Raw genomic sequence first — 115,343 nt, forward strand, 5'->3', positions numbered from 1 at the left:
GGCACGCTTATAACCCGCGATTTTCTACAGCTTTAGATTTTGGCTTTAGAGAGAAAGGTAATAAGGTGCGTGCGCTTGTAGCTGACAAAGACAGCGTAATGCGCAGGCGAACGGTAGAACTGTTGCGCGCAATTTCTGCAGAGCAGATGCTAGGTGCGCGTGTTTTCGTGGTGAGCGGTTCTGAGGCTCTATATCAATCGGTATTTAAACGAGGACCAGCAGACATTCTCTTTTTGGATACCAATTTGCCGTTAGGTGGAGGCATTAAGATAAGCCAAGATCTGCGCCGTTTAGGTTATCAAGGGTTTATTGTTGTCAGTTCATGCGACGCTGAGGAAGAGTATCCAGCTTATTTGGCTGGTGCATCTGCTTTTCTGTACAAGCTTGATCCAAAATATCCCGTACGCTTGGGGATGTGTTTACGCGCTGCGGCGCAGGTAAAATTGCAGCTTCAGCGTGAATTCCTACATATGCGCTCGGGCGCAGAGAGCTTTATTCTTGCTATTCAGGAGATTCGCTACTTCTCGGTCGAAAGTCATCATGTGACCTGCCATTGGGGACCTGAACTGCACGCAACTAGGTATGCCAGTTCGCTCAGACAAATTCAGTGTGATCTGGCTGAATATAACTTTGTGCGCTGTCATCGAAACTATCTCATCAACTGCGATTTTGTAGAAAAGATTGACAAGCAAAGCGTGACTTTAGAAGGTGGGATTTGCTTGCCTGTGAGTCGTAGATACGTAAAAGAACTGCGCTTTGCTTGTCAAGAACTGGCTGGGTTAAACAGTGCATCTTCCATAGAAGATGATTCGACAGGCGACGATCTTTCTGAGTTGCTCTCTTAGCTAGATGGTGTGCGTGCGTTATGACAGAATTCTCGCTTTCTTTGCAAAAAAGATAAAAAAACTTACGTCTGCCGCGTTGCTGCAGCACTTGCCCGAGGAGTTGTTTATACAACTCCGCGAGTAGGCTATTGTGTGCCCAATGGCGCTTTTGCGCCCTTTCTTCGCCACCACTTCAATAGAAGGAGGAACCATGGGCACAGATTCAGGAAAGGTCAGGAATGTGGTCCTTGTGGGCCAAGGCGGCGTGGGAAAGACCATGCTGGCCGAGGCCATGCTTCACTTGACGGGCAAGACGAGCCGTCTAGGCGGACATGCTGGTACCAAACCCACGCTAGATTACGACACCGAAGAAGGTTCGCGTGGTTTTTCGATTTCCACGACGATTGCCCCGGTCGAGTGGAATGGCATGCGGATCAATGTCCTCGATGCCCCTTGCTATCCCGACTTTGTTGGTGATGCATATACGGCGATGAGTGCTTGCGAAACCGCTGCGTTTGTAGTGGACGCAGCCTCTGGTGCTGGTGCAATTACTACTCGTCTATGGTTTGCTGCTGAAGAGTTGAGTCTTGCCCGCGCGTTATTTGTTAATCGATTGGATCGAGCAGAAACCGATTTTGACACCGCTCTTGAAGAGCTCCGTGAGCATTTTGGCAATAACCTCGCTGCGGTAACCATTCCCATGGGTACTGGCAACGATTTTGCGGGCATTATTGACGTTATTCGCATGGAAGCGCGTCATCTTGAGAATGGCAAGCCTGTTACAAGCGAGATTCCAGCCGAGTACCTCGAAGAGGCCCAGAAGGCTCATGAAACCTTGGCAGAGCTGGTTGTCGAGGCTGATGACGAACTTATGATGAAGTACCTCGAGGGTGAACCCATCACCATTGAGGAAATTGAGGGTTTGCTTGATAAAGCATTGCGTGAGCGTGTATTTGTTCCCGTATTTGCGGGCTCTTGTGTCCGCGAAGAGGGTGTCATTTCCTTTATGAATGCTGCCACCAGCTGGTTCCCTGCAATGGCTGACTTTGGTCGTGTGCCTCTCGTTAATGGTGAGGAACTTGACATTTCACCTGATGACGACCGCCCTGTTGCTTTTGTGTTTAAGAGTCTCAACGATCCACAAAATGGTCGTCTTTCTTTCCTCAAAGTGTTGGCCGGCACACTTACGCCAGGTCTCGAGCTTAACAACGCTCGTACGCGCAAGAGTGAGCGCCTAGGCCACCTTTATCTCATGACCGGCAAGGAGACGACCGACGTCAAGTCTGTGGCTGCGGGCGACATCTGTGTTGTTCCCAAGCTAGACGCCATGACCGGCGATACTCTTTCTGCAACAGGCAAAGTTGAAGCTGCATCGTTCCGCTTCCCCAACTCGCTGTATCGCATTGCTATTGAGCCTGATGCCCGCGGCAACGAGGGTAAGCTCTTTGCCTTCCTTGAAAAGAGCGCTGATGCGGATCCCACATTGCGCGTTGACCGTGATGAGGAGACCGGTCAAACCGTTATCTCTGCTATAGGTGAGGCGCAGGTCAGCGTGCTGCTTGATCGTCTTGAAGACCGTGCAGGTGTTACGGCTCATACAGTCAAACTGCGCATTCCATATCGCGAGACTATTCGTCGTGTTGCTTCTGCTCAGGGTCGTCATAAGAAGCAGACCGGTGGTGCAGGTCAGTTTGGCGACTGCTGGTTGCGCGTTGAGCCCAATCCTGGTGCCGGCTATGAGTTTGTTGATGAGGTTGTTGGCGGGCATATTCCGCGTGGCTTTATTCCTGCCATCGACAAGGGTGTTCAGGAGACCATGCGCGACGGTGTTCTTGCAGGTTATCCGATGATTGATGTTAAGGTCGCCGTGTACGATGGTTCATATCACCCCGTCGACTCTAATGAGATGGCCTTCAAGACCGCTGCACGAATTGGTTTCCAAAAGGCTATTGAGCAGGCTGAACCTGTCATTCTCGAACCTATGGCGCATCTGACAATTACAGTACCCGAGAGTTACGCCGGCTCTATCATGGGCGATGTATCGGCTAGTCGTGGCCGCGTTGAAGGCATGGAGGCGGGCTCTGGCAATCAGTTGGGTTCCACCATCGTGGAGGCTACGGTGCCATATGCCGAGGTTACTGACTATGCGACGCGTCTGCGTTCACTGTCTCGCGGTACTGGTGAGTTTGAGATGGAAATTACCAGTTATGAGCAGGTGCCCCATGATGTCCAAGAGCGTTTGGCTCAAGAATATCGTGATCGTCGCGCTGAAGGTCGCTAGTTTGTAGCAGAGATATCTACCTAAGCATGTGAAACAAGGAGGGGTTGCGTTGGCAGCCCCTCTTTTGTCGTTCGCAAAAAAGTAGTTGAAATACAGAACATATGTACTATTTATTAGTGCTATATGGTACAGTTGTTCTATATTTCAATTAAGGAGGGCGCCATGTTAAGGGAAAAGAGTCAATGTATTCATAAGACCGATATGGGTGGTGATGAGTATCGCGAGCTTGGCTATACGCAAACCGAAGACTGGCTAGAAATATATGAAACTTCCTGGGGTCCGGATACGCAGGCGCTTTTTGGCGATCCTTCTCATACACAAAAACTTATTTTGAAAAGCTCCCATCAGGAAGTGTGTACAGAATTTGAAGAGCAGAATTTTTTAACCAGCCTCTTTTTTGCTTGCGAGTCAGGGGCTATTGAGTGGCTCTCCGAAGTGCAGGATCGTCTCGACGTGGCGGAGATCCCCTATGTTTATGTGGCATTTGCTCACGATGGCCATCTTTATCGGCCTTTTTGTGAGGCGTAATTTATGGCGTGAGTTTTTCTAGGCTGGGCTTTGAGGATTGAGTGGCAATCTTTTCCAATATGTTACGAGCGGGATTGATTTCAAGTTTTTCTTGACATCATTTGGATGGGATGTCATAGTACTTCTTGCACGCGGCGTTACCTCAGCTGGATAGAGGGTCTGACTACGAATCAGAACGTCACAGGTTCGAATCCTGTACGCCGCACCAGTGAATGTTACAGGCACCTTCGGGTGCCTGTTTTGTTATGTGGACAACATGCATCGTGCTCGCGTAGCAAAATGGGCACGTTTTGAAAGATGGTTCATCTTTCGAGTTTTTGGAAAATCTGACCTGGCCTTTTGTGCTTACTCACTCCGAAACATGAACCATTTGCGGTTTGTATTTGCGGTTGGTATCCCACCTGTGTTCCAAATAGCGCAGCTTACATGTGCTGGAAGGCGTCTTTTTCATCTGACATTTATCTGCCAAACGTATGCGGATTGTACACAATTCCTACACATATGAATTACATAAAACAAGGCTCCTACCAGCGGAAACACTGATAGGAGCCTGTAATGTTCTGGCGGAGAGCTGGGGATTTGAACCCCAGATAGGGTTAAGCCCTATACACGCTTAGCAGGCGTGCGCCTTCAGCCACTCGGCCAGCTCTCCATGTGCTAGAGCATGTTACCGCATTTTTGGCTTTTGCATAGTGTGACAATACGCAAATTATCGATAAATGCCCAAGCTCTGCAGGACTTCATCATTTATAACGATATCTTTACGGTGTTCTCGAAGCGTATGCCAATCAAAATATTGACATAGATCCGCAGGTAGAGCCTCAGTTCCCGGTGATACAAGGCCAACGAGCGCCGCCAACCCGCCTATCAGGCGAGCAGGGCTCACTCCTTTTGCCCGCAAAACACCCAAATCCAAATCTCGTTCACGTTTTGAAAGGCGCCGTCCATCGGGGGCAATTAACAAGGGAACATGTGCATAACGAGGGATCGATAGCTCCAAAAGCTCCGCAAGATACGTTTGCCGCGCCACCGAGCCAAGCAAATCTCGACCACGTACAACCAAATTCACTCCTGCAGCCCCATCATCTACAACAACTGCCAGCTGGTAGGCAAAAACTCCATCACTGCGCCGGATAAGAAAATCGCCACAGTCTTGGGCAAGATGTTCCTCTTGATGGCCCCAAATTAGATCATCAAAGCCGACTAGTTCTTTTGGCTCACCTAACTCAGGTACGCGTAGGCGATACGCAGGACTCCTGAAGCGAGATTTTTCTGCAATTTCAGCAGGGGAAAGATTGCGGCAGGTTCCCCGATAGATATAGCTGCCATCAGAAGCATGAGGCGCTTTTGCAGCATGTAGTTCTGCTCGACTGCAAAAGCAGGGATAGACTATCTTGCGATTTTTGAGTAACTCAAGGGCGTTTTCATAAATCTGCTTGCGTTCACTTTGATAAACAGGACCTTCATCCCAGTCTAGACCTAGCCATTGCAAATCATCCATTAACAGCCTTGCGAGCCCAGGATGTTGTGCACGAGGATCGAGATCCTCAATGCGCAATACCATTTTGCCGCCAGCGCTACGCACGGCAAGCCATCCAAGTAAGGCAGAAAACACATTGCCTAAATGCATGCGTCCTGAAGGCGTTGGCGCAAACCTTCCGACGAGTTTGGGTGTCATAGTCGCTGTTGCGCCAACGGCATGTGCATTTCCCGCTGTGGGGGCAAATTTGAGGTTTTGAAGAGAAGAAAAACAAGTCATTTTTGCACCTTAATTTTATTGAACAAAACATTTTTGCATAGACTCGTGTATAGGTGCACGAAATATTTCTGTAACATTTATTAAAATGTATGATTATCCATATATATCCATTCAATAATTCAGTCATATACCCAACTACCATTAAGATTGCAAAATATACCGTTTAGGGAATGCGATATTATCGCCACATATCTTTATGGATTGCGCGCTACGATTGCGCAGTCTGTTAAGGTCTGCAGCAATTATTGCTGTTGTCTACACGCGCTAGAAGGAGAGAACATGAGCGAGAAGTACGGCAAGCCCAACCGCGTTGTTATCGCCCTTGGTGGCAACGCTCTTGGCGATACCCCCGAAGAGCAGATTCGTCGCGTCCGCGAGGCAGCTCCCACCTTGCTCAAGGTTATTGAGCAAGGCAATGAGATCATCATTACTCATGGCAATGGTCCTCAGGTTGGCATGATTCAGAAGGCATTCACCTTTGCAAATCAGACTGACCCCAAGATCCCAACCATGGACCTTCCTGAGTGCGGTGCTATGTCTCAGGGCTACATCGGATACCACCTGCAGCAGGCCATTGGTGCTTCCATGCACAAGGCTTACAAGCGTTGGCACGTCGCTTCTGTTGTGACCCAGATCGAGGTTGATCCCGACGACCCCGCATTCCAGAACCCCACCAAGCCCATTGGCGCTTTCCTTACCAAAGAGCAGGCAGAGGCCGAGAAGGCAGCTCACCCCGAGATGGTTTTTGTTGAGGACTCTGGTCGCGGTTATCGCCGTGTTGTCGCATCTCCTGAGCCCAAGAAGATTGTTGAGTACGAGAGCATCTTGAACCTGCTTGACAACGGCTTCATTGTCATCGCCTGCGGTGGCGGTGGCATCCCTGTTGTCCGCGACTACAGCGACAAGGGTGCCTACAAGGGTCAGGCTGCTGTTATTGACAAGGATATGGGCGGCGAGCTCCTCGGTGAGGACTGCTCTGCTGATGTCCTCGTGTTGTTGACCGCCGTTGATCATGTTGCCATTAACTTTGGCAAGCCTGATCAGAAGGATCTTACCGATATTACGGTTGAAGAGGCCAAGAAGTACGTCGAGGAGGGTCAGTTTGGTAAGGGCTCCATGGAGCCCAAGGTCAAGGCTGGCATTAAGTTTGCAGAGAGCCGTCCTGGTCGCGTCTGCATCATCGGCTCCCTCGAGAAGGCAGCTGAGGCCATGGCTGGTCTTTCCGGTACTCGCATTCACGCATAAGCTCGCGGTCTAGTACCTCTCCACGCCCCGTCGCCTCCCCCGCGGCGGGGCCTTTTTTGTTCCGTGCGGGTTTTATAGCTACAGCGAATGTAGATACAGCGAAAGCGACGGGGATGGCAGAGATGCGCACTACTCAAAACTAGCGACCGTCATCTTCAAAGTTGTAGCCATACAAGAAATACCCGTCTGATTGCAAGGCTGTAGGTGAGTCATTATGTCGCTCAGCCAAGCGCGTAAGTCCTAAATGGTCGTAGAAGCTCCAGTCGCAATCGGTGTCTGTGACAAGATGAGCACTCTTTGCCCCCGCCGCGCGTAAGTAGTCAAGCGCTCCAGTAAAGAGCTTCTTTCCAAGACCAAGTCCACGTGCCGCAGGATTGACTGCAAGCAAGAGCACGCTGTCGTCCTCTTTGAGTTGCGTTTGAGTGAGCATCTGACGATAGGCATCAATCTCACTTTGGTAGCCTTCATCTGCGGGAATGCTTGCTAACACTTCACCGTATTGCTGATTTACAAGCGTTCGTGCCCTATTCCAATTTGCCTGTTGGGCAGCGCTTGGCAGGCCATGGCGGGCAAAAGTAAAGCCGAGCAGATCTTCATCACGCCACGCGCTCACCGCGAATGTTGCTCTCACGAGATAAAAACAGATTTCATTGCCCGAGAGGGCTGCGGCAATTTTTGGATCTACGTCACGGTACCAGGTAGATTTCATAAGATTCCAAGCCGCATCAAAGTCATGCTCTACATCAAAGGTGCGAATTACAACGTCCTGTTGCGTGTTCATGAATAATCCTCTTGAGAAACTCGCTCTTGTCACATAATGCTCTCATCTTAGCTGAGAGCAAGAAAATATTGGCATTGGTCTCTGGTGGCGGTCAGCAGATGACAGTGTTTAGTGTGCTGAGGGAGGACTGCACCGTCTTGGACTATTCCCCTAAGTAGATTGCAAGTGAGCAGGAGGTTGCACAGAGGGAAGGGTATTCCATCACCGTTGTGCGAGCAGATATGACACAGCCGCTGCCTTTTGAAGACGCTAGCTTTGATATGGTGTTTCATCCTGTCTCAAATTGTTATGTAGAAGAGGTCAAGCCAATCTGGAAAGAGTGCCATCGCGTGCTCATACCCTAGAAGTCGTTACTTCAAATCCGGTCCCCGCGACCAAAAACATATTCTTGACCTGCAAAAACAGGCCGGGAATTTTTATATATCCCTGCAGTTTCAGTAGATGGTTCGTTTTTCGAATTTTCGAAAAATATGACCTGCAATTTTACGCGCGCTTACCTCGAAACTTGAACCATCTGTGGTTTGTGTTCCTAAAGGCGGCAATCTTGTGACTTGCTTTGGATATCAAGGCAGCGTTTTCAGACCCCTCTTCGCTCTAAGAGCCGATGTGCGCCATTGCCCCGTTTTTAAGTTTCAGTGTTTTCGCTGGTAGAAAGCCTATTTTGAAAGGCAGCTGTTTTCTCGAGTTTTGCCGCATCTAGTGAGATTAATAAACTCGCAGGTATACTGCGTATGTCTATATTCCAAATATAAATATCTTATTCAATAACAGCACCAAATGGCGCACATCGGTTCTTAGAGCGAAGAGGGGTCTGCGAATAGCGTGGAACACAGACTGATCTGTATTGGAGCTTTTCCGACTCACTGGGCAGATCTCTTTCAATAGGTGGGGATTTTTAATAATGCCAACAAAAAATACTAGAAGGTCTGCGAAAAGTGTGATTACGTGGCTGGTTTGCTAGTTGGGAAGGTAAGATACTAAGCCATTCTCTTTTCGAAGCGGAACATGCCGCCTAGGAATTGGCCGTCGATTTTTTCGGAGTCAAAGTCGGGGTTGTTGGGGTCTGGATGGTGGCTGTTGTAGAACTCCACGATGTGGAAGCCGCACCTGTTTACGTAGAAATGGATGTTGCGTGTCTCGAAGTAGGGCGTGACCAGTCCCCATACCGTCACCTTAGGGTAAGTCTTCTCTATTTCATGCCACGCGGCATAGCCGACACCCTTGCTATGCGCACGGGGGCTGGTAAACAAGATTTCGAGCTCGCCTTTCTCGCTCTCGACCTTCACGATTGCGCCACCAACGTTTTCTCCGTCGCAGACGATTCGCCAGGCCTCGCCCTCGTCGAGGCTCTGCTCGATTGTATCGCGTGAGATTACCTGACCTTCTTCCTCGAAGCTTTCGCCCCTTCTTCCGAACTCCTCGAGTGCTCCGTAGTTGAATGCCTCCTGGTTATCGAGGATGAACTGCTCGCGGTCGCCTTCTTCCAGTCGTTTTAGCCAGACATTCTTCTTATCCATCTCCGGGGCCCTTCTCTGCTCAACTTTTAAAGCCCTGTGCGCAATTCTAAGACACAGGCAGGACTGTGACATGTATGGATACTTCTTCCTGTAGATAGGTACGGTTGGCGGAGATATGCTGGTGGGCGGGTTTGATAAGCATGACTACTGGGTACCGGAGCACGTGCGGGAGCATCTGCGGATGCCAGGGTATCAGCTACCGCTGGAGGACATGGAGGGGCATATCCAGGAATGGGTACTTCACACTCTCGTGGACCCTTCTTGACCCAGGCCTCGCGTTGCTTGCCTCGGCGAACATGAACCACTGGTTCTACAGTTGCACCCAGATCACGCTCAAGAGTCTGCCGAACATATCGGAGACGAACTACACCTACATGGTTATCGACACAGCGAACGCGCTGGGGTACCTGACGAGATGATAGGACATCTAATGGACGATGATGGGACATGTCCCATCCATGGCCCAATGAACGACCCATCAAAGAAGGCTCCATGATGTACAGGCGTTATTTCTGCTCTTAGGAAGCCAATCAGCCTTATTCGATGTATCTTTATTTTGTCGCTGTAAGCACCAAAACTGGGGAGGGTCTATGTCAGAACGTCCCATCAAAAGGGCGCTTGTATCGGTAACCGACAAGACGGGTGTGGTTGAGTTTGTCAAAACGCTCGCCGACGAGTTTGGCGTTGAGGTAATCTCCACGGGAGGTACCGCAAAAGCTCTGGTGGATGGTGGTGTAAAGGTTACTGCCATCGATGACTACACGGGCTTTCCCGAGATGATGGGAGGCCGTGTCAAGACACTGCATCCACGTGTCCATGGTGGCCTGCTCTGCCGCCGAGACGATGAGCAGCACATGGCAGATGCCAAAGCCAATGGCATCGAAATGATTGATATGGCCGTCGTTAACCTCTATGAATTCGAAAAGACGGTAGCTAAACCCGATGTTACCTTTGCAGACGCTATCGAGCACATTGATATCGGTGGTCCCTCCATGCTGCGTTCCGCAGCAAAGAATAACGACTTCGTGACGGTGGTATCCGACCCTGCCGATTACGATCGAATTCTTGCTGAGATGCGTGCAAATGATGGCGCTACCACACTTGAGACCCGCCGTCAGTTGGCTCTCAAGGTCTTTCAGACGACCTCGCGTTACGACAACGCTATCTCAGAATATCTAGCAAGCCAAGTATCTAACGACAATAAAGTTGCAAGTTTTGACAGCTCAATTGAGTTTGATTTCCCCCAGATGTTGACTGTGACTGCCACCAAGCAGCAAAGCCTGCGCTATGGCGAGAATCCCCAGCAGTCTGCGGCGGTTTATCATCTGTCTGACGCTCCAGCCCACTCCCTAGGTATGGCTCGTCAGATTCAGGGCAAGGAGTTGAGCTACAACAACTTCTTGGATACTGATGCTGCCTGGGCTGCTGTGCGTGAGTTTGAGGAGCCTGCCGTCATCATTCTCAAGCACCAAAATCCCTGCGGCTCTGCTGTGGCAGCTGACGTAACTACGGCTTACGATCGTGCCTTTGCCTGTGATCCCAAGAGCGCCTTTGGTGGCATTATTGCGGTCAATCGCGAGGTGCCTCTGTCATTAGTTGAGCATTTTGCCGATGTGAACAAGCAGTTCGTTGAGGTGTTGATTGCTCCTAGTTATAGTCCCGAAGCCCTTGAGCGTCTGTCCAAGCGTAAGAACCTTCGCGTGCTTGAGACAGGTGGCGTTGATGCGGGCGTCTCTCTGGAGATGCGTACGATTGACGGTGCTTTGCTTGTCCAAGAGACTGACCGTGTTGATGAGGATCCTGCGACCTTCGAAGTACCTACCAAGCGCAAGCCGACTGACGCCGAGTGGGAAGATTTGCTCTTTGCTTGGAAGGTTTGCAAGACCGTTAAGTCCAACGCGATTTTAGTTGCCAAAGATCACGCTGGTATTGGTATGGGGCCAGGTCAGCCCAACCGCTCTGATTCGGCGCTGATGGCTTGTGAGCGCGCTGAGGCGGCTTGTGAGCGCATGGGTGTTGCCCCCGAAAATCTCGTAGCTGCTTCCGATGCTTTCTTCCCCTTTAGGGATAGTGTCGATTTGCTTGCTAAGCATGGGGTTACGGCGATTATTCAGCCAGGCGGCTCCATTCGTGACGATGAATCCATCGCTGCTTGTGATGAATATGGCATCACAATGGTTTTTACGGGCAGGCGTCACTTTAGGCACTAAGCTTTACCAAGAAATGCAGGGCGGAGCTGTGACGTGTGGCTCCGCCCTTTTGCATGGCGAGAAGTACGTTGCAAGAACACTGTCGTAGATGCGAGAAATATGCTGCAAGAGGCACTGCCTTAGATGTGAAAATGCATTGCAAGGGTCACTGCTTTAGATGGAGGAGCTGGATATGGCGTTTGAGCTGGGAATACCTTCACTGATTTGCCGTTGGCGTTTGGCAAATGGAGGTCTGCCGCTCGAAAACCGTCATCTGCGCGCCTTTTCCCAGCGCGGAGTTGATCCCGCCTTGGTTTCTTGGGCAAAGCAACACATTGAATGGACCTTGGCTGATGGGGCCGCCGCCAATCCTGACGGCGTGCTCATGTTAGTAGTTGACGAAGAAGGTCAGGCTGCGATGAGCGTGGGTCCCTACAAAGCCCTTGGCGATACCAGTACCAATGCCTTGCTTCAGCGTGCGATGCAGGCCCAGACAGAGGCCGCACATACAGGCGTTGCGCCCGAGACCCTCTGGGCGGTAGCAGCAGGACAAATTACCGCGTATCTTGATCCAACTGAGAAGCTTTCGGGTGCTACCTCTTTGGTAAGCGATCTTACTGCGGCCCACCACATGCAGTTTACGTATGAAGCACAAATTTCTGATGCCCAAACCCTTGCCGCAGCTGACGAAGTATTTTTGGTGTCCGATGAGCACGGCGTCATCGCTGCTGCGGGAAAGCTCGGAACATATGCCAAGCAAATGGCGGCTGACTATCAAAAACTGCTCGCAAGCTTTAGTTAACTTTTTTCGCGGTTCAGATTTCCTTCGCAAAGGCTGCATATTGTTTGAGGTGATTTTATCTGGGCGCAAGCAGACACGCTGGGAACTCTTTAATTCCTACTAAATTCAGGGCATTTAACAGGCGAAATATTCTCATTTAAAGCGCAGTTTAGGCTTTAGCTGAGGTGCAAAATGGTTTATTACATTACTATGTATATGTGCAGCGCACATGTATGGCGCAGGTAACTCAGGCAAGTAAGAGTAGAAGCGTTTCTTGTATGCGTCTTGCATATACAGGCGCCACGACGGATGCCGTAGCGTATGGGGGATTAGGCCGGGCGGATAAATTTCGTCCGGATAGTACTAGGAGAGGAGTACCATGGCTCGATCTTTTAAGTCTATGGACGGCAATGAGGCGGCGGCGTGGGCGTCGTATGCCTTTACGGAGGTAGCGGGCATCTACCCGATTACCCCGTCCAGCCCCATGGCCGACCATGTTGACCAGTGGGCAGCACAGGGTCTCAAAAACATCTTTGGCTCCCCAGTCAAGGTCATCGAGATGGAATCCGAGTCCGGCGCTTCCGGCACCGTTCACGGTTCTTTGGGCACCGGCGCACTGACGACTACTTATACGGCGTCGCAGGGTCTGTTGCTGATGCTTCCCAACATGTACAAGATCGCTGCCGAGCGTCTGCCGGGCGTTTTCCATGTTTCTGCTCGTCAGGTTGCAACGCATGCCTTGAACATCTTTGGCGATCACTCTGATGTTATGTCTGCGCGTCAGACCGGCTTTGCTATGCTCGCCGAGAGCAATGTCCAGCAGGTCATGGACCTCGCTCCCGTAGCTCACCTTGCGGCCATCAAGGGCAGCCTGCCTTTCTTGAATTTCTTCGACGGCTTCCGTACCAGCCACGAGATTCAGAAGGTTGCAACTTGGGACTTTGCTGAGCTTGCGGATATGGTAGATATGGACGCCGTTCAGGCCTTCCGCGATCATGCTCTGAATCCCGAGCATCCTACCGCCCGTGGTAGTCACGAGAATGGCGATATCTACTTCCAGCATCGCGAGGCAATCAATGGTGCATATGATGCACTGCCCGCCATCGTCGAAGACTATATGAAGCAGATCAACGCCAAGCTAGGCACTGACTATGGTCTGTTTAACTACTACGGCGCCGAGGATGCTGACCGTGTTGTCGTCTGCATGGCCTCTTTCTGCGATACGCTCAAGGAAGTCATCGATTATCTCAATGCGCACGGTGAGAAAGTCGGCTTGGTTGAGGTTCACCTCTTCCGTCCCTTCTCCATCAGCCACTTTACCAGTGTTCTTCCCAAGACAGTCAAGAAGATTGCTGTTCTTGACCGTACTAAGGAGCCTGGCTCCATTGGCGAGCCCCTTTATGAGGATGTTGTTGCCGCTCTGTATGAGGCTGGTATGGCTAACCTCACTGTTGTTGGTGGTCGCTATGGTCTTGGCTCCAAGGACGAGCCTCCTGCGGCAGCCTTCTCTGTCTTTGAAGAGCTCAAGAAGGATCAACCTGCTCGTGAGTTCACCATTGGCATTGTTGATGATGTTACTAACCTGTCTCTTCCCATGGATCCCCATGCTCCCAATACCGCAGCAGAGGGCACTATCGAGTGCAAGTTCTGGGGTCTTGGCGGCGACGGTACCGTTGGTGCAAACAAGAACTCCATCAAGATTATTGGTGACCACACCGATAAGTATGTTCAGGCCTACTTCCAGTATGACTCCAAGAAGACCGGCGGCGTTACCCTCAGCCACCTGCGCTTTGGTGACAACCCCATTCGTTCGCCCTACTACGTTACCAAGGCGGACTTTGTTGCTTGCCACAACCCCAGCTATATCGACAAGGGCTTCAAGATGGTCCAAGACGTCAAGCCTGGCGGTACCTTCTTGATCAACTCTCAGTGGGCCCCCGAAGATCTTGGCAAGCACCTTGATGCAGCAGCAAAGCGCTACATTGCTGAGAACAACATTCAGGTTTATCTGATTGACGCTATCGACCTTGCCGAGAAGGTCGGCATGGGCAAGCGCACCAACACCACTCTACAGTCTGCCTTCTTTGCACTGGCCAAGGTCCTTCCCGCTGAGGAGGCCCTCCAGTATATGAAGGACGCTGCTACCAAGTCTTACTCCAAGAAGGGTCAGGCTATCGTCGATTCCAACCGTAAGGCAATCGATGCTGGTGCTACCGCGTTTGTGAAGTTTGATGTTCCTGCAGATTGGGCTAACGTTACCGATGACGCACCCGAGGCTCAGCTGACTGGTCGCGACGCAATCGTTGCTCAGGTCAAAGCAATCACCACCCCTGTCAACCTCATGGATGGTGACAGCCTGCCTGTCTCTGCATTTATGCCCTACGCAGATGGTACTTGGCAGACTGGTGCTTCTCAGTACGAGAAGCGTGGCACCGCAGTTATCGTTCCTCACTGGGATGAGACCAAGTGCATCCAGTGCAACCAGTGCGGCTTTGTATGCCCCCATGCAACCATTCGTCCGTTTGCACTCAATGCCGAAGAAGTTGCAGCTGCACCCGAGACCATGCGTATGGTTGATGCCAAGGGCAAGGGTATGGATGGCTTGAAGTTTGCCATCACCGTATCCCCGCTTGACTGCATGGGCTGCACCAACTGCGCCAAGGTTTGCCCGGTTGACGCTCTCACTATGGTGCCCCAGGCTGACGAGGCTGTTGAGCAGGCAAGCTTTGACTACGGCGTGGCACATGTTGCCGAGAAGCCCGAGCTCTTTGCAGACAATGTAAAGGGTAGCCAGTTCCACAGACCTCTCCTTGAGTTCTCTGGTTCTTGCGCAGGCTGCGCCGAGACTGCTTATGCACGTCTTGTTACCCAGCTCTACGGCGATCACATGTTTATCTCTAACGCTACTGGCTGCTCTTCCATTTGGGGCAACCCTGGTGGTGTGTCTCCGTTTACCGTTAACGGTCAGGGTTATGGTCCCGCTTGGAACAACTCCTTGTTTGAGGACAACGCAGAGCACGGTCTAGGCATGTATCTCGGTTATCAGGCAATCCAGAAGGAGCTCGTAAGCGATGCTGAAGCAATTATTGCTTCTGATGTTTCCGAGGGCCTCAAGGCGGCTGCTCAGCTCTGGTTGGATAGCCGTGGCGAGTATGAGACCAGCAGGTCTGCTGCTCGCGAGTTGCTTACCCTGCTTGAGGGTGTGGATACCCCCGAGGCAAAGCGCATTATTGCCAACAAGCAGTACCTCACCAAGAAGAGCTTCTGGATCTTTGGTGGCGACGGCTGGGCATATGACATTGGCTTTGGTGGCCTAGATCACGTTCTTGCTTCTGGCAACAACGTTAACGTCTTTGTCTTTGACACCGAGATTTACTCCAACACTGGCGGTCAGGTTTCCAAGGCTTCTAACTTGGGTCAGCTTGGTCAGTTTGCCGCAGCAGGCAAAGAGCTCAAGAAGAAGAGCTTGGCTGAGATTGAGATGACCTATGGCTATGTCTATGTTGCACAGGTTGCTATGAGCGCCAACCCCATGCAGCTTCTCAAGGCCCTCAAAGAGGCTGAGGCTTATGACGGCCCGTCCCTTATCATCGGTTACTGCCCGTGCGAGCTCCACTCCATCAAGAAGGGTGGTATGCAGCACTGCCAAGAGGAGATGAAGCGCGCGGTTGAGTGTGGTTACTGGAACCTCTTCCGTTACAACCCCGCAGCTCCTGAGGGCAAGAAGTTCTCTCTTGACTCCAAGGCTCCTAAGGGTGGTTATCAGGAGTTCCTGCAGAACGAGGCCCGCTATGCAGGCCTGATGCGTTCGTTCCCCGAGCGTGCCCAAGAGCTCTTTGAGGCCAACGAGAAGGCGGCTATGGCTCGCTATGATCACCTGCTCAAGCTCAAGGAGGTCTACTCCGAGGTGTAAGGCTTCTCTGTAGTATCGAGTAGGTTTTAGAGCCCCTCCCACTTGGAGGGGCTCTTTTTCGGTGCGCTAGTATGCGTTGGTGCGTCGCGTTTTGTTCCATCTCGCATGGCGGAAGCAATACTTTTCCTACCTACCACATGACACAAGCCACACTTCATTTCACACGAGATGCCAAACGCCACATCCTATTTCATGCTAGACACCAAACGCCACATCTTGTTTCATGCCAAATGCCAGAAGCCACACATCATTTCAAATGATGCAGCTCTGCTTGTCAAAAGCCACACATTCTTTCAGGCTGTTTCATGCTAGGTGCCAAAAGCCACGTTCTACTTCACTTTTTTAGCCAAAAGCCACACTTCGTTTCACGCCCAAAAAATTTACCTGCGCAAACGTCAGGCCCTTTGAAACAGAACGTGGCTTTTGACATTTTTTCTGAAACAGAACGTGGCTTTTGGCATGTAGGGCTGCTTCGATTGAAAGAATCCGTGGCGTTTGACAAGCAAAGAGATGCTGATTGAAACAGTCTGTGGCTTTTGGCAGGCGGGGATGCGACAGTTGAAAGAATGTGTGGCGTTTGGCAAGCGGAATATCCTCGGTTTGTTGCAGCATATAGGGCGGTAGGTGTTGACCAGCGCCGGGAGGATGCAGTGGGGCAGCATGTGTTGACCAGCGCCGGGAGGATGCAGTGGGGCAGCACTGTTGACCAGCGTCGGGAGATGCAGTGGGACGGCAGAAGACTTCAGTAGCCTGTACAGAATTGCTCGTTTATACTCCACCTACCGATTAACGGGCTCTGTGGATATATAAAATGCAAACACCCCGTACCATGAGAATAGTGTCGGTGGTCGGAGAGGGGAACCATGGCAGGTTTTTTGAGCTTTAAATTTACGCGTGAAGAGCGCAATTGGGTTGGTTATGACGTGGGAAACTCAGCGCTAGTCATGCTTAATACCTCCGTTGTGCCCATCTATTTCAACAGCCTTCTAAAGGGCGGTGACTCCGATCGCCTCGTAGTGCTTTGGGGTTTGGCCCAAACCATTGCCTCGCTGGTGGTGGCTATTCTGATGCCTTTGCTTGGATCGCTCGCCGATCGCCGTGATATGAAAATCAAGTTTTTCTTGGGTTTCTTTCTCACAGGTTTGGTGGGCTGTGTCGCCCTTGCATTGCCAATGGGAGCAACACCTTTCCTTGTGGTGTTTGTCATTTGTACCATTGGATTGAATTCGTCAATGACTTTTTATGATGCAATGCTTACGGACGTTACAACTGACGAACGCATGGATAACGTCAGTTCTGCGGGGTTTGCTTGGGGCTATATCGGTTCCTGCGTGCCTTTTATCCTGTCACTGGTTTTGATTTTTGCTGGCCCAAGCACCGGTTTGGTTGATCCGGCGACCGATACTCGCCTGAGCTTTGTTATTACAGCTGCTTGGTGGTTGGCCTTTACTATTCCTTTGATTAAGAGTTACAAGCAGACCCACTGGCGTGAGGCGCGCGAGACGGGTGTGGCAGCAACTTTCCATGAGCTTGGTGTCACCATGCGTGAGATTGGTCAAAACAAAATTATCCTCACCTACATGCTGGCCTTTTTCTTTTATATTGACGGCGTACATACGGTTATAGCCATGGCTACTAGCTATGGCACAGCGCTTGGTATCGACTCAACGCAGTTGGTACTCGCGCTGCTTATTACTCAATTTGTTGCTTTTCCCTCGGCAATTGCCTATGGCATGCTAGCGGGTAAGTATGGCACACTCAAAATGATTCGCATTGCCGTCTTGGCGTACTGCGGCATTGTGCTGTTTGCGGCGTTTTTCCTCAAGACTGCCTTTGAGTTCTGGATTCTTGCAATTACGGTTGGCCTTTTTCAGGGTGGCGTGCAAGCCTTGTCGCGCAGCTACTTTGGCAAGATTATCCCCAAGGAAAAGTCCAACGAGTATTATGGCTTTTTCGATATCTTTGGCCGTTACGCGAGCGTTATGGGTACCGCTATTGTTGCTGGTGTGACTGCTGCAACAGGTAGTTCATCCATTGGCGTACTCTCGGTGGGCTTGTTGCTGGTGGTGGGATGGCTCATGCTAAGAAAGCTTCCCAACGAGTAAGAGCTCATAAACAGTAAGAACTCATAAACCCATCAGAACCGCAACCTTATCTTTGTGTCGTGCGCGAGAGCTGATTCATACTCTAGAATAGGAGTAGTGATGAATCATGCGGCTGAACAGAGGTTGTAGTCCTTGAATCCGGTCATTGTCATTCCCTCATATTGGACAGATGCCGATTGGCTGCCCGCAATGGGCGAAATCGGTAGCTATGATCATGCGACGCATGTTACTAAACCCATGCCCGAACTTGAGCTTTGTCTTTCCAGTCTCGAGCAAGTGCGTGGTGTGTTGCGTGTGGTGGTTTTGCTTGTGGCTGATAGGCGTTGCGAGGAAGCAGCGCGCGCACGTGTAGAGAGCATTTGCCGTGCACACACCCGCTTGAACCTGCTGATTGTGGGCGACGCAGAGGCATGCAGCATTCGCAAGGCGGTAGAACATATCGCACCGCGTATGCGTTCGGATTGCCTGTCGTTGCGCGGCTACGGTGCTATTCGCAATATGGGATTGGCTGTAGCTGCAGTTTTGGGGCATGACACGGTTGTCTTTTTGGACGACGACGAAGTTGTTCTTGACGAGAATTTCTTGTTGGATGCGGTTTATGGGCTTGGCAATGCTAATAGGCAAGGTCTGCCAATTTTGGCGAAGACGGGCTATTACCTCACCAAAGATGGCTCCCCTTATGCAGATGAGGGCCGTACGCGTTGGTGTGATAGATACTGGGGCCTGCATCGCGAGTTCAACCAGTGGATGCGTAGTGCGCTCTCGGGTACACGCATTTCTCGTTCAAACACCATTTACGGTGGCTGTTTCTCTGTTGCTGCAGAAGCTTTTACCAAGGTTGCTTTTGACCCCATGATTACCCGCGGGGAAGACCTTGATTACCTCCTGAACCTTAGAATGTATGGGATGGACGTGTGGTTTGACTCGCAATGGTGTGTGCGTCATCTGCCACCCCCCATTCCTTCTCACGCATCCCTCTTTTTGCAGGATGTCTATCGTTGGTGCTATGAGATTGCCAAACTCAAGCGCACAAATGCAACGATAGGCATGCGACAAATTCGTCCTGCTTCACTCATGCCGTATCCAGCGCCGTGGCTTAACGAAGACGAGCTTTATAGCCGTATCGCTCATACGTCATTGCGCCGTGCAATTAGTTGTCGGGAACATCTGTCGTATTTCTTTGTGTGGCGTCGCGGCCGAAAACAAGCACAGGAGTGGGCAAAAAAAATATCAGGACGTTATTTGGAGTTTCAAACTTATTGGCCGCGAGTAATGTCCATGCTTTGGGACGATCATCTCATCGCTCGAAAAATTCTGCAGTCAGGTACAGTACAGTCATTACATCAGGGAATCTCAGACGATACGATGGCAAGCGCTCCGTTGACCTCTCGGGATTTGCTTCCCAAGATTGAAGAGGAGCAGAGATGAGCGAAGCTCAAAATAACAAAGTTGGCTCGTCGCGCAGCTCTGAATGGTCAGATATGCCCAGCTGGTTTAGACACAATCAGGATACATTGGTGCATGGTACGTTTATCGTGGCGGCTGTGTTTTTGGTTATCTTGCTTGCGTGGGGTATCACCGCTGCAAATTTTGCTGCAACGATGATTGCAGGCGGCGGCTTGGCTGTGGCAATTGTGTTGGTGGGTACCTCGACGGCGATGCCAGATAATCTACGCTCCGAAGCCACCGAGCGTACCTTGCGTTTGGCGTCCAAGACGCTCAACTATATGAGTGGTGGCCTGACAGCTGAAAATTGCGAGCAAGTCTGTCGCATCTTGCTGCCCGAGACACAGGCAAATGCGATTTCTATGACCGATACACGTACAACTTTGGCATATATCGGGGAGGAACGCGTAGAGTTTCCCGTTGATTTTCCCGTCTCTCAGCCCACACAAGAAGTACTGGCGAGTGGGCATATGCAGACCTATGCTGACATTGATAAAGCCGAATGGGATGCTTCGGATTCCCCCAAAAAGCCCCAGGGTATACTGCCGCACCCCATTGGGGTTATTGTGCCTTTAATTGTGGCAAATCGTACAGTAGGCACTCTCAAGTTCTACTTCCGTCATGGTCGCGATGTTGATCGCACGCAGCTTGCCATTGCGCGCGGTTTTTCGGAATTGCTCTCGACTCAGCTCTACAGCTATGAGGTAGATCGCCAAGCAGAACTTACCGCCCGTGCAGAGATTAAGGCCTTGCAGGCGCAGATTAATCCGCATTTCCTCTTTAATACGCTCAATACCATTGCGTCATTTACGCGTGTAGATCCTACTAAGGCACGTAATCTATTGCGTGAGTTCTCATCTTTTTATCGGTATACGCTCGATAGTTCTCGCTCTCTGATACCGCTTTCGCTGGAGTTGGAACAAACACGGCGCTATCTCAAGATTGAAAAAGCGCGTTTTGGTGCAGATCGTATTATCGAGACAGAGCATATAGAAGCGGGTTGCGAAGCGATTCGTATCCCCGGTTTTCTCATTCAGCCTATTGTGGAAAATTCTGTCCGTCACGCTATGCGTGATGAAGGCCCACTGCATATTGATGTGCAGGTGGTGCACGATGGTGATGATGTGATGATTGCTGTTGCAGACGATGGCTTGGGCATGGGCTCAGAGGTGGCCGAGCGCCTGTTAGATAACTCCGCCAAGACGGTCACCATTGCCCCTGGTGCTCATGGCCGAGGTGCTGGCGTTGCTCTTTCCAATGTTGCTGAGCGCATAGAGCGCTTCTTTGGCGTGGGTTCTGGAGTTGAGGTTATGAGTCGTGAAGGTGAAGGTACGGTTGTTACTTTGAGATTGGTTAACGCTGCGCCTCATGATGATGAGGATGTGAGTGACGAGAGTAATACCTTTACTGAGCTGATCTAGTGTGAGCAATTCTATAGTAATTCGAACAGAAAAATGTTCAAAAGTGACGCTTTGACGTCGTTGGCGTACTATATAAAGACTCATGCACGGCTATGACGCACAAGTTCGCACTGTTTTTAGCATCGGGTTTTTATGCTGCGTCCAGCTATGTCAGATATAGAGAGGATGATTGCATGCTGCGCGCTTTGATTGTGGACGACGAGGCTCCTGCTCGTTTCGAGCTGCGTTCCTTGCTAGAAGAGACAGGCAAGATGGATGCCATCTCTGAGGTGTCGAGCGCACGCGAAGCTGTGGCAAGTCTGGTCAAGAGTCGCGAGCATGGTGGAGAGAATATCGACGTACTTTTTCTAGATGTCTCGATGCCCAAGACTACGGGTATGCAGCTTGCTGATGCATTGCATAAGCTCAAAAATCCTCCCGCAATTGTCTTTGTAACGGCATACAGCGAGTATGCCGTTGAGGCGTTTGGCGTCGATGCGGTTGATTACCTCATGAAGCCTGTTGAGATGGACCGTCTGCAGCAAGCTATTGCCAAGGTCGAGGCTCGTCTCAAGACTGCGGTGATACAACCTGCAAATAGCATCAATACCGAGCGCATTCCTGTGGAAAAGGGCGGTCATAAGGTCTTGGTGCCTGTCAATCAGATTCGTTACGTTGAGGCCAAAGACGACTACTCCTGCATTTATACCGATACCGATCGCTATCTGTCGACAATCTCGCTGGCAAAGCTCGAACAGCGCCTGACTCCTCACGGCTTTTATCGGGTGCATCGTGGCTACATCGTTAACCTTGATTTTGTACAAGATTTTGTCACTATATCGGGTGGCGTTGTTCAGCTGGGTCTCAAGGACGTTGAAGACAAGAAGATTCCGGTGTCTCGCCGTCGTGTAGTTGCTGTCAAAAGGATGCTCGGCCTCTAAGCCGAGGTGGGGGGCGCGTAATGCGATATGACATCATCTCCGATACCCACGGATGGCTTTCAGAGGAACTGCTAAAGCAGCTCCAAGGAGCTGATGTTATTGTCCATGCGGGAGATATCTGCTCTCCTTCTGACTATCGCACGCTATCAAATATTGCACCGGTGCATTTGTGTTTGGGCAACAACGATTGGGACAATATACCCTATGGCCCGCGCGTGCAGAAGCAAGTGCATTTTGAGTCCGAGGGTTTCCGCTGGCAGATTTGCCATTATGAATATCGCTTGAACTTAGATAGTTGCGATATTGCTGTGTGTGGACACACTCATCGCCCCTTCATAGAGCGCGATCAGACAACCGGCACGCTTCTTATCAATCCAGGCAGTCCCACTTGGCCACGCAACGGTTTTCCTTCTATGGTGCGCTTGATAATCACCAATGGCAAAATCACTGAGGCCCGCATTATTAAACTCAGCAAGGAAGATTCATGATTAAGCTTGCACTCTCAGATATTGATGACACGCTTGTCCACTATGGCAGCGGAGCTACTGTAGAGGCAGTTGAAGCGATTCATGCTATGCAAGATGCAGGTTTGCATTTTGCTACTGCAACAGGTCGTGTGGCCTCGTCAATTCCTCATCTGCTGCGTGGAGATCAGAGGGCAAGCGCAACGACAGTTTGTTGCAATGGTCAGATTGTTTTGCTTGAAGGCAAAGTCATTGCTCGCGAGGTTTTGCCGCATGACGCGTTGGTGCGTGTGACCGAGATCTTAAGTGACGAGTTTGGCGCCGTGTTGACTTTGTATGAAGAGCATGACGTGAGCTATGGCGTTGGTATCTCTGATGAGGAGCGCGCTGCTTGTAGCGATATTTTTTGGCCAGAGACAGGCGTGCGCCCCGTGGTGCCTGACTATGAAATTGTTAAGGCCAATGTACATGTAAAGGGTACACGTGAGCGCATGGCGCGCATTAAGGAAGTATTGGTTTCTGAGGTTCCCGAGCTGGATTTTGTTTATCCCAATCCCACAGCTCCCCTGATTGATATCTTGCCTCACGGTAAAAACAAGGCAACAGGAGCTGACGTTTTACGCAAAGCCTTGGGCTTAGATTGGGATGAGGTCTGCGTCTTTGGTGATGCAGAAAATGACCTCATGCTGCTTAATGCTGTGCCGAATTCGGTCGCCATGGCAAATGCCATGCCCGAAGTTGCTCGAATGGCTCGTTGGCACATTGGTTCGTCTGCCGAAGATGCGGTGGCTGGTGCCTTGCGCGATATTGTGCAAGCATCCAAAACGGGATCCATGCCCAGCTTTATGAGCGAGGAGTAGGTCATGCTAAAGCCGGAGCGCCAAAATGCAATTGTCACCCTTGTGACCAAGTTGGACTTTGCTTCGGTAAAGCAAATTTCGGAACAACTTGATGTGTCCGAGATGACCATCCGTCGCGATCTTGAGGAACTTGCTGAGGTTGGGCGCTTAACGCGCGTGCATGGTGGCGCGCGTAGTATTGCAGGTCTTCATGGCACTGTAGCTCGTCGCGAATACACCACCAGCGAAAAGCATCAGCAGCACGCTATCGAAAAAGAACAAATTGCCCAAACAGCTGCCCGTCTTGTCCAAGATGGGGACACAGTTTTTCTGGGCGCCGGTACCACCTGTGAGGCACTTGCGCGTGCTATTGGCAATGTCCATCTGCGTGCCATTACAAATAGTATTCAGGTTTTTAGTGCGCTTAACGAATGCGATACGCTAGATGTCATTCTTATCGGGGGAGAGTATCGTCCCAATACGGGTGCCTTTGTTGGGGGTATTTCTGAACGTTCTATTGAAGCCATTGGCATTAGTAAGGCGTTTGTGGGGACCAATGGTGTGCATGATGGACTGATTTTTGGTTCAAATTCTCTTGAGGGCAGCCTCTTTCGCATGGCGCTTAATCGTGCTGATGCTCGTTATGTGGTGACCGATTCAAGCAAGATTGGCAAGCGAGATTTTTACGGTTTCTACGATGTGGTGAACCTTGATGGCATTGTGACCGATGCTGCCATCAGTGAAAAACAAGCGAAAGCCCTTTCAGAACTCACCGAAGTCATCTTCTAAAAATTAATCGGGGAGAAAGCGTTTTGATCGGTCTTACCAGGTTTAAAAGCAATGCTTTGCTACCAGCCATCGATCTCATGAAAGCCCGCTATTTTGTCTGAAAAATTTTTTGTTTGATTGTGTGAATGGATTTTTGTTTAGAAAAGATTAACCTGCACGTCAACATAACCGTTAGCTTTTCTAGAGCTGATTTTGCAAGTTTGCAATTCGCACAAGTATGTTTATCTGATGCAGAACAAACAAAAATTAACAATACAAACAAAACCGCTCACCGTTATAATACTACCGCTGGCGGTAATTCACAAAATATAATGGCAGTTGAACGTACATTTATACCAGCTGCTTGCCAGTGATAAAAAATGTGCGTGAGAGGAGAATTTCATGCTGGGCAAGGAAGTCATTATGAAAGAGCTTGCCGAAGTGGATCTTGAAGCATCCACCCCTTTTGAAGTTTTTGAGATTATGGGTAAGCGTTTCCTCGAAAAGAGCTATGTCAACGAAACATATCTTCCATCCATTACTGAGCGTGAAAACAACTATTCTACCGCACTTCCTGTAGAGCCCTATCCCATTGCAATTCCTCATACCGAGGGCGAGGCTATTGTCAAGCCTTTCATTGCCCCTGTTCGTCTAAAAACCCCAATCCCTTGGGGTGATATGTCTGATCCCGACAACAAATTAGATGTGAAGCTCGCTTTTATGCTTGGTTTTAATGAGCCCGGTGCTCACATTATTTTGCTGCAGATTTTGATGCACAATTTCCAGCGTCAAGATTGGGTTGATGCTCTGCTCAAGACTCCTACGGCCGATGCTTTCTATGACACGGTCATGGATATGGAATGGGTCTACGACGAGTAAGAGCCGCAAAAAGCAAGGAAAGTCCTGATTGAAAGGGGATTAGTTATGCCAGTACCTATTATCGTCGCCTGCGGCAGCGGAGTTGCCACTTCTCAGACCGTTGCCTCCAAGGTGAACCGCATGCTTAAAAAAGACAACATTGATGCCGAGGTCACTGCTGTTGACCTTAAGTCCGTTGAGCGTCATCTCAAGGGCGCGGCGGCCTATATCACCATTGTCCGTGAGAAGAACAAGAGCTACGGCGTACCCGTTGTCGATGGCATCGCTTTTCTTACTGGCATGAACCAGCAGAAGGAGTACCAGAAGCTGCTGGGCTACATCAAGGATTTCCAGAACGCTGCTAAGTAGCGTTCTCTGGTGATTTGGCGTTACGCCAGCTTTCCACTCTTCCCTATCTGGGGGGAAGCTTGGTAGGGAAGAGCGTGGAGTTGGTGGCGGGTTTAGCAAGTGTAGTTTCACGCGAACGAAGAGAGGGTGCCTAATGGACATTAGTGCTGCTTCGACATGGATTCAAGGCTTCTTGAGTTCTGTCCCGTCGTACGTATTTGTACCTGCACTCATGATTATCATGGGTCTTATCGTCAAGATGAAGCCGTCTGAGGCTGTAAGTTCTGGTTTGCTGTTGGGTGTTGCCTTTACTGGCATGTCCATGCTGATTTCTTACATGACCAGCATCATGGGCCCCATCGGTGAGGCCATGTTGGGTCGCTTAGGCATCAACTTGCCCATCGTTGACGGTGGCTGGACAACCATGTCCGCTATCTCTTGGACCTGGCCGTATGCCGTTTTGATGTTCCCCCTGATGATTGTCATCAACATCATCATGCTGACCATCAACCAGACCGATACGTTTAACGCTGACCTCTGGAATGTCTGGGGCAAGATCTTTACCGCCGTCGGCGTTGTTGCCATTACTGGATCTGTGCCCATCGCTTTTGTTATTGCTGCTGTCCAAATCGTCTTTGAGCTCAAGATTGCTGACGTGTTCAAGGATCAGATTTATGAGATGAGTGGCATTCCTGGTGTTACCACTACTCACAGGATGGTATTTACCGCTGCATGGCTGTATCCCATCGACAAACTGCTCCGCAAGATTCCTGCGCTGAACACCAAGATGGATGCTGCAGCACTGCGTGAAAAGATTGGTATCTTTGCAGAGAATCATGTCCTTGGTTTTATCCTTGGCTGCTTCTTTGGTCTGCTTGCTGGCTATGATCCGGGCAAGCTTCTCGGCACTGGCATTGAGTGCGCCATGTGCTTGACACTCTTCCCTGTTATCTCCAAGTACTTCATGGAGGCTCTGTCCCCCATCTCCGAGGCTGTCTCCGACTACATGAACGCTCGTTTCGAGGGCCGCACCCTGGTCGTCGGTCTCGACTGGCCGTTCCTTGGCGGCGCCAACGAGATTTGGCTTGCTGCTATGTGGGGCATTCCTGTAACCACCATCTGGGCATTTCTGCTTGCTGGTCACGGCAATGAAATTCTGCCCTTTGCAGGTATTGTCAACGTATCTCTTGCAGTTCCCGCATGGCTTGTTACACGTGGCAACGTGCCTCGTATGTGCATCCTCTTTGTCATCGCTGTTCCTGTGTATCTGCTCGTTGGTACTGCATTCGCTCCCTTCATGACTGACCTTGCAAACAGCACGGGCCTCAAGCTGGGTCTTGCTGCTGGTCAGATGATTTCGAACTCTGGTATGGACGCTCCTCTGCAGACCTATGCTTTTGCAGAGTTCCTTGACTGTCTCAAGGGTAACTTCCTGCCTTTGATTTGCTTGGTTATCTGGATTCTGGGCTTTATGTACACAGTCCACGACATCAAGAAGGGTGGCAACGCTGCTCCCGAGACCACCTCTGAAGAGTAGTTTGTCTGGGCGGTAACGCCAGCCACTCATCTGGCATCGCCGCCGCCCGTGTTCTTCCCAGCACGGACGGCGGCTTTTTAGGTTCTGTCTAGTTTTGGTTCCACCAAATAGAAAGGATCCAACAATGCTTGAGGATCTTAAGCTCCGTGTTATGAATGTTGCAAAGCAGGCTCAGCGCGATGGTCTGTGCAAGCACAAGTCCGGTAACTTCTCTGCACGTGACAAAGAAACTGGTCTCGTTGTTATTACCCCAACCAGTGTTGACCGTGAGGACCTTGTTGTTCCTGATATGGTTGTTATGGACCTTGACGCTAATGTCGTCGAAAACCAGACCGGTTTGCGTCCTACCTCAGAGTCTTTGATGCATCTCAAGATTTATCAGGAGCGCGAAGACGTTGTCGCTTTGGCGCATACTCATTCGATGTATGCCACAACCTTTGCGGTGCTAAACAAGCCCATCCCTGCAGTTGTCTATGAGATTGCCAATCTCAACTGCTCTCAGGCTCGTATTCCTGTGGCTCCTTATGGTCGCCCCGGCACCCCCGCCCTTGCCGATAATGTGGTTGAGGCCATTCATGAGGCTGACGTTTTCCTGATGCAAGGTCATGGTTGCGTTGCTGTTGATGAGACCAGTGTGGAGGAGGCCTACCTCAAGGTTTGCTACATCGAAGAGCTGGCTGAGCTCTACTATCACTCTCTCGTTGCTGGTCAGGGTGTCGAGCCTTACAGCTTCCCTGTGGACGAGCTTCAGAAGTGGGAGTACCCCAAGGAGATTAAGTTTCCCAACGCTAAGTAGGTAAAGCTTCGGACACGGCAGACGTTGCGTGCATCTGCCGTGTCTTGGTATTGCCATTACATGTGGTTGTACCGACGGGAATGTGATTTTGCTAACAGCGGTATATCGCCATCGCAACAAGGGTTTGGAATAACTATATGAGCAAGGGCAAGCAGACACATAAGAGCAAAAAAATTCCTCAGGCGGAGGATGGTTCGGTGAACTCTGTCGAGCAGGATATCACTGCTGCTATTGACGCTGCTACCCCTGCGGCGCGCCGTGAGTCAAAGAAGGCAGATGCTCAGACTGAGGCACCCGAAGAACAACCTACTCACAAGAGCGTTTGGAAAAAGACCGAAGACGGCGATTTGATTGTCTCGGAAAATCCTCTCACAAATGCCAATAAAACCAATGAGCGCGATGAGCGTCGTCGCCAGAAAAAACGCATTGAGCACCTGCGCAAAAAATATGGTCTTGAGCGTATGACTGAGCGCAAAGAGCCCTTGCCTATTTCGGTGGGCATGCGTATTTGGACTATCGTTGAGGTGCTTGCGCTCAGCGCAGTGTGGATTTTTGCTTTTAATCTGCTCTATGATCGTCTAAGTGACATCATGGCAGGCGTTGGTCTTGCGGTGCTTTTCTTTGGCATATTGTTTGCCATGCACGTGACTCGCGGTCTGTTGGAGTCGCGTCGTCGCTACGACGTAAAACCTTCGGCCTCGACAATTCACTATTACATGCAAATGCTGCATTACGACGTCAGATGGTGGGGCCTTATCACTTTTGGAGTGTATGCGGCTATGTGGTTTGTCGAGCGTTTACTGCCTATTAGTGGCACTGCAATGGATGTGGTCTATATCGCTTGTGCTGCTTATCTGGGTTATGTCTGGACTATCAAGTACAAAGGTATTGAGTTTGTGCCCTTTACCTATATGGAGACTATTTTTTGCCTGATTGCGATGTTCTCCAATTACATCGTGTTTTTTGTCGTTCGCTAAGTTGCCACCGCGCAAAAGAAGGGATGAGCTATGAAAAAGATCATCAACGCACCCGAGAACTATACCGACGATATGCTGCGTGGCATCTACGCAGCTCATCCCGAGGTTACTTACGCCGAGGATGACCTGCGCTGCTACTGCATTGCCAAGCCCAAGCCCAACAAAGTTGCCATTATCACTGGTGGCGGTACGGGACATTTGCCCCTCTTTCTGGGTTATGTAGGCGAAGGTCTTATCGACGGCTGCGGTGTTGGCGGCGTATTCCAGTCCCCTTCGGGTGAGCAGATTTACAACATTGCCAAGCAGGTTGAAACAGGTGCTGGCGTGTTGTTCCTTTATGGCAACTACACGGGCGATATCATGAACTTTGACATGGCGGCCGAAATGCTTGATATGGACGACATTGAGACTCGCTCTATTGTCGGCGCTGATGATGTCAATTCCAACGCAAATCCTGAGGCGCGTCGTGGTGTTGCTGGCATCTACTTTATGTACAAAGCTGCTGGTGCCAAGGCAGACCAGGGTGGCACTTTGGATGAGGTTCTTGCAGCTGCAAAGAAGGCCGGTGATAATGTCAGGACTGTTGGCTTTGCTCTGACTCCCTGTGTTGTGCCTGAAGTTGGTAAATCTAACTTCACTCTTGGCGACGAGGAGATGGCCTTTGGCATGGGCATCCACGGCGAGCCCGGCGTTTGGAATGGTCCCATCAAGATTGCTGATGAGCTAGCAGAAGAGTCTCTCGACATTATTCTCAAGGATATGCCCGTGGCAGAGGGTGAAGAAGTTGCCGTACTTATCAACGGCCTCGGTGCCACCTCTGGTGAGGAACTCTACATTCTCTTTGATTCGGTCCGTCGCTATCTTGATGCCAAGGGTATTAAGGTCTACAAGGCTATCGTCGGCGAATATGCTACCTCAATGGAAATGATGGGTGCCTCTATCTCAATCTGCAAGATGGATGACGAGCTCAAGGGCTATGTTGACTACCCCGTGAATACCCCCTTCATCTGCCAGAAGTAAGAAATGTCTGGGACAAGTAGGTTCTGCTTGTCCCAAGTTACACGCAAGGAAGGAATCCTTATGGACAAGATGGGCGTAGAAGACGTTATTGAGATGTTTGAGAGCGTAGCTGCTATTTTCGCTGAGAAGAAAGAAGAACTCTGCGAGATGGATGCCGCTATGGGCGATGGTGACCTAGGCCTGACGATGAATAAGGGTTATGCCGCACTGCCTGGCTTGCTTCGCGATAACTCTGCCGAGGGTGATATTGGCAAGATGCTTGCAAAAGGTGGCATGAAGATGTCCTCGGTTGTTCCGTCAACAATGGGCACCTTGATGAGCTCGGGCATCATGGGCGCAGGTAAGGCTCTCAAGGGCAAGACCGAGCTTGAACCTGCTGACCTTATCACCTTCTATCGTGCTTTTGCTGATGGCTTGGCAAAACGTGGCAAGACTCAGCTGGGCGACCGCACCATTCTTGATGCGCTGGACGCAGGTGCAGTGAAAGCTGCAGAGGTAGATCCCGCAGAAGGCTTCTTGGCTGTTGCCACTGCTGCGGTTGAGGGTGCCAAAGCAGGCGTTGAGGCTACCAAGGATATGATTCCTAAGTATGGTAAGGCGGCAGTTTTTTCTGCTAAGGCCAAGGGCGTTGCGGACCAGGGTGCTGTGGCTGGTTGCTATCTTGATACAGCCATCTTGAACTACTTCCAGGCCAAAAACGCTTAGTTTATCCCTTTCCGGCGGGCGCGATGGGCCTTTGGCTGTCGCGCCCGTTTTTTCTAGCTTTTAAAGGAGATCCAATGCTATATAACGATCCTAAAACCTTTCGTGAGGAAATGCTCAAAGGCTATGCAGCTGCCTATCCTGAATATGTTGTTCAGGTGCCAGGTGGTGTAGCTCGTGCTACTGAAATGCCTGAGGATAAAGTTGCCGTTATCAATGGTGGTGGCTCAGGTCACTATCCTGCATTTTGCGGTATTGTTGGCGACGGATTCATGGATGCAACAGTGGTCGGTAATGTCTTTACTTCACCTTCCACCGATGATGTTTTGCATGTAGCAAAGTCTGTCGAGCACGGTACCGGTGTTTTTATCGTTGGTGGTAACTACGCAGGCGACAAGATGAATTTCAACCTCGCGCGTGACGCTATGCGCAAGGAAGGAATCGATGCGCGTACCTTCTACATTACCGATGATGTAGCTGCAGCAAAGCCCGAAGAATGGGAAAAGAGACGCGGCAACGTTGGCACTTTTACCGTATTCAAGTCGGTGGGCGCCGCTGCGGCTGAGGGCAAAAGCCTTGATGAGCTTGAGCGTGTGGCAAAGCTTTCCAATGATCGCGTGCGTACGATGAGCATGGGTTTTCGTGGCTGCACATTGCCAGGTGAGAGCGCGCCCTTATTCCATGTACCCGCAGGCAAAATGGAGGTAGGTCAGGGCATTCATGGCGAGCCTGGTGTTGGTGAAGCAGATCTTGCGTCTGCAGCAGAGGTGGCAAAACTGCTAGTAGACCGCGTATTGGCAGAGGCTCCAGCAGACGACAACAAGCGTATCGCTGTTATTCTTGATGGCTTAGGTTCCACTAAGTATGAAGAGCTTTTTGTGGTATGGGGCACCGTGCGCGACTTGCTTGAAGAACGCGGATATACCTTGGTTGAACCCTTGGTGGGCGAGTTTGTCACCAGTCTTGATATGGAAGGCATCGCACTTTCTGTTGAATTCTTAACCGATGAGTTGGAGCGCTACTGGAAAGCTCCTGCATCCACTCCTGCATTCCGCAAGGGTGCAAGCGAAGGGCTGTCTGGTGCTCGTCGTGAGTATGCTGCAGTAGCCGACGCAAGCAAGAGCTACGTTGCGGGTTCCGAGGCTTCTCGCGTAGCTGCCTCCTATATCGTTGATGCGTTTGACCGCGTGAAAGCAGCGATTGCTGAGGCCGAGCCTGAACTTGCAAAGATTGACGGTGTAGCAGGCGATGGCGATCACGGTCGCGGCATGGTAAAAGGAACGACTTTTGCTGCTGAGGCAGCGGCCGAGGCATATGCCGCAGGCGCCGCCGCGGGTTCTGTGCTCATCGAAGCAGGTAAGGCTTGGGCATCTAAGGCCGGGGGTACCTCTGGAGTGCTGTGGGGAGAAGCCCTCGAAGCTGCTGGCAAAGTTGTAGGCGACAATGCAGATAACTACGATGCAACGATTGCGGCGGCTGCAGTTAAAGCTGCTTATGAGCGTATGCTTGGGCTTGGTGGCGCACATCGTGGTGACAAAACCATGCTAGATACACTCATTCCTTTTGCCGAAGCACTTGAGGCTGCAGCACAAGATGGATCTTCTCTTGCTGATGCGTGGGCAAGGGCATCTGAGGTTGCCGATCAGGCTGCCAAGGATACCGCACAGCTTGTCCCCAAGGTTGGTCGCGCGCGTCCTGCAGCGGAGCGTAGTCTAGGCACCCCTGATGCGGGAGCTGTGTCGATGGCTTTAGTTATCCGCACGGTGATGTAGTGAGGAGTTAGCGTACGAGTAGGCTCTACATAATCTAGAATGCTGTGCAACATGAGCGTCTTTCCTGCTTGTGCTCTCTAGCAAACGAGGATGATACAAAAAAATAAGAGGGATGCTTTGGGTTGACTCTAAAATTTCTAGAGTCAGCCCATCGATATATGAGCCATCAAGTAAGAGTAGGGGGTCTATACTTTGGTCCATAGCAAGCAGTAATTCTAAAGAGATGATGAGAGGCGAGAGTACCCGCATGCGAAAACGACAGGCTGACATAGTTTGGGGAGCTCTCATAGCGCTTGCTTTGATAGTTATACGACCCTGGCAGAGAGGGGATGCGCTAAGTCCGGGCATATTTATGTATTTTGCGGGCGGAATAATTATTGGAACTATTTTATGTCGCAAGTTTTTACAGTCTCATCATTCAATTTCAGCGAGAAGAGCTCGCTGGATTTTTGTTGCTGGATTTCTTACTTGCTTCGTTTCGATATTTCTTTTCATTGATGATTTGTTTAATGTGATGCATATTCAGGGACTCATTTTAAGGGTCTGGATTATAGAAGTATTGCTTCCGATATGTCTCGTTGCCCTTGGTATTCTTTGCGTAGCATCATATATGGCGAGAGCATTGAGACGCACTCAAGAAGGACAACAAGAAGCTCATAGTGCAGTTATTCCTTATGAGTTTCCCCTTCTGATGCTTGCAGGATTTTGCCAGTCTATCCCGCAGGTTTTTCCCGAACAACTGTCGGTTGGTTATTATGTGCTATCTGCCATTGCAACGTTTTTTGCAGTATGCGTTTTGTTGCATTGCCTGACCCCATTTAAGCAATCACCTGAAAACACAGCGATGGGTAAGAATGCTGAAGTAGAATACGCGCTTAGCCAAGCAGTTCAGGAGTTTAGATTATTTGCCTGCGGTCTTCTTATGTGGGATGTGGTAACTCGCGTAGTTAATATGACAGTTGTTGGCATGGGCGCATGCGTACTTCTTATTCTCGCGTTCATATTACTTGTGAAATCAATGCATGAGTTGCAGAGGCAAAAGGGCTCCCCCGTTGTTGTATCGATGCCAAAAGAAAAATCTGATATTGTACGCGTAGCGTGTATAGAGGCTGGTCTTAGCGAGCGTGAAATTTCAGCAATTGAACTGATGCTGGCAGGAAAAACTTCCTCTGAGTCCGCCGAAGTGCTTGGTATTAGTGCACCTACGGTGCGCACATATCTCAGACGATCCTATAAAAAGCTTCATGTTGCCGATGCCCAAGAATTGGAATCACGTTTTCAGGACAACAAAGAGAACAATCTTGACTCGGTATCAGAAACAATAGCGAAGACCTGCATAGAGCAAAGCGAAAAAATTATAGATAGTGTACAAGCAAACAAAATTCAACAATTATTGTGTTTGCCGATTTATGTTTGGTTGTGCGGCCCGTTATCGTTAGCTTATTTGCTGCTCTTCCCAATCGGAGCTGCTATGCATCCGTGGGGTTTAGGGCGTCATATAACGCTGGGCGTTGCCTGTGCCTGTATTTTATTTGGTGCCTATAAACGATATCTTTTTACTCGTCGTTTTGATGAAGCATCAGAAGTTCTTAACGAGACGAGTACAAAGCGATATTGGATACTCTTTAGCTTGTGTCTTCTATGGGCAGTGGGTATCTGTGCGGTATATCACCTGAATTATGTCCAGACAGAAGACTGGCCTAGGGACTCAATAACATCCTTATGGTATCTACTTGCGTTTGCAATCCTTATGGTTTGCTTACTGATGTGTGCACGTATTGCCATTCGAACGATATGTATTTCTGATCTTGTATACGCCATTTCAAGCGCGTCATGTTTCGTAGCATTTTCTTCGTTTGGTACTATTTGCTGGGTAATTGCAGTTGGTATTGCCGCAGTCCTCTCGATAGCCTTTATCCGATTGTCTGGGAAGATGACAGAAAATGTGGGAGCTCTTCAAGCGGCGAGTGACCAGCCATCATTTTTTAGCGAAGCTTCTCCTGCGAACTTTGCAATGTTTGTTGTTGCGTTTGGGATTGGCGTCACATTTGAGGAAACGTGGCGTATCTCTACCTGGCTTTGTATGTTGCCCATGCTTGTTCCGTTTATTACGACTTTAACTTTATTTTCAGGAATGATGTCCGTAAAACACAGAGGTGATAAGCAACGTATACCTTTAATTATTGTCTCCATAGCTAGTTTGATGTTGGTATTGCAACAGGGAATCTGGAGCATATGTCCACTCGCTCTTTTTATCTGGTGTGCGTTGATGCTTGCACAGTTTTTGGCAGCGTATAGCGAAGGTAATCGCTCGGGAACTAGACTAACGTCGTTGCCAAGATACCTTATCTGCTTTGGTTTGGGTATCGTTGTAATGTTGGTTGCAGTTGATAAATACGCACAGCTGCTCTCAGCGCATCCAAGCTATCTTTTGTGGTTGGGTGGACCAGCTGTGTTACAACAGGTCTTTTTGTTTTTCGCCGGTATAGCATCAGTGTCTTTGAGTGCTTCTACAGTTGTTTGCGGTATGCATCTCTATAACAGAATTGCGAGTAACGAGCTTTTGGAGAAACTGCCTCTTTCTACCGATGAGCGGATACTTCACTATCTGGAATCCCGCGGTTTGGACGAGATTCAGTCTCGCGTATCGTTGGGCATCGTGCGCGGTTTTAGTATAAAAGAAATTGCTACCCGTATGGGCTACTCTCCTTCCGCAATAGGTGCCGCTCGAACCAGTGCCTATAAGGTACTTGATGTTCATGAGCGCAAGGGTCTAGTGAACTGTATATTGCGAGGTATAGGCATGTAATCAGCCATCCTTCCTAACTCTAGTGCCCTGATGACTAGTAAAGAGTGAGCAGCTAACCAATCATTGACCTCACTAAGGGCGCCCGAGAAATTACAAAAGGAAGGATGAGATTATGTTGCACAAAAAGCCCTTCGCTTTAACGATTGCTGCAGCGCTGGCAATGCTTCTCTCATGCATGCCTAGTTTTTCATGTTAGAAGGAGCTGCTGGTGAATATTAAAAAAAGCGAAATGCGAACCATCAGATTGCTTGCGGTACTTATTGGCATAGCTGCCATAGCTTATGGTGGGTGGCTTTCCTACCAATATGTTCTAGCCAGGCAGTCTGATCAGATAGTAAAAGAATTTAAGAGGGATAAAAGATTTAAGGGGTCCATGCATCAGACTCTGACTTTAGATTCTAAAAAAGACGTGGTGGATATCCCAGACGGAGATCCAATGGGTGTGTATTACGACTGGTCTGGCGTAATGCAGGCGACTGTAGATTCATACAAGGTATTTGATAGTCCTAAAGAGGCTGGACTCAAGGTTGGTGAATATGGGGTTACACCAACAAATGACAAAAAAAGTAAATTTGCACTTGTAACGTTTACCCTCAAGAACGTGAGCGCTACTCCTAGTGGAATCTTGGGCAATCACGATGGGTATAGTGTATCTGTATTTCACCATAACGCGACTAGTGAAATAGATTACTTTAACCTTGCGACACACGCACATTCTGAGCATGAATATTTAAATTATGAGCTGGGAATTGGTGAAGAAAAACAGATAGAGTTGGGATTTTATCTTGATCCAGACTCTGATGAGAATTCTTCAGAGTTTGTGATTGGTATTGATGGCTCTGCAGTGCAGTATCACATTCCGCTTGTTGAAGAGGCGGAAGGTGATAAGAAATGAGTCAGCTTCTCAAGATTGAGTTCTCCCGTGCATTTTGCAATAGAAAGTATTACGTAGCTCTCTTTATCGTTGTTGCTCTGGCATTAATAAGTGCCCTGTATGGAATTCAGCGTCACGAAATGTTACTTATGAAAGAGGCTTCCCCTACGGAGTGGGGAGCAACATCCATGGATGGCTGCTACGTTTATTGGATGTCTCTTGATGATGTGGTGCCCTTTGAGGGGCTGCTCTATCAGCTTGCTCCACTGCTCGCTACTATTCCTTATGCATGCTCCATGCGCCAAGAGCTTGACTTTGGCTATGCAAACCACATATTTTCCCGTACTCCACGCAGCAAGTATTTCATAGCAAAATATCTTGCAACTTTTGTTTCGGGGGGATGTGTCACCCTTATTCCCTCTACAGTGAATTTTGTAACGCTTGCGTGCTTTGTTCCCGCATATGTACCCTCGGTTGAGCAGCTTTTGTATACTGGCGTCTATCCTGAAATGCCTTGGTCACATCTTTTTTATACCAATCCATTGCTCTATGTTGTTCTATATTCGCTTGTGGCTTTTTGCCTTTGTGGGCTATGGGCTGTGGCAGTACTTGGGTTGTCTTTTGTTGTACATAATCGTGTCGCGCTAGTTTCTGGTTCCTATCTTGTTGCGCTTTTATCGGGCTTTGTATCCACGCGTATATATGTAATGCTGGGCTATGTTGTATTTCCAGAATTTAGCTTAATAGAACTGATGAGGGCATGCGAGGTAAACCTCTCTCACACGTTCTTTGTTATGGGCGTTTGGGCATTTACTTTGCTTGTAGTATCTCTTGCCCTCCCCATGTTCAGACTTGGGGATGATGTATTGTGAGCAGGTTTGCAAAATTTTTCTTGCTTGATGTCAGGGAAGGTCTACGACGTACGTGGCTCTGGTGGCTACTATCTGCAATAGCAGTTTTCTTTTTGGCATTTTCTTTCTTTTGGAATGCTGCAACAGCTGGTGATGAAAATCTTGCTTCGCAGCTTACTATGGGGGACTATTTTTTTAATCTTGTTGCAGGGGGGAATGCCTTTAATTCTCTCAGTTCTACTCCGTTTAAGCTTCCTATCAGTTGGTTTGTACCTTTATTGTTGTTGGCTTATATCACCTTATGGTATCCCTACCGTGACCTAATGGGTTCAGGTAAAGCAATGATGATCGCGAGCGGGTCAAGATGGGCGTGGTGGCTTGCAAAATGTGCTTGGATAATTGTCTGTGTTGTGAGCTATTGCCTGATTGCGCTGGTAGTAACCGTTGTGTTTGCCCTTATTGCAAGATGCGATAAATCTTTACACGCAACATTTTTAGCTGCGATGTTATTGCGTTTCCAAGATGCTGTTAACGTTGACCTTGCAAGCTATAATATTGTGTCATTTTTACGTACGGTACCCATAGGTATTTGTGCCTTATGTTTGTTACAGCTTACGATTTCTTTAGTAGCACGACCCCTCTGGGGTTACGTGACAACGGTGAGCATTTTGTTTATCTCTGCTTTTATAGAGCACCCCCTCCTTTTGGGCAGCAATTTGATGGCCATTCGCAGTACAGCCTTTGCTGCGCATGGGATCACCTCCGAATGGAGCCTTGGTTTGGGTGTAGCAATCACGCTGCTTTCAATTTTTCTTGGGGGCTATTTCCTTACAAAGACAGACATCCTCGAGAAAGAAGCTTGATATGTCAGTAGAAATTAATAATTTGAATAAAACAATCCATGGTGTGACTATCCTTAGCAATATCTCAATGAGCATGCCTTCTGGATGTGTGACTGGTTTGGCTGGAGTTAACGGATCAGGTAAAACAATGCTCATGAGAGCAGTAGCTGGGCTTATACGTCCAAACTCTGGAACGATAGATATAGATGGGAATCGTTTATGGCGTGATATTTCCTTCCCGCCAAGTGTTGGGCTGTTGATTGAGAATCCTGCCTTTTTGGACGATCGCACTGGCTTGGAAAACCTGCAGATCTTGGCGTCTATAAAAGGAATTGTGCAAGAGAACGCCCTTCGCCAAGCTCTCGAGGAGGTTGGACTTGAGCCAGATGATAAACGCAAGTTTCGGAAATATTCTCTCGGGATGAAACAGCGCTTAGGAATAGCGGCTGCAACGATGGAACAGCCAAACCTACTGCTTTTGGATGAGCCAACAAATGCCCTTGATTCTGATGGTGTTGTCCTGTTCAAACATATTCTCGCTAAGGCTCGCGCAAGAGGTGCAACATGCATAGTTTCTTGCCACGATGCTTCTGTGTTGCGGGAAGTTTCAGACAGTATTTACTACCTCGCGGAGGGTCATATTGATGGCTATGAAGAATTGACCTCTGTTAACAATCTACAGAGGAGCTGACTGCTATGAGTAAGAAAAGAATCCCGCTATTTGTGGCTAGCTTAATTGTGGTAACTGCGCTGATAGGAGTGCGCATTTGGTGGATAAACGCGCATCGCATCGAGACTCCTGTGCAATCTTTTCCCATGAACCAAGAGATAAAACTAGACGGTGCATTTCTTGATGATATCAGTGAGGACACAAATGGGTATTCGCTCGTTGTCAAAAAGGCACAAATTATGTCTGCTAACGAATATCTGCAGCGTTATTCTCGCGATGATGTGAAGAGTGTCGAGGGTGGGGATACACCGAATACGCGAGTTGTTCTTGAGGTGGAGTTCCGCAATTCGGGAAGCACGGGAGTATTTAATATCATCAGTTCCTGGGTAACAGGTAAGCCTAGTCGTAATACCTACTATCGTACGGATACGGAGCTTTGGGAGCATCGTGAAACCAAAATTGGCGGGAACTACGCGGCAGTATCGATAAAGGATGGCACTACATATACCACTTTCATACCGTTTTATATGCTGACTAACCCTCCTTTTCTTTCCCCTTATAAGGAGAAGGCTTCTACCTATGCAACCATTAATGAAAAGGAATTCGACTACCTGATTGCGACAAAACCTCAGCAAATGAGGGTTAACGTGCACGTTTAAAGATACTTCTTTTTTATAAAGAGAGGGTGAACTCTGACGTGCAAGCGATTAGATCGCTCTGATCTTTATGCCAACATCCTATTAATTGAAGCCCAGCACAATGGACGACGCATATATTGTTGCGCCGTCCATTGTGCTCGCAACGTCTACTGTGCAGTTGTCTCCAGTTCTTTGGTGTAAGGTTATACGCGGAGCAGCTGTGAGAAAGCGGAAGGATGTACATGAGAAGACGGCCATCCGATATCGCATGGGGAACTCTCATGGCTGAAACTCTGCTTACTGTCCGGTTGTGGCAGGGAGAGGGCCTAGGATATCCTGGCATATTTGTGTACCTAGCAATGGGCATTATGGTAGGCGCCGTGTTTTATAACAAAATCGCGCATACAGACTTTTTTACAGTGGCTCATGGAGGTGTAGTTTTACTTATCGTTGGGTATGTCGTAACGACATATACCGCACTGCTTTTTACAGTATATTCTACGGGCTTTATAGAGCTTCCCTTTATGGGTGAGCTGTATTGGATATGGGAATTGCTGCCCCAGACACTCGTCATGGCTTCTGGCGCACTTTGTATGTTGAGCTATGCTGCACGCGCCCAAACTTATGCTGATAAGGCAATTCAAGAAGAGGATTTGACGGTTCGTCATGGATTCCCTTTACTTCTTCTTGCAGGATTTTGTCAGTCGTCCTCGCAAATTTTTCCAGAACATCTATCACTTGGATATAACCTAATTTCTGTAGTTGTCGCGCTTGTTGCAGCGCTTGTGCTCCTTCATTGTGGCAGCCCACAGACAGATAATGCGGCAGCTAATCCCTCTGAAGAGAACTTGGGGAGCAAGGATGACGCAGCACAGATACAAACGGCTGTTGCGGAGGGGACGTCTACAAAAAAAGAAACTATTGCAAAGGCGTATGCTCTAGAACAAGGTTTTTTACTAGCGGACAAGTTGGCAACACAACGCGCTGTCTATATGGGGCTTTTTGCTTGCGGACTCTTTATATGGAATGTAATGACGCGAGTCGTGAGTATGTATAGGGTAGGCATCATTGCCTGTGCGCTTCTTGTTCTTCTTTTGATACTACTGGTGCTGTCACTTTGGGGCGTAGTAAAAGACCCCACAAGTCCCATTGAAGATGACCAGCTGGAAGAAAGGCTTATTGCAGTAAAGTCACTGTGCGCTGAAGCAGACCTCAGCAATCGCGAAACGGTGGTAGTTGAGTTGATGCTTAAAGGAAAGACATCCGCAGACTCTGCTAAAGATTTAGGCATTAGTGCATCAACGGTTCGCACCTATCTTCGACGTTCCTACAAAAAACTTGGCGTTGTTGATGGTCAGGAACTCATGTCGCAACTTAATTGGGCAGATGATAGTACAAGCGCTCGTAGTGAGGAAGAGCCTCAGGCTAATGAGAACCACAGTTTTCAAAACATCGATTCTTTGGCAGATGTTTCTCAAGGTGAGTGGGGGCTGTCTGGGCAACTGGAATGGATGCAGCGGCTAAGTTTGCCAAGTTGGCTACATCTCCCGAGATGCCTTGAGCTTTGTGGACCTATTTCACTTATTTATTTACTCTTATTACCCATAGGCGCCACCAATCAGCTCTGGGGCTCAGGTCGCCATATCGTACTTGGCGTTGCTCTTGCCTTTGTTGTATGCGGCGCTCTGCGTTTGTATGCAGAGTTTCATCAGACAGAAGAAAAAGATGAAGAGGACGCTGTAGCCTTTAGTGGTATAGAAAAATTTTTATTGGTTGTAGGCATCGTTTTTATGGTTGGCATATGTGTAAAGTACACCCAAACTTATATACGCGTAAAGGATGACGGGTTGTTGGACTTTGCTGCCCTAGGGTATCTACTCGCGTATTTCAGTCTCACTTCATGTATTTTTTTATGTATCAGAGCAGCAATTCACACAAGTCGTGCATGTGAATTTATACAGGCTATTGCTGTTGCAGCGGGGATGATGGCCTTTTCGTTATTTGGAGACATTACTTGGCTTATTGCGATTGCTGTGTCAGCGGCTTTTACGGCTTTATTTGTAGTCGATACTACGTGGATAGTGAGTGATGGAAATACATATGAGCTAAAAGGGGAGTGCTCCCAACGGATGTCTCAGCTACAAACTGGTGCGATGCACGTGGCTACTATAGGTGCTGCCGAGCGAATATCGCTCTGCCTACTCGCCTGTGCACTTGGTTTCGTTTTTGAGGAGTCGTGGAGAATTCACACGCTGCTGTGCGCGCTCCCTGCGTTTGTTCCATTTATAGCAACGTTGGTATTCCTGTCGGAATTTATACTGATAAAACACCGTATAGCACGCCTTCTGATTCCTGTAAGTATCGTCTGTGTGAGCGGGATGCTACTGATAGCGCAGCAAGGCATTTGGAATATATGCCCCTATATCATTTTTGCTTGGTGTCCCATGGTGGTTGCGGCCGTATTCGTGCACTATCCGTGGCTGTCCTCCATTTTAGAAGAGCTATCTCCAGTAAATGGATTATCGTCTGTGCGGCATATCGCGTCGGTTTGTCTTATTTGTTTTGGCGTTGGAGCAGTTTTTGGCTCAATTGCAGTTGATAAGTATGCAACCTTGCTGATAGCAAATTCATACTACTTTGAATGGTTGGGTGGCCCCACCATCCTAAGGCAGATTTTTTTGTTTTGCTCGGGCATGGGATCGGTGTTGGCGTGTGCCGCAGCCATCTTCTGCTACGTACAGATATCTGGTAGGATTTCTAGCTATGAGCTGACCGATAAACTGCCTCAGTCACTGGACGAGCGTATTCTTTATCTTTTTGCATCCCGAGGACTCAGCGAAATTCAAGCCCAGTCGTTACTTGGCGTAATTCGCGGACGTACAACAAGAGAAATCGCTTCTCACCTGGGATATTCCTCTTCTAGTATTAGCGCGGCGCGTTCAAGTGGCTACAAAATTCTTGGCATCTCAAGTAGAGATAAGCTTGTTGACTTTGTTTCACATGGTTTAGGCATGTAAACAGCCCGTTCTTCCAACTCTGGTACCCCTGTTGACTAGCGCTACACGTGCTATCGCACAACAATCTGCCTTAGTACAGGCACCCGGAGACTTTGAAGAGAGGAAGAGGCATGCAACAAGGTAGAAAGCGCTGTTGTTGGAAATGGGCTGTGGCGGTAGCGGTATTACTCATGTGCGTTCCAGTTAGTCCCGCGTTCGCACATCCAATCAATGAAGATGATGTTAATCCTCTTACAACGCCCCCCGAGACAAAAATCTTATTGAGGCGTATAACAGACGACGAATACTATGCATTCGAGTTATCGGCATTTAATCGTGGGCAAAGCACGCCGGGGCGGAAAAAAGACGACACAAGTCCCACGTATGTAAACATCGCATATTTAAATAACTCAAATTACAACGGCACGGCAAGGATGTATGTAGACGGAGCCAAAAGCAAAACAGGCTCATGGAAAAACATGACTGTTGGCGGCTATGCGCCCATACTGAAGAAAGGGCAGTGGTGCATACACAACAACGTGAAAGAAAGTGGATATGACTACGCACGTCTGAGAGGTTGGTTTGTTAGGGGATCTAAGGTAACCGTATCGGGTGTTTGGAGTCCTGACAGCATGTATTCATATCCATCGATGAACTAGCTTCTTGTTAAAAAACTAGGAATAAAATTATGAATCACTGAGGTTATGCATTACGTTTCCGGGTGTCTTTATCGACTTTGAAAGAGTTGTTTGAGGGAGAGTTATTGTGGCAAGGATAGCTCAAATCACAAAAAGTGAGAAACGTGCCTTAAAGTTGCTTGTAGCTTTTACCATAGGATCCGTGTTGATATATGGAGCTTGGCTTACCTATCAGTATGCACTTTTAAGACAAGCTCACCAAGAGGCCAAGGAATTTGAACAGAGTGAAAATAAGCGTATGCATGGAGCAATGCACACAACAATTACCCTTGACTCCAAAAAAGATCTAAAAAAGACATCATCAGGCGATTCATATGGCGTGTTTTATCCATGGTCTGGAACGATGCAAGTTACGGTTGATAAGTACGAATTGTTTGATTCTCCAAAAGATGCGGGTCTTGCCGTTGGAGAGTACCATGAGTTATCGGCTGAGTTTAAGACATATGGATTTGCACTTATTACCTTTAGACTAAAAAATATCGATGCGAAGCCTTTTCATAGCGACGATGATACATTTCATAGCAGTGTCTTTAAATACAATTTGGGATCGGATGTTTCCTACTTTAATAACTCAGCTTATACACTTGGACAGCCAGAATACCTTCACTTCAGATTAGATCCAGGTGAAGAAAAGACAATGGTTTTAGGGTTTTATCTGGACACCGATCCTTCAGACCAGCCAGCCGAGCTCACTATTGGTGTTGCTGGGTCAGAGATGTACCACCACATCTCCCTGAGTACAGAGAAAGATGACAAGTAATGATTCGCTTGCTAAAAATGGAGTTATCACGCGCTTTTCGCAATAGACTATACTATGCCGTTCTTGCTGTAGGCATTGTCTTGGCTCTGTTAAGCGCAATTCCTGGTATTCAAACCCATTTCGACATGATTCCAAAGCAGCTTTCTCCAACGAGCTGGGGTCCAACGAATTGGGATAGCTGTTATGCCTTTTGGATGTCAGTGCATAATGTGGTTCCGTTTGAGGGTTTGTTTTATCAGTTGGTGCTTCTGCTTGCAGCAATTCCTTATGCCTGCTCGATGCGTCAGGAGCTCGAATTTGGATACGCAAACCAAGTGTTTTCACGTGTAAGTCGCGTAAAATATTTTGTTGCAAAGTATATTGCAGCCTTTATCTCAGGCGGTCTTGTTGCCCTCATTCCGTCTACGATCAATCTTATAGTACTTGCCTGCTTTGTCCCAACATATACTCCTTCGATTGAAAATGTTATTTATACAGGTGTCTACACCTCTGCCCTCTGGTCAGAAATTTTTTATACAAATCCGCTGTTATATTGCGTGCTTTATTCGGCTATTGCATTTTGTATGTGCGGCTTGTGGGCAGTAGCCGTGCTCGGGCTATCTTTTCTTATTCGCAATCGCGTCGCGCTCATTTCAGGCACATATCTCGCAGCCATTCTTTCCGATTTTATTTCTGATCGCTTATATCTGATTGCTAGTGGAGTGGCTCATCCTGAATTTGGGTTGCCGCAGCTCATACGGGCATTCGAAAGAGACGCTACACACAGTCTCACCATAGTAGGCATTTGGATGTTGCTTCTTTTAATTCTATCGCTGGTGCCTTCACTATTAAAATTAAAGAGAGATGTATTATGAGCAGGTTTTTTAAATTCTTTATGCTAGATATCAGGGAGGGTTGGCGCCGCTCGTTAGCATGGTGGTTAGTTGCAGCAGGGGTTTTTCTTATTCTTCCGGTTGCATTTTATTTAAGCACACTAAATCTACGAGCAGAAGGCATAGCAGCTCAATTTACCTTAGGAGATTACTATTTTAATCTTACTGCGGGTGGGCTTGCCTACGATCCGACAAGCTCAACACCATTTACGCTGCCTATTAGCTGGTTTGCCCCCATTCTTTTGTTAGCATATATCACCCTGTGGTATCCCTATCATGATCTTATGGGTTCGGGCAAAACCATGATGATTGCAAGCGGCTCACGCTGGTCGTGGTGGCTTGCAAAGTGTGCCTGGATAATTGTTTATGTTTGCATTTATTGCCTTATTGGATTTGTATTGACAACATTTTTTGCGCTGATTATTGGATGTGATCATTCTTTTATTGCAACAGATACATCAGCTTTATTACTTAGATTTGATAGCGTAATAAACTTCGATGTTACCAGTTACGATATCATGTCATTTCTTTATGTGGTGCCCGTGGTGCTCTGTGCACTCTGCATGCTGCAGCTTGCGATATCACTGCTTTTTCGTCCGCTGTGGGGCTATGTAGTAACGATTAGCATTCTTTTTGTGTCAGCCTTTTCGGGAAATCATTTTTTATTGGGCAATTCTTTGATGGCAATTCGGAGCACTGTGTATGTTGCGGATGGCGTATCACCCCTATGGAGCACCTGCCTTGGATTGATAGCGATAGTGGCCTCTGTGGTTATTGGGGGCTATTTCCTTACAAAGACAGACATCCTCGAGAAAGAAGCTTGATATGTCAGTAGAAATTAATAATTTGAATAAAACAATCCATGGTGTGACTATCCTTAGCAATATCTCAATGAGCATGCCTTCTGGATGTGTGACTGGTTTGGCTGGAGTTAACGGATCAGGTAAAACAATGCTTATGAGAGCAGTGGCAGGACTTATACGCCTAAACTCAGGAACGATAGATATTGATGGAAAACGCCTCTGGCGTGATATATCCTTTCCTCCAAGCGTGGGTGTACTTATTGAAAACCCAGCATTTCTTAATGACCGCACAGGTCTAGAAAACCTACGTATCTTGGCTTCCATTAAGGACTTGCTACAAGAAGACGATCTGCGACAAGTCATTAAAGAGGTGGGCCTTGACCCAGATGATAAGCGTAAGTTTCGCAAATATTCCTTGGGTATGAAACAGCGCCTAGGTATTGCTGCTGCAATAATGGAGCGTCCAGACCTACTCTTGTTAGATGAGCCTACCAATGCGCTAGATTCTGATGGTGTGGCTATGTTCAAACGCATAATTGCCCGTGAACGTGAGCGTGGTGCAACCTGTGTCATCTCTTGTCACGACGCATCAATACTGCGTGAGCTCTCCGATCAAATCTACTACCTTGCAGAAGGCCATATTGATGGCTATGAAAAGCTTGAGCCTGCCACCCACCTTGCGAGGAGCTAAACACTATGAGCAAAAAAAGAACTCCTTTTGTACTAGCTGCCTTAATTGTGGTGACTACTCTTATAGGCATACGTATCTGGTGGGTTAATGCCACACGTATTGAGACTCCAGAGCAAACGTTTTCGATGAATGAAGAAGTAAAACTAAACGGAGCCTTTATTGATGATATTAGTGAGGATACCAACGGCTATTCTCTTACAGTCAAAAAGGCACAAATTATGTCTGCTAACGAATATCTGCAGCGTTATTCTCGCGATGGTGTGACAAGTGTTGAAGGTGGAGACGTACCCAATACAAGAGTTGTACTTGAGGTGGAGTTTAAGAATTCTGGCAAAAAAGACGGTGGTAACTTCAACTATATTTCTTCATGGGTAGTAGGGAAGCCCGACAAAAATACATTCTATCGCACAGACAGCGAGCTTTGGGAACATCGTGAGACCAAAATGGCAGGTAAGAATTATACGGGAATTGGTGTAAGAACGGGCACTTCTTATATCACGTATTTACCTTTTTATTTAATTCGTGATGAGGGGCAAGAGTTTTTTGGTCCAGCTGAAAAAATGGACTCCGAATTTGCAACGGTTAAGGAAAAGGAATTTTACTATCTTTTGGCAACAAAACCCCAACGCATGGTTGTTGATATACATGTCTAGGTAAATATTGGTTAGAAGTGCTATACCACCCTTTTCCCGCATCTAAAAGGAGACGGCATAAACTTAGCAAATCGCTTGTCGTGTCACTTTATATGCTCAAAGCCAATCCACCTTGGAGTGAATTGGCTTTTTGTTTGTACTGCCTAATGACTGAATTGAGCTTCTGCACGAACCCTTAGAGGTTGGCCTCAATTTGGCTGATAAGGGAAGATTTGGGCATGGAGCCAACAAACTGCTGGGCCACCTCGCCACCCTTAAAGAGAATTAAGGTGGGGATAGAGACGATGCCGAACTGCTGAGCAAGCGCAGGTTCTTCGTCAACATTGCACTTATACACATTGAGTTTATCGGCCATCTCGTCGGAAACTTGCTCGACAACAGGACCCATTGCGCGGCAGGGGCCACACCAAGATGCCCAAAAGTCTACAAGGACGGGTTTGTCGCTGGACTTAATATCGTTAAAGTTGCTAGTGGTGAGCTGCTTGCTTGCCATGGTTGGTTCCTCTCGTGAAAGTACCGCATACAATACGGGATGCGCCAGTTTTAGGCGCGCTTATTTCCTTGCTTTGACGTATACCCAATTTCTTACGCCGCAATCGCTCATGTAGAATTGTTTGTGAAGAATACGAAGGAAAGGCGGCGGACGTTCGTGGTTGCCAGTCAATCAAGTCGGCGTAAGGCATACCTTGCCAAGACGCAAGCGGAACTTGCGTCGCTGGCGGGGCGTGGCGTGGTAATGAGCGGCAATGCTTTTTCATCGCTGCTGCTGGTGAAGGGTGACCTATCACCTGAGGAACGTGCGGGCGGCGAGCTGCTGGCTGGTGCCGATGGTAAGGCGTTGCGACAGGCATTTGCGGCGCTGGGTTATGCGCCTGAGGATTGGACTGCGTTATCAGTGCTGCGTGCAGATGGCAGTGTTATGCAGTCAGAGCTTTTTCGTGAGGCAGTGGCAGCACTGGAGCCTACAACGCTGGTGGCGCTTGATGAAGTTGCAGCGGACGTTGTGCGTTCTGCTTATGTGAATCAGCTGGCGGAAGTTGAAGAGTTGGACGCGGCACTGCTTAAGGCTGGTCTGGTTGTACGCGTGTTGGGTATGCGGGTGTTAAACTTGGGCGGTTTTGCAAAGTCGCTGGAAGATCCACAACGCAAACAGTGGGCATGGGCCTGCCTCAAGCGAGTTCCGCCGCTGGGTGAGCCATATTAGGCATGGCGATACGAGCCATAGCGGCCCTAGCGACATGTGGGCGTGAATGCGATTTTCTGAACTATTTCATTGGCTGCAGCCCAAACTCCGCTGAATTGTTTCATTGGTTGAATCCCAAACTCCGCTGAACAATTTCATTTGCATAAGATTCTCTGACAACTGGGGCGCCCAGGTCAAAAATTGGGTGATACGGTGGTAGGCTATGCATAGGTAGCACTGTATGCCGCGGGCAGATCCTGCGGCAGGAAAAGGAGTAGCTATGGCAGCAATTTCCGCACCTATTGATGCGACCCAAACTCCCGCATGGCAAGCACTTCAGGAACATCACGACAAGATGGTTGCTGATGGTTTTAACCTAAAGCAAGCTTTTACCGAGGATCCTCAACGCGTTCAAAAACTCTCCTTTGATACTTCGGATTTGCATTTTGATCTGTCGAAAAATTTGATTGACGATACTACGGTGTCGCTGTTGGCAGACCTTGGACGTGCGGTGGCCCTAGAGGCTCGTCGCGACGCAATGTATGCGGGCGAAAAAATTAACACTACCGAGAATCGTGCAGTGCTACACACAGTCTTGAGGCGCCCCGCCGCCGATAAGGGCAAGGTTATGGTGGATGGGCAGGATTGTGTTGCTGACGTGTACGAGGTGCTAAATCGCATGTATGCCTTTGCTGAGCGCGTCCGCTCTGGCGAGTGGCGTGGTGTGAGTGGCAAGACCATCAAGCACGTGCTCTCAATTGGTATTGGCGGCTCTGATTTGGGTCCGGTCATGGTGTATGAGGCGTTGAAGCCTTATGCGACTGCGGGTATTGACTGCCGCTATGTATCAAACATTGATCCTAATGATATGGCAGAAAAGACTCGTGGTCTGGATCCTGAGACAACACTGGTCATCATTGTGTCCAAGACGTTTACGACGCTTGAGACATTGACCAATGCGCGTGAGGCAAAGACCTGGCTGCTCAAGACCTTACAGGAGGCGGGTGCTATTGATGGATCAGACGAGCAAGCGGCTGATGCAATTCGTAAGCATTTTGTTGCTGTGTCGACCAATCTTGAGCTAGTCGAGAACTTTGGTATTGATCCTGAGAATGCCTTTGGTTTTTGGAGCTGGGTTGGCGGTCGCTATTCGGTTGATTCTGCAGTGGGCTTGTCGCTGATTGTTGCTTTGGGACCCGATGTCTGGCGTCAGTTCCTTGAAGGTTTCAACGAGTTGGATGTCTACTTCCAAGAGACGCCGCTTGAAAATAATGTTGTGGCGCTGATGGGCTTGCTGAACGTTTGGTATAACAACTTCTGGGGAACTACCAGCCATGCCGTGTTGCCGTATTGCCAGTACCTGCATCGTTTCCCTGCTTATTTGCAGCAGCTTACGATGGAGTCCAATGGCAAGGCAACACGTTGGGACGGCACACCGGTGACGTGTGCCACAGGTGAGATTTTTTGGGGTGAGCCTGGTACCAATGGCCAGCACGCTTTCTACCAGCTAATTCACCAAGGAACTCGCAAGATTCCTGCGGACTTTATTGCTTTTGCCAATACGGCCCATCCTGTTGTTGATGGCGACCAAGATGTACACGAGCTTTTCTTGGGCAATTTCCTTGCGCAGACAAAGGCGTTAGCCTTTGGCAAGACTGCAGATGAGGTGCGTGTTGAGGGAACGGCCGAATGGATGGTGCCTGCGCGTGTATTTGAGGGTAATCGCCCGACAACCTCTATTTTTGGTGAGGCGTTGACGCCACATGCTCTTGGTGAGTTGATTGCGCTTTATGAGCATATTACCTTTGTTGAGGGTACGGTGTGGGGTCTTGACTCCTATGACCAGTGGGGCGTTGAGCTGGGCAAACAGCTTGCAAAGCAGATTACGCCCGCTTTCCATGACGATGAGGCGTTGGCGACTCAGGATGCAAGCACACAAAGCCTGATTGCTTATTATCGCACCCATAGAAAGTAAGTGCTTTTAACTTGGTGTGAAGTAGCCTCAGCTTGAGTGAACTACCTCCCATTTCCTGTGCCCAAAAATGGGAGGTAGTTCACATAGCTGGGGCTATTTTTATCCCGCGTTCTATCAATATGGTGGCGTCTGACCGGGTTAAAAGGCCGAATGTCTAGGACTTGCTAGGCTCAAGCGTTCGAGGAGTTGAGTGCGCATGTCGCGTAACTCACGAGTATCAGCAGTCTTGACGAGGCTGATGGTGCTGTTCGTGAATTTTTGCGCCTGGCGTTCTAACGCCCATACTACTTGGTCCATGCGTCGTGCATTGAGGAAATCGTTGCTCAAGACGGGGATTACCTTAATACCCAGCGCTTGTATATCTCGCGAGCGTCTGCGATCTGCTGCTTGGTGGCTGATTTCCCTTTTGCGCCAGCGATCAATCTGGTCGGTGGCTATGCCAGCTTGCAGAGGGTCAAAGTGAAATCCGCTACTTTCATATTCCAAGTCACAGAGCCACTGTGGATAGTACAGATCGGGGTGAAAATTATTTCGACCTACATATAGACGCACATCGTCTGGGATTGAAATTTTTGGGTTGAGGATGGGTTGCGGAAGGCCGTATCCACCCAACTCTTCAGGAAGCGTCAGCGTGAGGGCAAGGGCGGTTTCCATTGGCGAAGCGGAATTATCCGCGCAGTACTTAAGAGCAGTCTCGAGTTTGTGACGGTATCTGCGCATATTTGCCGCTTTGATAAAGGCTGCTATGCGTGCACATGTTGTAGCAGGATAGTCACAATTAACAAAACTTCGTTCTTTGTAGAGAGAGCCATCGCGTTGTGGGCGCAGAGAATAACGCCCACAGAATTCCATTATTACAAGCGCAAGGTCAATAATATCTAGCTTAGGGGCAAGTTGCATGATGGTGAGCTCGGGACTCGAAATCGCGAGACTTGGATCAATGGGAAATATCGCTTCTGTGAGCAACTTGCGTGACAGCATAATCGTACGAGATTTTGTGCGTCGATATCGGTGATTTGGGTTGAAGACTCCCAGCTCTAAAGGGTGTTCTGCATTGATGGCACCTTTATCGATAAATCGACTGAGATCTGTCTTTGCAAGAGGGCTGACGCTGTCAAAGTCAAAGCTGCTATCTTCAAGAGTATGCCCAGATGGTGTGGATAATTCAGAATTGGACGCCAGCTGTTCAGCGCAGAGCGTTGAATGAAATATAGCTAAAGACTCTGCGTTTGGAATGCCTTTGTCTGCAGGAAATGAAAGTTGTATCTGTGGCAGGTCAACAAGAGGCTCCTTGATGGCATTTCCCCGATTTGAATGACTGCGGATAATGCGCGTGAGGAGTAACGCTGATAGTCCGACAACAATTTCCAATTTTGCCCCTTAAGCCAAAAAAACATCCACACTATTCACCATATAATTAAAATACATATCCAGTAACCTGCGGTTTTTAGATATATAAATATAATAGTGTGGATGTTTTTTGCTGTCATTTGAGAAAAATGAAAATATATACACCCGTAAAGCCCCATATAGAATGGGGTGAATTTTTGGCCTATTGCTCCACCGTAGAGAAATGTGCCTCACAAAAGTGCAGGTAAAGCTAGGTGTTTTTGAGCTAAATTTCACGCCCCGTATGTATGGGGCAGAATTGCTGGCTAGAGTCCTCTATGTACTGAGGTCATATTACTCATAAGTATGGTTTGAGGCGCCTTAAAACGGCTTAGAATCAGTCATAAATAATGCAAATAAACACAGATTAAATTGAAGGTGTCGAAAACTGTCTTTGGTTGAAATACTATCGCGTAAAAAGGGAATGTTTCCTTAGATAAACTTAATCCTAGCAACAAAATGGATGATAGAACTATCATCCATTTTGTTGCGCCTAATTAGAATCGCCATTGCATGTGAAGGGGCAGCATGCTGTTATTAGATAAAACGCTTTTAAGACTGTCTAAAGGGCTCTGGGGCTGGATAGTCGCCATTGTTATAGTGCGATTTGCACAACTTATCGGCGTTACTCTGTTTGCGGAGGTTATCGGTACTTTTCTGGGTAATTTGGCAAGTCCTCATCCTGATACTACAAAGTTAGCAGCTGCGGCTTCCGCCGCAGCTGCCGCTTCGTTACTTACCTTGGTTGCGCGTCTTGCGCAGGGGGAGCTGCAGTACCGCACCACCGCTTCTGCCCGTGTTCATTTGCGCGAAGTCATCTTTGACAAGGTTCTTGCTCTGGATGTAGGTGGTATCGAAAAAATTGGTCCGGTATCAGCTATTACTTCATCAGTGGATGCTGTTGAGCAGATGCAAACCTATTACTCCCTCTATTTGCCCTCGTTGATTTTTTCGGTAATTGCTCCTGTATATCTGTTTTTCCATTTAGCACCTATGTCGCTGTCTATAGCGGTATTGCTGTTGGTAGTGTCTGTAGTGCTCTTGCCGCTCAACAACTTGTTCCGCCATCAGATAGAAGCTCTGCGCCGTCGCTATTGGATTTCGGTTGAAGACATGACGGCATACTTCCTTGATTCGGTGCGAGGGCTGACGAGTATCAAACTTTTTGGTCGCGATGCGGATCGCAGCCAGACTCTACAATCCAAGGCTCGCCGCTTGAGCGCAGATATCAACGAATTCATGCGCATCAACTTTAGCTCGCACTTTGTAAATGAAGCGCTCATGTATTTGGCTATCACCATTGCACTTGTCATTGTATGTTTCGACTTGGCAGCGGCTAGGATGAATGTGGGCTCTGGCCTCACCATTCTCTTGCTTGCCTATGGTTATTTCGCGTCAATACGCCAGCTAATGGATGCAACTCACGATGCGCTTACCGCAGTATCGGCTGCCACAAAGGTCGAAGATATCTTTGCTGTTGATACTTCCCGAGCTTACAATCCTCAAGCGCCTACCGATCCCGAGGCATATGACGGTATCCGATTGGAGCATGTGAGTTTCAGCTATCCTGAATCTAAGAATCGTATGGCTCTCAATAATGTTTCGCTTCGGGTGCCTCGCGGCAAGACAATTGCGCTGGTAGGGCTTTCGGGCTGCGGTAAGTCAACGGTTGCGGCGCTTCTTGCGCGCTTTATAGATCCCACAGCTGGCAATCTTTATATCGATGGGCAAAACTATCTCAGTCTTACTCCCGAAGAGCTGCGTTATCACGTAGCGATGGTTCCTCAGACAGTCAGTCTCTTTACGGGTAGTATCCGCGAAAATCTTCAGATTGCCGCTCCGAATGCAAATGACGAAAAGCTTTATGAGGCGCTGGACGAAGCTGCCTTGGGTGATTGGGTGCGTAGTCTTCCTGACAAATTAGATACTGCAGTAGGTGACGCGGGGTCGCGTCTTTCGGGTGGTCAACGTCAAAAAATGGGTATTGCACGCGTACTCTTGTCGCAGGCGAAGTATCTTATCTTTGATGAGTCGACTTCCTCGGTCGACGAAGCGAGCGAGCAGGAGATTTGGCACTGCATCCGTAAATTGTCACGTACCCGTACGTTAGTAATTATCTCTCATCGCCTTTCAACCATTCGCTGGGCAGATTGTATTTATGTTCTCGAACACGGCTGTGTCACGGCACGGGGCACGCATGAAGAGCTTATGCAGCATGAGGGTCTCTACCAGCAACTTGTCGCAGAACAAGCAAAGCTCGAAGGAGCTGCAGCATGAGTAAAAAGAAAAGCTACAGCTATGCATATCCACTTCCTGTGCTCGCAATTCGGCTACTGCGCATAGGCAAGCCAATCGCTCCCTATCTTGTGGTGTCTGCGCTTGCGTCAATTGTGGGCAATCTGGCATGTCTAGGCGTTATGGGTTTTGGTGCCGCTGCGATTTTGAATGTAGCCCAAATGTTGGCCGGTGATTGGCGCATCTATCTTGCAATGGTAGTTTTTAGCGGCAGTCTTATCGCGCTGTGCCGTTACCTTGAGGGACGCTATTCGCATGTAGGTGCTTATAACTTGTTGGCACAGCTGCGTGTACATCTATTTGAGGAAATCGACCGCTTGGCACCTTCAATTTTGATTGAACGCAGTCAAGGTGAGTTGCTATCTATTGCGGTAACCGATGTTGAAACCCTAGAGTTCTTTTTTGCGCATACGATAGGTCCGCTGTTTACGGTTGTGCTTGTGCCCCTTGCTGCGCTTATTGTGGCGGCGCGCGTGCATCTTTTGTATGTTGCGGTACTCCTGCCGATTTTTGTGCTGACGAGTGTTTTGATTCCGTTGCTAGCTTTACGTGTAGGCAGAAGCATTGGCCTGAGGTATCGAGCTGCTCTCGCGCAACTCAAATCATTGGTACTCGAAAGTGTGTATGGCATACGAGACATCCAGATATTCAATGCAGGTCAACAGCGCAAAAGTCAGGTTCTAGAAGCAAATGAGCGGGTTAATAGCTCTGCGCACGGATTGGCCCTGCATCAGCAGGCAGTATCCGCGCTTCCTGACTTCTTTGTCTATCTAGCGCGTATTTTGGTAGTTGTTGTAGCAGCAAGTCTTGCAGCGGCAGGCGTGGGGAATCCTGCTGGAGCGATTATTGTCTCCTTTGTTGCAACGGCATCGTTTTCGTCGACGTTCTCCTTAACGTTTGTGGTGACGCATTTGCTCGAAGCATTTGCTGCTGCAGATCGGATTTTCCGTATTGAAGATTGCGCCGCAGCAATTACAGAGACGGGACATGAGGATTGCGGTCCGATTCAGTCTATCGAGTTTGAGGACGTGAGCTTTACCTACCCTGGTGCAAATACCGCCGTATTGAATGGCGCTGCCTTGCATATCAGAGCGGGTGAACGTATTGGTATTGCGGGTCCCAGTGGTGCAGGTAAATCAACGAGTTTTCGTTTGCTGTTGCGTTTTTATGACCCCAATCAGGGACACATTAGGATTAATGGTGTTGATGCACGAGAGATCTCTCTAAATGTTTTGCGTCGGCGCATAGCATTGCTCGAACAGGATACTTATCTTTTTGATTGTTCCATTGCAGATAACATTGCATTTGCGCAGCCAACAGCAACGCTTGAAGAGGTGAGGCGTGCTGCCAAACGAGCAGGCATTGCAGATCTTATCGAGAGCCTGCCTGAAGGTTATGATACGCAAATGGGCCAGATGGGAGCGCGCCTTTCGGGTGGCGAGCGCCAACGTATAGGTATTGCGCGTGTGCTGCTAGCCAATCCTGATGTCATTGTGATGGACGAGCCAACAAGTGCGCTTGATGTGCTGCACGAGCGCGAGCTAGTGCATACGTTGCAAACGGTGTACGCCGACAAGACCATCATTATGGTTTCGCATAGGCCTTCGACCTTATCATCATGCGATCGCGTTTATCAGCTTGAAGACCGCAAATTTATCAAGCAGGTATCTGATGAGACGGGCGCTCTAAGGGTGTCCTAAGCTTGATACTGTTCCAGCCAGACAGCCACGCCCTGCTTGTCAAAAGAGGGGCAAATCTCATCAGCATCCCTAAGAATTTCGGGTGTGGAGTTAGCCATTGCGACAAAAGTACCAACATGGCCAATCATTGAGTAATCGTTGCCGCTATCACCAAATGCGACAGAACGCGAAATGTCGAGCTTCAGCTCCTGACAAAGCTGTTCAAGCGCGGCGCCCTTGTTGATGCCAGCGTGGGTAAGCTCATATTCGATCGGTCCCATCCGAGCGATATCCAGCTGGCCAAGCGCGTGCAAGCGCTGGCCAGCCTCATCGGCTAGTGCGGCGGTCTCAAAGCTGCATTCCATTTTGAAGACTGTGTCGGGGTGCGTAGCCATGGCTTCATGGATGGAATCTACAGGTTTCATGCCTGCCATTGCGTTTATGATGTCTTCCTCGCTATTGGCTTCGCCTAAGCCGTCCGATCCTCCGCGTGCCATATATGTAATCGCGCGGCGCTCACGGTAAGTCTCACTTTCATAAAAGACAAACCATGCGGGGTTAAGGTCATCAAGGGTAGAAAAAACAGTGCTTACCAGCTCATCGGGCATTTCATTTTCAAAAAGAACACTCTGGTCGGTCTGGCGACGCACAACTGATCCATTAAGCGTTACCAGCCAATCGACCCAGTCCCATACCAGCAAGTCGTGGAGCATATGCAGAGGACGACCGCTCACCACGGAGACTTGAGCGCCGTGGTCATGAGCATATTTAAGTGCTGCTTGGACACGTGGATGCATTTCGCCCGAAACCGTATCGATAGTGGTGCCATCAAGGTCAAAGGCAACAAGCGAGAAGGGATAGGTTTGCATTTGCACGTGCTGCGGCACAGGAATTCCTTTCGATAGGGATTGACAGCGGCTTACTCAACTTCGAGTGGTTGGAACTGATAGGTTATGCAGTTAACATAACCTCTGTTGGTGATGCGTAGCACAGGCACACAAGCCAGCGACATAATGCCCATAGTCATAAACGGCGAGGGCATAGTGCATCCCATTGTGCGCCACGCTTCCTCGACTTGAGCAACTTTCTCAGCAACAAGCTCGATGCGCTGGTCGGAAAGCAGACCAAAGATAGGCAGCTCGACTAGCGCGAGCACCTTACCGTCTTGGACGGCAACTTCGCCACCGCCACATTCGATGAGGGTGCGTGCAGCTAGGGCCATATCATCGTCGTTGTCGCCTGCAACCAGCAGGTTATGAGCATCATGTGCTACGGTCTGGGCGAGGGCACCGTGAATACCAAAACCATGCAAGAAGCCAGCTGCATGTGAGCCTGTAGCATGATGGCGCTCAAAGACACAGACCTTAATCAAATCGTTTGTGGGGTCACTAAGCAGTTCGCCGTTCTTGGCGGGGGCTTCCATGACAAGATCATCAGTTACCGTGGATCCAGGAGCAGAGCCAATGACATGCACCTTGACGGGGCCATCAGCCTTGTCAGTGGGAATACGGAAGCTTTCGGGAGTAATTTCCATTCCGAGGTTCATGGTGTGCGTATATTCCTGTGGCCAGTCGTAGGGCTCAAAGTTAAAGAGGGGCTTACCATCCTCAGCAACTAATTCACCATCGATAAAGACCTGGTGGACATTGAATTCATCAAGGCTATCGCACAGCACAATATCGGCGCATTTCCCGGGGATAATCGCCCCTAAATCATGGTCAAGATGGAAGCATGTAGCTGTGTTGAGAGTTGCCATCTGTATTGCTTCGATAGGATTGATGCCGCAACTCACTGCAAGACGCAGCAAGCGATCCACGTGTCCATCCTCAACAATAGTGCGTGGTTGATTGTCATCGGAGCACAGTGTGCAGAATCTACTATCAATCTGATGATGTGTCACTGCAGGAGCTAGACGTTTCATATTTTGCCAAGCAGAACCCTGGCGCAATTGCACATACATGCCTAAGCGCAGTTTTGCGACCACATCTTCGGGACGGTAGGATTCATGATCTGCTGTGATGCCTGCGGCGATGTAGGCGTTGAGATCACGATCATGCTCGGGCACAGTGTAATGGCCCGTAACGGCGCGCCCTGCTTTGAGAGTTTCCGCAACCTCATCAAGAGCATTGTCTTCGCAGGAAAGAATGCCAGGGTAGTTCATCATTTCGCCGAGGGCTACTGTATCATCGCGTTGCATTTCTTGGGCGATATCGATAGCGGTGACCTCAGCGCCGGTATCTTCAAAACCTGGCACTGCCGGCACACAACTTGGTGTGGTAACCATCGCTTTGAGTGGCGTGCGTTTGGCATCGGCTTCAGCGGCATGTACTGCTGCAAGACCTGCAACGTTGGCGATTTCGTGCGGATCCCACATGATGGTTGTGGTGCCATGAGGAACAACCGCGCGGGCATACTCGGCGGGCGAGCACATGGATGATTCAATGTGGATGTGTGAGTCAATAAGACCGGGCAAGGCATAGTAGCCCGTAGCATCTACAACTTTGGTGTTAGGTCCAATACAATGCTCTGCGGTCTTTCCCTCCAAACCAAGGTAAGCCACGCGGCCAGCAACAACAGCAATGTCTGCATCTTTTAGCAGTTCGCGGGTGGTAGTAGAAACTAACGTTGCATGGCGAATGACCAAATCCGCGGCTTGCTCACCGCGTGCAACGTGGATGAGGTCACGTTGGCACTCCCATTGAGACTTTTTGCAATAGGTGTTGAACACGGCGACTCCAATCCATGGATTTTGCTTCTCAACATAATACCCCGCAGTTAAACAAAACAATTCCCACTGGTGGGATAATCAGAAATGACGGAAAAATGTCAAAGCAACGCGAGGGAGGCAGCAGTTATGGAAAACGAGCTAAGAATCGCAACGATCGGTACCAGTGCGATTTGTGAGAGGTTTCTTGATGCGGTAGCAAAAACTGAAGGTGTGTGCTTGGCGGGCTGTTATTCGCGCACGCTCGTGCGAGCAAAAGATTTTGCACAAAAGCATGGCGCGGAGTTGGCGTTTGATGATCTTGCTGGATTGGCTGCTTCACCTGATGTGGATGCAGTGTACATCGCAAGTCCCAATGCGCTACATGGACCTCAGGCAAAGCAACTCATTGCAGGTGGCAAGCATGTGCTGGTAGAGAAAGCTTTTGCATCGAATGCCACCGAGGCAGCAGAGGTATTTGCTGCTGCAGAAGCTGCAGGTGTTATTGCGATGGAAGCCATGCGCAATCTTTATGACCCTGGCTTTGCCAAGATTGAACAGAATTTAGACCGCCTAGGAACTATTCGCCAAGCAACTCTGCGCTTCTCCAAAATTACTTCTCGCATGGCGCGATTGCTTGCTGGTGAACGTGTCAGTCAGTTTGACCCATTGCTTTCCGAGGGCGCGCTGATGGATATTGGCATCTATACCATGGAGCCCGCAGTAGCGCTCTTTGGTTGCCCACAGCGCGTACTAGCTGCAGGAATTTGCGCAGCAGTTCCTGGTGAGCCCGTTGATAGCGCTTACGGAAAGATTGATCTAGCGGGTGAAATGCTGCTTGACTATGGTGATAAGGTAGTAAACCTTTCTTATGGAAAGGTGACTGACGATCTTATCCCATCTCAGATTCAAGGTGAAAAAGCCACGCTGACTATTGGAACGCTGCCTAACTGCTCACAGTTAAAGCTCGTGACGCATGTGGATGCAGGTATGGCATATGGCACTGTGGGTGGTGCGGAAGAAGAGCTCCCTGTTGTGACGCCTGAAAACGATATGGTGTGTGAGTTGTCCTTCTTCCGTGATGCGGTCGCGGGGAAAGCCGAAGCGCTTAAACGCGTTCATCAATTCCAGCAGGTGACCTGTGATGCGCTAACCACAATGGACGAAGCCCGCAGACAGCTTGGTGTGCGATTTCCCGCAGACAAGTAGCTAGAGAGTGCCCACTAGAGAGTGCTCACGTGCGTGCTTGTGGCATTTTGCGTCCGAATGTTTAAGTAAATCACAAGCTTTATGAGTATTTGTGGCAGTGCGGCAACCGAGCTAGGCAACAAAGCTCGGCTGCCGCTATACTTTGGCCTGCAAGTGAGTTGGGTGGGTTCGGGCGACGTACTGTTCCGAACCTGGTCAGGGCCGGAAGGCAGCAGCCATAAGGAGCCTCGGGCGGGCGCCCGTTCCCACCGAGCGCACTTGCGGTCGCCCCGAGACTTATCGAAAGCCCCGGGGCGTTATCATACATAACGACGTTAGGAACCTATGGACATCGTCAACTTTTTTGTCGACCTTCTCCGCGATCCCCGCAGCGCTATCGCAAGCTGGATTGCGATGGGACCTGTTGCTGCATATGGCTTTGTCTTTTTGATTATTTTCATTGAAACAGGGGTTGTGTTCTTTCCCTTTCTACCTGGTGATTCTCTACTTTTTGCATCGGGCTTTTTTGCTGCAACGGGTGACTTTAATATCTACCTTTTGCTGGCAGTGGCGTGGTGCGCTGCAATTTTGGGCGATCAATGCAACTTTTTGATTGGTCACTTTCTGGGTAAGCGCATTATCGATTCAGGCAAAGTAAAGGCTATGACGCCTGAGCGCATAGAGAAGTCCGAGGCGTTTTTGGATAAATGGGGTCGTCTTGCAATTTTTCTCGGGCGTTTCTTTCCCTTTATTCGTACTTTTGTGCCCTTCCTTGCTGGCATGGGTGGCATGAAGTGGCACCACTTTGTGCTCTTTAATATCCTCGGCGGTATTACGTGGTCAACACTTTTCCTGCTTTTGGGCTATTTCTTTGGCGGTATCCCTGCAGTGCAAGCGCACTTTGAGCTGGTGGTTGTTGGCATTATCTTAGTTTCAGTTATCCCGATGATCGTTGGCTTGATTCGTGGCCGCCCCAATAAATAAGCGGTTTTAATAAGCGTCCTTTTACAGATGGTTCATTCTTCGAGTTTTCGAAAAATGTGACCTGCGCGTTTATGCTCGCCTACTTCGAAGCTTGAACCATCTGCGAATTTTATGCCCGAAATTCGAACCATCTACGACAAGAGCATGCGATCGTTTGCGAGCTCGCCCCCTGAGACCTCTTCAAATTTTTGAAGCAGATCGTGCACATGTAACTGCCGTTTTTCGTCGTCGCGTACGTCGAAAATGATATGACCCTCATGCATCATGATAAGACGGTTGCCCAAGCGAATGGCATCGTTCATATTGTGCGTCACCATGAGCGTAGTCAGGTTGTACTCTCCTACGAGTTTTTCAGTCAAATCTAATACTTTTGAAGCAGTCTTGGGGTCAAGAGCAGCGGTATGCTCATCTAAAAGTAACAGCTTTGGCTTTTTGAGTATGGCCATCAAAAGTGTAAGTGCTTGACGTTGTCCACCAGAGAGTAGTCCCACCTTGGAAGACATGCGATCTTCAAGACCTAGGTCTAGCTCGGCTAGGCGCTCATGGTAAAGGGCATGTTCATTTTTGCTGATGCCCCAGCTGAGCCCGCGGCGTGCTCCACGTCGCGCTGCAAGAGAAAGATTCTCAATGATTTGCATGTCGGCAGCAGTACCTCGCATGGGATCTTGAAAAACGCGACCGAGATTGACAGCGCGTTTGTGTTCACGTAGCCGACTGATATCCTGTCCATCCAAGATGACCTGACCGCCATCAAGGGGAAAGACACCTGCGATACTATTGAGTAGGGTGGACTTGCCAGCCCCGTTGCCACCTATGACTGTGACAAAGTCGCCAGGATTGAGATGCAGATTTACATCAATGAGTGCTGGCTTTTCGTTAACGGTGCCTTTGTTGAAGGTCTTACTGACGCCTTTAAGTACGAGCATTAGCACTCACCTCCTTTTGCGTAAACGCGACGCTGTTGATTGCGCTCCCAGATAACGGGTACAACCAACGCAAGAGCAACAATAACTGCAGACAGCAGTTTCATATCATTAGCATCCATGCCCATCTGAAGCACAATCGCACGAATGAGGAAATATACGACAGAGCCTACTACGGCTGATGTGAGGCGGCTGCCAAAGGCCTGTAATTTATTTGGGGTTAGACGTCCAAGTACTTCGCCGATGACAATAGCAGCAAGGCCAATAACGATGGCGCCTGTTCCCATACCAATGTCGGCATACTTTTGGCTTTGGCAAATGAGCGCACCCGATAGACCCACAAAACCGTTGGAAAGCATCAGGGCAAAGAGCTTAGTAATACGTACATCTATACCCAGCGCACGACACATATCTTCGTTTTGGCCAGTGGCGCGCATTGCCGAACCAATCTCAGTACCAAAAAACCAGTAGAGGAATACGATCGCCAAAATGGCGACAACGATTCCCACAACAAACGTTGCGTTATCGCGGGAAATATGCAAAAGGGATGCTGTGCGAGTAAAAACAGTATCGACGTTTAAGAGCGGCGTGTTGGATTTGCCCATGACACGCAAATTGATGGACCAAAGCGCGATTTGAGTCAGAATTCCCGCCAAAATCGCTGGAATATCAAAGAGAGTGTGAAGCAGACCAGTAACTGCTCCTGCAACAACACCAGCGAGTGTGCCCAGCAGTACTGCGACGAGTGGGTCAAGGCCCATTCCTACCGAACAAACTGCTGCAACACAGCCCCCTAATGCAAAGCTGCCGTCAACGGTGAGGTCTGCAATGTCGAGCATTTTGTACGTGATGAAGACCCCGAGCACCATTACACCCCAAAGGATGCCCTGAGATACAGCTCCCGAAAGCGCTAATAGCATGTAGTTCTCCCCAACATAGTCTTTTGTTGCCAGCCTAAAGCCCGCGCCGCACTTGTTGATAATCGTGTGTGGGCAATTTTGAGGCTATCCAATATAAGAAAAGCGCGGTTCATAAGAAAAGCGTTGTCCTAGGCATCCAATTTTGAAAGGTCAATGCCTAAGGTTCTAGCAATTTCTTTGTTAGTTGCCAAGGTGCACTCAGAGACATCTAGATGTTCGATAGGCATCTCGGCGGGCTTTGCTTCTCCGTTGAGAATTTTGACAGCCATCTCGCCTGTCTTGTAACCCAATTTTTCATAATCAATGCCGTAGGTAGCCAGGCCGCCGTTTGCAACCATTCCGCTTTCACCACAGATGATGGGGAGTTTGTGCTCGGTTGCGACCATAGAAACGGTTTGCATGCCTGCCGCGATGGTGTTATCTGTGGGCGCGTAGATAACATCTACCTTGCCGATCATAGACTCAACAACCTGCTGAATCTCATTGGAGCTTGATACTGTGTAGTCTTCGGCGTCTAGCTTACGTGTACGGGCAGCATCGTGGGCCATTTCGGCTTGTACGCTAGAGTTGGACTCTGCAGTGCAGTAAAGAATTGCTACCTTCTTGGCATCAGGCAGGAGCTTTTGCAGCAGATCAAACTGCTCTTCAACAGGAGTGAGGTCAGAGGTACCTGTGACGTTTCCTCCAGGAGCATCATTGTCGGCCACAAGTCCCGAAGCGGCGTAGTCAGTAATGGCAGTGCCGACTATGGGAATATCAGTTGTGGCGCCTGCTACAGCCTGGCAAGCTGGAGTTGCTATGGCAAGGATGAGGTTGTTGCCCTCATTGACTAACTTTGAGGCAATAGTTTGGCAGGCGGATTGGTCATTTTGGGCATTTTGCTGGTCAATGGTGTATTTGATACCCGAATCATCTAGCGCTTTGACAAAGCCCTTGTTTGCAGCATCAAGTGCAGCATGCTCAGTTAGCTGTAATACGCCAATCTTGGATTCGCCCTCACCAGAGGCGGAACTGCCAGAGCCAGCATTAGAACAAGCAGAAAGTCCAAAGGCGGCTAATCCCATACCTCCCAATACGCTAAGTGCACGACGACGTGTGATAGTTTTTGACATGTCGTTCCTCCTCATGAGCTCCGCCACACATTGCCGTATAGCGGTAATTTGTTTCCGTGTCACCTTTGGAGACAAGGTGACTGGACTATCATCGCTGTGTGCATCCTGTTGGATGCCTCGCAACAACAATTGATTACAGAGTCGTAACCGGTGGGATAAAGAAATGAATAAAATCCTGTTCATCTGTCACGGCAACATCTGCAGATCGACAATGGCAGAGAGTGTGATGAAAGATTTAGTGCGTAAAGCAGGACGCCAGCATGAATTTGTCATTGACTCTGCTGCAACTAGTCGTGAAGAAATTGGCAATCCTGTGCATCGCGGTACTGTGCGCAAGTTGCATAAAGAAGGGGTGCCTGTCTGCGAACATTATGCGCGGCAGTTCCGTGCCTCCGAGTATGGCGACTGGGATTTAATTGTTTATATGGACGACGAGAACTTCGGTGGATTGCATCGTATTTGCAGAGACGATCCTGAAGATAAGTTTGTCAAGTTGCTTTCCTTTGCGGATGGAAAGCCTGGGCAAAGTGCAGCTAACGTTGCAGATCCTTGGTACACCGGCGATTTTGATGCTACTTGGCGCGATGTGCTTTCTGGCTGCAAAGCACTGCTCGCGTATGTAGGGTAAGCAAAACTAGTCGGTTTTCGCGTCAGTTTTGTTGGGCGGACTTGGTAAAGATCTGTCTTGTACAGGGTTTGTTTACAAGCCTTCAATACGCGCTTCGGTTTGTGCTTTCCATACTGCGAGAGTTTGTTTGGTTTTTTCGCCAGCCTCGGCGAGTGCCACATTGACCGCTTTGGCAACAGGTGCCAAGGCTTTGGCGGTCTGCTCGGCAGATTCCTCCGCAGCGCCGCGTACGGCTCCTCCCATGGTATTCCACAAAAAACTGTTAATGATATGTTTGCTATTTTCATCTAGCGAATTAAGCGAATCGGTGACTGCTCGGATTCCCGCAGGACTTTGTCCCATGATACCTGCGAGGTCATGAATACCATGGGAGATAAATGCTTGATAGAGTTCGTCAACGAACTTCTTGCGTCCCTGCAAATCAAGGCTGGCGAGCAGTTCGTTGAAGGCCTGCCCTACATGAACGCTTGCTTGGCGTACCGCATCTCCACGCACCAATTTGTCACGCATAACCTGCCAGTTAACCGCGCTGTGCTCCATAACACCTTGGGCGCTCGATTTGACGAGAACAGGCTCTACTGCATGCGAGAAAAGTCCTGCTACGAGGCTGTATTCAGGCGTAAAGAGATGTGTGCGCTCGCGCAGGCGCTCAAAGGTTGAGAGTGGAAGTACGGCATCGTCAAACCCTGGAGAGTCATTGCACCAAAGTTCAATAATACGTTCGTCGAGCTCTGGCGCCATAGCAACTGCATAGGCAGCCAGGTTGCCGCCTTTTGAATGCCCACCAACCCGCAAGGGACCATCTGTCAGGCTTGCGATTTGGCGAAGGTAGGCAAGTGCATCTTTCTGTGCGGGGACGATACTGTAGCTGATATCACAGTCCTCAATCCATCCCACCAAGCTGTCGTCGGTGCCGCGAAACGAGAGGTAACTGCTGCTATCAGACAGACAAAGCGTCAACGCAGCAAATTGCTCACGTGCCTCTTCGTCAAAGCGCGTCTCGTAGTAGCCAAGCTTTGCATTGGCAAAACGCCGACCCGACTTGATCATGTATCCCAATAATTCATTAGTACGGTCCGAAATGAGTGGTCCCGTGCTGGGCAATACCTTTTGCGTAGAAAATCTATGCCAGACCTCAGAGGTATCAAGGAATTCACAAGCAGAAAGTACGTTATCGAGCTTTAGATAAGACAGCTGGGAGAGTATGATATTATCCACTTCATTGAAAGGAACGTGGTCAAAATCGAAGTCACCAAACCAATCTAAGTAGTCAAACATATCTGCCATGAGCATCTCTCCTTTATCGGTCTTCTTATAGTACCCAAGGAGGGTTCACGGCTAGACTACTCTCACAACGAGATTGCTAAATAAATGCATGGTGACGATAGTTTGGACCATATGAATAACGAAAAACTTTTTACTCAAACAAGCCCAACTCGTTTGTTTTTTACGGCAGCGCTGCCTGGTGCTGTAAGCATGGTTGCTTCTTCGCTCTATAACGTGAGCGAAGGTCTTTTTGTAGGGCGCTTTCTTGGTAGTGCGGCGTTTGCAGCGGTCAATCTTGCGCTACCGCTTGTCATTATCAATTATGCAATTGCAGATTTGCTGGGTGTGGGGTCCTCTGTGCCCATCTCAATTGCGCTGGGCCGTGGTGATGAGGATGAGGCTAACAATATTTTTTCAAGTACCATACTGTTAATTTTTGCCGCAGGTTTGCTGACGGGATCACTACTTTTCTTTGGGGCGCCGTTTCTCTTTAGGGCAATGGGAGCTGAGGGTGAGCTACTTGATAATGCCGTGAAGTTCTTGCGGGTTAATGCGATGTGGTCGCCCATCACAACCATTATGTATGCGGTAGACAACTATTTGCGTATTTGTGGTCGTATCCGCCGCTCAACGAGTGTCAATATTTTGATGAGCGGCCTAGGCATTGCTTTTATGATTTTGTTTTTAGGTGTTTGGCATCTGGATGTAGCAGCTGCAGGACATGCTTTTTGCTTGGCTACTTTTATAGCAGTGTGTGTGGCATTTTGGCCGTTTTTTAAAGGAGAGCTGCAACTGCATTTTGTGCGGCCTCAGTTTACGTGGGCACTAATTCGTCGGGTGGTGGGCGATGGAACACCTACTTTTCTCAGTAACATTGCGGGTCAAACAACTGCGCTGATATTGAATTTTTTCCTTCTGAAATTAGGTGGTTCCGCTGCGGTTACTATCTACGGCATGGTGATGTATTTTGATGGCATGGTGTTCCCGCTCGTTTATGGCATGCTTGATTCCTTGCAGCCAGCAGTTGGTTTTAATTGGGGGCGCCATGATGTACATCGTGTCAAGCAGATTGAGCTGCGCTGCTTTGCTGCGGCGGCAGTGGTATGCATTGTCGCAATCGTCTTGCTTTGGATTTATCCTGATGAAATTGTTCATGTCTTTATAACGACTGCTAGTGGTGACAATCTGGCAGAGGCTATTCGGGCACTGCGACTATTTTCATTGGGCTATATTGTGCGTTGGCTAGTGATGGGCACATATAGCATGTTGGTGGCGCTCAGCCAGCCGCGTTTGGCTTCGATTTTGTCATTATGCAATGCCTTCATTTTCCCCGTTGCATTGGTGTTTTTGCTGTATCCCTTGGGCCTTTTGGGTATGTGGCTCAACTATGTTTGTGCGGAGTGGCTAGGTGCGATTTTGTCGCTTGCAGCGCTGTATTACTTCCGTCGTGAGCTGCGTGGCGGCAAGATTGAGATAGGTAGATAAGCAAAGCAGAACGGAGTTTGATAGCTGATATGGAATTTGCAGAATGGGTTGCAGAGTTATCCTGTCGGACAAATAGATCACTAGCGGGCTCGTGCGTTTTTGTGACTGAGGAAACTTTGACAGACGGTCTACGCATGGCGTTTCAGAGTTGGGGATTGCTGCCGATTTCTCAACGTGAGGAAGCAGATTTTGTCTGGAATGACTTGCCCGAAAAGAAGGAACTCACTGGTGCCGAAGCGATGGCGCGCGCTGCAAAATACATGCCTGTTACCCGTGCTCTTGTGGATGGCCTTGTGACAAAGCAAAGCTTGCAGGGGCTGCGTATTGCAGTCTGTCTGGTACTGGAGCCCAAGACAAGTGTGCTGCTACAAGAACTTAAGCGTGCAGGTGCTGAGGTAGGGGTGTTTGCGCCTGCCGCAGAAGTTGACCCGCGCGTGGCTGATGAGCTTGCCAGACGTGATGTGATGATTGAGGCATGTGCTACATGGACGTCCGAGCAAGATCACGCAGGTGCTTTGCGTTTACTTGATCATCTGCGGCCCAATCTGATTGTGGATGATGGGGGTAGTTTTGCTCGACTATGCAAGTTGGAACGTCCAGAGCTATCCGCTCAGCTTATAGGTGTGGCAGAGGAGACAACCTCGGGTGTTCGTGCTTTTGCAGCTATGGAAGCGGCGCAGGAGCTGCCTTGGCCTGTGGTTGCGGTTAATGACTCGCGCCTTAAGACCTGCTTTGACAATCGGCATGGTACAGGCGAAACCTGTGTGACAAGCATGCAGGCTCTGCTTGGGTGGCACTGTTTTGCAGGGGCGAAGGTAGTAGTTATTGGCTATGGCCCTGTGGGCGAAGGTTTTGCACGGCGTATTCGTACTTTGGGGGCGGACGTCTGTATCGTGGATGGTGACCCTGCAGCTGCTTTGCGGGCACGTTTTGATGGCTTTAAGGTTGCCGATATTGCGGAAGCATTTGCATGTGCTGATGTGGTTGTGTCTGCAACGGGTGTTCGCCATACCGTCTCGATAGAGGAGATGAAACTGCTACGAGGTGGAACGACCCTAGCAGTGATAGGGGGCATTGCTCATGAGCTTGCTCTAGATGAGCTGCCCACTGACGCACTAAGGGGTGCAGATACAGATGCTATTCGTGAGCTGCAAGTTCCAGGTGGTCCAACACTTCGCTTGCTTGCCAATGGTGATGGAGTAAATTACACCGCTGGTGGAGGCAATCCGATTGAGGTGATGGATCTTAGCTTGGCTGTGCAAGTGGCAGCGATAGCATATCTCGTGGAGCATAAGGGGGAGCTTCCTGCCAAGCTTTTGCGTCTGGGCAAGGACGATGAGAGCCTTATAGCTCAGCTTGCCCTTGCTGCCCGTGGGGCTTCTGCGCGACAAGTGGGGCAAAAGAGTGATACCGTGCCTGATTGGAGACTTACGCGTTTTTCGGACGTTTAACCTAGATGTCCGAAACGCTATCGTGTAACCAAACTGTGTGACCAAATTTGCCGCCAAGGAGGCTAGCGTGCAGAGTCAACAAGTTATTGTGTATTCGGCTCCCCTGGTTGTACCTGTATCGATGCCCGTTATCGTCAATGGTGCTGTAGCTGTACGCGGGGAGCGGGTTTTGCATGTGGGCACGCGCTCTTGGGTGCTTGAGGTGCTACGCGAAGAGTTGGATGCGCAGGCTCAGCAAGAGATGGTTGAGCGACATTTTGATGGCATATTGTTACCGGGTCTTGTAAATGCTCATACGCATTTGCAGTACACGGGTATGTCTTCGGTGGGACAAAAGATTTATGACAGTTTCCGCGCATGGGAACTGGCTTTTGATGAGATTTACGATGCGCCCGAAGAGAAGCCTTGGAAACGGTGGGCACATGATGGTGCGCGTCAGCTTCTTGAATTAGGTGCAACGTCGGCGGCTGATGTGGTGTCTGATATCGAAGCAGTTGGTGCGCTTGGTAGTCTTGGTATGCACGGTATTGCGTACTGGGAAGTTATGGATTGGGAAAATGAAGCTTGGTCGCGTGAGGGCGCACGCACGCTTATCAGTCAGCTGGCAGAAGCTGGACGCAACCAAGATATTCGTTTGGGCATCAGTCCCCATGCGCCTTATTCATTAGGTTCAGGTCCCTTGTTGGACTTGCCTGATATTGCGCGTGGTCTTGGTATGCGCTTACATATTCATTTGGGAGAAACTCCTGTTGAGGCTGGCGCTTTTCCCTCAAAGCTCTCAAATCTTACCTCGTATGTATGGAGTGACAAAAATTGGGATGGCTATCTTGCACTCCACGCGGCTGGTTTTGAGGTAAGTGCAATCCAGTTTGTTGATCAACTGGGTGTGCTGGGACCAGATGTGCATATCGCGCATGGGGTATATGCGTCGCGTGAGGATAGGCGTATTCTGCGGCAACGTGGTGTGAGCGTTGCTTTGTGTCCACGTTCAAATCGTGTGACCTGCACCGTGCGCGATGCGCCCGTTGCCCGCTATCTAGAAGAAGGAAATCCTATTGCAATTGGTACTGACTCTTTGTCGAGCTGTCCTTCTTTAGATGTTATGGATGATGCAGCGGAGGTCTATAAGCTTGCAGTTGAGCAGGGCTACGATCGCGACGATTTGTCACATCGCATTATTCGTGCGCTGACCTTGGGCGGGGCTGAATCAATGGGACTCAATTGTGGTTCCAATCGTATTGGCCAGATTAATCCTGGCGCCCTTGCTGACCTTGCTTTCTTTGATATACCTATCGATATCAGCACGCCCATGGGTGTTGAAGAAACGCTCGATTATTTTGTCCTCAAAGGTGCTGGTAGCTGTCGTGCAACACTGTTGTCTGGCAAGCTTGTCCACAATCGTGTTTGGTAGCACAGAGCTTAATACGTAAGCTCGCCTTTTTAACCTGCGTTTCAAAGGCATCACAGCTTGGCATGCTAAAAACGCAATACCATATTGTGTGTAATACTACGGAGTATAAACGCCTTGTTGTATTGGTGGCTGCCTTAAGGCTTGCATACAAAGGTGGTGCAGTAATGCTATATCCGTATGATAGACTTCCTCCGCTCTTCGAACTTGCGCTCATAGTGCTTGTCATTTACAGCGTTGTTTCGATCTCTACACTAAAAAGAAAAGTCAAGCATTTAGAAAATGTGCTGCAGACGCTCCTACCAGAGAAGCAGCCTAAATCGACAAATAATAACCCCGATCTTGCACTTACGCCCCCGAATCAAACGGAATATACATCCGCAACACCATCCAGTTCTGTAGTCCGTGCTACACCTGCACCAACCACCATACCTACTTCAGTCCCTACTACACCGCAGCATCCCGCTGTACCACAGCGATCTGCAGGTGTGCCTCCCATACCAGAGGGGTTTACTTCAAAATCAGCGTTTACCCCAGGGTCATCCTCTAGTTTTGAGCCTTCTCAAAAGGCGAGTTTCTCATCATTTGAAAACCTCGTAGGTCGAAATATCTTTGGTTTTGTTTCTGCTGGATTGGTCTTTATTGGTCTTGTACTTCTTGGCATGCTTGTTGTTCCTTCTTTGGGTGATGTTATCCGCTGCTCGCTTATGTACAGTTTGAGCGCTGTATTTTTGGTTGTTGGCTTCGTTGCCGTCAAACGTCAAGTTTCTGCTCATACAATTCCTTTGGCTACGGGGGAGATTAATGTAACAAAGCATGCGCCGCTGCTCCCATCAATCCTCTTGGGAACAGGTGCAGGTGGATTCTTTATTTCGCTTCTTATAACACGCCTTTATTTTGGATATCTTGACAATCTTGGTGTTCTGGCGCTGCTTTTAGTCTGGAGCGCCTTATGTATGTATTTGGTAAAACGCTTTAATTCCATTGTGCTTGCGGTTGTAGCCCATGCAGGCATGATCATCTCGGTTTGTTTTTCCTACAGCTTTGGTTTTAGTGACAGCAGTATTTTCATTATTATTGCTTATCAGCTGCTTGCTTGTCTTATTGTTGTAGGTGGAAGCCTAGTAAGTATGCGTCGCGTATACTGCTTGGGGCTACTTGCATCATTAGTCCTTGCCCTCATAGCAAGCACTTATCTGTGGCATCGCTTTGATGCAGGAGAAATCCTCTTTTCTGGGATATTCTGGTTTGTTATTCCTATATATACCGCGGGATTTCGTTCGGAACTTCCGAGTATTGTTGTTGTCCTTGCGTTTTTCATTCAGTTTATTACCGCATCATTCGTTCTTTATTTACTAAGAAAAGCTTTGATGCAGGATCAAAAAGTCTCTCAACATACAGCAGCAACTCCATCTTATGTGATAGGGGAGTTTTTGTGGCTTTATATGCTTTGCACTGATGTATACAAGGTGCTCGTTCATCTTTTTCTATCTTGGACGCATACAAATCTGCAGGTGTCATCGGAGTTTTTCTTCCAGCGCATTATGCAGGAGAGTATTACTTGGGAGCTTGATGCTGCGCTTGGTATATGCATTCTTGTACTGGTGCTTCATGTGGGAATTATTTTATTGTTTGTCCAGAAAAAGGGCTTCAATGCTGGTTTGAGCAGAGTGGCAATTATTGCGGCAACAAGTGTTGCTGCTACCTTGCTGTTGATTAGTGCTCCACACTTTAGATGGGTGGCCTTTATCCCTTCAATTTCTGGTTTGCTCCTCGTTACAGTTGTGCTCTATGCCCTTTCGTATGTACAGCTAGACGGCAACTATGCTATTGCAGGTCATGTAATTTTGGCCGTCGAAGCAGTGTATCTTTTGACTACTGGCTACGCTCAGCTTGTTCCAGAATTTGGTGTGCTTGGACCCCTTGTTGCTTTAATAGCAACTATGGCTCCGCTTGTATGGTGGAGGCATCGTGGCTACAACGTTGATGCTGAGGCAAAACGTGTTCCTGTGCTATTTGTATTACTGGTGTTCTTCGAGCTATCTATGGAGACAATTCCATCTATTAATGGTCTTTTTATTGAACAATTACCATTGTTCAGATTGGTTCAGCTTATGGGGTTGTTCGTGTTCTTCCCCGGTCTTCCACAGACAGCTTTTACGGGATTTTCTCTCTTGCAATTACAAGAAAAGTCCGTTTGTTCTCGAGCTTGGATTATAGCGGCACAGATTAACGAAGTTGTACTTCTAAGCAGTTTTATTTTTCATATCTCAGGTAGTCCTGATACAAACAGTCCAGCGAGAAACCTATTTGCTACTACCATATATCTTTTGTGCGCAGTGCTTGTACTGGCTATGATCGTGGCTCGTGTATGGGAGCACGCACGAAAGAATGGACGTTTACTTGCCTTTCTTCAGATTGTCTGGGCAATCTTGTTTACGTTCTTATGCCCAGCAGTTTTAAATCGTTTGGGCATTCTTGAAGAGCTGGGTTATGCCGTAAGTTTGATTTATATGATTTGCGCTCTCATTTGTATAGCCGTAGGCTTTAGATTAAACATTCGACCAATGCGTCTGTATGGCTTGGTTGTAACAATGCTTTGCGTACTCAAGATGGTGCTCTTTGACTTTGGTGATGGTTCTACAATTTCTCGTATTGTCGCTTTTATTATTGGCGGCGTCTTATGCTTTGCGATAAGTCTTTTGTACAACTATGCAGCGAAGAAGTTGCTTCCTGTTACATCAAGCGATCTTACCAATCAAAATTTGTCGGATTAAATCAAGTCTGGTGGATTGAGAATGCCAATCGCGACAGTGGATTTCATTGAAGATGGATGGTAAAAACTGCACCTCCAAAACCCGAACTTTTTTCTAAGTCCAAGTTTTGCAGGTGCGGTTCAAATTATTTAGCTTACTTGTGTACTGCTTGTTCTCAAGCTTTTACACGTCAGAGTCATTGAGGTAGTGCTCTTGCTCGGGTGTAAGTACATCGATGTGCTTGCCCATAAAGGAGAGTTTTTTGCGGGCAGTCTCCAAGTCAACGTCCGTAGGAACATCCATGAGCATCTCATCAAACTCACCTTGGTGTTCAACCAGATATTTTGCTGAGAGCGCTTGAATTGCAAAGGACATATCCATAATCTCTGCAGGGTGCCCATCGCCGCAAGCAAGATTGACCAAACGGCCCTCGCCAAGGACATAAATCCAGATACCATTAGGTAGTTTGTAACCCATGATGTTTTCACGCATGAGCTTGGATTCTACAGCAAGCTTGTGTAGCCCCTCCATGTCGACTTCGACATCAAAGTGACCAGCATTGCATAGGATGGCACCCTCATGCATAAGGAGGAAGTCTTCCTCATCGATGACCTTGTTGCAACCGGTAACAGTGATAAAGAAGTCGCCCAAAGGTGCAGCTTCTGCCATAGGCATCACGTCGAAGCCATCCATCACTGCTTCAATTGCCTTGACGGGATCGATTTCTGTAACGATGACACGCGCTCCAAGGCCTTTAGCGCGCATTGCAACGCCCTTGCCACACCAGCCATAGCCTGCGACAACAGCAGTCTTGCCAGCAACAACAAGATTAGTGGTGCGATCAATGCCATCCCAAACAGATTGGCCCGTGCCATAGCGGTTGTCAAAGAAGTGCTTCATCATGGCATTGTTAACGCGCACCATCGGGAAGCGTAGCTTGCCCTCGCGGTTCATAGCTTCTAGGCGGATGATTCCTGTTGTAGTTTCCTCGCAGCCGCCAATAACATGAGGGATAAGTTTTTGTAGCTCTGGATCGGTATGCATGAGATAAACCAAGTCGCCACCATCATCAATGATGAGATCGGGACCAGCGGCGAGCACGGCGTGAGTACCAGCGGCATATTCTTCGGCTGTTGCATCGTGGATAGCATGGACCTCAAGACCTTCGTGTACTAATGCGGCGGCGACATCATCTTGGGTCGATAGTGGATTGGAACCCGTAACATACATTTCTGCTCCGCCAGCTGCAAGTACCAGGCAAAGATAAGCTGTCTTTGCTTCGAGATGAATGGACAAGGCAATTTTCTTGCCTGCAAATGGCTTGGTCTGCTCGAATTCTTCCTTCAGCATGGTCAGCAGAGGGCAATTGCGTCTTACCCAATCAATCTTGAGCAATCCAGAATCAGCAAGATTGATGTCTCTGATAATACTCTTATCGGCTGGCATAAGTATCCTCCGTTACATATCGCAGTGCTTTTTGCACATTCTTACAAAATTGACCTAGCTAGAGGTTGAGACGACGACAAATACGCGTGACTTCTGCGCGGACTCGTTCTTCGTCGATAGTAAGCAATTCTCCGTGATCCATTACAAATTTGCCATCAATAATGACGCTTTCTACCTCAGCACTGCTTGCCGAATAGGTGAGCGCAGCGGGAAGATTGGTAGCAGGAATCATAGAAGGTAGATCGAGCCGCAACAGCGCAAGATCTGCTTTGCGACCAACAGCGATTTCGCCGCAGTTTAGTCTGAGCGCACGGGCACCATTGCTAGTTGCTGCGCGCAAGGTGTCTGCTGCGGTGATACAGGTGGAGCTGTCATGGGTTCCTTTGTGTATCAAAACAAACAGCCCCATTTCGCGAAACATATTTTGTGCATTATTGGAAGCAGGACCATCGGTGCCAAGGCACACATTCACACCTGCCGCCATGAGCTCGGGTACAGGCGCAAAACCATTGCCAAGTTTCATATTTGAAGCGGGATTGCTTACAACGCTGACGTGTTTTTTTGCAAGAATCATGCGGTCAGAGTAGCTGACACGAACACAGTGCGCCGCGATGCAAGGCACATCAAAAATGCCAGTGCTGTCAATATATTCAACAGGAGAGACGCCATACTTTTTTTGGATGTCGTCAGTCTCAGCTTGGGATTCAGCAATGTGGATGTGGATACCCAGTTGAGCCTCTTGGGCTATTTCAGCAAGCATGCGTAGGTAATCAGGACCACAAGAATAAGGAGCATGGGGTCCCAGCAGAAAGGAAAGCCTGCTGCAATTGCGCCAGTCCTTAAGCTCGTCAAGAGCTTCTGCCAGACGACGATCATTAAGATCGTAGTCATTGCCTACAAGACCTCGGCAGATGACAGCACGCATACCAGTTTCGCTGACAGCACGAGTGGTCTGATTAATATGCATCTGCATATCATTAAAGCAGGTAGTGCCCGTACGAATCATTTCTGCTTGACTTAAAAGTGATGCCCAGTAGGCATCTTTGGGCTCCATGCGGTACTCGATGGGCTGCACCCCGCCAAAGAGCCAATCGGAAAAGGGCAAATCATCGGCCACGTTGCGCATCAGCGACATATAGCTATGCGTATGAGCATTGATAAGCCCAGGGATTATGAGACGGTCGCGCGCATTGATGGTCTGCTCTGCTATAAATCCAGTAGGAGCCTTACCAATGCCTGTGATTAGTCCGTCTTGGATATACAGAGTTTTTTGCTCTACGCAAAAGCCAGCCTCTGTACCCTTATCAAGCAAAACTAAGCCGTTTTGAATTTCAAATCCCACAAGCAATCCTTTCGCAATTGAGCTGTTTTTTAGTATAGCGAGGTGGCGAATAGGCGGTGCTGCTGCTTGGCGGGAGTAGCTGAGTGGCGATGGGGAAGCTGCGGCACTGCTTGGCGGGAGTGATTGAGTAGTGATAAGAAACGACAGCACTGCTTGATAGGAATGACCTTACAGCAGTGACAGAAAAGAATGTTACGTTTAGCCGACCCATTTCTTGACATAGCTCGCATACCAAGCGACTGATTGTTAGGATATTAATGCTTTAGGTTTCGTAGGGTGACAGATTTTGTTGCCATAACATGCTCGTAGTGATTGCGAGCGCGTTGAGGAGGGACTACGCAAATGGCGAATCTCGACAGACGTAACTTTCTGAAGGCTTCAGCTATTACTGCTGGTGCAGGTGGAGTCATGGTTTTGGCTGCATGCTCAAACAAGGCACCTCAGAACAGCGGTAGCGCCGCAGGTAGTGCTGGGGGCTCTGCTAGCAATGATGCTGCAAAGGCAGAAAAGGTCGCTGCTTTTAAGGCTTCTTATCCTGTTGCCGCCACTACTGACGAGGCAAAGGCGCTTGCCACTCACGAGGCAGGTAAGTTGACTATTGCTACTGGTGAGCCTGCTTGGCCTCCTTATGTCATGGATGATGCTCCCGAGACGGGCGAGGGTTTTGAGGCTGCTGTTGCTTATGCTGTTGCAGCTCAGCTTGGCTTTGCTTATGACGATGTTGTTTGGGAGCGTACGAGCTTTGATAATGCAATTACTCCTGGCGATAAAGACTGGGATGTCAACATCCAGCAATTTGGCATTACTGAAGAGCGCAAGGCTGCCGTGGACTTCTCTAGCCCTTATTTCACCCCGACTCAATCGGTGATTGTGGATGCCGCCAAGGATCACGACAAATTTGCAAAAGCAACTTCTTTGTCTGAGCTCAAGGATGCTTCCATTGGTATGGATGCTTCTTCTACAGCTTTGGCTTGGACACAGGATAAGATTGGCAGCAATGTCCAGCCTTTGGGCGACAATGTTGACTCTGCTTCTCAGCTCAACTTGCATCAGATTGACGGTATCGTGACGGATACTCCCACAGCCGTTTACATGGCAAATCCTGATAACGGCGAGCTTGATAACGCCAAGCTTATTGGTCAGATTCCTGGTTCGGAAGCAGAGCCTCTTGCCTTTATTCTGCCCAAGGATTCCAAGCTTACCGCTCCCGTTACGGCCGCTGTTGACGCCCTGACCAAAGACGGCAAGATTGAGGAACTTACCAAGCAGTGGATGGCAGAGTACACTACCGAGGTTCCTATACTTTCTGAGTAATACTTATTTTCGATGGCAGGCGGACTACCCTTCCGTCCTGCCGTTGTTATTACGGGCCATCAACCCAGCCGCTCATTCTTTGCGCAGGACAAGAAAACCGCCCGCTATTATGGGTGGTCGTGATTTATGGAAAAGGTGGATAGGATGTCAGACGGCAAGCCACTCGATACTGAAGTAAGCAGCATCGAGCAGGAGCGTGAGGCGTTCCGACGTCACCAGAGTATGCGTTCTGTTGTGGTGAGTTTGCTGAGCACAGTTGCTTTTGTTATGGCTGTGGGTGTGATTCTCAACGTATCTCCTGGTTGGCCACGTGTGCGCGAGATGTTTTTCTCACCTGAATATTTTGCCGAGTCGTTCCCCAAGGTGCTTGATGGTCTGTGGCTCAATATGCGTGTGTTGGTTTATGCACTCGTGGGTACAGCAGTGCTTGGCACTTTGTTGGCAGTTGTGCGCATTTCCAAATCACCGGTACTTTTCCCTCTGCGTGTGCTTGCGCGTGCTTATACCACGATTATGCGTGGCATTCCGATGCTGGTGGTGCTGTATCTGATTGGCTTTGGTATACCGGGCCTAGGACTTTTTGGGCGCATGGACTCAGCGGTACTGGGTACTATTGCAGTTATTTTGAGTTACTCCGCCTATATCGCTGAGGTGTTGCGTGCGGGTTTTGAAGATGTACACCCCTCGCAGCGCGCCTCTGCTCGCTCATTGGGGTTGACTTCGGGTCAAACGGTTCGTCTTGTTATTATTCCGCAGGCACTGCGCAAAATTGCACCTGCCCTGATGAACGACTTTATCTCTATGCAAAAAGATGTGGGCTTGATTTCGACGTTGGGTGCGGTTGATGCGGTTCGCGCGGCACAGATTGCGGTGGCGCGCTCGTTTAACTACACGCCTTATGTGGTTGCAAGCTTGCTTTTTATCCTCATGAGTATCCCGTTCATTATTCTTAACGACTGGTACACTGCGCGCCTGCGCAAGCGTGAGCAGACGTCTGGCATGGTATAGGAGCTTTTTGTGGCAGATTTGATTGCTGGTGCAGGCTATAGCGAGCGGGAACAGCGAGTGGTTGGCGAGCCAGTCCTGCGCATTGATGGTGTGGTCAAGCGCTTTGGCGACAATGTTGTGCTCAATCATATTTCCTTTGACGTGCGCAAACACGAGACAGTGGCAGTGTTGGGACCTTCGGGTTCGGGTAAGTCAACCTTGATGAAGTGCGTCAACCTTCTTGAGCAGGTCAATGATGGGCAAATTTGGCTGGGAGATACCGATATTACTGATCCGCGCATAGATCAGGATAAGACCCGTGCACGCATAGGTGTGGTCTTCCAGCAATTCAATCTATTTCCTCATATGCGCGTTATCGATAACGTTACTCTGGCTGCTCGTAAAGTCTTTGGTTGGGATCGGGCGCGTGCTGAGGAACGCGCAATGGAACTGCTCAGGCGTATTGGCATGGATGCCAAGTCTCGCGAATTCCCCGATCGCCTTTCTGGCGGTCAACAACAGCGTGTAGCTATTGCGCGTGCGTTGATGATGGAACCCGAATTACTGCTACTAGACGAAATCACCTCTGCCCTTGACCCTCTGCTGGTGGGTGAAGTGCTCGAAATGGTTGAAGAGCTCAAAAATCAAGGCGCCACGATTTTGATGGCAACACATGAGATGGGTTTTGCTCATCGTGCGGCAGATCGCATTGTGTTGCTTCGTCGTGGCAAGGTAGCCGAGAACGGTACGCCTCACGACGTTATGGACAATCCAAGCGATCCCGAAACCCGCGCATTTTTCCATTCGTATCGCGATTGGAATTAAGCTGTTGCTCTAGCTTTAGGTGTTGGGGGCACTTTCGTTTGTTCTGCTTATAAATTTTTGCATTTGACTCTAGCCACTCTGTAGTCTAGGTCGGTGGGTATACTTAGTATTCACCCAACCTGTACGGAGGAAGCATGGAGTCGCTTTATCGCAAATATCGTCCTCAGACATTTGAAGATGTCGTTGGACAGCAGCATGTGGTTTCTACGTTGGAGCATGCAGTTGTTGAAGGTCGTACAAGCCATGCTTATTTATTTTGTGGACCGCGTGGCACAGGCAAGACAACCATGGCACGCTTGCTGGCAAAAGCTTTGATGTGCGAGCGTGGGGCAGGTCAGTTGCCTGATGGTACTTGTGAGCAATGCCAGCTTATTGCAGCGGGTGAACATTCCGATGTCTACGAACTTGATGCGGCATCGCGTACAGGTGTTGATAATGTGCGTGAAGAGATTATCAACAACGTCAGTTTTGCTCCTGTGCGTGGGCGTCACAAGGTTTATATCATCGACGAGGTCCATATGCTGACGACAGCAGCCTTTAATGCGCTGCTCAAGACCCTTGAAGAACCTCCAGCGCACGTGACTTTTGTGCTCTGTACCACCGATCCGCAAAAGGTGCCAGCGACAATTTTATCGCGTGTGCAACGCTTTGATTTTCACTCGATAAGTAATGCGGAGCTGCAGCAGCGGCTCGCGTATGTCTGTGAGCAGGAAGATTTTAGTTACGAGCCCGCAGCACTTGAATTGGTTGCACGCCATGCGCGCGGTGGCATGCGTGACGCACTCTCCTCGCTTGAGCAGTTATCGGTTTTTGGTGCTGGTTCAGTGAGTTTTGAGATGGCATCGAGCTTGCTGGGCGAAGTTGGCTCTGCAACACTTGCGGGTGTGACAAAGGCACTTGCTGCACGTGATGTGGTTCAGCTTTTTTCTGAAGTTTCTACTTTGGTCGATGAAGGCCAAGATTTGCTTCAGTTCGCCCGTGAGTTGGCGGCACGCTTGCGTGATGTATATGTGATTGCAGCCGTTGGTCCTCGGGCAGATGTTGTGTATTCCAGCCAAGAAGAACTTGGAGAGCTGAGTGAAGAGGCTGCTGCTTTTGGCTCTGCAGATCGCATAGCTCGAATTTTAGATATTTTGAGTGAGACGATGGGGGAGATGCGCACTGCACGCAACCCGCGCTTGACGCTCGAATTGGCTTTTACGCGCTGCGCTCGTCCTGGAAGCGACCTGACGCTTGAGTCTTTGGCGGAGCGTATTGCTGTGCTTGAGACGCGGGCGCGCGATGGGGCAACCTTGCCTGCGGTGAAGTCTGTGCCAGCGGCAAAGCCTGTGGCAATGACAAAGCCCGTGGCGGAATCCAAACCTGCGATGACATCTGAGCCTGTGGCAGCATCCAAACCTGCAGGATCACTCCAGTCTGCGACGGCATCCAAGCCTGCAGGATCATTCAAGCCTGCGACGGCATCCGAGCCTGCAGGATCATCCCAGCCTGCGACGGCAGCCAAGCCTACAGGATCACTCAAGCCTGCAGCCCCTACCACCCCCATGTCTGCGCCTGTCCAGTCTGTGTCGACGACACCCGCTCCCGCGCCGAAGCCTATGCCGCGCCCTGTCGCCGCACCCAAGCTAGAACCAGCATCTGCATCTATTCCACATCCTGCTGCGCCTGAGTTGCATCCTATTACGCCACAGGCGGTGCCAGTTCAGTCGCAGCAGCCCACATCCTCTGCTTACGCGGTTCACACGACAGCTGCATCAGCTCCTGCCGTAACAGGTGGTGGAGATTGGAATCAAGTTATTGCTCAGCTTCAGCAGGCAAAGCCTTCAAGTGCTGCTTTGCTTCTTAACTCTAGCGTTAAGTCTGACGACGGCAGTACGCTGGTTGTTGTTTTGCACAATGCCTCGCCTTTTGCCGTCAAGATGCTTTCTCGGTCTGACGTTGCTAAAGCGGTGAGCGAAGCTGTGGCTATGCAGTTTGGTCGCCGACAGATAGATTATGAAATTGCCGTCAGCACTACCTCTGCCGCACCTGCCGTTTCCGCAATGAATGCGCCAGTATCTCACCCTGTAGCCTCTCCGTCTACTCCTCAGCCTCAGCCACGACCCGCTCCTACGCCCGCGCCCGCTGCAGCAATCCCACCCTTGTCACAGTCAATTCCTGCACAGCCTGCGGCGCTTACATCGCAAGTAGTGCCCGTGCAGCCTGAGACGCCCGTATCGCAAACTCCCGCACAACCTACGATGTCCGCATCGGCATCAACTATCGCTTCGGCTCCTGTCCCAAATTCAATACCAACATCAGTCGCTGTGCCTGCATCGCATTCTGCCCCAGCAGCTGCGCCAAAGCCATCACCTACGGAGCCTTCAGATACTTCGCAGCCTGACTTTGACCCCTCTGATGCGGCGAGTGTAATGAACATGCTTGTTAGCATTTTTGGTGATGGAGTCAAAGATCGCAGTGGCCAGAATTAGCTCAATTTGTCCAAGATTTGCTCGACATCTGTTTGGCAGTCCGCCCGACTAGCTGCTTACCTGTCTGCCCGATATTCAGCCATCCGCTCGTTCTGCTTATCCGCCTGGCCGCTTAGCCGTCCATCCCTCCGCGTCTACGCATCCCTGCGCTTACGTACCTTCTGAACTGGGTACCCTTTGCGCCTACACATCTTCTGCGTCTAGGTGCCCTCCGCGTCTAGGTAGTTAAATCTTTTAGCCCCGAGGAGCCAGATTTATTCGCATTCCGAATAAAAAGGCTACCTCAGGGCTAAATTTTTTAAGTAAACGATAAAGGATGAGGGGGGATTGCCTTTATAGAGATGTAGAGACAGAGATGTAGGAAAGCAGAGGCTTGTAGAAGCGAGGATTTTGCAGAAGTAGAAATTTGAGAACGCAGAAGCGTATGCGGAGGTAGGGACTTATGCGAATGCGTGGGAAAGGCTTACGACAACTTTACTTCGGTGGTTGTCCCATCCTTGGCAGTGACGGTCAGCGTAGACTCATTCAATTCAGCAGAGACCAGTGAACCCTTGCCGCCGACTGGTTTTCCACCTGCATCAACAGGTACAGGCTCAGTATTGACGCCGCGCATGTATGCAAGAACATCCCAGCCAGCTTTGGTGTTCTCAGGGATGATCAACGAGCCATCAAAGAAGTAAAGGCCTATTGGCTGACCATTCAGCGTACATAAGGTTTGTTCTGCTTCTGCGCCTTTTGCAAGATAGGTTAGGGCATAGCTGCCATCAGTCTGCTCGCGTAGGGCATATGCAGCACCGTCATGTTTGAGGGTCTCACCAACAGCTGCCTGTGTCTGCTGAGCGTTCTTCTTCGCTGCAGGGTTTGGTGCAAAAGCAGCGCGCAGCAAGACTACAGCCAACAAAATTACGATTGCCGCTAGAACTCCTAGCAGGATATAGAGTTTGTGATCGCCATGAGTTTTGGTTTGACGAGACTTTACCTTGGGACGAGCAGAACGCGATAAACGACGCTTGCTTGACAGTGGTGTTTGCGTCTGTGCTTGACGTGTCAACTCAGCATTGTCGCGATTGGTAATGCGCGCGCCCTGCCCTTTTCCCAAAAGTGAAAATGAGCCAGTCTGAGCGGGATCTACGCCAATGGGGCGAGGAGAGTCATCATCAAGCGGTGAGGGAATTCGCGTATTAGCGGGTTTTGTGCTGGGCGCAACGCCAGTCATGTGGCGGCGCGACCCCCTACGAGAGGGACTTGCGGCTGCTCCAGAGTGCTGAGCGTTATTCCCGTGCTGTGCATGGTTTGCTGCCATCGTCTGTCCTCTCAGCTGCATCTAAAGACTGTTCTGTGATTTTACCGCTCGCGCTACTTAAAGAACCTAAAGAATACGACGTGCCTCAATGGCTCGGCCAAGCGTTACCTCATCGGCATATTCTAGATCGCCACCAACGGGCAATCCGCTCGCAAGGCGCGAGGTGGTTATGCCCAGTTGGGAAATGATACGGGCGAGGTAAGTAGCGGTGGTCTCGCCTTCAACATTAGGATTGGTAGCAAGAATAACTTCGGTCACTTCGCCGTCAGCAAGACGTGCGAGCAACTCGCGTACATGGAGTTGGTCGGGGCCAATCTTGTCCATCGGTGAAATAACGCCGCCGAGCACATGATATAGACCGTGATAGGCGCCCGTTCGTTCGATAGCGCTAATATCGCGCGGTTCGGATACAACGCAAATTGCCGAGCGATCACGACTGGAGTCCGCACAAATTTCACAGCGATCTTCGGTGGCGTAGTTGAAGCAAATCGGACAAAAATGCACCTGGCTCTTAAGATCCAAAATAGCATGAGCCAAGCGCGATGCTTCTTCAGCATCCGCTTCAAGCAAATAATATGCAATTCGCTGTGCCGACTTTGGCCCAATGCCCGGCAGGCGCCCCAGCTCGTCAAGGAGGCGCTGCAGAGTGTGCCTATTACTGGTATTTTCCAACGTCTACATCAGTCCTGGAATATTGAATCCACCAGTAGCAGCAGAGACTTGCTGGCTTGCTGCCGCCTGAGCAGACTCAATCACATCGTTAACTGCGGTAAGGATCATGTCCTGTAGCAGATCAACATCTTCGGGATCTAGTGCCTGTGGGTCGATAGTGACAGAAGTAACCTTCATATCAGCGGTGGCAGTCATTTTGACCATGCCGCCACCCGTTGAAGAAGAGACTTCGATGTCGCCTAGCTTTGCCTGAGCTGCTTCGAGCTGCTCCTGCATCTTGCGGGCCTGCTTCATCATTTGCTGCATATTCATCTGGGGCATGAAAAATCCTCTCGTTTGGTCACCAAATGTGCACAAGTACCATCAAAATGCACGCTTAGGGCACTACTGTAACCGCAAATAAGTCCTTAGGTACAAATTTTTAAAAAAACGCTAGACAAATGCCATCGCTTCTGTGTACAATGCTTCCGCACGTGATTCCTGGGGTATTAGCTCAGCTGGTTAGAGCGCCGGCCTGTCACGTCGGAGGTCGCGGGTTCGAGCCCCGCATATCCCGCCAGGAAATTTTCAGACCCTGCTTCGGCGGGGTCTTTTTTTGTAGTGCGCTGATGGGTCTCGGCTCCTAGCTTTTACATTCAAAATGAGCTCGCCCTATTTCGGCGACACCTGTCTGCCAAACGCCACAGATTCTTTCAGTTGGAGCAGCCCTACGTGCCAAACGCCACCAATTCTTTCAAGCAACACAGCTTTGCTTGTCAAACGCCACGTTCTGTTTCAGAAAAAATGTCAAAAGCCACATTCTGTTTCAAAGGACCTGACGTTTGCGCAGGTAAATTTTTTGTGCATGAAGAGATATGTGGCTTTTGGCTAAAAAAGTGAAGTAGAACGTGGCTTTTGGCACTTGGGCTGAAGCAAAGCGTGGCGTTTGGCAAGCAGGGCAGCATGAACATGAAACGGAGTGTGGCTTTTGGCCTCCAGCGTGAAATGAAACGTGGCTTCTGCCACATGGCATGCCACAAAGAGTCGATATCGTAGATGCGCACTCTTCTCGCGTGCTCGGCTTTAATCTGTCCCAACCTCGGGGTGGAACAGCTTGGCATCTACCTGCACTTTGCGTATACATCCAGCTAGAAAGTCCACGGCATTGGCTAACCCAGCTCTAGGTTGGGACAGAATGATATACGGATAAGACGTATGCGTGGCCACATATTTTTCTTATATGCTTATAAGGCAACAAAGGAGGCTGAAGGTCGGCCTGTGTCTGATTTGCCCTAAACATGCTAGATCCTTTAAGCCTTAAGACAGGAGCAGATAAAAAATGCCCAAACCACCCATCGCGGAAGCTTCTTTATCTTTGAATAAACTACAAGAGAGTCCTAGCGTGCATCAAGCTTTGGACAGTGCTGATAAGTGCGGTGTGCGTTGGGCTTTGAGGGATGACGCTATGCCTGTGCGAGGCGGGGTACAAGTTGATGCAGCATGCCTTTCTGAATTTCGCATAAAGGTGCTCGCCAAAGGGCATGAGCTTTATCGCGATCTGCCGTGGCGGCGTACGCATGACCCCTATGCAATCTGGCTTAGTGAGGTGATGTTGCAACAGACACAGGTGGCGCGCGTAGATGGCCGCTGGCAAAAATGGCTTGAGCACTTTCCTAACGTAGCGACTCTTGCTGCAGCGTCCGTTGCCGATGTGCTTGAAGAATGGCAGGGAATGGGTTACAACCGTCGAGCACTTTCGCTACAAAAAGCCGCGCAGATGATTATGCATCAAGGTGGAGAATTTCCTCGCGAACTTAAAGATCTGCTTGCTTTGCCGGGTGTGGGACCTGCCACCGCGGCGGGCATTCGAGCTTTTGCATGGGGACTTCCTGGCATCTATCTTGAAACGAACGTGAGGACAGTATTTCTTCATGAGCTCTTTCCTCATGAGCTTGATGTACCCGACAAGAAAATCATCCCTCTTGTTGAGCAGACCTGTCCTCCTGAAAGCACTGACGAGTTTGATAACCCTCATAGCTGGTATTATGCCCTGCTCGATTACGGCGCTTTTCTCAAAGCCAGTCTTCCCAACCCCTCCCGTAGGTCGCGCTCACATGTTAAACAATCTCGTTTTGAAGGCTCGCATCGTCAGAAAAGAGCGGCCTTGATAAGGCTACTTTTGGAGGCGCGTGGCGGGAATGGTGCGGAAGTTAAGATGCTTACAAAAGAACTCTCGAAACTTGAGGAGAAAGCAGGTAGACTCTCCTTAGATGTGACCGAGGTCACGAGTCTGTTGCAGGAGCTCGAAGGGGAGGGCTTTTGCTATCTAGACAAGGGGCGTTGGCATGTCTAGCAGTTGAATTGTCTAATGAGAGGAGAGGCCTTATGGCAGTCGATTTTGAGAACTCCCAGACCAAGAAGAACCTCGAGACCGCTTTTGCGGGTGAGTCCCAGGCTCACACCAAGTATGAGTACTACGCCAGCAAGGCAAAGAAGGAGGGCTACGTTCAGATCTCCAATATCTTTGCTGAGACTTCTGGTAACGAGAAGGAGCATGCAAAGCTCTGGTTTAAGTATCTTCATGATGGCGATGTGCCTGATACTCTGACCAACCTTAATGATGCAGCTAATGGCGAGAACTATGAGTGGACCGACATGTATGCCGGTTTTGCTGCTACCGCCAAGGAAGAGGGCTTTGCTGAAATCGCAGCAAAGTTTGCTTTGGTTGGTGAGGTTGAGAAGGCTCATGAGGAGCGCTATCGCAAACTCGCTGAGCACGTTGAGAAGGGCGATGTCTTTACTCGTCCTGGTGTCAAGGTTTGGAAGTGCCTCAACTGTGGTCACCTGCATGTCGGTGCTGAGGCTCCCGCGGTCTGCCCCGTCTGCAATCATCCACAGGCATACTTTGAGGAGCAGGTCGTCAACTACTAAGCAGTAGGAAGCAGTAGGCTCTGCTTTGCTTGATACAGTTGCACTCGAGGTGATGAGCCCACTCCTTTTGGGGGTGGGCTTTTGCATAGGGAGAGTATTTATTACAAGGCAATGCGATGTAGCCTTGGCTAGCGATTGAGCGATGGCCAGTAAAAGCACTTTTACTGCCGCTCATAAAATTTATAAGTATTGTGAATTTATAAATGGGTTCTACGAAACATCCATAGAAAACTTAAGAATATTTCATAACGATGAACAGATTTCAGTATTTATACAAATATAGATATGCCATTAGCCGAGTATGATTACTAATTCTGCAGTTCATTTCTCATTATTAAGCTTGTGTGAGCTTTGTATACCTATTGTCCATATTGTCTATAGGAGGAGAAATGAATCAAAGAAGAACGCTCGCCATTCTTGATGCGCGCGCCGCACACAGTGCGTGGTCAAAGCGCAAGATGCTCTTTGGTATCGTTGCGGCTCTCGTCACTGCCATGTTGGCTCAGCCTGTTGCAGCACATGCCGCCGAACTTCAGACTCTCAAGGAGCCCGAAGCTATTGTTGCTGCAGTTGCTACCGATGCTAACGAGACGAGTACCAAGGAAGACAGGCAAGCCACTGCGAGTGTGGGGACGCCTGCTGTAGCTGACGATGCAACTGTTGCGCCGGGTGAAACTTCTGAGATTCCTGCCGACGAAACCCCCAAAGTTGAAGAGCAGTCTAGTGGAACCGAAAAGTCACCTGAGGCTGAGACCGGCAATGCCGGTAAGACAGATCCCAAGGCTGGCGATGAGGCCAAGCAGCCTGGGGCTCCTGAGAAGCAGTCCGAGACTCCTTCTGAGCCCGCAAAGCCTGTAGAGAAGCCTGAATCTGTGATCGACAAGGCCTCCAAGCATGCGGCCGACAAGCTTGGCACCAAGATCATCTTTGATTTTAATGGCGATGGCAAGACGGACGCCGAAGACTGGAAGGCTTATCTCAAGTGGATGAGCGAATTCAGGCCTTTTGACTTTGATCTTGAGATGGGCGATCTGGGTGATTCTCATAACGGTGGCGTTCAGATTACCGGTGCTACTCAGATCATTGCTAATGGTTCCAACACCTCTCGTACGCTGGACTCTATCGATACTAACCTAGACGTTACCAAGATTACGCGCTATTACCTCAATAATGTTAAACAGGCTACTTCGGTCAAAAATCAGAGCCCCTTTGGCACCTGCTGGTCTTTTGCCTCTATCTCGGCCCTTGAGAGTGCCATTTTGAAGGCGCAGGCAGGTGACAAGGCGACCGTAGTCAATCCCAACGACCATCTTAAGCCCATCCTCTCCAAGATTGATGACAAGGGTGTTGACTATTCCGAGCTTTACCTTGCTTGGATGGCATTTTCGCTGCAGGAAGCAGGCTCTCAGAAAGGCGAGGGTGAGAAAGACATACTTCCAGGAGATCTCGACCATGACCGCCTGCAGGCTGGTGGCTGGGCAACCATGGCCGAAACCCTCTTTACTGCTTGGCAGTCCATTGCAACTGAGAAAGAAGTGCCCTACTGGCCCAAGGGCGTTCCAGTTACCTTTGAAAACTTCTTGAAAATTGCTCGTATGGGACCAAAGTGGAAGCCCAACCCCAAGTCCATTAACAATAAGGTTCGTGTCAAGGGTGTCTACTACTTGCCTGACCCCAACATTCTTGAGCTGGACAAGAAGGACCATCTTGTTTGGAAGGGCTACAACAAGAATGCCAATAAGATCATCAAAGAGGCCCTTGTTAAATATGGCGCTGTTCAGATTGGCTATGGTGCCGACTCAGCACAGCCAGGTGCGCATCCCACGAGCGATTATTTCAATGCAAATACTTGGGCGCAGTATTGCGACGCAACTAACATCGAGATTACTCATGCGGTGACCATTGTTGGCTGGGATGATGACTTTGATCCTGCCAATTTCCAAGCAGATAGTAACAATATCAGAGGTCTTAAGAAAGGCGCTTGGCTTGTAAAGAATAGCTGGGGTTCTGGAGACTGGTTTACCAAGAATTTTGGACTTGATCCTAGCTCCCTCTACAATGATCCCCGAGTGCGCAAGTGGGGCATTATCGACCCTGAGACAGGTCTGCATACAGGCTACTTCTGGCTGTCTTACTATGACCACTCTATCAACACACCATCGGTTTATGAGGTTGAGCTTGCTGATGAGAATGGTAAGTTCCAGCATGACCATAACTACAACTACGATACCGCTATCAACCAGTCGCAGGCACCCTTTGTGTTCCGCACCAAGGACTCTGGTACATGGGTCTCCAACGTCTTTAAGGCGAAGGGCAAAGAAATCCTAAAGGCGGTTACGGTACATACTTCGACTGCCAACTCGAAGGTCAAGATTCGCATTTATCTAGTGAACGCCAATGATCTGAAGGACAACAACCCCACCAATGACTGCAAGCCTGTACTTGAGATGGATTACAAGGCAATTCTTGCAGGCGCTCACACTGTTGAATTGAGTAAGTATATTCAGCTGAAGCCCGGCCAACTTTTTGCAATTGTCGAGAATATCGTCAGCCCCGAGGATGGTTCATCTTTGATTAACCTTGAGACTGGCATGGCGCAGTCGGCACAGTATCCTTATCCCGCGGGAGCAAAAGCTACAGGTGAAGAGTCCAAGGGCCGTGCTATGGGCTACATTTGGACTAACATCGTTGCCAACCCTGGCGAAACTTTTATCAAGATGCTGACCAACCGTGGTTATCTTTGGATGACCCCTCAGCAGCTTTCTGAGTGCTACATGGGTGGTAATGTCTTTGAGTTTGGCAATGCTCTCATCAAAGCGCTGACCGCCGATGGTACTTTGCCCACGCCGCCTGCTCCTGCTAAGCCCGAAAAAGTCAAGCCGATTGTGGCTCATACGGAGGACGCCAATGGCAAGCATATTCGTCATGCCATTGCTTCGCATACCTCTGCATTGCCGCAAACTGGTGACGCTGCAAGTGGCGTGCCTTTTGCACTGCTCGCTCTCGGTAGCGCCCTTGCTGCTGCAGGCGTTCTGGTGAAGAAGGACTCTGAGGCATAAAACTTAGATGTTGGATGTCCGAGGCACCGGAAGGCGGATCCTTGTTTTGGATCCGCCTTTTTCATACCCAGCCCACGACGTATTCTTCTCCGCATACGGTTCACGATGCCCTCTTTTGCCCATTTTTCTCACAAGCGGTTCACAATGCACCTTTTGTCCGTATCTTTCCCTACAGGCGGTTCAATAAGCACCCTTTTTTCCCACATCGGGTTCAATAAGCACCCTTTTGTTCGCATCGGGTTCAAAATGCGCCCTTTTTTCCAAATCGGGTTCAAAATGTGCCCTTACGCCAATTTTTATCTGGGGTTTCTCGAGCTGTTTGGTACGGTTTTGAACCGTCTGCATTAAAGGGAAGACAACGGGTTCATAAAGCACCCTCAGTAAAAAATTGAGCAGCACTTTTGTGGAAGCAGAGCGACGCTTTTGAACCGTTTGTGGGGGTTGGGGACGGTATTGAACCGTTTGTGGGGGTTGGGGACGCTTTTGAACTGCTTGGGGGTTGGAGCGGTTATGAACCGCCTGCGGAGGGGCACAATGCTTTTGCACCGTCTGCGAGAGCTGTAGGTGGTATTGCTACCGCCTAGCAGTTGCTGAGTATGGAATGGTAGTGCAGCCTGGGCACAGGATGGATGGTGGCGCAGCCCAGACACAGGTGTTAGCGCTTCTTGTGCTTAAAATAACGATCGGGCTGACCTGCACTAGGGCAGAGATCAGCCAGTGGACACTCATCGCAGCGCGCTCCGCGGGCACTGCAAATTTCGCGGCCTAGGCGTATCCAAGTTTCATTTACCCCGTGCCAGCGCTTTTTTTGAATAAGTTCAAGCAGATCCTTCTCAGCTGCAGCGGGTGTTGGCGCCTTGGTAAAGCCAAGCCTCGTTGCAATGCGGTATACGTGCGTATCCACTGCAATGCCTTCGACAATGCCAAAAGCCTTGTTGAGCACGATATTTGCTGTCTTGCGTCCTACGCCTGGTAGACGCGTGAGTTCCTCCATGCTCCTTGGAACTTCTCCACCATATTCAGAGATCAGTGCCTGTGACAATTCGATAGCATGCTGAGCCTTAGTACGATAAAAACCTAGAGAGTGGATCACATCTTCCACCTGGTAAAGCTCTGCTTGGGCAAGTTCGGCAGGGCCCGGCCAACGCGCAAAAAGCTCGGGTGTCACTTTATTGACCGCGACGTCAGTGGTCTGCGCAGATAGCATGACGGCTACCAATAGGGTAAACGGCGACGTATAGTCCAGTGCGCTTTCCATATGGCCATAGCGTTCCTCCATGCGAACGCAAGTCTCTTCCGCGCGTGCCTGCTTTGATTTCTTTGATTCGCGTGGCATTTCTTCCCCTTGCTATATGCACCCAAAATAACCGCTTGCCGCTTATAGATTGTATCCACCTACCGCACATCCGATAGCATGCCCCATTTTGCCTCATCCAAGATTATTATGGAGAGGGTATGGAACCGTTCCCTCACCAGAGGGGATCAGACGCTAGCCAATGAAAAGCGGCGACTGTTGGAGGTAAGGAATGGGCACCACAGACACAATGTATAGTCTTAGCAACGATGACACCTATCTGTTTGCCGAGGGCGCTTGGTATCGCAGCTATCAAAAGTTGGGCGCGCACCCCGCGACAGTTGGCGGAGTTGCCGGTTACTTCTTTGCTGTGTGGGTACCTGACGTGCGTTCTGTGCATGTTATTGGTGAGTTTAATGGCTGGGATCCCACGGCCAATCCGCTGGAAGTAACGCCATATGGTGGCATTTGGGAAACTTTTGTCCCTGGTGTGCAAGAAGGTCAACTTTATAAGTACCTCATCGAGACTCAATCGGGCGACTTGCTTTATAAAGCAGACCCCTACGCGTTCTCGGCTGAAATGATCCCTGGTACCGCCTCAAAGACCGCCGATATCGGAGGTTATGCTTGGGGTGACAAAAGCTGGATGGATAAGCGCAAAAAGACCAATCAGATGAAGGCGCCTCTCAACATCTTTGAAGCGCATTTGGGTAGTTGGAAGCGTCATGACGATGGTTTGGCTGGCAATGGTGACCCCGACTCTGACGATCATGCCGGCACCTACCTTACCTACGATGACCTTTCGGTTGAGCTGGTTGAATACGTCAAAAAGATGGGTTATTCCCATATCGAAATCCTGCCCGTAATGGAGCATCCCTTTGATGGCTCTTGGGGTTATCAGGTAACGGGCTACTATGCGCCAACCTCTCGTCATGGTGCGCCAAAGCAGTTCAAGCATTTTGTTGATAGCTGCCACAAAGCTGGTATTGGTGTCATTTTGGATTGGGTTCCTGGTGGTTTTTGCCGTGACGAACATGGTCTAGTGCACTTCAATGGTCACAAGCTCTACGAAAAAGAAGAGCATCCCAATTGGGGCACCTTTAAGTTTGATTTTGGTCGCGGCGAGGTACGTTCCTTCCTCATCTCCAACCTTCTGTATTGGATTGATGAGTATCACGCCGATGGTATCCGCATGGACGGCGTTACTTCCATGCTATATCTCAACTTTGGCATTGATGATCCGCGTCTCAAGAAGTTCAATGAAAAGGGCACCGAGGAGGACTTGGTCTCGATTGAGTTCATCAAGGGCTGCAATGCTACCATTGGCAAATACTACCCTGACGTGCTGATGATTGCCGAAGAGTCAACCGCATGGCCACTTGTGACCTATCCGCCCGAGGATGGTGGTTTGGGCTTCCATCTTAAGTGGGATATGGGCTGGATGAACGATACTCTGCACTATATGCAGTCTGACTTCCCGTACCGTCCGTTCAATCATGGCCTTTTGACCTTCTCGATAATGTATGCATTCAATGAGAACTTCGTGCTGCCGCTGTCTCATGACGAGGTCGTGCATGGTAAGTGCTCGCTGATTACACGTATGCCTGGTGATTACTGGCGCCAGTTTGCAGGCATGCGCTCGTTGGCGTTTTATCAGATGACACATCCTGGTGCCAAGCTTAACTTTATGGGCAATGAGATTGCTCAGTTCATTGAGTGGCGGTATTACGAGGGCATTCAGTATTTCTTGACAGAGCAGTACGAGGCACATGCTCATCAGCAGCATTTTATAGCCGAGCTCAATGCTTTCTATAATGCTCACCCAGCACTTTGGCAGCGCGCCTATACCCAAAATGGTTTTGAGTGGATTAACGCTGACAATGCCGAGCAGTCCATCATTTCCTACGTCCGCCATGGCGACAAGCCCAAAGACGATCTCTTTATCCTCATCAATTTTGATCCTGCTACATATGAGGAATATCGTGTGGGTCTGCCATATGCTGGCAAGTGGAAAGAAGTGTTTAACACCGATGCCGAAGAATTTGGTGGCTCTGGTGTGACTAATTCGGGCTATGTGTACGAGACGGTCGAAGAGCCCTGTGATGGCCGCGATTATTGTGTGACGCTGCGTGTTCCTCCTATTGGTGGCGTGATCCTTGCTTATGAGGGGCCTCTGCCCGCAAAGAAGACCCGTGCAAAGGCAACTACAAAGAAGGCAACAAGCAGGACAACTACGAAGACTGCGGCAAAGACCGCGACAAAACCTGCAGCAAGGGCAACGGCAAAGCCTGCCACGAAGCCTGCGGCAAAAAAGACGACGGCAAGCAAAACTTCGACAACAAAAGCAACTGCCAAGCGCACAACGCGCCAGAGTAAGGCAAAATAGGATACAGACTCGCATTCTGTTTTGGGATGCGAGTATGTGTACCTGGTTTGGCAGTACCGTAGGAAGGCATATATGCAAATCGCGAATAAGCAGGTAGATATTGAAAACCTGAGCCTAGAGGCTTTCAATACCAAGGAGAATTTCAAGGCATACTACAAGGACTCCATCAGGAGTGCCTTTGGTCGTGAGCTTGAGGATTGCACTCCTTATGAGCGTTATTACGCCCTTGCAACTCTCGTTGCTGGTCTTGCTCGCAAGGTGGAACTCAAAAATTATGACAAAAGCAAGAAGAAGGTTTATTACTTCTCGCTAGAGTTTTTGTTGGGGCCTCTGCTGGATAACTACCTGCTCAATATGGGTGCCCGTGACGTTGTTGAAGACGGCTTGGCTGATTTGGGCATTTCTCTAGACGAACTCGAAAGTCAGGAGCCTGATCCTGGTTTGGGCAATGGTGGTTTGGGCCGTCTTGCTGCTTGCTTTTTGGATTCTATGGCAACTGAAGGCATTGCTGGCTATGGCAATGGTATGCGTTATCGCTATGGCTTGTTCCGTCAGGAGATTCAGGGTGGTCGTCAGGTCGAGAAGACCGATAACTGGCTTGAGGGCGGCTATCCTTGGGAAACCCGTAAGGTTGGCAGTGCTGTAGATGTACAGTTTGGTGGCCAGGTAGTTCGTCACGAGAGCGATGGCGAGTACTGGTTTACCCAAGAAGGCGGCGAGATTGTTCGCGCCGTGCCTTATGACCTGCCCATTATTGGTTATGGCGGCAACACCGTTAATCATCTGCGTATTTGGAAGGCAGAACCCAGCTCTGAGGACTTTGACCTGGATGCTTTTAATGCTGGTGATTATGCACGCGCAAGCAAGTTCCGCTCGGATGTCGAAGCCATTTCGATGATTTTGTATCCCAACGATGCGGGCGAACATGGCCGCTTGTTGCGTCTTAAGCAGGAATACCTCTTTGTTTGTGCTGGTCTACAGACTATTCTTCGCACCTACAAGAAGGAGCACGGTGAGGATTGGGAGCATTTGGGTGACTATGTGAGCATCCATACCAATGATACCCACCCTGCTATGTGTGGTCCTGAACTCATGCGCCAGCTGGTCGATATCCACCATGTAGGCTTTGATTTGGCTTATAAGATTTGCACTCAGACTATCAGCTATACCAACCATACGGTTATGCCTGAGGCGCTGGAGAAGTGGCCTATCAATACCTTTAGGGCTCTGCTTCCCCGCGTGTATATGTTCATTGAAGAGATTGATCGTCGTTATCGTGAGACCTTCCCTCAAGATGCTCCCAACTGGCGCGATCAGCTCCAGGCAACGACAATCCTGTGGGATGGCCAAGTGCGCATGGCCAATCTTTCTGTGATTTTCTCCAACTCGGTCAACGGCGTTTCAGCACTTCACACGTCTATTCTGGAAGAGTCGGTGCTTAAGGACTTCTATGCTTTGGCGCCTCAGAAGTTCAACAACAAGACCAACGGCGTGAGTCCTCGTCGCTTCCTTGCAAATGCCAATCCTAGTTATACAAAGCTGATTAGCGATGCAATTGGCACTGGCTGGCTTAAGGATGCCGACGAGCTCAAGAAGCTTGAGGCTTTTGAGAATGACTCCAGCTTCCTTGAGGGTTTCCGCGCCTCAAAGAAAGCCGACAAAGAGCGCTTGGCTGCTTATGTCAAAAAGACTACGGGTGTAATTCTGGATACTTCCACGATTTTTGACGTGCAGGTTAAGCGTTTTCACGCCTATAAGCGTCAGCTGCTCAATGTCTTTAAGGTAGTTGACATTTACAATCGCCTGCTGGCTGATCCCAGCTTTGATATCCAGCCAACTACCTTTATTTTTGCAGGTAAGGCTGCTCAGAGCTACGATTTTGCCAAGGAAGTTATTCGCCTTATCAACTCTGTTGCCGACGTGATTAACTCCGATGAGCGCGTTAACAAAAAGATGACCGTGGCCTTTGTGCCCAATTTTGCCGTTTCCAATGCCCAGTATATTTACTCGGCAGCGGATATCTCCGAGCAGATTTCTGTTGCAGGTGCCGAGGCTTCTGGTACTTCTAACATGAAGCTTATGATGAATGGTGCTATTACCTTGGGCACTTATGACGGTTCTAATGTTGAGATTACCGAGCTTGTCGGCGAAGAAAATATCAAGATTTTTGGTCTGCGTGCACACGAGGTAGATGCTTTGCGTGCCAGCGGCAACTACTTTGCATGGGATATGTACAATGCTGATCGTGCCCGTCTAGGTCGCATTATTGATCAGCTGACCGATGGTACTTTCGCACGTCTTTCGGGCAACTTTGAGAGTGTCCGCGATGCCCTGATGGTCAACAACGACCAAGATCTCGTTTTGAAAGATTTCTACTCCTATGTTCAGGCATGGGAGGAGCTAACCGCGCTTTATCCCGATCAGCAACGTTGGGATCGTATTTCGGTTCACAACACCGCTGAGTCTGGATTCTTCTCCTCTGATCGTACGATCAGAGAGTATGCGCACGATATTTGGCACGTCTAGTACGTCTGGTACGGCAGCTGGGCGGCGATATCGTCGCCCAGCTTTGGTGGGGATTTCGTCGCCCATTGGGGGCGGCGCCAAATATGTGATGTCCCCCTGGGGGAGACGGACGAAAGGGGAAGTGAGCCATGAGCAAGACCGAATGCATCGCGATGCTGCTCGCGGGCGGACGGGGAAGTAGGTTGGGTGTGCTGACAAGCAAAATCGCCAAACCGGCTGTCTCGTTCGGTGCGAAGTATCGCATCATCGACTTTGTGCTTTCCAACTGCGCAAATTCTGGCATCAATACAGTTGGTGTTCTCACGCAGTATCGTCCTTACCTGCTGCACTCCTATGTAGGTAACGGCAGTGCGTGGGATCTCGACACCATTGATGGAGGTGGTATTTCCATCTTGCCACCTCACGAGACTCAGGCGGGTTCCAACTGGTATGCCGGTACCGCTGACGCTATCACACAAAACATTGGCTTTATCGAGCAGAATGATCCTGAGTATGTGTTAATCCTCTCGGGTGACCAGCTCTATAGCATGGATTACCAAAAGATGCTCGACAATCACAAGCGCCACAATGCCGACCTTACTGTGGCAGTCATGCCTGTGCCTTGGGAGGATGCTTCTCGTTTTGGCATCATGACGCAGGATGATGATGAGAGGATTCTTGAGTTCAATGAGAAGCCTGCTCACCCCACTAGCAATCTTGCCTCCATGGGCATTTATATCTTTAACGCCAAGCTCTTAGTGGATACCCTCAAAGCCGATGCCGAAAATCCTGATTCACATCATGACTTTGGTGGAGACATCATTCCTGGCCTGCTGCACTCGGGTCATCGTCTCTATACCTACCAATACAACGGCTTCTGGCGTGATGTGGGTACTATTGCCAGCTTCCACGAGACCAGCATGGAGCTTCTGGGTAGGAATCCCGAGTTTGACCTGTATGCGAAAGATACGCACATCCTTTCGAACTCCTCCACCATGCCCCCTGCCTACATTGGGCCAGATGCCATAGTTGACGACTGTCTGGCTGCTGGTGGTGTTCGTATTCTTGGTACAGCAAAGCACTCCATTGTGTCTTTGGGCAGCACCATTGGTGAAGGTGCAGTAGTTGAGGACTCCGTCCTTCTTCCTGGCGCTACCGTCAAGGCTGGCGCACATGTTGTTCGCGCAATTATGGGTGAAAACTCCACGGTCGCCGAAGGTGCAACCCTTGGTACCGCAGATACAACGGTCGATTACGTCGTCATCGGTGATGATGTCGTCGTCGAGAAGGAAGGGGAGTAACGATGCACAAGACCATCGGACTCATTACTGCTAACTACTCCGTCAAGGATCCCGATGTCCTGACAGAGAGTCGTCCAGTAGCGTCGCTGCCTTTCTTGGGCCGCTTCCGCCTGATTGACTTTGCCCTGTCCAACATGATTAATGCCAAAATTAACTCTGTTGGCATCGTGATGCCATTCAATTATCGTTCGCTGACCGACCACGTTGGTGCTGGCAAGGACTGGGGTTTGTCCCGCAAGAAGGGCGGCCTGTTTGTGCTGCCTGGCTCTGCTTTTGGCAGCACCCGCAATGGCTCGCGCTTCCTTGTGCGCGATCTTATCCATAACAAGGCATTCTTTGATCGCTCTGAAGCTGAATATGTCGTGGTAAGCAGTGCAAATTTTGTCTGCAACATCGATATTCAGGAGTTGGTTGAGGCTCATGTTGAGTCTGGCGCTGATATTACCGTTTTGACTCAGACCGCTCGCAACAATCATTCTGATGTGATGAGCTTTATTACCGAGGATTGCCGCGTTAAAAGCATCAAGCATGGCTGCTCTGAGGGCAATACCGCTTTCCTAGACTGCTTTGTCGTTTCTCGCGACAAGCTTGTTGAGATCATCAACTGGTACTCCTCCACTGATTACCTCGATCTTTTTGAGGCAATTCAGGGCGAGTATGATCGCGTTGATGTGCGTGTTCATGAGTTCAAGGGTTATTGCGCTCCTGTCTTTACTATCAAGGCATACTTCAATGCCAATATGGACATGCTTAAGCCCGCCGTTACCGACGAGCTCTTTGCTCCCGAGCGTCCCATTCGTACCAAGGCTCACGACAATGCTCCTGCCAAGTTTGAGTCGGGTTCCAAGGTCACCAACTCGCGTCTTTCGGGTAGCGACCGTATTTATGGCACTGTTGCTGATTCCATCTTGGGTCGTAGTGTTGTTGTCGAGAGTGGTGCCGTAGTGCGTCATTCCGTCATTATGCAGAACTGCATCATTAAGAGTGGCGCGGTTATCGAAAATGCTATCGTGGACCGCAACAATATTATTCCCGCAGGCACTGAGCTGCGTGGTACCGTTGATGACCTCCTCATTATGGAGAAGGCACACGAGTAAGGACTGACAATGGCAAAAAGGGTAAGACGTAAGATCAGGGTTCTTCTAGCCGCATCCGAAGCCTTGCCCTTTGCCAAGACTGGCGGCTTGGGCGACGTGGCAGGTTCACTGCCACGTGCGCTCAAGCGCGCGGGTGCCAAGGTGGCCGTTATTCTTCCTAAATACGGCACTATCCCTGAGCAGTATCGCAATCAAATGCGTCACATTGTGGATTTTTATGTGCCACTTGCTTGGCGCAATGTATACTGTGGCGTCGAGAAACTCACATACCAGGGTATTGATTTTTACTTCATTGATAATGAGGACTACTTTAGGCGCGACACGCTTTATGGCTATTTTGATGATGGTGAACGTTACGCGTTTTTCTCCAAGGCAATTTGTGAGGCTATAACTCAGTTACCAGAGCTTGCCTGTGATGTTCTGCATTGCAATGATTGGCAAACTGCGCTGGTTCCCGTCTTTTTGCGTGAATTCTATCAGGGCGTTGAGGCGTGTCGTAGTATCAGAACCATCTTTACGGTGCACAACGTAATGTTCCAAGGCCAGCTTTCAGATAGATTGCTGTCAGAGGTGCTGGGCCTGGATAGCATTCCCGCGGCGGTGCATCAATTGCGTTCGGACGAGCGCTCCATCAATTACATGAAGGCTGCGCTGCTATACAGCGATACGATTTCTACGGTAAGTCCTACCTATGCCCGTGAGCTGCAAATGCCCTTCTATGGTTGCGGCCTGGATGGTATTTTCCGTGAGCGTAGTTGGTGTTTGCATGGCGTGCTCAACGGTATTGACGTAGATGAATGGAATCCTGCTCAAGACAAGACTATCCCTCAGGCATTTGCCACAGATGACCTTTCGGGTAAGGCGGTGTGTAAGACTGCCCTTCAAAAAGAGCTGGGCCTGCGTGTTGATTCTGAGGTGCCGCTTATTGTGATGGTGGGTCGCTTGACCAACCAAAAAGGCTTGGGTCTGGTGCGTTATGCAATGGAACGCCTGATGAATGATGGTGTTCAGATGGCCATTCTTGGTACGGGAGATGCAGATCAAGAAGAGGCATTCCGCTATTTTGATACGACCTACGGTGACATGATCTGTGCGCGTATTACCTTTGATGGTGCGCTGGCTCATCGTATGTATGCCGCTGGCGATATGCTATTGATGCCGTCTGAGTTTGAACCTTGTGGTCTTGCTCAGATGATTGCTATGCGCTATGGCACGCTTCCTGTGGTGCGTAGAACAGGCGGCTTGGCAGATAGCGTTGCTTCTTATAATCCCGAAACTGGTGAAGGCACGGGCTTTAGCTTTGCCAATATGAATGCAGATGAGATGGCAGACTGTGTTTTGGCTGCTTGTGAGGTTTTTAGGACCAATCAATCCGCATGGCAGTCGCTAATGGTTCAGGCAATGCAAGCAGACTTCAGCTGGAATAGAGCTGCTGAAGATTATCTGAGCATGTATTATGACCTCCATCCAGAAATAATTCGATACAATAGTTAACGTCAAGGATGGGAAATGCTTGAAATACAGCTGATCATAGCTGTGTCTCAAGCAAAAATATGCTTGCGTCCTTTTTCGTTCTGGCATGATACCATGCATCTGCCAAGACGTGTTTGTTGTGCGTGGACGGATGTAGAGGAACGGGGATTGATTACTCGTGAGAGCTTGTCATAACACTTCGGAGCGTCATTACCGCACTCCTTTGGGTGCACTTCCCATGGGGGATACGGCAGTACTTGCCATTGATGTTTGGGATGAACCTGAGGCAACTGCCGAGTTGTGCCTATGGACCGACAATGGGGGAGAGACCATCGTTGCAATGGATGGCTCCACCGAAGGTGATCATATTCATTTTGCGACTGAGCTCGCATCTGAGCGTCCAAGCATTGTGTGGTACTCGTTTCGTATTTATGCAGCTGACGGTAGCATTTGGCGTTATGGCGCTGCTCCCAATCATCCTGTAGGCGAGGGTGCTTTTGCATATGGCGAGCCGCCTTCATTTCAGTTGACGGTTTATGAACATAGACGACGTATTTTGCCTGAGTGGTTCAAGCAGGCAGTGGTGTACCAGATTTATCCCGACAGCTTTGCACGTGGTAGTGATTGGAAAGAACGCAGTAAGGTTTTGGATCAGCCGCGCAATGGAGCTCAGAGGCGACTGGTTGATTGGGAGACGTCTCCTCGCTACGAGCGCAATGGTGATGACTCTATTGCTACCTGGGATTTTTATGGTGGTACGCTTGAGGGCATTCGAGAAAAGCTTGGCTACCTAGAGGGTTTGGGAATTACCTGCATTTACCTCAACCCAATTTTTGAAGCAACATCATCTCATCGCTACGACACATCCAACTATCTCAAGATTGATTCAGTGTTAGGTGATGAGAAATCCTTTAAAAAGCTCTGCGAAGATGCGGCGTCCCATGGCATTTCTATCATCTTGGATGGCGTTTTTAACCATACGGGTGATGATTCGCTTTACTTTAATCGTTATGGCAACTATCCCGAGTTGGGTGCTTGGCAGTCTGAGGACTCTCCTTATCGTGGCTGGTATAAGTTTGATGAGAATGGCGAATACAGCAGTTGGTGGGGCATTACCAATATGCCCGATCTCGAGGAGACCAATCCGGAATATCGTGAACTTATCTGTGGTCATGATGGTGTAGTGCGACACTGGTTGCGTGCGGGTGCTCGTGGCTGGCGTCTGGATGTCGCCGACGAGCTGCCTGATGATTTTATTGCTGATATCAAACGAGCAGAACTTGCCGAGCGTGACGATGCGGTTTTACTTGGTGAAGTGTGGGAGGATGCAACAACCAAGCGCGCCTATGGGGAGCTTCGCCAGTACTTTTGGGGTGACGAGCTTGATGGCACGATGAACTACCCTTGGCGCCATACGCTGTTGCATTATTTATTGGGCAGGGCAAGTGCTGACGAGCTTGCTGTTGTGCTCGAAACTCTCCGCGAGAATTACCCCCGCGAAGCCTTCTATACGGCGCTTAATATGCTGGGTAGTCACGACCGCGTGCGTCTGCTGACTATCCTGGGTAACACTCCCAAGCCTGATGCTCTAAGCGAGGATCAAAAAGCATCTTTTCGTTTGAATAAAGATCATCGCAGTCTTGCGATAAGCAGACTGTGGGTGGCTGCGCTGATGCAAATGACCCTGCCAGGCGTACCCTGCGTCTATTACGGTGATGAAGCGGGTTGTGAGGGCTATGCCGATCCGTACAACCGTGCGAGTTTCCCTTGGGGTCATGAGGACCTCAATTGCCAGACGATTTATCGCAATGCGATCGCCTTGCGCAAATCTATGCCTGTAATGATCGATGGCGATTTTGAACCTTTTGCAGAAGGTGATGACGTGCTAGGTTACTGGCGTTGGGATGACAACGAGACGGTCTGCGTGTTAGTTAACCGCAGTCTTGATAGTTCACATAAGGTGACCGTTGAGATGCGTGGAGAGACTGTTTCTGATGTCATTAGCGGCAATGACCTTGAGATGTGCGATGGCAAAGTGTCTGTCTTCCTCTGGCCTTTGGGTACCGCTGTGCTTTACTTCCACTCAAAGAAACGCCTGCAAAAGCCTATGCCCTTGGGGATGGGGCTCATCTCGCATATCACTTCAATTCCTAATGATAAACATCCGGGTCAGCCCGGCACGCTTGGTGCGCCCGCAAAACATCTTGTTGACTGGATGGCGCGCACAGGTCAGCGTTACTGGCAAATGTTGCCCGTCAATCCAACCGACCAGTTTGGTTCTCCTTATGCGGGACTTTCAGCCTTCTCAGGTAATCCGCGCCTGCTCGAGGGTGGTGCTGAGGCTGCGGCTAAACGCTTTAGCGATAGCGAAAGGCTTGCTGAATATCACCGTTTTTGCGAGGAAAATGAAACTTGGCTCTTGCCCGCAGCGACCTTTGATGCCATCAAGGAGGTTGTAGGTGAAGAAGTACCTTGGCAGGAGTGGCCCAAAAAATACCACAGCTGGTCACGTGCATTGGTTAAGCGTTCCGAGCTGAAGGCAGGTATTGCTCGTGCGTGTCGCCAGCAGTTCGAGTTTCAGCGTCAATGGGATGAATTGCATGAGTATGCCCGTAAGCGTGGCATTTTACTGATTGGTGATATGCCAATTTATGTGTCGACAGATTCTGCAGATGTGTGGAGCGAACCTGAGATCTTCGATCTTGACGCTCAAGGTTATCCTGCTGTCGGCGCAGGCGCGCCGCCCGATAGCTTCTCCGAAGATGGGCAGTATTGGGGTAATCCTACCTATAACTGGGATGAGCTGCGTCGCCGCGGGTACTCGTGGTGGATGCGTCGTTTCCAAAGAATGATTGCGCTTTACGACTACGTGCGTCTTGATCATTTCTTGGGCTTCTCGTCGTTTTATTGCATTCCTCGTGGAGCTTCTGCAAAGGAAGGTCAGTGGCGTTTTGGTCCAGGTATTGAGCTCTTCCAATATGCCCATCGCCATTTTGGGGATCTGCCCTTTATTGCTGAGGATTTAGGTGCCGTTACCCCTGCTGTACGTGCTCTGCTTGCAGAGACGGGCTTTGCAGGCATGGATGTTGTGCAGTTTGTAGATGGCGATGTGCGCAGCGGCTATCGTGCTCGTGCGGGCAAAATTACGTATGCATCTACTCACGATACTTCAACGTTGTTGGGCTGGTGCAAAGAGCGTTTTGGTGAAAATGGTGCCGAGGATATAGCAAAACAGATTAGTCGACAGTTGCTGGATTCTGATGCTGATCTCGTAATGTTCTCGCTGCAAGATGTTATTGGTCTGGATGACGAGGCGCGCATGAACAAGCCAGGCGTTGCTGAAGGCAATTGGTCTTGGCAGGCAACTGCCGAGCAAATGGCTTCAGCGACCGAGTATACTCGCCAGCTCGCACTGGAGACGGGTCGCTCTGCTTTCTAAAGCGATATAAGAAAAGCTGTGCAGCTGAACGCATGTCGTATCTGTTTATCTATATGTCGATCTACGCCTTATCTACACCTCAATCTGTTGCAACCTCAGGTTGCAACAGATTATTCTGCAAGTCTTCTAGCTGCATATATATGTAAAACACGCAGTTAGAAAGCCTGCCGTTGCAACCTGAGGTTGCAACATCTTGGAGCAGGCTGGGTGTCAGAAGCCACACTCCATTTCACACACGTACCGGCTGCCACCTTTCATTTCACACCAGATGCCAAAAGCCACACGCTGTTTCATGTCAAATGCCAAAAGCCACGTTCTGCTTCACTTTTTTAGTCAAAAGCCACATATCTCTTCACGCTCAAAAAATTTACCTGCGCAAACGTGAATGCCATTGAAGAGATTTGTGGCTTTTGACATTTTTTCTGAAACAGAACGTGGCTTCTGACAAGCAGAATCGTGCTGCTTGAAAGGAACTGTGGCTTCTGGCAGTTTGCGTGAAAAGAAGTGTGGCGTTTGGCATGCGGAGTGCTGTGGAAGTAGGTCAATAGCCACATACGCCAATAAGTGGTTGAGGCACTCAGTTTTAAAAGTTTGAGTGTCCTTTTTGCTTGCTTGGTGCTTGAGGTGACGTAGTGCCTGATGTGGTTTTTTGTATTCAAGCCAATTTGATACATAGGTGAATTTATTTCGCGTCAACAAAGGCTTGCGTAGCGGTGAAAGAACCCGGACCGACAAAGGTGTACGTAGCGATGAAAGACTTGTGCCAACAAAGGCGCGTGTAGCGATAAAAACGCCCCGAGGAGGCATTTTTGGTCGGATTACGAATAAATTTGGCTCCTCGGGGCTAAAAACTTTAACTATCCATCCTGACAGATGCATGGGGTTTGCGAGACTGCGGAGAGGGTGAGATTCCGGAGGCGAGTGAGACCACGGGGGCGAGCAAAACCACGGAGACGAGCAAGGCCACGGAGACGCGCGAGACCATGGAGACGAGCAAGGTCACGGAGACGAGTAAGACCACGGAGGCGTGCGAGACCATGGAGGCATGCGAAGCTGTGGCGATGTATGACGTAGCCGATAGGTGTTTATAGCGTAATGGTCAGCTCAATAGGGCAATGATCGCTGCCGTAGATATCACTAAGGATGCGAGAGTCTACGATGCGGTCGGCAACACGATTACTGACAAGGAAGTAGTCAATACGCCAGCCTACATTGCGTTCACGAGCACGCATGCGGTAGCTCCACCAGCTGTAGGCATCTGTCTGATCGGGATATAGGCTGCGGAAACTGTCGGTAAAACCAGCGTCCAGTAGCTGCCCAAAGCCTGCGCGCTCCTCATCGGAAAAGCCTGCATTCATATGATTGGTATCGGGATTTTTGAGGTCGATTTCCTCATGAGCAACATTGAAGTCACCGCAGGTTACTACAGGTTTTTCTTCTGCAAGACGGGCAAGAAATTCGCGATAATCCTTGTCCCATACCATGCGTTCATCTAAGCGAAGCAGACCATTTTTAGAGTTGGGCGTATATACATCGACAAACCAGTAGTTTTCAAACTCAAGTGCGCAAACGCGACCCTCATTGTCGGCAAACTCACAGCCGATTTCACGAATTACCTGTCGCGGTTCTTCTCGGCTAAAGACAGCCGTACCAGAGTAACCTTTGCGTTCTGCATAATTCCAAGTTTGATAATAACCTGGAAAATCTATCTTGAGCTGGCCTTCCTGTAACTTTGTCTCCTGCAGAGCAAAGACATCGGCACATGCCTGTTCAAAAATTTCAGGAAAACTAGGTTCTTTTTTCATAACAGCACGCAGGCCATTAACGTTCCAAGATACGAGCTTAAGCTCGCGGGGGGTATCGCTCATGTACTATCCCATCTGCGGACCAAAGGCGGACTACAAAAATGACTTAACTCGAACTACAAAATGACTTGATTAAGTGTAGCCTACCCAAAAATCCACTCCTCCCATTGGGGATAATCACGCAAAGCTTGGCGATAGCCCAGCTGGAAAGAGTTGTAGAGCGCTGCAGTATCTAGCGTCGTTGATTTGACTGGCATGGTATCTGGACGCACGACGTAAGCACGACCCTCGCGTTCCATCTGCTCCAAGCGGTCGAGCGCGGCGTTATAGCGTTCGTGGCGAGTAAGCAGAGCTTTGCCTAGATGTGGATAGCTCTCGCCCCATCTACGATAAAGGCGCTGCATAGCAGCAGACGGCGCAGGCTTGCGATAGCCAGCAGGACGCGTTGCAACAAAGAAGAAACGCTCATATCCATCCATCTCGGCCAGATGCATAGGAAGTCCTGCTTCAAAACCAATACCGCCGTCGAGCATAACCTGCCCATTGATAGAGATGGGCTTCATCATGCCTGGCAAGGTTGAACTTGCACGAGTGCACATCATCATATGTTCAAATGTATCCATGCTCTCACGAGTAAAACTTACGGTGCGACCCGTATCTCGCTCAAATGCCTGTAGACGTGCTTTGGCGGGATTGGCGGCAAAAGTCTCCCAGTCAAAAGGCAAAAATCCATCTTTGATGCAGCCGCCGTAATCATAGTCGGCGTTGAAATAGCCATGACCTTCCATAGCCGAGCGAAAGCCGCCCGCCTCACGTACAGTTGCAAGATCGATAAAAGCCTGGCGCGTACGGTTGATATCGCGGCTGAGGTAGTCAACAGTGTGACTGGCTCCTGCAGAGATGCCACACACTTCGTCAAAGAAAATCCCGCGCTCAAGCAGGACACCTGCAATGCCAGCCGTATACGAACCACGAAAGCCGCCACCCTCAAAAATCAGAGCGATATCGTGTACATTGGATTCTATTGGCAGATGCTCGCCGCCTCGAGGACGCGCGGTGCAACTTTTGAGTACGTAGTCCTCATTGGGCGTGTTGGTTAACTGGTCCATAATGCCCTCCATTCGCGAATTAGTTCGCTAGGAGATTTTAGCGCAGGCAGTAGGGGTGCTAGAGTGGATGGACAAGAAGCCCTAACAAAAGCGAAGCATAAACGAAACTGGAGCGTGGCTATCATGGGTCAAATTATTCGCGATCCTCAAGAGGCGGCGCATGAACTCGATAACCGCATAGGCAAAGCTAGGAACGTGGTTTTCTTTGGTGGCGCAGGAGTCTCGACGGCAAGTGGTATTCCAGATTTTAGAAGTCCAAATGGGCTCTCCCGCCAAAAGCTTGATTACTCACCCGAAGAGATGCTCGAACATCGTTTCTTCATGGAGCATACGCAGGAGTTCTATGATTTTTATCGCACATGTATGATTGCGCTTGGCGCGCGTCCCAACCAAGCGCATCTCAAGCTTGCCGAGCTCGAGCGTGAGGGCAAGCTAGCAGCGGTGGTGACGCAAAATATTGACGGTCTGCACCAAGCAGCGGGTTCGCATCAGGTCTATGAACTGCACGGTTCGGTCCATCGAAATATTTGTCAACACTGTGGAAAGACTTATTCAGCTGAGTGGATAGTGGCAAGTAAAGGTGTGCCCCATTGCGAATATTGTGGTGGGCTTATTAAGCCTGATGTAGTGCTTTACGGCGAGTCTCTTAACCAAGCAGTACTTTATGGAGCAGCACAGGCTATTGCTGAGGCTGACATGCTTATTGTTGGCGGTACATCCCTAGTGGTATATCCTGCTGCAGGTCTCGTACAATACTTCCAGGGAAATGATCTTGCGATAGTCAATATGCAGTCAACTCCTCAGGATGCAATGGCGGATTTAGTTTGTGTATGTGATATCGCAAAGGCTTTTGATTTTTGATTGCACTGGCTAGCTGTGCCCTATAACGGGCTTGAGTGGAGGATCTATGGCTCGAGAGGACTTTGCCATTTGGCGTTGTGGACATCATGAACTCTCGCTGGCGCGTCCACGCATTATGGGCATGCTTGAGGTGGGTCCTAGCGGTTTGGCAACTGAGGAGGCAATTGCGCTTGGCAAGGCAATGCTTGATGAAGGTGCCGACCTTCTTGATGTGAGCTTTGCACCAGCGCCAGAAGAGTTGCCTGCTACAGATTCCGCCGCAGCTCGTGCGCGCAGCGCAGCGATTGACGCTGAGGGTGAGGCAGTAGTGCCAGTAGTGCGCGGACTTGTCGCCACGGGCGCTATTGTATGCATTACTACGCGTCATCCACAGATTGCCAAGATGTGTATTCGTCTAGGCGCAGAGGTGCTTGACGATCCTGAGGGCTTTACCAATGCTGAGATGGTTGAGATTGCTGCCGAGAGTGATTGCGGTTGTGTAGTGCTTTGCGATAGTGAGTTCCGTGTGAACTCTTCTCGTCGTTCAGTTGTACTCGATCAGACTCATACGCCTTTGCGTCCTGTAGCATCCAACCGTCGTTTTACTCTGCCCGAAGAAGCGCCCATTATGCGCGAAATCATGGGCTTTTTAGGCGATCAGGCGCGCATGTTGTTGCGTGCTGGCATTTCGCGTGATCGTATTTGTTTTGATCCAGGATTAGGGCAAAACAAAACTCCTGACGAAGATGTCGTAGTGCAGCGTAATGCAAAAAAGCTCATGTCATTGGGTTATCCATTGCTTCAATCAGTATCTGAGGGAGATTTTTCTACTTCAGTCACAGGATCTCAAGCAGATAAAGCTGCGGCTATGGGCTTTTGTATCTGGGGCATTCAGGCTGGAGCGCGTATTTTGCGCGTGCACGATGTGGCCCAGATGGCGGAGGCAGTTAATGCATATTGGGCAATGGCAAAGCCTGATGCACGTCAAGGCTTTGTCTCTTTGGGCTCAAACGTAGGTGACCGTGTAGGATATCTGTCCCAAGCAGTACAGCTTATCGATAAGATCCCGATGACCTGCGTTGTCGCCGTGAGCTCTGCTTACGAGACTGAACCTGCATATGGCATTGCAACGCCTGTTGCAAATGCGGTGGCCGAGATTCGCACCGAGTTGCATCCCTTAGTGCTGTTGAGCCATCTGTCAGAGATTGAAAATAAGCTTGGACGTATTCGTGATCCCAAAACTTCGGGTCACGGTCCGCGTACGATTGACTGTGATCTTGTTTGGGTTGAGGGCGAGACTCATGCAGGCAAACGTTTGACTTTGCCGCATCCACACTTAGGCGAGCGTGATTATGTATTAGTGCCCATGGAAGATCTGATGCATGATCCCGTACGCTTCTTGACGCATGCAGGTGTTGAGGTGGCAGAATCGGAGCAGCGCATTGGTCACGTTACTGCCGAGCTTGGACCCCTAGATTGGAAATAAGCAGAACCGTGTGTTTGTGGCGGTTTGCTTGACAAGAAAAGCCCAGCAGTTGAGCCATTGCTGGGCTTTAATCTTTATATGATTGTGAGTATGGTCTTAAGTTCGATTTGCGCGTTTTTCTGCACGGTGCAGCCAAATTTGCCTAATGCCACGAATAGTAATGTCAGGATCGACCACATCAAAAATATCGGTCGCTTCGGCTACAACGGAAGAAAGCCCGCCTGTACCTACGATGGTGCAGCGTGGCATAGTGGCACCGTCATGTGCCTGTGACCACTCAGCACAAAGTTCTGCTTGTATGCGGCGCACAATGCCTTCTGCTTGGACTGCTGCGCCGATAACAATGCCTGACTGCACGGCAGTTTCGGTGCTGTTGCCTAGGGCATGGGCGGGAGCAATAAGCGGTACGTTTGACAACTTTGCTGCCCGCTCAAAAAGCGCGGCTGCCGATAGCTGCAGACCAGGCATGATGGCTCCGCCGCGGAAGCGACCATTGGCGTCAACCACATCGATATTGGTTGCTGTGCCAAAGTCGACCACAATGACGGGTGCGCCATAGCTAGTCTTTGCGGCTACCGCATTTGCAATGCGGTCGGCTCCGACTTGATTAGGGTCGGGGAGGGCAACTTCAATTCCGCAGTCGCGCGAGGCATCTATTACCAGTGGCGTAGCTCCTGAAATCTCTTTTGCCAAATGGATCCACGACTGAGTAAGTGTAGGCACGACCCCCGCAATTGCTACGTCGTTGATGTCTTGGAGCTTGTAACCTAGCATATGGAAGTAGCCATACAGGCGGGCATGGAGTGAATCGGCAGTATCTGTGCGTGAGGTCGCCATGCGCCATTGTCGTAGCAAAGTCTCATCGTCGGCGATTAAACCAAGGGTTGTTTGGGTATTTCCTATGTCAACTGCGAGAAACATGTGAGTCTCCTGGACTGTGCTTGGCGTTTTTGCTTAACACGTGTTATTATCGCAAAGCTTGTCACAAACGGTTGGTTATGTTTGGATAAGCGCCCACCACTCGCCTGGTCGGAAACCAGGCCTACGTTAGGAGTTGTCATGAAGCAAGGAATCCATCCCGAGTACGTGGAGTGCACTGTACGTTGCACCTGCGGCAATACCTGGAAGACTCGCGCTACCAAAAGCGAGATGACTGTCGACCTCTGCGATAAGTGCCACCCGTTCTACACCGGCCAGCAGAAGCTTGTTGATACCGGCGGACGTGTCCAGCGCTTCTCTGACAAGTTCGGTGGTGCTGCTGCACAACAGCTTAAGCGTGCGCAGGAAGCCAAGGCTGCAAAGGCTGCACAGGCTGCCGAAGCTGCCGCCGCTGCAAAGGCTGCCAAGGAAGCAAAGGCTGCTGAGAAGGCCAAGCGTGCTGCAGAGTACGCCAAAAAAGCCGAGGCTGAGGCTGCCAAGAAGGCCGCCGCTGCCGCCAAAGAGGCAGAGTCTGCTACCGTTGCTGCTGAGGAGCCCGCAGCTGAGTAAGCACCCGCTTTACAGATGTACGAATGACCCGCTAGCACTGGATGAACAGCGTTAGCGGGTTTTTTGAAGTCACGTAAACCTTAAAATGGCGCCCTATCGCCCCATAAGGACGAAGATGGGTCGCCTAATGCGTGCTGATGCGACGGTGTGTAGCTCCGCTTGTCCGCACTGCCTGTCAAAAGCCACACATCATTTCAAATGACGCAGCTCTGCTTGTCAGAAGCCATATTCTGTTTCATCCAGTGGAGCCCTGCTTGTCAAACGCCACGGATTCTTTCAGTCGAAGCAGCCCTACGTGTCAAACGCCACGTTCTGTTTCAGAAAAAATGTCAAACGCCACACTCTATTTCAAAGGGCCTGACGTTTGCGCAGGTAGATTTTTTGGACGTGAAGAGATATGTGGCTTTTGGCTAAAAAAGTGAAGTAGAACGTGGCGTTTGGCATTTGGTATGAAGTAGAACGTGGCTTTTGGCAAACAAGGACGCTATTGCTGAAATAGTTTGTGGCGTTTGGCACTCGGCATGAAGTAGAACGTGGCTTTTGAGTGCCCATGTGAAACGATGTGTGGCGGCTGACATCGGATGTGAAACGATGTGTGGTAGCTGGCAACCTCCAGAGCTTGTGTTTAGGGCGGCGCACGGAGCGTATAGGCAAACAAGCGCCCGATTGCGTTACTTGTATAGGAATATAGGGAAGAAGTACCCCAGACAGAAGTGCCCCAGGCACCTTTTGCCCATATCAGCCCATCTGCAGCTAGGTTGTTAGTATGCGCACAAATTCCTCGTAGCTGTCGGTGCGTAGAGCTGCCTGGCTTTTTTCTGGCGAGAGAAACAAATCAATAACGAGGTCAAGTATGTCTTGGAAGAAGGGCGTGTCTCCCTTTGTCATGCCTATCATTACAACAAAATTGACCTTACGAGAGCCATTCCAAGGGATTGGCTCGTCATTGTGGAGTACGCAGGCAAACGAGCGCTGCGCGGATACTGTAATTGGGTGGGGCACGGCAAGCAGATCGGTAAATGCTGTATTTGAGAGATGCTCGCGCGTCAGAATGTCATCAATGAGTTCAGGTGTAGCCACGCCCTCTGCTATGCAGTGGTCTCCTAAGCGTTGAATACAGTCGGTAGCGCTGGAAACATGAAGATTGCGTAGGTAGAGCTCAGGACTCATGACCTCTTGTAGGTGCGTCCGTGCCTCATTTGCCCGGCGCTCATGTGCAATTTCATCGAGTTCATCGCGAATTTTTCGAACATTACGCGTAGAGAGCAGCGGACTTACAAGTACTGTATGAGGGTGTTGGCGTGGAAAACCAATGGTCGTGATGACAAGGTCACAACTGGGTTGGGCTGCAAGATACTCCTGAGCGTTGAGTACACCAATAACACTGAGTTCGCCATGCGTTTTTTCTTCGAGTGTCTGCAAAAAATTGCTCGCGTAGTCGTGATAGCGCTCAAAAATAACAATACAGGATGCGGTTTCCTCGTTTTTCTTGTGCTGTTCAATATATGCACCTAGGTGGAAGGCAAGAAAACCAATTTCGTCATCAGAAAAGCTAATCCCCAGTTCAAGTCGGACAAGATGCGCAAAATAGACACCCATATCGTAAACCGCTGCATAGTCCTGCTTGAGTTGGTTTGCAATCGGATTGGGGCATGACGCGCCGTAGATCGTGCGCTGATATGCGTTATGTACGTGCAGGGCAAATTGCAATAAGAACGTTTCATCAAACTCAACGAGGTCATATTGGTCGCGCAAGGATTGCACCATGCCAATATACTTTTCAAAAAAGCCAGCACCTACGAGACGTACTAGGCGGTCACGCGACAACTCATCGTAGGAATATGTTTCGGTAGAGAGGGCAAGCAAGACAATAATCTGGCGATAATCTTCTTTACCGATATGAACGCCAAATGCCCGGGATGCATATGCTTGAATCTCATCTGCACAACGTCGAATAGCATCTGCATGTGTAAGATTTTCCACTATTTGAGCAGTACGCATTGTGGAAGTTAGAGTTGCTGTCAGGGTATTAGGTGACTGTAGGCGGATCATGATGACAGCTAGGTGCATGAGCAGGTTGCTGAGGGCGTAGTTGTTGAGAAAGAGCCCCGATTGTTGGCAAATGCTCGTTAACTGTTCGAGCATGGACTGTACGTCGTAATTGGGAAACATCGCCTCGAGAATCTCTGGCGAGCTGAAGTAACCATTGCCTCCCTGCATTGCGGCATGGCCGATAAGATGACGAAGATCGACTTCGTTGCCAGTCAACTCTAAGGAAAAGTCATGAACATCAAGTTCAAGATCAAAGCGGGCAAGAAGTCGTCTGAGTTTGGGCATCACGGTATTTTGTACGGTACTCTCACTAACACCCATTTCGTCAGCAAGGTCAAAGATAGAGACAGGTTCAGGCGCATTTACAAGACGAGCTAATACATAGGCAACTCGTTGTCCTGGAGTGGGAAGCTTTGTATCCGTGCCTGTAGAATCTGAATGAACAGCGTCAGAAAACTTCTTACTTTCTGCAAGACGATAGCCCAGACGAGATGAGTCGATACTTGCAAGCCCTCGGCGATTGATGTCCTTAACATAGGTGCGTACCGTACGCTCGCTGGTACCAAGGCGCCGTGAAATAGTAGATGCAGGAACCCATGAGTCTGCATCACGCAGCATATCTAACAGTCGTCCAATACGGTCTTCCTTCATAGGAGCTCCCGTTAGCCAGCTTTCTTCAGCTTTTTGTTAATGCATGAAGTATAGGGTGGCTGACGGAAAATTTTCCGCCAATTAGTACTTTGCCTGCCAACTTTCCGCCTAAGCGGAAGCTTTTCTATTGCCGCTTAGGCGGCAGGGAATATGGTGGAGCCATGAAAGAGACAGGAGGATAGTGAGCCATACCAAAAGACTGCGGCTGATTATTTGACGCACGGGCGAAGGGAACATGAAATGGCAAAGCACAACGTTCTTCTGGTATGCGGCTCCGGTGCTTCCTCAGGCTTTATGGCTGCAAACATTCGTAAGGCAGCAAAAAAGGCGGGTGAAGAAATCTCCGTTAAGGCAGTGAGCGAGTCTGCTGTTGAGGACTATGTCGAAGAAATCGATTGCCTCATGATTGGGCCCCATCTTGCATCAACCAAGGAAGGCCTCGAAGAAGTGTGCGAAGGCTATCCCATTCATGTCGTTGTGATGAAACCTGAGTATTACTCCCATCTTGATGGCGAGCAAGCACTGACCCATATTCATGAGATTTTTGGTGAGTAGCAAAGGCAATTCGTCTGCTTGGTAAGCAGGCTGTAATGCAAGTTTGAACTAGAGGAGAAGACATGGAGAAGTTGATTGGCTGGCTCGAGAACTCCTTCGCGCCGCGCCTGCAGAAGGTCGCCAACCTCCAGTGGGTCGTGGTAATCAAGGATTCCTTGATGCAGATTCTACCGTTCATTCTGGCGGGTTCGCTGTTCTGCTGCTTGGCAATTCTGAATGACTATATTCCTTGGCTACCGAGTTTTTGGACGCCTTTTGGATGGACCATGAGCAAACTTTCGCTGATGGTTGCCTTCCTTGTACCCTTTAACTATTGCGAAAAGAAACGTTATCGTAAGCAGCGCATTATTGCAGGTATCACGGGCTTGATGGTCTTTATGATTATGGTCGAGCCCGAGATCGTTGCCGACAATGCGGCTGGCACCTTTGGTCAGGGACACAGCGCCTATGGTGCAGGTGGCATGTTTGCTGCCATTATTGCAGGTATTGCAGTAGGCCTTATTTTTGGTGCTTTCAATAAGTTCTCCTTCTTTAAGGAAGATTCTGCAATTCCCGATTTTGTGCGCCAGTGGTTTGATGCACTGCTTCCCATTATGCTGACCATTTCTGCTTTCTGGCTACTTGTAGATGCAGCTGGTTTTGATATCTACAATACTATCGTTGCCGTCTTTATGCCGCTGCAGAATATTCTTGATACGCCTGGTGGCATGGTTGTGACGTTGTTCCTGTACTGCGTGATTTACTCTATGGGCATTTCGACTTGGGTACTTACCCCTGTTACTGAGCCTGTGAAACTTGCGCTCATTGCTGATAACCTCGCTATGGTTGCTGCTGGCACCGCTACGGTTTCTACTCTGCATATCTTTACTGAGACCTTTATCTACACAACCTATCTTTGGATTGGCGGCGTTGGTGCTACGCTTTCCTTGGTTGTCTTGATGTGTCTGTCCAAAAACAGCGGAATCAAGGCTCTTGGGCGTGCATGCCTCGTTCCCGGCATCTTTAATATTAACGAGCCTGTTGTTTTTGGTGCTATTGCCTGGAATCCTCTGCTGATGCTGCCCATGTGGCTGCAGGGTATTATTCTTCCTATTCTGACAATTCTCTTTACCAAGGTTATTCCCTTCGCGCCGATTCCTCGCATTCAGTTTGAGCTGTGGTATTGCCCATATCCCATCTCGACCTTCATCTCGACGCAAGGATCCATTACGGGCGTTATCTTTGCTGTCGTGACCTTCCTCGTATCTGGTCTTATCTGGTATCCCTTCTTCAAGGCGTATGAGGATCAGGAAAACAAGAAAGAGCAAGCTGAGCTCGAAGCTGCAAAGGCATAGATGTAAAGTTTTTTGTACGACCGATTCACGCAGGGTCGCTCCAAAAGCGGGGCGGCCCTTCTAGAAAGGCGAACTCCATGCTGGAGGAAGAAGAAAACCCGATGCTGGGGATGTCCGAGGCAGAAAAGACGGAGTACATCGTTGAGCAGGCTATGGGCATCATCATGGCTTCGGGTGACGCACGTACTCTTGCAGCACAGGCTCGCGATGCAATTGCTGAGAGCCGTTTTGATGATGCACGAGATTTATTGAAGCGTGCAGACAAAACCCAAGTTGAAGGACATAATATCCAGACTGCGATGATTCAAGGTGACATTCGCGGCGGAGATGAGAAGCTTGGCTATCATGTCCTCTTTGCTCATGCTCAGGATACGTTGATGACTATTCAGGTTGAAATCAATCTCACCAAGAGCATGCTCAAGCAGGCAGAAGCTTATGAAACTCGCTTGAAGGCATTAGAAGACAAGCTCGCAAATTAGGATTGATGAATTGCCGCCTAGGGTTAGGCGGAAAGGAGACCATAACATGACCATGGCAAAGCAAAATTGGTTGCCTGATGACTTTTTGTGGGGTGGCGCCTTTGCTGCAAATCAGATGGAAGGCGCTTGGCGTGAGGGTGGTAAAGGCTGGTGCCTGGCAGATGTAAATCGCGCTCAGTATGACCTGCCTCCCGAACAACGCTACAACATGGAAATTGACTCTGCCTATGTTGAGCATGCAATGGCAGAAGACGATGCGATGTATCCCAAACGCCGTGGTATCGATTTTTACCATACCTATCCAGAAGATCTCAAACTTCTTGCAGGTACTGGTATGAATGCCTTCCGTACCTCTATTAACTGGGCACGTATCTTCCCTAATGGAGATGATGCAGAACCCAACGCAGAAGGTCTTGCCTTTTATGACAAGCTAATTAATGAGGTCATCGCTGATGGTATGGATCCCATGATTACCATCAGCCACTACGAGATGCCCCTCAATTTATCGCTCAAGTACAACGGTTGGTATGAGCGTGAGACGCTGGATTGCTTTGTGCGCTATTGCAAGGTGTTGTTTGACCATTTTGGTGATCGCGTCCACAAATGGATTGTAGTCAACCAGATTAACCTTGTGATTCATGAGAGTTACAACCATCTAGGTATTCTGTCTGATCGCTTTGACAATCTGCTTGAGGCGAAGTATCAAGGGCTGCACAACGAGATGGTTGCCTGTGCTGTGGCTACCAAATACAGCCACGATAACTATCCCGAAAACCAAATCGGTATGATGTTCTGCTCGAATCTTACCTATCCTTGCTCCATTCGTCCTGAAGACCAATTCTGGAACATGCGCCACAACCAAATGGAATACTTCGTAGGTGATGTGATGGTGCGTGGTAGCTATCCTGGCTATGCTCTTCGTTGGTTTGATGAGCGTGGTGTGAACATCAACTTTGCTGAAGGTGATGAGCAGGCATTAGCCGAAGGTACGGTGGACTTTGTGTCGCTGTCCTACTACTATACACGCCTTTCTGGTGAGGAGCCCTATCTGCACACCGATCTTGGGCAGGTTCCCAATCCTGAGCTTCCTGAAAGCGCTTGGGGTTGGGCAATAGATCCCATTGGCCTGCGTATTGCCCTTAACGAGTATTGGGATCGCTACCAGTTGCCACTTTATATCACAGAAAATGGTATTGGTGCCTATGATAAGGTCGAGGAAGATGGTTCCATTCACGATCCATATCGTATCGACTATCTGCGTGCTCACATCAAGCAGATGATTGAGGCCGTAAAAGATGGTGTTGATTTGCGCGGGTACTATCCTTGGGGACCTCTTGATATTGTGAGTTGTTCAAGCTCAGAAATTGAGAAACGCTACGGCTTCATCTATGTTGATTATGACAACACGGGAGCTGGTACGGGTAGACGCATTAAAAAAGATAGTTATGACTGGTATCGCAAGGTTACTGCATCAAATGGGCATGAACTTGACTAAAAGATCTTCTCGGCACGGCGCCCCCATCTTGGGTGGCGCTGTGCCAGCCCTTATGGTATTTGCTGCTTCCGTGCTTTGGGGTTCAGGCGGTCTTTTTGTAAGTGCGCTTGAGGGTTTTGGTTTGACAAATCCAGAGATGACGGTAGTTCGTCTCGCTACTGCTTTGCTTGCAATGAGTGTTCTGCTTGCCATGCGCCGTGGTGGCCTCGCTCGTGTGGAGCGTGCAGATTGGCCACGATTTCTTCTCTTGGGCACGGTGGGTTCGTTTGCGTTTGTTCTGCTGTATAACTACGCAATCTCGATTACAGGTATGGCTACAGCGGTAGTGCTGTTATATCTGATGCCGAGTCTTGTGACGGTGTGGGAGGTTATGCGAGGAAGGGAGCATCTAACCTTTGGTCGGATTGTCTCATTAGGACTTTCACTTTTGGGATGTTCTCTTGTTTCTGGTATGTGGGGTGGGGGAGCACAGCTTGAAGTCGTTGGAATTATTATTGGCCTTGCCGCAGCGCTGTGTTACTCGCTTCAAAATGTGCTTCAGGCTTCTCTTGGTAGACGGTACCCCACATCAACAGTGGTTTTTTACAATATTGCCCTCGCTACGGCGTGCGCTTTTGTCTATTTATTGATTACCGAAACGAGTTTGGATTTTTTGGCAGTTTATATCGCAAACCCCGTTGCATTAGCGGTCAATATTGGCTTTGGTCTTTTTGATAGCGTTCTTGCATTGATGCTGTTTAATGCGGCAATTAAGCGGATGCCGGTCACACAAGCATCAATTATTGCGACAAACGAGCCTGTGGCGGCAGCAGTGCTTGGAGCAGTGTTTTTGGGACAGGCACTTACGGCTTTTACCGTAGCAGGTATTGCTTGTGAAGTGGCGGCACTCGTGTTGATGAAACTGACTAAATAAGATTAGGGGGCGTTTATG

The 115,343-nt window shown here is 49.4% G+C and carries 92 protein-coding genes, 3 tRNA genes and 1 other RNA gene (1 of these 96 only partly in view); 73 read left to right on the top strand and 23 right to left on the bottom strand.

The window, feature by feature from the left end; translation table 11 throughout:
• The first annotated feature begins 65 nt into the window (after positions 1–65).
• The 4 genes from ACO5JD_RS02940 to ACO5JD_RS02955 all read left to right on the top strand — a co-directional run bounded on the left by ACO5JD_RS02940 (position 66) and on the right by ACO5JD_RS02955 (position 3,841).
• The gene (locus tag ACO5JD_RS02940; RefSeq protein WP_021625287.1) at positions 66–845 is read left to right on the top strand and encodes a LytR/AlgR family response regulator transcription factor; all 780 of its coding nucleotides are present in this window, start codon (positions 66–68) and stop codon (positions 843–845) included.
• Between the two features lie 190 nt (positions 846–1,035).
• A complete protein-coding gene (fusA, locus tag ACO5JD_RS02945) occupies positions 1,036–3,105 on the top strand; it encodes an elongation factor G (RefSeq protein WP_035437935.1) in 2,070 nt (689 codons plus the stop codon).
• A 201-nt stretch (positions 3,106–3,306) separates the two neighbouring features.
• On the top strand, positions 3,307–3,633 hold the full coding sequence (locus ACO5JD_RS02950) for a metallophosphoesterase family protein (RefSeq protein ID WP_484987451.1): 327 nt from the start codon (positions 3,307–3,309) through the stop codon (positions 3,631–3,633).
• A gap of 131 nt (positions 3,634–3,764) precedes the next feature.
• A tRNA-Arg gene (locus ACO5JD_RS02955) sits at positions 3,765–3,841 on the top strand.
• Positions 3,842–4,194: 353 nt separating this feature from the next.
• Here ACO5JD_RS02955 and ACO5JD_RS02960 read toward each other — a convergent pair.
• Positions 4,195–4,285 (bottom strand) — tRNA-Ser (locus ACO5JD_RS02960).
• Between the two features lie 57 nt (positions 4,286–4,342).
• The gene (gluQRS, locus tag ACO5JD_RS02965) at positions 4,343–5,392 is read right to left on the bottom strand and encodes a tRNA glutamyl-Q(34) synthetase GluQRS (protein ID WP_484987453.1); all 1,050 of its coding nucleotides are present in this window, start codon (positions 5,390–5,392) and stop codon (positions 4,343–4,345) included.
• Between the two features lie 279 nt (positions 5,393–5,671).
• Here gluQRS and arcC point away from each other — a divergent pair, with 279 nt between their 5' ends.
• On the top strand, positions 5,672–6,637 hold the full coding sequence (arcC, locus tag ACO5JD_RS02970) for a carbamate kinase (RefSeq protein WP_021625293.1): 966 nt from the start codon (positions 5,672–5,674) through the stop codon (positions 6,635–6,637).
• 139 nt (positions 6,638–6,776) lie between these two features.
• Here arcC and ACO5JD_RS02975 read toward each other — a convergent pair whose 3' ends face one another.
• Positions 6,777–7,418 (bottom strand): GNAT family N-acetyltransferase, encoded by a 642-nt coding sequence (locus ACO5JD_RS02975; RefSeq protein ID WP_484987455.1) that lies wholly within the window; start codon positions 7,416–7,418, stop codon positions 6,777–6,779.
• A 158-nt stretch (positions 7,419–7,576) separates the two neighbouring features.
• Between ACO5JD_RS02975 and ACO5JD_RS02980 the strand changes: the two genes are divergently transcribed.
• The gene (locus ACO5JD_RS02980) at positions 7,577–7,762 is read left to right on the top strand and encodes a class I SAM-dependent methyltransferase (protein ID WP_484987629.1); all 186 of its coding nucleotides are present in this window, start codon (positions 7,577–7,579) and stop codon (positions 7,760–7,762) included.
• Positions 7,763–8,395: 633 nt separating this feature from the next.
• Here ACO5JD_RS02980 and ACO5JD_RS02985 read toward each other — a convergent pair.
• Positions 8,396–8,935, bottom strand: a complete 540-nt coding sequence (locus tag ACO5JD_RS02985) for a GNAT family N-acetyltransferase (protein ID WP_484987457.1) — start codon at positions 8,933–8,935, stop codon at positions 8,396–8,398.
• Positions 8,936–9,525: 590 nt separating this feature from the next.
• On the opposite strand from ACO5JD_RS02985, the gene purH reads away from it, so the two are divergent.
• The 32 genes from purH (at position 9,526) to ACO5JD_RS03145 (ending at position 45,948) form a co-directional block, all read left to right on the top strand.
• The gene (gene purH / locus ACO5JD_RS02990) at positions 9,526–11,145 is read left to right on the top strand and encodes a bifunctional phosphoribosylaminoimidazolecarboxamide formyltransferase/IMP cyclohydrolase (protein WP_484987459.1); all 1,620 of its coding nucleotides are present in this window, start codon (positions 9,526–9,528) and stop codon (positions 11,143–11,145) included.
• Positions 11,146–11,317: 172 nt separating this feature from the next.
• Positions 11,318–11,926: a hypothetical protein gene (locus tag ACO5JD_RS02995; protein WP_035438725.1), complete on the top strand. Its 609-nt coding sequence runs from the start codon at positions 11,318–11,320 to the stop codon at positions 11,924–11,926.
• A gap of 358 nt (positions 11,927–12,284) precedes the next feature.
• Positions 12,285–15,818 carry a pyruvate:ferredoxin (flavodoxin) oxidoreductase gene (gene nifJ, locus ACO5JD_RS03000; RefSeq protein ID WP_484987461.1) on the top strand — a complete coding sequence of 1,178 codons (3,534 nt, stop codon included), beginning with the start codon at positions 12,285–12,287 and terminating at the stop codon, positions 15,816–15,818.
• 863 nt (positions 15,819–16,681) lie between these two features.
• A complete protein-coding gene (locus ACO5JD_RS03005) occupies positions 16,682–17,923 on the top strand; it encodes an MFS transporter (RefSeq protein ID WP_484987463.1) in 1,242 nt (413 codons plus the stop codon).
• A 132-nt stretch (positions 17,924–18,055) separates the two neighbouring features.
• Positions 18,056–19,351 carry a glycosyltransferase family protein gene (locus ACO5JD_RS03010; RefSeq protein WP_484987465.1) on the top strand — a complete coding sequence of 432 codons (1,296 nt, stop codon included), beginning with the start codon at positions 18,056–18,058 and terminating at the stop codon, positions 19,349–19,351.
• Positions 19,348–20,790 carry a histidine kinase gene (locus ACO5JD_RS03015; protein WP_484987467.1) on the top strand — a complete coding sequence of 481 codons (1,443 nt, stop codon included), beginning with the start codon at positions 19,348–19,350 and terminating at the stop codon, positions 20,788–20,790. Before ACO5JD_RS03010 ends, ACO5JD_RS03015 begins: the two co-directional genes overlap by 4 nt.
• 173 nt (positions 20,791–20,963) lie before the next feature.
• Positions 20,964–21,710, top strand: coding sequence for a LytR/AlgR family response regulator transcription factor (locus ACO5JD_RS03020; RefSeq protein ID WP_484987469.1), 747 nt, complete (start codon positions 20,964–20,966; stop codon positions 21,708–21,710).
• A gap of 20 nt (positions 21,711–21,730) precedes the next feature.
• Complete coding sequence (locus tag ACO5JD_RS03025) at positions 21,731–22,198, top strand: metallophosphoesterase family protein (RefSeq protein ID WP_484987471.1); 468 nt, start codon at positions 21,731–21,733, stop codon at positions 22,196–22,198.
• The gene (locus tag ACO5JD_RS03030) at positions 22,195–23,034 is read left to right on the top strand and encodes an HAD family hydrolase (RefSeq protein WP_484987473.1); all 840 of its coding nucleotides are present in this window, start codon (positions 22,195–22,197) and stop codon (positions 23,032–23,034) included. Before ACO5JD_RS03025 ends, ACO5JD_RS03030 begins: the two co-directional genes overlap by 4 nt.
• Before the next feature lie 3 nt (positions 23,035–23,037).
• Positions 23,038–23,802 carry a DeoR/GlpR family DNA-binding transcription regulator gene (locus ACO5JD_RS03035; protein WP_021625802.1) on the top strand — a complete coding sequence of 255 codons (765 nt, stop codon included), beginning with the start codon at positions 23,038–23,040 and terminating at the stop codon, positions 23,800–23,802.
• 125 nt (positions 23,803–23,927) lie between these two features.
• Entirely contained in the window at positions 23,928–24,155 is a 228-nt protein-coding gene (locus ACO5JD_RS03040) for a hypothetical protein (RefSeq protein ID WP_484987475.1), read from the top strand.
• Between the two features lie 28 nt (positions 24,156–24,183).
• Positions 24,184–24,660 carry a PTS sugar transporter subunit IIA gene (locus ACO5JD_RS03045; RefSeq protein ID WP_484987477.1) on the top strand — a complete coding sequence of 159 codons (477 nt, stop codon included), beginning with the start codon at positions 24,184–24,186 and terminating at the stop codon, positions 24,658–24,660.
• 45 nt (positions 24,661–24,705) lie between these two features.
• Positions 24,706–25,008, top strand: a complete 303-nt coding sequence (locus ACO5JD_RS03050) for a PTS sugar transporter subunit IIB (protein ID WP_484987479.1) — start codon at positions 24,706–24,708, stop codon at positions 25,006–25,008.
• Between the two features lie 133 nt (positions 25,009–25,141).
• Positions 25,142–26,524 carry a PTS galactitol transporter subunit IIC gene (locus tag ACO5JD_RS03055; RefSeq protein ID WP_484987481.1) on the top strand — a complete coding sequence of 461 codons (1,383 nt, stop codon included), beginning with the start codon at positions 25,142–25,144 and terminating at the stop codon, positions 26,522–26,524.
• 124 nt (positions 26,525–26,648) lie between these two features.
• Positions 26,649–27,320: a class II aldolase/adducin family protein gene (locus tag ACO5JD_RS03060; RefSeq protein WP_021625797.1), complete on the top strand. Its 672-nt coding sequence runs from the start codon at positions 26,649–26,651 to the stop codon at positions 27,318–27,320.
• 137 nt (positions 27,321–27,457) lie between these two features.
• Positions 27,458–28,297, top strand: coding sequence for a hypothetical protein (locus tag ACO5JD_RS03065; RefSeq protein ID WP_484987483.1), 840 nt, complete (start codon positions 27,458–27,460; stop codon positions 28,295–28,297).
• 30 nt (positions 28,298–28,327) lie between these two features.
• Positions 28,328–29,317, top strand: coding sequence for a dihydroxyacetone kinase subunit DhaK (locus tag ACO5JD_RS03070; RefSeq protein WP_484987485.1), 990 nt, complete (start codon positions 28,328–28,330; stop codon positions 29,315–29,317).
• A 60-nt stretch (positions 29,318–29,377) separates the two neighbouring features.
• Positions 29,378–30,022, top strand: a complete 645-nt coding sequence (locus tag ACO5JD_RS03075) for a dihydroxyacetone kinase subunit L (protein ID WP_021625794.1) — start codon at positions 29,378–29,380, stop codon at positions 30,020–30,022.
• Between the two features lie 74 nt (positions 30,023–30,096).
• The gene (locus ACO5JD_RS03080) at positions 30,097–31,791 is read left to right on the top strand and encodes a dihydroxyacetone kinase family protein (RefSeq protein WP_484987487.1); all 1,695 of its coding nucleotides are present in this window, start codon (positions 30,097–30,099) and stop codon (positions 31,789–31,791) included.
• A gap of 352 nt (positions 31,792–32,143) precedes the next feature.
• Positions 32,144–34,600 carry a response regulator transcription factor gene (locus ACO5JD_RS03085; RefSeq protein WP_484987489.1) on the top strand — a complete coding sequence of 819 codons (2,457 nt, stop codon included), beginning with the start codon at positions 32,144–32,146 and terminating at the stop codon, positions 34,598–34,600.
• Positions 34,601–34,808: 208 nt separating this feature from the next.
• Positions 34,809–35,495: a DUF5027 family lipoprotein gene (locus ACO5JD_RS03090; RefSeq protein WP_035438370.1), complete on the top strand. Its 687-nt coding sequence runs from the start codon at positions 34,809–34,811 to the stop codon at positions 35,493–35,495.
• Positions 35,492–36,346 carry an ABC transporter permease gene (locus tag ACO5JD_RS03095; RefSeq protein ID WP_021625790.1) on the top strand — a complete coding sequence of 285 codons (855 nt, stop codon included), beginning with the start codon at positions 35,492–35,494 and terminating at the stop codon, positions 36,344–36,346. Before ACO5JD_RS03090 ends, ACO5JD_RS03095 begins: the two co-directional genes overlap by 4 nt.
• Positions 36,343–37,188, top strand: coding sequence for a hypothetical protein (locus ACO5JD_RS03100; RefSeq protein ID WP_021625789.1), 846 nt, complete (start codon positions 36,343–36,345; stop codon positions 37,186–37,188). Before ACO5JD_RS03095 ends, ACO5JD_RS03100 begins: the two co-directional genes overlap by 4 nt.
• Before the next feature lies 1 nt (position 37,189).
• Positions 37,190–37,858 (top strand): ATP-binding cassette domain-containing protein, encoded by a 669-nt coding sequence (locus tag ACO5JD_RS03105; protein ID WP_021625788.1) that lies wholly within the window; start codon positions 37,190–37,192, stop codon positions 37,856–37,858.
• A 5-nt stretch (positions 37,859–37,863) separates the two neighbouring features.
• Positions 37,864–38,496, top strand: coding sequence for a DUF5028 domain-containing protein (locus ACO5JD_RS03110; protein WP_484987491.1), 633 nt, complete (start codon positions 37,864–37,866; stop codon positions 38,494–38,496).
• Between the two features lie 260 nt (positions 38,497–38,756).
• The gene (locus ACO5JD_RS03115; protein ID WP_484987493.1) at positions 38,757–41,492 is read left to right on the top strand and encodes a helix-turn-helix transcriptional regulator; all 2,736 of its coding nucleotides are present in this window, start codon (positions 38,757–38,759) and stop codon (positions 41,490–41,492) included.
• 110 nt (positions 41,493–41,602) lie between these two features.
• Positions 41,603–42,130, top strand: a complete 528-nt coding sequence (locus ACO5JD_RS03120; RefSeq protein ID WP_021625785.1) for a DUF2712 domain-containing protein — start codon at positions 41,603–41,605, stop codon at positions 42,128–42,130.
• 106 nt (positions 42,131–42,236) lie between these two features.
• Positions 42,237–42,929 carry a hypothetical protein gene (locus tag ACO5JD_RS03125; protein WP_021625784.1) on the top strand — a complete coding sequence of 231 codons (693 nt, stop codon included), beginning with the start codon at positions 42,237–42,239 and terminating at the stop codon, positions 42,927–42,929.
• Between the two features lie 17 nt (positions 42,930–42,946).
• The gene (locus ACO5JD_RS03130; protein WP_484987495.1) at positions 42,947–43,783 is read left to right on the top strand and encodes a hypothetical protein; all 837 of its coding nucleotides are present in this window, start codon (positions 42,947–42,949) and stop codon (positions 43,781–43,783) included.
• Complete coding sequence (locus tag ACO5JD_RS03135) at positions 43,780–44,625, top strand: hypothetical protein (protein ID WP_021625782.1); 846 nt, start codon at positions 43,780–43,782, stop codon at positions 44,623–44,625. Before ACO5JD_RS03130 ends, ACO5JD_RS03135 begins: the two co-directional genes overlap by 4 nt.
• 1 nt (position 44,626) lies before the next feature.
• Positions 44,627–45,295, top strand: a complete 669-nt coding sequence (locus ACO5JD_RS03140) for an ATP-binding cassette domain-containing protein (RefSeq protein WP_021625781.1) — start codon at positions 44,627–44,629, stop codon at positions 45,293–45,295.
• A 5-nt stretch (positions 45,296–45,300) separates the two neighbouring features.
• On the top strand, positions 45,301–45,948 hold the full coding sequence (locus ACO5JD_RS03145; protein WP_021625780.1) for a DUF5028 domain-containing protein: 648 nt from the start codon (positions 45,301–45,303) through the stop codon (positions 45,946–45,948).
• Positions 45,949–46,123: 175 nt separating this feature from the next.
• Here ACO5JD_RS03145 and trxA read toward each other — a convergent pair whose 3' ends face one another.
• Positions 46,124–46,441, bottom strand: coding sequence for a thioredoxin (trxA, locus tag ACO5JD_RS03150; protein ID WP_021625779.1), 318 nt, complete (start codon positions 46,439–46,441; stop codon positions 46,124–46,126).
• A gap of 123 nt (positions 46,442–46,564) precedes the next feature.
• Between trxA and ACO5JD_RS03155 the strand changes: the two genes are divergently transcribed.
• Both ACO5JD_RS03155 and pgi read left to right on the top strand, forming a co-directional pair.
• Positions 46,565–47,152, top strand: coding sequence for a hypothetical protein (locus ACO5JD_RS03155; RefSeq protein WP_021625778.1), 588 nt, complete (start codon positions 46,565–46,567; stop codon positions 47,150–47,152).
• Between the two features lie 259 nt (positions 47,153–47,411).
• Positions 47,412–49,106 (top strand): glucose-6-phosphate isomerase, encoded by a 1,695-nt coding sequence (gene pgi / locus ACO5JD_RS03160; protein WP_484987497.1) that lies wholly within the window; start codon positions 47,412–47,414, stop codon positions 49,104–49,106.
• Between the two features lie 138 nt (positions 49,107–49,244).
• Here pgi and ACO5JD_RS03165 read toward each other — a convergent pair whose 3' ends face one another.
• The gene (locus ACO5JD_RS03165; RefSeq protein ID WP_484987499.1) at positions 49,245–50,477 is read right to left on the bottom strand and encodes a hypothetical protein; all 1,233 of its coding nucleotides are present in this window, start codon (positions 50,475–50,477) and stop codon (positions 49,245–49,247) included.
• A gap of 546 nt (positions 50,478–51,023) precedes the next feature.
• On the opposite strand from ACO5JD_RS03165, the gene ACO5JD_RS03170 reads away from it, so the two are divergent.
• Together ACO5JD_RS03170 and ACO5JD_RS03175 are read left to right on the top strand one after the other, a co-directional pair.
• Positions 51,024–52,772 (top strand): ABC transporter ATP-binding protein/permease, encoded by a 1,749-nt coding sequence (locus ACO5JD_RS03170; protein WP_484987501.1) that lies wholly within the window; start codon positions 51,024–51,026, stop codon positions 52,770–52,772.
• Positions 52,769–54,490: an amino acid ABC transporter ATP-binding/permease protein gene (locus ACO5JD_RS03175; RefSeq protein WP_484987503.1), complete on the top strand. Its 1,722-nt coding sequence runs from the start codon at positions 52,769–52,771 to the stop codon at positions 54,488–54,490. Before ACO5JD_RS03170 ends, ACO5JD_RS03175 begins: the two co-directional genes overlap by 4 nt.
• On the opposite strand, the gene ACO5JD_RS03180 is transcribed toward ACO5JD_RS03175, so the two are convergent.
• Positions 54,487–55,356 carry an HAD-IIB family hydrolase gene (locus ACO5JD_RS03180; protein WP_484987505.1) on the bottom strand — a complete coding sequence of 290 codons (870 nt, stop codon included), beginning with the start codon at positions 55,354–55,356 and terminating at the stop codon, positions 54,487–54,489. The genes ACO5JD_RS03175 and ACO5JD_RS03180 overlap by 4 nt on opposite strands.
• Positions 55,357–55,388: 32 nt before the next feature.
• Positions 55,389–57,197, bottom strand: a complete 1,809-nt coding sequence (gene ade, locus ACO5JD_RS03185; RefSeq protein WP_484987507.1) for an adenine deaminase — start codon at positions 57,195–57,197, stop codon at positions 55,389–55,391.
• Between the two features lie 126 nt (positions 57,198–57,323).
• Between ade and ACO5JD_RS03190 the strand changes: the two genes are divergently transcribed.
• From ACO5JD_RS03190 to ACO5JD_RS03200, 3 genes are all read left to right on the top strand, one after another.
• Positions 57,324–58,382, top strand: a complete 1,059-nt coding sequence (locus ACO5JD_RS03190) for a Gfo/Idh/MocA family protein (protein ID WP_484987509.1) — start codon at positions 57,324–57,326, stop codon at positions 58,380–58,382.
• Positions 58,383–58,541: 159 nt separating this feature from the next.
• An RNA gene (gene ffs / locus ACO5JD_RS03195) (signal recognition particle sRNA small type) lies at positions 58,542–58,637 on the top strand.
• Positions 58,638–58,706: 69 nt separating this feature from the next.
• Positions 58,707–59,345: a VTT domain-containing protein gene (locus ACO5JD_RS03200; protein WP_484987511.1), complete on the top strand. Its 639-nt coding sequence runs from the start codon at positions 58,707–58,709 to the stop codon at positions 59,343–59,345.
• Between the two features lie 131 nt (positions 59,346–59,476).
• Here the strand turns inward: ACO5JD_RS03200 and ACO5JD_RS03205 are convergent, their stop codons facing one another.
• The 3 genes from ACO5JD_RS03205 to ACO5JD_RS03215 all read right to left on the bottom strand — a co-directional run bounded on the left by ACO5JD_RS03205 (position 59,477) and on the right by ACO5JD_RS03215 (position 62,300).
• A complete protein-coding gene (locus tag ACO5JD_RS03205) occupies positions 59,477–60,271 on the bottom strand; it encodes an ABC transporter ATP-binding protein (protein WP_484987513.1) in 795 nt (264 codons plus the stop codon).
• Positions 60,271–61,188, bottom strand: coding sequence for an ABC transporter permease (locus ACO5JD_RS03210; protein ID WP_484987515.1), 918 nt, complete (start codon positions 61,186–61,188; stop codon positions 60,271–60,273). The genes ACO5JD_RS03205 and ACO5JD_RS03210 overlap by 1 nt, the downstream gene beginning before the upstream one ends.
• Before the next feature lie 128 nt (positions 61,189–61,316).
• On the bottom strand, positions 61,317–62,300 hold the full coding sequence (locus tag ACO5JD_RS03215) for an ABC transporter substrate-binding protein (protein WP_484987517.1): 984 nt from the start codon (positions 62,298–62,300) through the stop codon (positions 61,317–61,319).
• A gap of 163 nt (positions 62,301–62,463) precedes the next feature.
• Here ACO5JD_RS03215 and ACO5JD_RS03220 point away from each other — a divergent pair, with 163 nt between their 5' ends.
• Positions 62,464–62,928 carry a low molecular weight protein-tyrosine-phosphatase gene (locus tag ACO5JD_RS03220; RefSeq protein WP_484987519.1) on the top strand — a complete coding sequence of 155 codons (465 nt, stop codon included), beginning with the start codon at positions 62,464–62,466 and terminating at the stop codon, positions 62,926–62,928.
• Positions 62,929–63,000: 72 nt separating this feature from the next.
• On the opposite strand, the gene ACO5JD_RS03225 is transcribed toward ACO5JD_RS03220, so the two are convergent.
• On the bottom strand, positions 63,001–64,215 hold the full coding sequence (locus ACO5JD_RS03225; protein WP_484987521.1) for an Mbeg1-like protein: 1,215 nt from the start codon (positions 64,213–64,215) through the stop codon (positions 63,001–63,003).
• A 111-nt stretch (positions 64,216–64,326) separates the two neighbouring features.
• Here ACO5JD_RS03225 and ACO5JD_RS03230 point away from each other — a divergent pair, with 111 nt between their 5' ends.
• The 4 genes from ACO5JD_RS03230 (at position 64,327) to ACO5JD_RS03245 (ending at position 71,315) form a co-directional block, all read left to right on the top strand.
• The gene (locus tag ACO5JD_RS03230) at positions 64,327–65,679 is read left to right on the top strand and encodes an MATE family efflux transporter (protein ID WP_484987523.1); all 1,353 of its coding nucleotides are present in this window, start codon (positions 64,327–64,329) and stop codon (positions 65,677–65,679) included.
• Positions 65,680–65,708: 29 nt separating this feature from the next.
• A complete protein-coding gene (locus ACO5JD_RS03235) occupies positions 65,709–67,130 on the top strand; it encodes an adenosylhomocysteinase (RefSeq protein WP_484987525.1) in 1,422 nt (473 codons plus the stop codon).
• 67 nt (positions 67,131–67,197) lie between these two features.
• Positions 67,198–68,541: an amidohydrolase family protein gene (locus ACO5JD_RS03240; RefSeq protein ID WP_484987527.1), complete on the top strand. Its 1,344-nt coding sequence runs from the start codon at positions 67,198–67,200 to the stop codon at positions 68,539–68,541.
• A gap of 281 nt (positions 68,542–68,822) precedes the next feature.
• Positions 68,823–71,315: a DUF2339 domain-containing protein gene (locus ACO5JD_RS03245; protein WP_484987529.1), complete on the top strand. Its 2,493-nt coding sequence runs from the start codon at positions 68,823–68,825 to the stop codon at positions 71,313–71,315.
• 162 nt (positions 71,316–71,477) lie between these two features.
• On the opposite strand, the gene ACO5JD_RS03250 is transcribed toward ACO5JD_RS03245, so the two are convergent.
• Entirely contained in the window at positions 71,478–72,740 is a 1,263-nt protein-coding gene (locus ACO5JD_RS03250) for an adenosylhomocysteinase (RefSeq protein WP_484987531.1), read from the bottom strand.
• A 58-nt stretch (positions 72,741–72,798) separates the two neighbouring features.
• A complete protein-coding gene (locus ACO5JD_RS03255) occupies positions 72,799–74,082 on the bottom strand; it encodes an amidohydrolase (protein ID WP_484987533.1) in 1,284 nt (427 codons plus the stop codon).
• Between the two features lie 342 nt (positions 74,083–74,424).
• On the opposite strand from ACO5JD_RS03255, the gene ACO5JD_RS03260 reads away from it, so the two are divergent.
• The 4 genes from ACO5JD_RS03260 (at position 74,425) to dnaX (ending at position 79,679) form a co-directional block, all read left to right on the top strand.
• Positions 74,425–75,396 (top strand): ABC transporter substrate-binding protein, encoded by a 972-nt coding sequence (locus ACO5JD_RS03260; protein ID WP_484987535.1) that lies wholly within the window; start codon positions 74,425–74,427, stop codon positions 75,394–75,396.
• Between the two features lie 144 nt (positions 75,397–75,540).
• Positions 75,541–76,404 carry an amino acid ABC transporter permease gene (locus tag ACO5JD_RS03265; protein WP_035438357.1) on the top strand — a complete coding sequence of 288 codons (864 nt, stop codon included), beginning with the start codon at positions 75,541–75,543 and terminating at the stop codon, positions 76,402–76,404.
• A 9-nt stretch (positions 76,405–76,413) separates the two neighbouring features.
• A complete protein-coding gene (locus tag ACO5JD_RS03270) occupies positions 76,414–77,208 on the top strand; it encodes an amino acid ABC transporter ATP-binding protein (RefSeq protein WP_484987537.1) in 795 nt (264 codons plus the stop codon).
• A 134-nt stretch (positions 77,209–77,342) separates the two neighbouring features.
• Positions 77,343–79,679: a DNA polymerase III subunit gamma/tau gene (dnaX, locus tag ACO5JD_RS03275; RefSeq protein WP_484987539.1), complete on the top strand. Its 2,337-nt coding sequence runs from the start codon at positions 77,343–77,345 to the stop codon at positions 79,677–79,679.
• A gap of 463 nt (positions 79,680–80,142) precedes the next feature.
• Here dnaX and ACO5JD_RS03280 read toward each other — a convergent pair whose 3' ends face one another.
• The 3 genes from ACO5JD_RS03280 to ACO5JD_RS03290 form a co-directional block, all read right to left on the bottom strand.
• The gene (locus tag ACO5JD_RS03280; protein ID WP_484987541.1) at positions 80,143–80,982 is read right to left on the bottom strand and encodes a hypothetical protein; all 840 of its coding nucleotides are present in this window, start codon (positions 80,980–80,982) and stop codon (positions 80,143–80,145) included.
• Positions 80,983–81,048: 66 nt separating this feature from the next.
• Positions 81,049–81,654: a recombination mediator RecR gene (recR, locus tag ACO5JD_RS03285; protein WP_484987543.1), complete on the bottom strand. Its 606-nt coding sequence runs from the start codon at positions 81,652–81,654 to the stop codon at positions 81,049–81,051.
• A 3-nt stretch (positions 81,655–81,657) separates the two neighbouring features.
• Complete coding sequence (locus ACO5JD_RS03290) at positions 81,658–81,966, bottom strand: YbaB/EbfC family nucleoid-associated protein (RefSeq protein WP_445994706.1); 309 nt, start codon at positions 81,964–81,966, stop codon at positions 81,658–81,660.
• 170 nt (positions 81,967–82,136) lie between these two features.
• On the opposite strand from ACO5JD_RS03290, the gene ACO5JD_RS03295 reads away from it, so the two are divergent.
• The 4 genes from ACO5JD_RS03295 (at position 82,137) to ACO5JD_RS03310 (ending at position 87,623) form a co-directional block, all read left to right on the top strand.
• Positions 82,137–82,213 (top strand) — tRNA-Asp (locus ACO5JD_RS03295).
• A 759-nt stretch (positions 82,214–82,972) separates the two neighbouring features.
• A complete protein-coding gene (locus ACO5JD_RS03300; RefSeq protein ID WP_484987545.1) occupies positions 82,973–83,986 on the top strand; it encodes an HhH-GPD family protein in 1,014 nt (337 codons plus the stop codon).
• A 32-nt stretch (positions 83,987–84,018) separates the two neighbouring features.
• Positions 84,019–84,564 carry a rubrerythrin gene (rbr, locus tag ACO5JD_RS03305; RefSeq protein ID WP_484987547.1) on the top strand — a complete coding sequence of 182 codons (546 nt, stop codon included), beginning with the start codon at positions 84,019–84,021 and terminating at the stop codon, positions 84,562–84,564.
• A gap of 389 nt (positions 84,565–84,953) precedes the next feature.
• Complete coding sequence (locus tag ACO5JD_RS03310) at positions 84,954–87,623, top strand: lectin like domain-containing protein (RefSeq protein WP_484987549.1); 2,670 nt, start codon at positions 84,954–84,956, stop codon at positions 87,621–87,623.
• A gap of 655 nt (positions 87,624–88,278) precedes the next feature.
• Here ACO5JD_RS03310 and nth read toward each other — a convergent pair.
• Positions 88,279–88,959 carry an endonuclease III gene (nth, locus tag ACO5JD_RS03315; RefSeq protein WP_484987551.1) on the bottom strand — a complete coding sequence of 227 codons (681 nt, stop codon included), beginning with the start codon at positions 88,957–88,959 and terminating at the stop codon, positions 88,279–88,281.
• A 190-nt stretch (positions 88,960–89,149) separates the two neighbouring features.
• Between nth and glgB the strand changes: the two genes are divergently transcribed.
• From glgB to ACO5JD_RS03345, 6 genes are all read left to right on the top strand, one after another.
• Entirely contained in the window at positions 89,150–91,303 is a 2,154-nt protein-coding gene (glgB, locus tag ACO5JD_RS03320; protein WP_484987553.1) for a 1,4-alpha-glucan branching protein GlgB, read from the top strand.
• Between the two features lie 72 nt (positions 91,304–91,375).
• Positions 91,376–93,829, top strand: a complete 2,454-nt coding sequence (locus tag ACO5JD_RS03325) for a glycogen/starch/alpha-glucan phosphorylase (protein WP_484987555.1) — start codon at positions 91,376–91,378, stop codon at positions 93,827–93,829.
• Positions 93,830–93,957: 128 nt separating this feature from the next.
• Positions 93,958–95,109 (top strand): glucose-1-phosphate adenylyltransferase, encoded by a 1,152-nt coding sequence (locus ACO5JD_RS03330; RefSeq protein ID WP_484987557.1) that lies wholly within the window; start codon positions 93,958–93,960, stop codon positions 95,107–95,109.
• Between the two features lie 2 nt (positions 95,110–95,111).
• Positions 95,112–96,206 (top strand): glucose-1-phosphate adenylyltransferase subunit GlgD, encoded by a 1,095-nt coding sequence (gene glgD / locus ACO5JD_RS03335; protein WP_484987559.1) that lies wholly within the window; start codon positions 95,112–95,114, stop codon positions 96,204–96,206.
• A gap of 9 nt (positions 96,207–96,215) precedes the next feature.
• Positions 96,216–97,700 (top strand): glycogen synthase GlgA, encoded by a 1,485-nt coding sequence (gene glgA, locus ACO5JD_RS03340; RefSeq protein ID WP_484987561.1) that lies wholly within the window; start codon positions 96,216–96,218, stop codon positions 97,698–97,700.
• Between the two features lie 217 nt (positions 97,701–97,917).
• The gene (locus ACO5JD_RS03345) at positions 97,918–101,118 is read left to right on the top strand and encodes a 4-alpha-glucanotransferase (protein WP_484987563.1); all 3,201 of its coding nucleotides are present in this window, start codon (positions 97,918–97,920) and stop codon (positions 101,116–101,118) included.
• Positions 101,119–101,451: 333 nt separating this feature from the next.
• Here the strand turns inward: ACO5JD_RS03345 and ACO5JD_RS03350 are convergent, their stop codons facing one another.
• The 3 genes from ACO5JD_RS03350 to ACO5JD_RS03360 form a co-directional block, all read right to left on the bottom strand.
• Positions 101,452–101,997, bottom strand: coding sequence for a hypothetical protein (locus ACO5JD_RS03350; protein ID WP_484987565.1), 546 nt, complete (start codon positions 101,995–101,997; stop codon positions 101,452–101,454).
• A gap of 206 nt (positions 101,998–102,203) precedes the next feature.
• Positions 102,204–102,986, bottom strand: a complete 783-nt coding sequence (locus ACO5JD_RS03355) for an exodeoxyribonuclease III (protein ID WP_484987567.1) — start codon at positions 102,984–102,986, stop codon at positions 102,204–102,206.
• An 80-nt stretch (positions 102,987–103,066) separates the two neighbouring features.
• Positions 103,067–104,044 carry a patatin-like phospholipase family protein gene (locus tag ACO5JD_RS03360; RefSeq protein ID WP_484987569.1) on the bottom strand — a complete coding sequence of 326 codons (978 nt, stop codon included), beginning with the start codon at positions 104,042–104,044 and terminating at the stop codon, positions 103,067–103,069.
• A 111-nt stretch (positions 104,045–104,155) separates the two neighbouring features.
• Between ACO5JD_RS03360 and ACO5JD_RS03365 the strand changes: the two genes are divergently transcribed.
• Positions 104,156–104,893 (top strand): NAD-dependent protein deacylase, encoded by a 738-nt coding sequence (locus tag ACO5JD_RS03365; RefSeq protein WP_484987631.1) that lies wholly within the window; start codon positions 104,156–104,158, stop codon positions 104,891–104,893.
• Between the two features lie 46 nt (positions 104,894–104,939).
• Positions 104,940–106,358, top strand: coding sequence for a 2-amino-4-hydroxy-6-hydroxymethyldihydropteridine diphosphokinase (gene folK, locus ACO5JD_RS03370; RefSeq protein ID WP_484987571.1), 1,419 nt, complete (start codon positions 104,940–104,942; stop codon positions 106,356–106,358).
• A 96-nt stretch (positions 106,359–106,454) separates the two neighbouring features.
• Here folK and ACO5JD_RS03375 read toward each other — a convergent pair whose 3' ends face one another.
• Complete coding sequence (locus ACO5JD_RS03375) at positions 106,455–107,279, bottom strand: type III pantothenate kinase (RefSeq protein ID WP_484987573.1); 825 nt, start codon at positions 107,277–107,279, stop codon at positions 106,455–106,457.
• A 138-nt stretch (positions 107,280–107,417) separates the two neighbouring features.
• On the opposite strand from ACO5JD_RS03375, the gene rpmE reads away from it, so the two are divergent.
• A complete protein-coding gene (gene rpmE, locus ACO5JD_RS03380; RefSeq protein ID WP_484987575.1) occupies positions 107,418–107,846 on the top strand; it encodes a 50S ribosomal protein L31 in 429 nt (142 codons plus the stop codon).
• Positions 107,847–108,599: 753 nt separating this feature from the next.
• Here rpmE and ACO5JD_RS03385 read toward each other — a convergent pair.
• Positions 108,600–110,549, bottom strand: a complete 1,950-nt coding sequence (locus ACO5JD_RS03385; RefSeq protein WP_484987577.1) for a BglG family transcription antiterminator — start codon at positions 110,547–110,549, stop codon at positions 108,600–108,602.
• Between the two features lie 240 nt (positions 110,550–110,789).
• On the opposite strand from ACO5JD_RS03385, the gene ACO5JD_RS03390 reads away from it, so the two are divergent.
• From ACO5JD_RS03390 to ACO5JD_RS03415, 6 genes are all read left to right on the top strand, one after another.
• The gene (locus tag ACO5JD_RS03390; protein WP_484987579.1) at positions 110,790–111,104 is read left to right on the top strand and encodes a PTS sugar transporter subunit IIB; all 315 of its coding nucleotides are present in this window, start codon (positions 110,790–110,792) and stop codon (positions 111,102–111,104) included.
• A 62-nt stretch (positions 111,105–111,166) separates the two neighbouring features.
• Positions 111,167–112,438, top strand: coding sequence for a PTS sugar transporter subunit IIC (locus ACO5JD_RS03395; protein ID WP_484987581.1), 1,272 nt, complete (start codon positions 111,167–111,169; stop codon positions 112,436–112,438).
• Between the two features lie 77 nt (positions 112,439–112,515).
• On the top strand, positions 112,516–112,917 hold the full coding sequence (locus ACO5JD_RS03400; protein WP_484987583.1) for a PTS lactose/cellobiose transporter subunit IIA: 402 nt from the start codon (positions 112,516–112,518) through the stop codon (positions 112,915–112,917).
• A gap of 52 nt (positions 112,918–112,969) precedes the next feature.
• Positions 112,970–114,412, top strand: a complete 1,443-nt coding sequence (locus tag ACO5JD_RS03405; protein ID WP_484987585.1) for a glycoside hydrolase family 1 protein — start codon at positions 112,970–112,972, stop codon at positions 114,410–114,412.
• Positions 114,399–115,325 carry a DMT family transporter gene (locus tag ACO5JD_RS03410; RefSeq protein ID WP_484987587.1) on the top strand — a complete coding sequence of 309 codons (927 nt, stop codon included), beginning with the start codon at positions 114,399–114,401 and terminating at the stop codon, positions 115,323–115,325. Before ACO5JD_RS03405 ends, ACO5JD_RS03410 begins: the two co-directional genes overlap by 14 nt.
• Before the next feature lie 15 nt (positions 115,326–115,340).
• On the top strand, positions 115,341–115,343 hold the start of the coding sequence (locus ACO5JD_RS03415) for an HPr family phosphocarrier protein (RefSeq protein WP_484987589.1). The gene runs 261 nt beyond the window's last position; only the first 3 of its 264 coding nucleotides appear in the window; its start codon is at positions 115,341–115,343; its stop codon lies off the right edge, out of view.

Source organism: Olegusella sp. (genome assembly GCF_057238325.1).

Coding starts and splice junctions, on each gene's coding strand:
- fusA (WP_035437935.1), top strand. CDS start 1,036: ATGGGCACAGATTCAGGAAAGGTCAGGAATGTGGTCCTTGTGGGCCAA.
- ACO5JD_RS02950 (WP_484987451.1), top strand. CDS start 3,307: ATGGGTGGTGATGAGTATCGCGAGCTTGGCTATACGCAAACCGAAGAC.
- gluQRS (WP_484987453.1), bottom strand. CDS start 5,392: ATGACTTGTTTTTCTTCTCTTCAAAACCTCAAATTTGCCCCCACAGCG.
- arcC (WP_021625293.1), top strand. CDS start 5,672: ATGAGCGAGAAGTACGGCAAGCCCAACCGCGTTGTTATCGCCCTTGGT.
- ACO5JD_RS02975 (WP_484987455.1), bottom strand. CDS start 7,418: ATGAACACGCAACAGGACGTTGTAATTCGCACCTTTGATGTAGAGCAT.
- ACO5JD_RS02985 (WP_484987457.1), bottom strand. CDS start 8,935: ATGGATAAGAAGAATGTCTGGCTAAAACGACTGGAAGAAGGCGACCGC.
- purH (WP_484987459.1), top strand. CDS start 9,526: ATGTCAGAACGTCCCATCAAAAGGGCGCTTGTATCGGTAACCGACAAG.
- ACO5JD_RS02995 (WP_035438725.1), top strand. CDS start 11,318: ATGGCGTTTGAGCTGGGAATACCTTCACTGATTTGCCGTTGGCGTTTG.
- nifJ (WP_484987461.1), top strand. CDS start 12,285: ATGGCTCGATCTTTTAAGTCTATGGACGGCAATGAGGCGGCGGCGTGG.
- ACO5JD_RS03005 (WP_484987463.1), top strand. CDS start 16,682: ATGGCAGGTTTTTTGAGCTTTAAATTTACGCGTGAAGAGCGCAATTGG.
- ACO5JD_RS03015 (WP_484987467.1), top strand. CDS start 19,348: ATGAGCGAAGCTCAAAATAACAAAGTTGGCTCGTCGCGCAGCTCTGAA.
- ACO5JD_RS03020 (WP_484987469.1), top strand. CDS start 20,964: ATGCTGCGCGCTTTGATTGTGGACGACGAGGCTCCTGCTCGTTTCGAG.
- ACO5JD_RS03025 (WP_484987471.1), top strand. CDS start 21,731: ATGCGATATGACATCATCTCCGATACCCACGGATGGCTTTCAGAGGAA.
- ACO5JD_RS03030 (WP_484987473.1), top strand. CDS start 22,195: ATGATTAAGCTTGCACTCTCAGATATTGATGACACGCTTGTCCACTAT.
- ACO5JD_RS03035 (WP_021625802.1), top strand. CDS start 23,038: ATGCTAAAGCCGGAGCGCCAAAATGCAATTGTCACCCTTGTGACCAAG.
- ACO5JD_RS03040 (WP_484987475.1), top strand. CDS start 23,928: ATGGATTTTTGTTTAGAAAAGATTAACCTGCACGTCAACATAACCGTT.
- ACO5JD_RS03045 (WP_484987477.1), top strand. CDS start 24,184: ATGCTGGGCAAGGAAGTCATTATGAAAGAGCTTGCCGAAGTGGATCTT.
- ACO5JD_RS03050 (WP_484987479.1), top strand. CDS start 24,706: ATGCCAGTACCTATTATCGTCGCCTGCGGCAGCGGAGTTGCCACTTCT.
- ACO5JD_RS03055 (WP_484987481.1), top strand. CDS start 25,142: ATGGACATTAGTGCTGCTTCGACATGGATTCAAGGCTTCTTGAGTTCT.
- ACO5JD_RS03060 (WP_021625797.1), top strand. CDS start 26,649: ATGCTTGAGGATCTTAAGCTCCGTGTTATGAATGTTGCAAAGCAGGCT.
- ACO5JD_RS03065 (WP_484987483.1), top strand. CDS start 27,458: ATGAGCAAGGGCAAGCAGACACATAAGAGCAAAAAAATTCCTCAGGCG.
- ACO5JD_RS03070 (WP_484987485.1), top strand. CDS start 28,328: ATGAAAAAGATCATCAACGCACCCGAGAACTATACCGACGATATGCTG.
- ACO5JD_RS03075 (WP_021625794.1), top strand. CDS start 29,378: ATGGACAAGATGGGCGTAGAAGACGTTATTGAGATGTTTGAGAGCGTA.
- ACO5JD_RS03080 (WP_484987487.1), top strand. CDS start 30,097: ATGCTATATAACGATCCTAAAACCTTTCGTGAGGAAATGCTCAAAGGC.
- ACO5JD_RS03085 (WP_484987489.1), top strand. CDS start 32,144: ATGTATTTTGCGGGCGGAATAATTATTGGAACTATTTTATGTCGCAAG.
- ACO5JD_RS03095 (WP_021625790.1), top strand. CDS start 35,492: ATGAGTCAGCTTCTCAAGATTGAGTTCTCCCGTGCATTTTGCAATAGA.
- ACO5JD_RS03105 (WP_021625788.1), top strand. CDS start 37,190: ATGTCAGTAGAAATTAATAATTTGAATAAAACAATCCATGGTGTGACT.
- ACO5JD_RS03110 (WP_484987491.1), top strand. CDS start 37,864: ATGAGTAAGAAAAGAATCCCGCTATTTGTGGCTAGCTTAATTGTGGTA.
- ACO5JD_RS03115 (WP_484987493.1), top strand. CDS start 38,757: ATGGCTGAAACTCTGCTTACTGTCCGGTTGTGGCAGGGAGAGGGCCTA.
- ACO5JD_RS03120 (WP_021625785.1), top strand. CDS start 41,603: ATGCAACAAGGTAGAAAGCGCTGTTGTTGGAAATGGGCTGTGGCGGTA.
- ACO5JD_RS03130 (WP_484987495.1), top strand. CDS start 42,947: ATGGAGTTATCACGCGCTTTTCGCAATAGACTATACTATGCCGTTCTT.
- ACO5JD_RS03135 (WP_021625782.1), top strand. CDS start 43,780: ATGAGCAGGTTTTTTAAATTCTTTATGCTAGATATCAGGGAGGGTTGG.
- ACO5JD_RS03140 (WP_021625781.1), top strand. CDS start 44,627: ATGTCAGTAGAAATTAATAATTTGAATAAAACAATCCATGGTGTGACT.
- ACO5JD_RS03145 (WP_021625780.1), top strand. CDS start 45,301: ATGAGCAAAAAAAGAACTCCTTTTGTACTAGCTGCCTTAATTGTGGTG.
- trxA (WP_021625779.1), bottom strand. CDS start 46,441: ATGGCAAGCAAGCAGCTCACCACTAGCAACTTTAACGATATTAAGTCC.
- pgi (WP_484987497.1), top strand. CDS start 47,412: ATGGCAGCAATTTCCGCACCTATTGATGCGACCCAAACTCCCGCATGG.
- ACO5JD_RS03170 (WP_484987501.1), top strand. CDS start 51,024: ATGCTGTTATTAGATAAAACGCTTTTAAGACTGTCTAAAGGGCTCTGG.
- ACO5JD_RS03175 (WP_484987503.1), top strand. CDS start 52,769: ATGAGTAAAAAGAAAAGCTACAGCTATGCATATCCACTTCCTGTGCTC.
- ACO5JD_RS03190 (WP_484987509.1), top strand. CDS start 57,324: ATGGAAAACGAGCTAAGAATCGCAACGATCGGTACCAGTGCGATTTGT.
- ACO5JD_RS03200 (WP_484987511.1), top strand. CDS start 58,707: ATGGACATCGTCAACTTTTTTGTCGACCTTCTCCGCGATCCCCGCAGC.
- ACO5JD_RS03205 (WP_484987513.1), bottom strand. CDS start 60,271: ATGCTCGTACTTAAAGGCGTCAGTAAGACCTTCAACAAAGGCACCGTT.
- ACO5JD_RS03210 (WP_484987515.1), bottom strand. CDS start 61,188: ATGCTATTAGCGCTTTCGGGAGCTGTATCTCAGGGCATCCTTTGGGGT.
- ACO5JD_RS03215 (WP_484987517.1), bottom strand. CDS start 62,300: ATGTCAAAAACTATCACACGTCGTCGTGCACTTAGCGTATTGGGAGGT.
- ACO5JD_RS03220 (WP_484987519.1), top strand. CDS start 62,464: ATGAATAAAATCCTGTTCATCTGTCACGGCAACATCTGCAGATCGACA.
- ACO5JD_RS03225 (WP_484987521.1), bottom strand. CDS start 64,215: ATGGCAGATATGTTTGACTACTTAGATTGGTTTGGTGACTTCGATTTT.
- ACO5JD_RS03230 (WP_484987523.1), top strand. CDS start 64,327: ATGAATAACGAAAAACTTTTTACTCAAACAAGCCCAACTCGTTTGTTT.
- ACO5JD_RS03235 (WP_484987525.1), top strand. CDS start 65,709: ATGGAATTTGCAGAATGGGTTGCAGAGTTATCCTGTCGGACAAATAGA.
- ACO5JD_RS03250 (WP_484987531.1), bottom strand. CDS start 72,740: ATGCCAGCCGATAAGAGTATTATCAGAGACATCAATCTTGCTGATTCT.
- ACO5JD_RS03260 (WP_484987535.1), top strand. CDS start 74,425: ATGGCGAATCTCGACAGACGTAACTTTCTGAAGGCTTCAGCTATTACT.
- ACO5JD_RS03265 (WP_035438357.1), top strand. CDS start 75,541: ATGTCAGACGGCAAGCCACTCGATACTGAAGTAAGCAGCATCGAGCAG.
- dnaX (WP_484987539.1), top strand. CDS start 77,343: ATGGAGTCGCTTTATCGCAAATATCGTCCTCAGACATTTGAAGATGTC.
- ACO5JD_RS03280 (WP_484987541.1), bottom strand. CDS start 80,982: ATGGCAGCAAACCATGCACAGCACGGGAATAACGCTCAGCACTCTGGA.
- ACO5JD_RS03290 (WP_445994706.1), bottom strand. CDS start 81,966: ATGAATATGCAGCAAATGATGAAGCAGGCCCGCAAGATGCAGGAGCAG.
- ACO5JD_RS03300 (WP_484987545.1), top strand. CDS start 82,973: ATGCCCAAACCACCCATCGCGGAAGCTTCTTTATCTTTGAATAAACTA.
- rbr (WP_484987547.1), top strand. CDS start 84,019: ATGGCAGTCGATTTTGAGAACTCCCAGACCAAGAAGAACCTCGAGACC.
- ACO5JD_RS03310 (WP_484987549.1), top strand. CDS start 84,954: ATGAATCAAAGAAGAACGCTCGCCATTCTTGATGCGCGCGCCGCACAC.
- nth (WP_484987551.1), bottom strand. CDS start 88,959: ATGCCACGCGAATCAAAGAAATCAAAGCAGGCACGCGCGGAAGAGACT.
- glgB (WP_484987553.1), top strand. CDS start 89,150: ATGGGCACCACAGACACAATGTATAGTCTTAGCAACGATGACACCTAT.
- ACO5JD_RS03325 (WP_484987555.1), top strand. CDS start 91,376: ATGCAAATCGCGAATAAGCAGGTAGATATTGAAAACCTGAGCCTAGAG.
- ACO5JD_RS03330 (WP_484987557.1), top strand. CDS start 93,958: ATGAGCAAGACCGAATGCATCGCGATGCTGCTCGCGGGCGGACGGGGA.
- glgD (WP_484987559.1), top strand. CDS start 95,112: ATGCACAAGACCATCGGACTCATTACTGCTAACTACTCCGTCAAGGAT.
- glgA (WP_484987561.1), top strand. CDS start 96,216: ATGGCAAAAAGGGTAAGACGTAAGATCAGGGTTCTTCTAGCCGCATCC.
- ACO5JD_RS03345 (WP_484987563.1), top strand. CDS start 97,918: ATGGGGGATACGGCAGTACTTGCCATTGATGTTTGGGATGAACCTGAG.
- ACO5JD_RS03350 (WP_484987565.1), bottom strand. CDS start 101,997: ATGCATCTGTCAGGATGGATAGTTAAAGTTTTTAGCCCCGAGGAGCCA.
- ACO5JD_RS03355 (WP_484987567.1), bottom strand. CDS start 102,986: ATGAGCGATACCCCCCGCGAGCTTAAGCTCGTATCTTGGAACGTTAAT.
- ACO5JD_RS03360 (WP_484987569.1), bottom strand. CDS start 104,044: ATGGAGGGCATTATGGACCAGTTAACCAACACGCCCAATGAGGACTAC.
- ACO5JD_RS03365 (WP_484987631.1), top strand. CDS start 104,156: ATGGGTCAAATTATTCGCGATCCTCAAGAGGCGGCGCATGAACTCGAT.
- folK (WP_484987571.1), top strand. CDS start 104,940: ATGGCTCGAGAGGACTTTGCCATTTGGCGTTGTGGACATCATGAACTC.
- ACO5JD_RS03375 (WP_484987573.1), bottom strand. CDS start 107,279: ATGTTTCTCGCAGTTGACATAGGAAATACCCAAACAACCCTTGGTTTA.
- rpmE (WP_484987575.1), top strand. CDS start 107,418: ATGAAGCAAGGAATCCATCCCGAGTACGTGGAGTGCACTGTACGTTGC.
- ACO5JD_RS03385 (WP_484987577.1), bottom strand. CDS start 110,549: ATGAAGGAAGACCGTATTGGACGACTGTTAGATATGCTGCGTGATGCA.
- ACO5JD_RS03390 (WP_484987579.1), top strand. CDS start 110,790: ATGGCAAAGCACAACGTTCTTCTGGTATGCGGCTCCGGTGCTTCCTCA.
- ACO5JD_RS03395 (WP_484987581.1), top strand. CDS start 111,167: ATGGAGAAGTTGATTGGCTGGCTCGAGAACTCCTTCGCGCCGCGCCTG.
- ACO5JD_RS03400 (WP_484987583.1), top strand. CDS start 112,516: ATGCTGGAGGAAGAAGAAAACCCGATGCTGGGGATGTCCGAGGCAGAA.
- ACO5JD_RS03405 (WP_484987585.1), top strand. CDS start 112,970: ATGGCAAAGCAAAATTGGTTGCCTGATGACTTTTTGTGGGGTGGCGCC.
- ACO5JD_RS03410 (WP_484987587.1), top strand. CDS start 114,399: ATGAACTTGACTAAAAGATCTTCTCGGCACGGCGCCCCCATCTTGGGT.